102 protein-coding genes (1 of these 102 cut by a window edge) are annotated in these 114064 nt (G+C 73.5%); 51 read left to right on the top strand and 51 right to left on the bottom strand.

The features are described from left to right. The 3 genes from CLV70_RS03975 to CLV70_RS03965 form a co-directional block, all read right to left on the bottom strand. On the bottom strand, window positions 1-215 hold the start of the coding sequence (locus CLV70_RS03975) for a hypothetical protein (protein ID WP_106124901.1). The gene continues 658 nt to the left of window position 1, outside the view; only the first 215 of its 873 coding nucleotides appear in the window; it begins with the start codon at window positions 213-215; its stop codon lies off the left edge, out of view. A 4-nt stretch (window positions 216-219) separates the two neighbouring features. After that, the gene (locus CLV70_RS03970) at window positions 220-480 is read right to left on the bottom strand and encodes a hypothetical protein (protein WP_106124900.1); all 261 of its coding nucleotides are present in this window, start codon (window positions 478-480) and stop codon (window positions 220-222) included. An 86-nt stretch (window positions 481-566) separates the two neighbouring features. Continuing rightward, a complete protein-coding gene (locus tag CLV70_RS03965) occupies window positions 567-941 on the bottom strand; it encodes a hypothetical protein (RefSeq protein ID WP_106124899.1) in 375 nt (124 codons plus the stop codon). Window positions 942-1021: 80 nt separating this feature from the next. Here CLV70_RS03965 and CLV70_RS03960 point away from each other — a divergent pair, with 80 nt between their 5' ends. Beyond that, window positions 1022-3547 (top strand): ATP-dependent Clp protease ATP-binding subunit, encoded by a 2526-nt coding sequence (locus CLV70_RS03960; RefSeq protein WP_106124898.1) that lies wholly within the window; start codon window positions 1022-1024, stop codon window positions 3545-3547. A gap of 36 nt (window positions 3548-3583) precedes the next feature. Here the strand turns inward: CLV70_RS03960 and CLV70_RS03955 are convergent, their stop codons facing one another. Further along, complete coding sequence (locus tag CLV70_RS03955; RefSeq protein ID WP_106124897.1) at window positions 3584-4561, bottom strand: LysR family transcriptional regulator; 978 nt, start codon at window positions 4559-4561, stop codon at window positions 3584-3586. Between the two features lie 156 nt (window positions 4562-4717). After that, on the bottom strand, window positions 4718-5323 hold the full coding sequence (locus tag CLV70_RS03950) for a hemerythrin domain-containing protein (protein ID WP_106124896.1): 606 nt from the start codon (window positions 5321-5323) through the stop codon (window positions 4718-4720). 67 nt (window positions 5324-5390) lie between these two features. On the opposite strand from CLV70_RS03950, the gene CLV70_RS03945 reads away from it, so the two are divergent. Continuing rightward, window positions 5391-6701 (top strand): M20/M25/M40 family metallo-hydrolase, encoded by a 1311-nt coding sequence (locus CLV70_RS03945; protein ID WP_106124895.1) that lies wholly within the window; start codon window positions 5391-5393, stop codon window positions 6699-6701. A 19-nt stretch (window positions 6702-6720) separates the two neighbouring features. Beyond that, window positions 6721-7383 carry a hypothetical protein gene (locus CLV70_RS03940; RefSeq protein ID WP_106124894.1) on the top strand — a complete coding sequence of 221 codons (663 nt, stop codon included), beginning with the start codon at window positions 6721-6723 and terminating at the stop codon, window positions 7381-7383. 353 nt (window positions 7384-7736) lie between these two features. Here the strand turns inward: CLV70_RS03940 and CLV70_RS03935 are convergent, their stop codons facing one another. Together CLV70_RS03935 and CLV70_RS03930 are read right to left on the bottom strand one after the other, a co-directional pair. Further along, on the bottom strand, window positions 7737-7928 hold the full coding sequence (locus tag CLV70_RS03935) for a DUF5703 family protein (protein ID WP_106124893.1): 192 nt from the start codon (window positions 7926-7928) through the stop codon (window positions 7737-7739). 5 nt (window positions 7929-7933) lie between these two features. Further along, window positions 7934-8950, bottom strand: a complete 1017-nt coding sequence (locus tag CLV70_RS03930; protein ID WP_106124892.1) for an aldo/keto reductase — start codon at window positions 8948-8950, stop codon at window positions 7934-7936. 166 nt (window positions 8951-9116) lie between these two features. On the opposite strand from CLV70_RS03930, the gene CLV70_RS03925 reads away from it, so the two are divergent. From CLV70_RS03925 to mshC, 5 genes are all read left to right on the top strand, one after another. Beyond that, on the top strand, window positions 9117-10169 hold the full coding sequence (locus CLV70_RS03925; protein WP_106124891.1) for an LLM class F420-dependent oxidoreductase: 1053 nt from the start codon (window positions 9117-9119) through the stop codon (window positions 10167-10169). Window positions 10170-10171: 2 nt separating this feature from the next. Next, the gene (locus CLV70_RS03920; protein WP_106124890.1) at window positions 10172-10873 is read left to right on the top strand and encodes a histidine phosphatase family protein; all 702 of its coding nucleotides are present in this window, start codon (window positions 10172-10174) and stop codon (window positions 10871-10873) included. 109 nt (window positions 10874-10982) lie between these two features. Then, window positions 10983-11582, top strand: coding sequence for a DUF3090 domain-containing protein (locus CLV70_RS03915; RefSeq protein WP_106124889.1), 600 nt, complete (start codon window positions 10983-10985; stop codon window positions 11580-11582). After that, a complete protein-coding gene (locus tag CLV70_RS03910) occupies window positions 11582-12394 on the top strand; it encodes an SCO1664 family protein (RefSeq protein ID WP_106124888.1) in 813 nt (270 codons plus the stop codon). The genes CLV70_RS03915 and CLV70_RS03910 overlap by 1 nt, the downstream gene beginning before the upstream one ends. A gap of 54 nt (window positions 12395-12448) precedes the next feature. Then, entirely contained in the window at window positions 12449-13687 is a 1239-nt protein-coding gene (gene mshC / locus CLV70_RS03905; protein WP_106124887.1) for a cysteine--1-D-myo-inosityl 2-amino-2-deoxy-alpha-D-glucopyranoside ligase, read from the top strand. 68 nt (window positions 13688-13755) lie between these two features. Here the strand turns inward: mshC and CLV70_RS03900 are convergent, their stop codons facing one another. Continuing rightward, window positions 13756-14823 carry an alkene reductase gene (locus tag CLV70_RS03900; protein ID WP_106124886.1) on the bottom strand — a complete coding sequence of 356 codons (1068 nt, stop codon included), beginning with the start codon at window positions 14821-14823 and terminating at the stop codon, window positions 13756-13758. A 120-nt stretch (window positions 14824-14943) separates the two neighbouring features. On the opposite strand from CLV70_RS03900, the gene CLV70_RS03895 reads away from it, so the two are divergent. Then, window positions 14944-15462, top strand: coding sequence for a MarR family winged helix-turn-helix transcriptional regulator (locus tag CLV70_RS03895; protein WP_106124885.1), 519 nt, complete (start codon window positions 14944-14946; stop codon window positions 15460-15462). Between the two features lie 24 nt (window positions 15463-15486). Here the strand turns inward: CLV70_RS03895 and CLV70_RS03890 are convergent, their stop codons facing one another. Beyond that, window positions 15487-16278, bottom strand: coding sequence for a GntR family transcriptional regulator (locus tag CLV70_RS03890; RefSeq protein ID WP_106124884.1), 792 nt, complete (start codon window positions 16276-16278; stop codon window positions 15487-15489). 207 nt (window positions 16279-16485) lie between these two features. On the opposite strand from CLV70_RS03890, the gene CLV70_RS03885 reads away from it, so the two are divergent. Further along, window positions 16486-16839: a hypothetical protein gene (locus CLV70_RS03885; RefSeq protein ID WP_106124883.1), complete on the top strand. Its 354-nt coding sequence runs from the start codon at window positions 16486-16488 to the stop codon at window positions 16837-16839. 183 nt (window positions 16840-17022) lie between these two features. Here the strand turns inward: CLV70_RS03885 and CLV70_RS03880 are convergent, their stop codons facing one another. From CLV70_RS03880 to hpt, 3 genes are all read right to left on the bottom strand, one after another. Continuing rightward, entirely contained in the window at window positions 17023-17892 is an 870-nt protein-coding gene (locus CLV70_RS03880; RefSeq protein ID WP_106124882.1) for a PAC2 family protein, read from the bottom strand. A gap of 94 nt (window positions 17893-17986) precedes the next feature. Continuing rightward, window positions 17987-18511 carry a pyridoxamine 5'-phosphate oxidase family protein gene (locus CLV70_RS03875; RefSeq protein ID WP_106124881.1) on the bottom strand — a complete coding sequence of 175 codons (525 nt, stop codon included), beginning with the start codon at window positions 18509-18511 and terminating at the stop codon, window positions 17987-17989. Window positions 18512-18628: 117 nt separating this feature from the next. Next, on the bottom strand, window positions 18629-19177 hold the full coding sequence (gene hpt / locus CLV70_RS03870) for a hypoxanthine phosphoribosyltransferase (protein WP_106124880.1): 549 nt from the start codon (window positions 19175-19177) through the stop codon (window positions 18629-18631). A 374-nt stretch (window positions 19178-19551) separates the two neighbouring features. Between hpt and CLV70_RS03865 the strand changes: the two genes are divergently transcribed. The 3 genes from CLV70_RS03865 to CLV70_RS03855 all read left to right on the top strand — a co-directional run bounded on the left by CLV70_RS03865 (window position 19552) and on the right by CLV70_RS03855 (window position 22477). Further along, window positions 19552-20568 (top strand): CDP-alcohol phosphatidyltransferase family protein, encoded by a 1017-nt coding sequence (locus tag CLV70_RS03865; protein ID WP_106124879.1) that lies wholly within the window; start codon window positions 19552-19554, stop codon window positions 20566-20568. Between the two features lie 319 nt (window positions 20569-20887). Next, window positions 20888-21586, top strand: a complete 699-nt coding sequence (locus CLV70_RS03860) for a hypothetical protein (RefSeq protein WP_146163945.1) — start codon at window positions 20888-20890, stop codon at window positions 21584-21586. A 345-nt stretch (window positions 21587-21931) separates the two neighbouring features. After that, a complete protein-coding gene (locus CLV70_RS03855; RefSeq protein ID WP_106124877.1) occupies window positions 21932-22477 on the top strand; it encodes a hypothetical protein in 546 nt (181 codons plus the stop codon). A 202-nt stretch (window positions 22478-22679) separates the two neighbouring features. On the opposite strand, the gene CLV70_RS03850 is transcribed toward CLV70_RS03855, so the two are convergent. Together CLV70_RS03850 and CLV70_RS03845 are read right to left on the bottom strand one after the other, a co-directional pair. Next, window positions 22680-23417 (bottom strand): YqjF family protein, encoded by a 738-nt coding sequence (locus CLV70_RS03850; protein ID WP_245907996.1) that lies wholly within the window; start codon window positions 23415-23417, stop codon window positions 22680-22682. A gap of 334 nt (window positions 23418-23751) precedes the next feature. Continuing rightward, on the bottom strand, window positions 23752-24726 hold the full coding sequence (locus tag CLV70_RS03845) for an aldo/keto reductase (protein WP_106124876.1): 975 nt from the start codon (window positions 24724-24726) through the stop codon (window positions 23752-23754). A 214-nt stretch (window positions 24727-24940) separates the two neighbouring features. Here CLV70_RS03845 and CLV70_RS03840 point away from each other — a divergent pair, with 214 nt between their 5' ends. Next, window positions 24941-25678: a neutral zinc metallopeptidase gene (locus CLV70_RS03840; protein ID WP_106124875.1), complete on the top strand. Its 738-nt coding sequence runs from the start codon at window positions 24941-24943 to the stop codon at window positions 25676-25678. A 100-nt stretch (window positions 25679-25778) separates the two neighbouring features. Next, a complete protein-coding gene (locus CLV70_RS03835) occupies window positions 25779-26426 on the top strand; it encodes an HAD family hydrolase (RefSeq protein ID WP_106124874.1) in 648 nt (215 codons plus the stop codon). A gap of 157 nt (window positions 26427-26583) precedes the next feature. On the opposite strand, the gene CLV70_RS03830 is transcribed toward CLV70_RS03835, so the two are convergent. After that, window positions 26584-27528 carry an SDR family NAD(P)-dependent oxidoreductase gene (locus CLV70_RS03830; protein WP_106124873.1) on the bottom strand — a complete coding sequence of 315 codons (945 nt, stop codon included), beginning with the start codon at window positions 27526-27528 and terminating at the stop codon, window positions 26584-26586. A gap of 108 nt (window positions 27529-27636) precedes the next feature. Between CLV70_RS03830 and CLV70_RS03825 the strand changes: the two genes are divergently transcribed. Further along, window positions 27637-28305, top strand: a complete 669-nt coding sequence (locus CLV70_RS03825) for a TetR/AcrR family transcriptional regulator (RefSeq protein WP_106125041.1) — start codon at window positions 27637-27639, stop codon at window positions 28303-28305. Window positions 28306-28458: 153 nt separating this feature from the next. Here the strand turns inward: CLV70_RS03825 and CLV70_RS03820 are convergent, their stop codons facing one another. Then, entirely contained in the window at window positions 28459-30999 is a 2541-nt protein-coding gene (locus CLV70_RS03820) for an ABC transporter permease (RefSeq protein ID WP_106124872.1), read from the bottom strand. Beyond that, window positions 30999-31766 carry an ABC transporter ATP-binding protein gene (locus tag CLV70_RS03815; RefSeq protein WP_106124871.1) on the bottom strand — a complete coding sequence of 256 codons (768 nt, stop codon included), beginning with the start codon at window positions 31764-31766 and terminating at the stop codon, window positions 30999-31001. The genes CLV70_RS03820 and CLV70_RS03815 overlap by 1 nt, the downstream gene beginning before the upstream one ends. Window positions 31767-32072: 306 nt before the next feature. On the opposite strand from CLV70_RS03815, the gene CLV70_RS03810 reads away from it, so the two are divergent. Continuing rightward, window positions 32073-32564 (top strand): toxin-antitoxin system HicB family antitoxin, encoded by a 492-nt coding sequence (locus CLV70_RS03810; protein WP_106124870.1) that lies wholly within the window; start codon window positions 32073-32075, stop codon window positions 32562-32564. A 23-nt stretch (window positions 32565-32587) separates the two neighbouring features. Next, on the top strand, window positions 32588-33391 hold the full coding sequence (locus tag CLV70_RS03805) for a DUF4097 family beta strand repeat-containing protein (protein WP_106124869.1): 804 nt from the start codon (window positions 32588-32590) through the stop codon (window positions 33389-33391). A gap of 119 nt (window positions 33392-33510) precedes the next feature. Here the strand turns inward: CLV70_RS03805 and CLV70_RS03800 are convergent, their stop codons facing one another. Next, the gene (locus CLV70_RS03800) at window positions 33511-34218 is read right to left on the bottom strand and encodes a response regulator (RefSeq protein ID WP_281260423.1); all 708 of its coding nucleotides are present in this window, start codon (window positions 34216-34218) and stop codon (window positions 33511-33513) included. 448 nt (window positions 34219-34666) lie between these two features. Then, on the bottom strand, window positions 34667-35749 hold the full coding sequence (locus CLV70_RS03795; protein ID WP_106124868.1) for a RecB family exonuclease: 1083 nt from the start codon (window positions 35747-35749) through the stop codon (window positions 34667-34669). Window positions 35750-35825: 76 nt separating this feature from the next. On the opposite strand from CLV70_RS03795, the gene CLV70_RS03790 reads away from it, so the two are divergent. From CLV70_RS03790 to CLV70_RS03780, 3 genes are all read left to right on the top strand, one after another. Then, window positions 35826-36992: a site-2 protease family protein gene (locus tag CLV70_RS03790; RefSeq protein ID WP_106124867.1), complete on the top strand. Its 1167-nt coding sequence runs from the start codon at window positions 35826-35828 to the stop codon at window positions 36990-36992. Between the two features lie 16 nt (window positions 36993-37008). Beyond that, window positions 37009-37956, top strand: a complete 948-nt coding sequence (locus CLV70_RS03785; RefSeq protein ID WP_106124866.1) for a tRNA (adenine-N1)-methyltransferase — start codon at window positions 37009-37011, stop codon at window positions 37954-37956. A gap of 67 nt (window positions 37957-38023) precedes the next feature. Beyond that, window positions 38024-38614, top strand: a complete 591-nt coding sequence (locus CLV70_RS03780) for a hypothetical protein (protein ID WP_170148562.1) — start codon at window positions 38024-38026, stop codon at window positions 38612-38614. A gap of 57 nt (window positions 38615-38671) precedes the next feature. Here CLV70_RS03780 and CLV70_RS03775 read toward each other — a convergent pair whose 3' ends face one another. Next, window positions 38672-38965 (bottom strand): ferredoxin, encoded by a 294-nt coding sequence (locus tag CLV70_RS03775; RefSeq protein WP_106124864.1) that lies wholly within the window; start codon window positions 38963-38965, stop codon window positions 38672-38674. Window positions 38966-39140: 175 nt separating this feature from the next. Between CLV70_RS03775 and arc the strand changes: the two genes are divergently transcribed. The 5 genes from arc to prcA all read left to right on the top strand — a co-directional run bounded on the left by arc (window position 39141) and on the right by prcA (window position 44917). After that, window positions 39141-40922 carry a proteasome ATPase gene (gene arc / locus CLV70_RS03770; RefSeq protein ID WP_106124863.1) on the top strand — a complete coding sequence of 594 codons (1782 nt, stop codon included), beginning with the start codon at window positions 39141-39143 and terminating at the stop codon, window positions 40920-40922. 188 nt (window positions 40923-41110) lie between these two features. Continuing rightward, the gene (gene dop / locus CLV70_RS03765; RefSeq protein WP_106124862.1) at window positions 41111-42628 is read left to right on the top strand and encodes a depupylase/deamidase Dop; all 1518 of its coding nucleotides are present in this window, start codon (window positions 41111-41113) and stop codon (window positions 42626-42628) included. A gap of 106 nt (window positions 42629-42734) precedes the next feature. Next, window positions 42735-42950 (top strand): ubiquitin-like protein Pup, encoded by a 216-nt coding sequence (locus tag CLV70_RS03760; RefSeq protein ID WP_106124861.1) that lies wholly within the window; start codon window positions 42735-42737, stop codon window positions 42948-42950. A gap of 170 nt (window positions 42951-43120) precedes the next feature. Further along, entirely contained in the window at window positions 43121-43960 is an 840-nt protein-coding gene (gene prcB / locus CLV70_RS03750; protein WP_106124860.1) for a proteasome subunit beta, read from the top strand. Between the two features lie 126 nt (window positions 43961-44086). Next, window positions 44087-44917, top strand: coding sequence for a proteasome subunit alpha (prcA, locus tag CLV70_RS03745; RefSeq protein WP_106124859.1), 831 nt, complete (start codon window positions 44087-44089; stop codon window positions 44915-44917). A 43-nt stretch (window positions 44918-44960) separates the two neighbouring features. Here the strand turns inward: prcA and CLV70_RS03740 are convergent, their stop codons facing one another. Continuing rightward, window positions 44961-45560: a hypothetical protein gene (locus CLV70_RS03740; RefSeq protein ID WP_106124858.1), complete on the bottom strand. Its 600-nt coding sequence runs from the start codon at window positions 45558-45560 to the stop codon at window positions 44961-44963. Between the two features lie 28 nt (window positions 45561-45588). Then, window positions 45589-46563 carry a dTDP-glucose 4,6-dehydratase gene (gene rfbB, locus CLV70_RS03735; protein ID WP_106124857.1) on the bottom strand — a complete coding sequence of 325 codons (975 nt, stop codon included), beginning with the start codon at window positions 46561-46563 and terminating at the stop codon, window positions 45589-45591. Between the two features lie 118 nt (window positions 46564-46681). On the opposite strand from rfbB, the gene pafA reads away from it, so the two are divergent. The 3 genes from pafA to CLV70_RS03720 are packed head-to-tail and all read left to right on the top strand — an operon-like array spanning window position 46682 to window position 48996. Beyond that, the gene (gene pafA / locus CLV70_RS03730; protein ID WP_106124856.1) at window positions 46682-48040 is read left to right on the top strand and encodes a Pup--protein ligase; all 1359 of its coding nucleotides are present in this window, start codon (window positions 46682-46684) and stop codon (window positions 48038-48040) included. A gap of 26 nt (window positions 48041-48066) precedes the next feature. Then, window positions 48067-48288 (top strand): hypothetical protein, encoded by a 222-nt coding sequence (locus CLV70_RS03725; protein ID WP_106124855.1) that lies wholly within the window; start codon window positions 48067-48069, stop codon window positions 48286-48288. Window positions 48289-48339: 51 nt separating this feature from the next. Further along, entirely contained in the window at window positions 48340-48996 is a 657-nt protein-coding gene (locus CLV70_RS03720) for an O-methyltransferase (protein WP_106124854.1), read from the top strand. Here the strand turns inward: CLV70_RS03720 and CLV70_RS03715 are convergent. Further along, entirely contained in the window at window positions 48985-50070 is a 1086-nt protein-coding gene (locus CLV70_RS03715; RefSeq protein ID WP_106124853.1) for a DUF3866 family protein, read from the bottom strand. The genes CLV70_RS03720 and CLV70_RS03715 overlap by 12 nt on opposite strands. Before the next feature lie 10 nt (window positions 50071-50080). Further along, window positions 50081-50497 carry a cation transporter dimerization domain-containing protein gene (locus tag CLV70_RS41965; protein WP_342750350.1) on the bottom strand — a complete coding sequence of 139 codons (417 nt, stop codon included), beginning with the start codon at window positions 50495-50497 and terminating at the stop codon, window positions 50081-50083. Window positions 50498-50587: 90 nt separating this feature from the next. Here CLV70_RS41965 and CLV70_RS03705 point away from each other — a divergent pair, with 90 nt between their 5' ends. From CLV70_RS03705 to CLV70_RS38935, 7 genes are all read left to right on the top strand, one after another. Further along, the gene (locus tag CLV70_RS03705; RefSeq protein WP_106124852.1) at window positions 50588-51583 is read left to right on the top strand and encodes a helix-turn-helix transcriptional regulator; all 996 of its coding nucleotides are present in this window, start codon (window positions 50588-50590) and stop codon (window positions 51581-51583) included. Continuing rightward, window positions 51580-52566 carry a helix-turn-helix transcriptional regulator gene (locus CLV70_RS03700; RefSeq protein ID WP_106124851.1) on the top strand — a complete coding sequence of 329 codons (987 nt, stop codon included), beginning with the start codon at window positions 51580-51582 and terminating at the stop codon, window positions 52564-52566. Before CLV70_RS03705 ends, CLV70_RS03700 begins: the two co-directional genes overlap by 4 nt. A gap of 10 nt (window positions 52567-52576) precedes the next feature. Continuing rightward, window positions 52577-52867: a hypothetical protein gene (locus tag CLV70_RS03695; RefSeq protein WP_158277695.1), complete on the top strand. Its 291-nt coding sequence runs from the start codon at window positions 52577-52579 to the stop codon at window positions 52865-52867. Window positions 52868-53014: 147 nt separating this feature from the next. Next, the gene (gene tatA / locus CLV70_RS03690; protein WP_106124849.1) at window positions 53015-53353 is read left to right on the top strand and encodes a Sec-independent protein translocase subunit TatA; all 339 of its coding nucleotides are present in this window, start codon (window positions 53015-53017) and stop codon (window positions 53351-53353) included. A 6-nt stretch (window positions 53354-53359) separates the two neighbouring features. Then, entirely contained in the window at window positions 53360-54322 is a 963-nt protein-coding gene (gene tatC, locus CLV70_RS03685) for a twin-arginine translocase subunit TatC (RefSeq protein ID WP_106124848.1), read from the top strand. Next, window positions 54319-55230 (top strand): diacylglycerol kinase family protein, encoded by a 912-nt coding sequence (locus CLV70_RS03680; protein WP_425440108.1) that lies wholly within the window; start codon window positions 54319-54321, stop codon window positions 55228-55230. The genes tatC and CLV70_RS03680 overlap by 4 nt, the downstream gene beginning before the upstream one ends. A gap of 70 nt (window positions 55231-55300) precedes the next feature. After that, entirely contained in the window at window positions 55301-55495 is a 195-nt protein-coding gene (locus CLV70_RS38935; protein ID WP_146163944.1) for a hypothetical protein, read from the top strand. Window positions 55496-55525: 30 nt separating this feature from the next. Here CLV70_RS38935 and CLV70_RS03675 read toward each other — a convergent pair whose 3' ends face one another. Then, window positions 55526-56266, bottom strand: coding sequence for an HAD family hydrolase (locus tag CLV70_RS03675; protein WP_106124847.1), 741 nt, complete (start codon window positions 56264-56266; stop codon window positions 55526-55528). Window positions 56267-56356: 90 nt separating this feature from the next. Here CLV70_RS03675 and CLV70_RS03670 point away from each other — a divergent pair, with 90 nt between their 5' ends. Then, the gene (locus tag CLV70_RS03670; RefSeq protein ID WP_106125038.1) at window positions 56357-59137 is read left to right on the top strand and encodes a DEAD/DEAH box helicase; all 2781 of its coding nucleotides are present in this window, start codon (window positions 56357-56359) and stop codon (window positions 59135-59137) included. Window positions 59138-59341: 204 nt separating this feature from the next. Here CLV70_RS03670 and CLV70_RS03665 read toward each other — a convergent pair whose 3' ends face one another. Next, on the bottom strand, window positions 59342-60343 hold the full coding sequence (locus CLV70_RS03665) for a LacI family DNA-binding transcriptional regulator (RefSeq protein WP_106124846.1): 1002 nt from the start codon (window positions 60341-60343) through the stop codon (window positions 59342-59344). Window positions 60344-60403: 60 nt separating this feature from the next. Here CLV70_RS03665 and CLV70_RS03660 point away from each other — a divergent pair, with 60 nt between their 5' ends. Beyond that, window positions 60404-61216, top strand: coding sequence for a phytanoyl-CoA dioxygenase family protein (locus tag CLV70_RS03660; protein WP_245907994.1), 813 nt, complete (start codon window positions 60404-60406; stop codon window positions 61214-61216). On the opposite strand, the gene CLV70_RS03655 is transcribed toward CLV70_RS03660, so the two are convergent. Next, on the bottom strand, window positions 61213-61587 hold the full coding sequence (locus CLV70_RS03655; protein ID WP_106124844.1) for a VOC family protein: 375 nt from the start codon (window positions 61585-61587) through the stop codon (window positions 61213-61215). The two genes, CLV70_RS03660 and CLV70_RS03655, sit on opposite strands and share 4 nt — an antisense overlap. 120 nt (window positions 61588-61707) lie before the next feature. Here CLV70_RS03655 and CLV70_RS03645 point away from each other — a divergent pair, with 120 nt between their 5' ends. Then, window positions 61708-62712 (top strand): inositol monophosphatase family protein, encoded by a 1005-nt coding sequence (locus CLV70_RS03645; RefSeq protein ID WP_245907993.1) that lies wholly within the window; start codon window positions 61708-61710, stop codon window positions 62710-62712. A 339-nt stretch (window positions 62713-63051) separates the two neighbouring features. Here CLV70_RS03645 and CLV70_RS03640 read toward each other — a convergent pair whose 3' ends face one another. The 11 genes from CLV70_RS03640 to CLV70_RS03590 form a co-directional block, all read right to left on the bottom strand. After that, entirely contained in the window at window positions 63052-63504 is a 453-nt protein-coding gene (locus CLV70_RS03640) for a DUF1707 SHOCT-like domain-containing protein (protein ID WP_106124843.1), read from the bottom strand. Window positions 63505-63658: 154 nt separating this feature from the next. Beyond that, window positions 63659-63949, bottom strand: a complete 291-nt coding sequence (locus CLV70_RS03635; RefSeq protein WP_106124842.1) for a cold-shock protein — start codon at window positions 63947-63949, stop codon at window positions 63659-63661. Between the two features lie 284 nt (window positions 63950-64233). Beyond that, window positions 64234-64950, bottom strand: a complete 717-nt coding sequence (locus CLV70_RS03630; protein WP_106124841.1) for an FHA domain-containing protein — start codon at window positions 64948-64950, stop codon at window positions 64234-64236. Beyond that, complete coding sequence (locus tag CLV70_RS03625; RefSeq protein WP_106124840.1) at window positions 64947-66212, bottom strand: vWA domain-containing protein; 1266 nt, start codon at window positions 66210-66212, stop codon at window positions 64947-64949. The genes CLV70_RS03630 and CLV70_RS03625 overlap by 4 nt, the downstream gene beginning before the upstream one ends. A 9-nt stretch (window positions 66213-66221) precedes the next feature. Then, complete coding sequence (locus CLV70_RS03620; protein WP_106124839.1) at window positions 66222-67184, bottom strand: PP2C family protein-serine/threonine phosphatase; 963 nt, start codon at window positions 67182-67184, stop codon at window positions 66222-66224. Further along, entirely contained in the window at window positions 67181-69358 is a 2178-nt protein-coding gene (locus CLV70_RS03615; RefSeq protein ID WP_245907992.1) for a serine/threonine-protein kinase, read from the bottom strand. The genes CLV70_RS03620 and CLV70_RS03615 overlap by 4 nt, the downstream gene beginning before the upstream one ends. Beyond that, window positions 69355-70539: a hypothetical protein gene (locus CLV70_RS03610; RefSeq protein WP_106124838.1), complete on the bottom strand. Its 1185-nt coding sequence runs from the start codon at window positions 70537-70539 to the stop codon at window positions 69355-69357. Before CLV70_RS03610 ends, CLV70_RS03615 begins: the two co-directional genes overlap by 4 nt. A gap of 1 nt (window position 70540) precedes the next feature. Further along, entirely contained in the window at window positions 70541-71497 is a 957-nt protein-coding gene (locus tag CLV70_RS03605) for a glutamate ABC transporter substrate-binding protein (protein WP_106124837.1), read from the bottom strand. Continuing rightward, complete coding sequence (locus CLV70_RS03600; RefSeq protein ID WP_245907991.1) at window positions 71497-72816, bottom strand: hypothetical protein; 1320 nt, start codon at window positions 72814-72816, stop codon at window positions 71497-71499. Before CLV70_RS03600 ends, CLV70_RS03605 begins: the two co-directional genes overlap by 1 nt. 153 nt (window positions 72817-72969) lie before the next feature. Further along, entirely contained in the window at window positions 72970-74517 is a 1548-nt protein-coding gene (locus tag CLV70_RS03595; RefSeq protein WP_106124836.1) for a long-chain-fatty-acid--CoA ligase, read from the bottom strand. 91 nt (window positions 74518-74608) lie between these two features. Further along, window positions 74609-76927 (bottom strand): ABC transporter permease, encoded by a 2319-nt coding sequence (locus CLV70_RS03590; RefSeq protein WP_106124835.1) that lies wholly within the window; start codon window positions 76925-76927, stop codon window positions 74609-74611. A 179-nt stretch (window positions 76928-77106) separates the two neighbouring features. Between CLV70_RS03590 and CLV70_RS03585 the strand changes: the two genes are divergently transcribed. From CLV70_RS03585 to CLV70_RS03570, 4 genes are all read left to right on the top strand, one after another. After that, window positions 77107-78345, top strand: coding sequence for a sensor histidine kinase (locus CLV70_RS03585; protein ID WP_106124834.1), 1239 nt, complete (start codon window positions 77107-77109; stop codon window positions 78343-78345). 41 nt (window positions 78346-78386) lie between these two features. After that, entirely contained in the window at window positions 78387-78974 is a 588-nt protein-coding gene (locus CLV70_RS03580) for a LuxR C-terminal-related transcriptional regulator (protein WP_245908019.1), read from the top strand. An 81-nt stretch (window positions 78975-79055) separates the two neighbouring features. Then, window positions 79056-80264, top strand: coding sequence for a helix-turn-helix domain-containing protein (locus CLV70_RS03575; RefSeq protein ID WP_158277694.1), 1209 nt, complete (start codon window positions 79056-79058; stop codon window positions 80262-80264). Between the two features lie 427 nt (window positions 80265-80691). Then, window positions 80692-82209, top strand: coding sequence for a M1 family metallopeptidase (locus tag CLV70_RS03570; protein ID WP_106124831.1), 1518 nt, complete (start codon window positions 80692-80694; stop codon window positions 82207-82209). Between the two features lie 25 nt (window positions 82210-82234). Here CLV70_RS03570 and CLV70_RS03565 read toward each other — a convergent pair whose 3' ends face one another. Genes CLV70_RS03565 through CLV70_RS03540 form a run of 5 tightly spaced genes read right to left on the bottom strand, consistent with a single transcriptional unit; the run spans window position 82235 to window position 90627 of the window. Continuing rightward, the gene (locus CLV70_RS03565) at window positions 82235-83509 is read right to left on the bottom strand and encodes an extracellular solute-binding protein (protein WP_158277693.1); all 1275 of its coding nucleotides are present in this window, start codon (window positions 83507-83509) and stop codon (window positions 82235-82237) included. An 8-nt stretch (window positions 83510-83517) separates the two neighbouring features. Continuing rightward, on the bottom strand, window positions 83518-86088 hold the full coding sequence (locus CLV70_RS03560; RefSeq protein WP_281260426.1) for a caspase family protein: 2571 nt from the start codon (window positions 86086-86088) through the stop codon (window positions 83518-83520). Between the two features lie 17 nt (window positions 86089-86105). Beyond that, window positions 86106-86486, bottom strand: coding sequence for a hypothetical protein (locus tag CLV70_RS03555; protein WP_146163943.1), 381 nt, complete (start codon window positions 86484-86486; stop codon window positions 86106-86108). Between the two features lie 47 nt (window positions 86487-86533). Next, complete coding sequence (locus CLV70_RS40750; protein WP_245907990.1) at window positions 86534-88429, bottom strand: phosphatase PAP2 family protein; 1896 nt, start codon at window positions 88427-88429, stop codon at window positions 86534-86536. Further along, window positions 88426-90627: an MMPL family transporter gene (locus CLV70_RS03540; RefSeq protein WP_106124827.1), complete on the bottom strand. Its 2202-nt coding sequence runs from the start codon at window positions 90625-90627 to the stop codon at window positions 88426-88428. Before CLV70_RS03540 ends, CLV70_RS40750 begins: the two co-directional genes overlap by 4 nt. A 171-nt stretch (window positions 90628-90798) precedes the next feature. On the opposite strand from CLV70_RS03540, the gene CLV70_RS03535 reads away from it, so the two are divergent. The 5 genes from CLV70_RS03535 to CLV70_RS03515 all read left to right on the top strand — a co-directional run bounded on the left by CLV70_RS03535 (window position 90799) and on the right by CLV70_RS03515 (window position 96558). Continuing rightward, a complete protein-coding gene (locus CLV70_RS03535) occupies window positions 90799-92043 on the top strand; it encodes a sensor histidine kinase (RefSeq protein WP_106124826.1) in 1245 nt (414 codons plus the stop codon). After that, window positions 92040-92723, top strand: coding sequence for a response regulator (locus CLV70_RS03530; protein ID WP_106124825.1), 684 nt, complete (start codon window positions 92040-92042; stop codon window positions 92721-92723). Before CLV70_RS03535 ends, CLV70_RS03530 begins: the two co-directional genes overlap by 4 nt. A 99-nt stretch (window positions 92724-92822) precedes the next feature. Beyond that, entirely contained in the window at window positions 92823-94103 is a 1281-nt protein-coding gene (locus CLV70_RS03525; protein ID WP_106124824.1) for a glycoside hydrolase family 6 protein, read from the top strand. Window positions 94104-94262: 159 nt separating this feature from the next. After that, window positions 94263-95720 (top strand): ATP-binding protein, encoded by a 1458-nt coding sequence (locus CLV70_RS03520; protein ID WP_106124823.1) that lies wholly within the window; start codon window positions 94263-94265, stop codon window positions 95718-95720. A gap of 67 nt (window positions 95721-95787) precedes the next feature. Then, window positions 95788-96558, top strand: a complete 771-nt coding sequence (locus CLV70_RS03515; RefSeq protein ID WP_106125033.1) for an alpha/beta fold hydrolase — start codon at window positions 95788-95790, stop codon at window positions 96556-96558. A 103-nt stretch (window positions 96559-96661) separates the two neighbouring features. On the opposite strand, the gene CLV70_RS03510 is transcribed toward CLV70_RS03515, so the two are convergent. Genes CLV70_RS03510 through CLV70_RS03495 form a run of 4 tightly spaced genes read right to left on the bottom strand, consistent with a single transcriptional unit; the run spans window position 96662 to window position 100537 of the window. Beyond that, window positions 96662-97375 (bottom strand): HAD family hydrolase, encoded by a 714-nt coding sequence (locus tag CLV70_RS03510; protein ID WP_158277692.1) that lies wholly within the window; start codon window positions 97373-97375, stop codon window positions 96662-96664. Then, window positions 97372-98439, bottom strand: coding sequence for a polyprenyl synthetase family protein (locus CLV70_RS03505; RefSeq protein WP_106124821.1), 1068 nt, complete (start codon window positions 98437-98439; stop codon window positions 97372-97374). Before CLV70_RS03505 ends, CLV70_RS03510 begins: the two co-directional genes overlap by 4 nt. After that, window positions 98436-98954 (bottom strand): nitroreductase family deazaflavin-dependent oxidoreductase, encoded by a 519-nt coding sequence (locus tag CLV70_RS03500; protein WP_106124820.1) that lies wholly within the window; start codon window positions 98952-98954, stop codon window positions 98436-98438. The genes CLV70_RS03505 and CLV70_RS03500 overlap by 4 nt, the downstream gene beginning before the upstream one ends. After that, window positions 98951-100537 carry a GMC family oxidoreductase gene (locus tag CLV70_RS03495; protein ID WP_106124819.1) on the bottom strand — a complete coding sequence of 529 codons (1587 nt, stop codon included), beginning with the start codon at window positions 100535-100537 and terminating at the stop codon, window positions 98951-98953. Before CLV70_RS03495 ends, CLV70_RS03500 begins: the two co-directional genes overlap by 4 nt. Window positions 100538-100756: 219 nt before the next feature. Here CLV70_RS03495 and CLV70_RS03490 point away from each other — a divergent pair, with 219 nt between their 5' ends. Then, window positions 100757-102022 carry an acyl-CoA dehydrogenase family protein gene (locus CLV70_RS03490; RefSeq protein ID WP_158277691.1) on the top strand — a complete coding sequence of 422 codons (1266 nt, stop codon included), beginning with the start codon at window positions 100757-100759 and terminating at the stop codon, window positions 102020-102022. Here CLV70_RS03490 and CLV70_RS03485 read toward each other — a convergent pair. From CLV70_RS03485 to CLV70_RS03475, 3 genes are all read right to left on the bottom strand, one after another. Continuing rightward, complete coding sequence (locus CLV70_RS03485) at window positions 102010-104262, bottom strand: putative bifunctional diguanylate cyclase/phosphodiesterase (RefSeq protein WP_106124817.1); 2253 nt, start codon at window positions 104260-104262, stop codon at window positions 102010-102012. The two genes, CLV70_RS03490 and CLV70_RS03485, sit on opposite strands and share 13 nt — an antisense overlap. Before the next feature lie 46 nt (window positions 104263-104308). Continuing rightward, window positions 104309-106522, bottom strand: coding sequence for a putative bifunctional diguanylate cyclase/phosphodiesterase (locus tag CLV70_RS03480; protein WP_245907989.1), 2214 nt, complete (start codon window positions 106520-106522; stop codon window positions 104309-104311). A gap of 62 nt (window positions 106523-106584) precedes the next feature. Then, entirely contained in the window at window positions 106585-108213 is a 1629-nt protein-coding gene (locus CLV70_RS03475) for an isovaleryl-CoA dehydrogenase (protein WP_106124816.1), read from the bottom strand. A 110-nt stretch (window positions 108214-108323) separates the two neighbouring features. Here CLV70_RS03475 and CLV70_RS03470 point away from each other — a divergent pair, with 110 nt between their 5' ends. Together CLV70_RS03470 and CLV70_RS03465 are read left to right on the top strand one after the other, a co-directional pair. Further along, window positions 108324-110075 (top strand): dynamin family protein, encoded by a 1752-nt coding sequence (locus CLV70_RS03470; protein WP_106124815.1) that lies wholly within the window; start codon window positions 108324-108326, stop codon window positions 110073-110075. After that, window positions 110072-111502: a dynamin family protein gene (locus CLV70_RS03465; RefSeq protein ID WP_106124814.1), complete on the top strand. Its 1431-nt coding sequence runs from the start codon at window positions 110072-110074 to the stop codon at window positions 111500-111502. The genes CLV70_RS03470 and CLV70_RS03465 overlap by 4 nt, the downstream gene beginning before the upstream one ends. Here CLV70_RS03465 and CLV70_RS03460 read toward each other — a convergent pair. Next, on the bottom strand, window positions 111484-113991 hold the full coding sequence (locus CLV70_RS03460) for an Hsp70 family protein (protein ID WP_158277690.1): 2508 nt from the start codon (window positions 113989-113991) through the stop codon (window positions 111484-111486). The two genes, CLV70_RS03465 and CLV70_RS03460, sit on opposite strands and share 19 nt — an antisense overlap. Window positions 113992-114064: the final 73 nt, after the last annotated feature.

Here is a 114064-nt window from a genome sequence, read left to right as displayed (position 1 = left end):
TCCTGGGCGAGGCGCAGCGCGGCGGCGGCGTGCTCGGCGTGCTCGACGGCGTTGCCCAGCTGCGGCACGCCCATCGGGTCCACCGAGCTCTGCCGCACCCAGTTGAGCAGCTCGGACGCGCTGCGCAGCCGCTCCATCGCCACCGACACCGGTCCGGTGGGCAGCTCCTCCGACGTGGCCCGGAGCTGGGCGCCGAGTTCCTCGAGCAGCGACATCGCGTCAGAGGGTCGCCGTGTAGGTCTGCGCCTGCTCGACCGCCATCAGGGTGGCCCCCAGGCACTCCTCGAGCTGCTGGTCGGCCTGGGCGAGGGAGGCGTGGGCGGCACCGACCGCGTCGTTGGCGGACCCGTCCAGCGCGGCGGCCAGGCTCTGCTGGGCCTCGCCGAGCTTCTCCCGGGCCGCCTGGATGGCCGCCTGACCCTCGGTGACCTGCTGGAGTGCGGCGTCCACGGCCGCTCTGACCTCGGCGACGCTGGCCACAGGTGCAGCCTCCTGGTGAAGTGGAGCCGGTGCGTGACGACCAGCTTAGTCGTCCGCGATGCGGGGGTCGTGCCCGAGTGCCCGTTTCAGCGCGGGATGCTGGTGGGGCCCCGGACCTCGGCGCCGAGGGCGGTCACCCGGGCGCGCAGGCCCCGGTCCGCGGTCACCACCACGACCTGCCGGCCGGTGCCCTCGGCCGCCACCACGGCCACGATCGCGTCGTCGCCGGAGCCGGGGGCGCGCTCGACGCGGACGCCCTCACCCGCCGCGACGTCGCGGGCGCGCCCCTCGACGACCAGGACGATCTCGACCGGCCCGGGCAGGTCCGGGAGTCCCTGGGTGGTCAGCGGCCGCAGCGCGTCGCGCAGGCGCGCGGTGGCACCGGCACGGTCCCGCCACCAACCGTCGGGTCTGGAGCCGACGACGTTGGCCGCGTCCACGACGAGCAGGGGGAGAGGCATGTAAGGAGCGTCTCACACCGGAATCGCCCGCGCCCCCGGTGGCGTTCCGCCTGCCGTAGGTCGAACGAAAGAAGAAGAGCATGAGTATCGGACCCCTCGGACCGACCGGCCCCGGCGACTGGGACGACCTGTTCGCCCGCTTCTTCGGGGCCGAGCCACGCCGGTCCGCCCAGCGGATCGACATCACCAGATTCATGAGCGCGGACGCCCGCGAGGTCCTGTCGGACTCGGCGCGGCGGGCCGCGGAGGTCGCCCCGCCCGGCGCGGCGATCGCCGACCTCGACACCGACCACCTGCTCTGGGGCGCCCTCCAGCAGGACGCGCAGAAGGCGCTCGTGCGCCGCGCCGGCGCCGACCCGGACGCGCTGCTGGCCGAGCTGGGCGTTCCCGCCCGCACGCCGGGCAGCCCGCTGCCGGAGCGCGTCGCGCTGACCCCGGCGGCCAAGCGCGCGCTGCTCGACAGCCTGCAGATCTCGCGGGCGGTCGGAGCGTCCTACGTGGGCCCCGAGCACATCCTGATGGCCCTCGGGCTCAACCCCGACTCGGCGGGCGGGCGGCTGCTCGCGGGCCGGGTCGACCCGCGCACCCTGCAGCAGGGCGAGCCGCCGACCGGCGGTGGCCAGGGCGGCGGCGGCACGGACACCCCCACCCTCGACGAGTACGGCGTGGACCTCACCGAGCTGGCCCGCCGCGGCGAGATCGACCCGGTCATCGGCCGGGCCGACGAGATCGAGCAGGCCGTGGAGGTGCTGTCCCGGCGTACGAAGAACAACCCGGTCCTGATCGGGGAGGCCGGCGTCGGCAAGACCGCCGTGGTCGAGGGCCTGGCCCAGCGCATCGTCGACGGCGACGTGCCGCAGACGCTGGCCGGCAAACGCGTCATCCAGCTCGACCTGGCCGGGCTGGTCGCGGGCACCCGCTACCGCGGCGACTTCGAGGAGCGCCTGCGCAAGGTCATCGACGAGATCCAGGAGCGCGGCGACGGCCTGATCGTCTTCCTCGACGAGATCCACACCCTGGTCGGCGCCGGTGGAGGCGGCGGCGAGGGCGGTGGCATGGACGCCGGCAACATGCTCAAGCCGGCCCTGGCGCGCGGCCGGATGCGGGTGGTCGGTGCGACCACCCTGGACGAGTACCGCCGCCACATCGAGAAGGACGCGGCCCTCGCCCGGCGCTTCCAGCCGGTCCTGATCGGCGAGCCCGGCATCGAGGACACCGTCGCCATCCTGCGCGGCCTGCGCGACAACTACGAGGCGCACCACCAGGTGCGCATCACCGACGAGGCGCTCGACGCCGCGGCGGAGCTGTCCAGCCGCTACATCACCGACCGGTTCCTGCCGGACAAGGCCATCGACCTGATCGACCAGGCCGGTGCCCGGGTACGCCTGCGCGTGAAGACCCCCGCCGCGGACGTCCGGGAGCGGGAGCGCCTCCTCGAGCAGCTCGCCCGCGACCGCGACCAGGCGGTGGCGGCGGAGAACTACGAGAAGGCCTCCCGGCTGCGCGACGAGATCAGCGAGGTCCGGCAGCGGGCGGCGGAGGCCGCCGGGGGTGGCGACGGGGTGCCGCAGGTGACCCCCGCCGACGTCGCCGAGGTGGTGTCCCGGGCCACCGGCATCCCCGTCGCGCAGCTCACCGAGGAGGAGCGCGACCGGCTGTTGCGCCTGGAGGCCCACCTGCACGACCGGGTGGTCGGCCAGGAGGACGCGGTCGCCGCGGTCGCCGAGGCGGTCCGGCGGTCCCGCGCGGGTCTCGGCGACCCGGACCGGCCGGTGGGCAGCTTCCTGTTCCTCGGCCCGACCGGCGTCGGCAAGACGGAGCTGGCCCGCTCGCTCGCCGGGGCGCTGTTCGGCGACGCCGACCGGATGATCCGGCTCGACATGAGCGAGTTCCAGGAGCGGCACACCGTCTCGCGGCTGGTCGGCGCTCCTCCCGGGTACGTCGGCTACGACGAGGCGGGCCAGCTCACCGAGGCCGTCCGGCGGCGGCCGTACTCGGTGGTGCTGCTGGACGAGATCGAGAAGGCCCACCCGGACGTGTTCAACATCCTGCTCCAGGTGCTGGACGACGGGCGCCTCACCGACAGCCAGGGGCGGACGGTCAGCTTCCGCAACACCGTCCTGATCATGACCAGCAACATCGGGTCGGAGATCATCAGCGGCACGAAGCGCACGGTCGGCTTCGGCACCGGCGGCGCCCGGTCGGCGGACGAGGAGCTGCGTGACCGCCTCGAACGGCGGCTGCGCGAGCAGTTCCGGCCCGAGTTCATCAACCGGATCGACGAGATCATCGTGTTCCGGCAGCTCGAGACCGATCAGCTCCGGCAGATCACGTCGATGATGCTCGACGACACCCGGCGCCGGCTGCACGCCCAGGACGTCACGCTGGAGGTCACCACGGCGGCCGTCGACCGGCTGGCCGAGCTGGGCTTCCAGGCCGAGTACGGCGCCCGCCCGTTGCGCCGCACCATCCAGCGCGAACTGGACAACCGGCTGTCCCGGATGCTGCTCGACGCCGAGCTCGCCCCGGGCCGCACGGTACGGGTCGACGCGGACGGCGGCCGGCTCACCTTCACGGTGGAGTCGCCCGCACCGGCGGCCGCCTGACCGGGGAGCCCCGGCGCCACGGTGCCGGGGCTCTCGTCACGCCGTCGCCAGTTGCTGGACGCCCAGCTGCGGATAGTCGGCCAGCCACTCCACATAGCCCGGGTTGCGCGCGACGACCTCCTGGTACGTCTCCGCGGCCATGCCGAGCAGCCGCGGCGCCACCCGGGCGGCGGGGCTGTCCGGGTGCCAGCCCAGCACCTGCCGCCAGCGCAGCGGGCCGCCCTGGATCGGCAGGTGGGTGAGGCCGGCCGGCGGCCGGAAGGTCGGCTGGCACAGCGCGAGTGCCAGCCCGGACTCGACCATGTCGACGCAGCCCCGGATGTCGGTCTCCAGCATCCGCCGCGGCGTGAAACCGGAGCGGGCGCAGGACGCGGCGAAGCAGTCGGCGAAGCAGCCGTCGCCGGTGCCGGCCACCCACTGCTCGTCGGCGAGGCCGGCCAGGTCCACCTCGGTGCCCTTGGCCGCGCGGTGGTCCTCGGGCATCAGCACGCACACCGCGTCGATCGCGATGGTCTGCCAGACCAGGCCGTACTCGGCCGACGGGATGGCGTCGCCGCACACGCCCACCTGGGCGTAGTCGAGCTTGCCCGCGAGCACCTGGTTGGCGAGCTCCTCCACGTAGTACGACGCGTGCGTGGAGATCTGGGCGTCCGGCTGGTCCTCGGAGAGCCGGTGCACCATGCCGCCGATGATCGGGCCGCCGATCGAGCCGATCCGGTAGCGGCTCATGGTGGTGTCGCTGCCGGCGCCGGCGAGCCGGGCCGCCTCGTCCTGCAGGCCCTTCATGGCCGGCAGCAGGACCCGGGCGCGGGAGAGCACGAGCTCGCCGAGGGCGGTCGGCCGGGCACCGCGCCGGTCCCGTTCGAAGAGCGGACCGCCCAGCGTCCGCTCGATCCGTTGCAGCTGGGCGGTCAGGGCCGGCTGGGCGAGTCCGAGCTGCGACGCCGCCTTCGTGACGCTGCCCGTCTCCGCGATGGCACAGACCACCTTGAGATGCCGCAGCTCCAGGTTCATAGCGTGACGGTAGGACGTTCGCGGGATATCGGCTAGACCTTCGGCCATCCAAAGATCGTCCAGATGTGACAAACGGGTTAAACAAAAGGACAGAACTAGCTAACCCGTACGGCCGTACCGGAACGATTAGTGCTTAATCTATCACTATCAGTGAATTCAGAGGTCCCGTGGGTACGTGGTCCGGCGCCCCACCACATCGCGAAGTTTGTCCACGATGGCGACCGCCGGATCGACCACCTTGTTCCACGGCGGGGTCGCGGGCGTACCCGGATGCGGGCGCGTCGGCGCCGCCTCCTCGGCCAGCTCCACCCGGTTGCCGAGCCGGATCATCTCCTCCGCCGACACCATCCGGACGAGCAGCGGCATCAACTCGCCCGCGGCCGCGTCGGCGTGCCGGACCAGCCGGCGGTGCACGTCGGCCGCCCGCCGCGCGCGATCGTCGTCGCCCGCGGCCTCCAGCAGCCGCAGCGCCTCCAGCAACGCGCGGTCCTCGGCGATCTCCCGGTCGGCGAGCTGGTCGCCGTCGGGCACGGTGGCGCGCACCGCGGGGTAGACGTACTGCTCCTCGGCGGACAGGTGCCGCGACAGGGCGGCGCTGACGACCTGGGCGATCGTCGCCCGGCGGCCGGCGTCGGTGCCGTCGGCCGTCAGCTCCTCGCAGAGGGCGAGCAGCTCGCGGTGTTCACGGGCGACCACGTCGGCGATGCTGGGGCCGGTGGTCTCGCCGCCGACCGGCGGCAGCGGAGGCAGGGATACGGACACGGCCGGGACATACCCGGACCCGATCTCCCGCCAAACGCGTGCCGGGGTGAGCTGGTAAGAAGAGCGGATGGAACCCGTCACCGCCGCCGACGAGGTCGTGGGCATCTGCCGCGACCTGCTCCGGATCGACACCAGCAACACCGGCGATCCCCGGACCACCGTCGGTGAGCGCGCCGCCGCCGAGTACGTGGCCGCCCAGCTCACCGACGTCGGCATCGAGGTGGAACTGCACGAGTCGGCGCCGCGGCGCGCCAACCTCGTCGCCCGCATCCCCGGCCGGGACCGCTCCCGCGGCGCCCTGCTCGTGCACGGCCACCTCGACGTCGTCCCCGCCGACGCCGGCGAATGGTCGGTGCACCCGTTCTCCGGCGAGGAGAAGGACGGCTACCTGTGGGGCCGCGGCGCGATCGACATGAAGGACTTCGACGCCATGATGCTCGCCGTCGTCCGCGACTGGCAGCGCACCGGCGTCGTCCCGCCCCGCGACATCGTCCTCGCGTTCACCGCGGACGAGGAGGCGGGCATGGAGTACGGCTCCCAGTACCTCGTCCGCGAGCACGCCGGGCTGTTCGAGGGCTGCACCGAGGCGATCGGCGAGGTCGGCGGGTTCTCGTACACGATCAACGACGACCTGCGCCTCTACCTGGTCGAGACCGCCGAGAAGGGCATCGACTGGCTCCGCCTGCACGCCAAGGGGCGGCCCGGCCACGGCTCGTTCGTGCACGACGACAACGCGGTGACGGCGCTGGCCGAGGCCGTGGCCGCCGTCGGCCGGCACCGGTTCCCGATGGTGATCACCCCGACCGTGCGCTCCTTCCTGGAACAGGTCTCCGAGGCCCTCGGGATCGAACTCGACCCCGACGAGCCCGAACTGGCGATCGCCAAGCTGGGCCCGATCGCCAACCTGATCGGCGCGACCGTGCGCAACACCGCCAACCCGACCCGGCTCGAGGCCGGCTACAAGGACAACGTCATCCCCGGCAAGGCCTCGGCCACGATCGACTGCCGTACGCTGCCCGGCCAGGCGGAGCTCTTCCTCGAGCAGCTGCGCGGCGTGATCGGCCCGGACATCGAGATCGAGCACCTCCAGCAGCAGGCGGCCCTGGAGACCGGCTTCGACGGCGCGCTCGTCGACGCCATGGGCGCCGCGCTGCGGGCCGAGGACCCGGGCGCGCGCGCCGTGCCGTACATGCTCTCCGGCGGCACCGACGCCAAGGCCTTCACCACGCTGGGCATCCGCTGCTTCGGGTTCGCGCCCCTGAAACTGCCCGCCGACCTGAACTTCTCGGCTTTGTTCCACGGCGTCGACGAGCGTGTCCCCGTCGAAGGACTACAGTTCGGCGTGCGTGTGCTCGACCGACTGCTCAAGGCGAGCTGATGAGAGGACTTTTCTAACCATGACCGACCAGTACGCGGAGCTGGACGCCGCCCTCGAACGGGTCGTGGAGTCCGCCCGGGCCCACCTGGCGGCGGTCAAGGCCGCCCAGGGCCGGGTCGACGACGACGACGTGTGGCAGGCCTACGTCAACCTGAACAACACCTCGTTCGCCTACGACGAGCAGCTGCTCGAGGCGTTCGGCGAGGTGACACCCTGGGACGTCGAATCGATCGACCCCGACGAGGCGGACGCCCGCTTCGGTACGGCGATCGGCGGCCTCGACGGCGCCGCGGCGGACCCGTACCCCCAGGTCGTCTCGGTGCGCCAGCGCCGCGACTACCGCGTGCCGAGCGTCGCGGCCCTGCTCCGGGTGGCCGACGCCGCCCGCCGCACCATGGTCCCCGACGACGAGGAACCCGAAACGGTCGACTCCGTCGGCGAGGCGGTGCTGGAGCTCCTCCAGGCCGGCGACGGCTCCCTGTCGTCGCTCGACGTGCCGGAGCTCGAGCCCCTCGACGGCCTGCTGACGGTCTCGGAGGTGAAGGAACCCCTCGACCTGGAGGCCTTCGCCGACGAGGACGGCACGGGACCGTTCACCCCGGGCCCGGACGACCAACTCGTCGGCCGCCTCGACGAACACCCCTTCCTGGGCGACGACGAGGAAGCCGACCACGCCCATTAATTTGGCCTTCGCTTCGCTACGGCGGGCATTGCGCCCCCTGGGAGCCTGTGTCGAGAACACCGGAACGAACCACGGCTTCGCCTAGTCCGTTCCGGCGCCCTCGACACAGGCGGGCGCAATGCGACCGGGTCAAGGCCGTAGACCCTCGCCAGACCACACCAACCCCGAGGCGCACTGCCCGACCCAAGTCACCGAGGTGCGTTGCGCGACCCAAGTCGCACTGCGCCCGCCTGTGTCGAGGGCGCCAAAACACACTAGGCGCCTTTTGCCGTGGTGTGTTTTGGTGCCCTCGACACAGGCTCCCAGGGGCGCAGTGCCCGCCGCAGCGAAGCGGAGGCCAGCAGCTCAGCCAGCTATACAGACAGGCCGGGTTGGGGAGTGGGGGACTTTTTTCGGCGGAGCATTACCTGGCGGGTGCCGTCGCGGAAGAGTTGGACGCGGGCCAGTTCCCAGCCCGAGAATTCTGCCTGGATGGCCAGCTGCGCCGCGGCGGTCAGACGATCGACGTTCGACGGCAACCGCAGCGGCGCGTACTCGTAGTCCATGCGTCCTAATATGCGTCAGCCGCGGGTGGGCCACCAGCCCCCGGGCCGGTCAGGCCCTCGCGTTCCGGGTAGCCGACCGGCACGGCGGACACGTCGTCGAGGGCGTGGGCGATCTCGGCCGGCAGGGTGAGGTCGTCGCTGAGCAGCGCGCCCTGGAGCTGGCCGGCCGTGCGCGCGCCCAGGATCGGTGCTGCCACGCCCGGACGGTCGCGGATCCACGCCAGGGCCACCTCCAGCGGCTCGACGCCCAGGCCGGCGGCGGCCGTCACCACCGCCTCGACGATGCTCGAGCTGCGCGGCTCCAGGTAGGTCTGCACGAACGGGGCCAGGTGGTCGGTGGCCGCGCGGGAGTCCAGCGGGCGGCCGTTGCGGTACTTGCCCGTCAGCACGCCGCGGCCCAGCGGCGACCACGGCAGCACGCCGAGGCCCAGCGCCGCCGCGGCCGGCAGCACCTCGCGCTCGATGCCGCGCTCCAGCAGCGAATACTCCACCTGGGTGGCGACGATCGGGGCGCGTCCCGGGTACGCCCGCTGCCACGTCGCGAGCTGCGCGGTCTGCCAGCCGGCGAGGTTGGACACCCCCACGTAGCGGACCCGCCCGGTGTGCACCGCGTGGTCCAGCGCCGCCATCGTCTCCTCCAGCGGCGTGTGCGGGTCGTACCCGTGCAGCTGCCAGAGGTCGACGTAGTCGGTGCCGAGCCGGCGCAGCGACGCGTCGAGGGTGCGCAGCAGATGCCCGCGAGAGCTGTCCCGGCGCCGGTGCGGCGAGTGGCCCAGGCCGGCCTTGGTGGCGATCAGCACCTCGTCGCGGGGGACCAGGTGGTCGAGCAGCGACCCGATGACCGTCTCCGCGTCGCCGTCGCCGTACACGTCGGCGGTGTCGATCAGCGTGCCGCCGGCGTCGAGGTAGAGCTTGAGCTGCGCGGCCGCGTCGTCGGGGTCGGTGTCCCGTCCCCAGGTCATGGTGCCGAGGGCCAGCCGGGAGACCGCCAGCCCGCTTCGGCCGAGCGGTCGCTGTTGCATGGGTGAACCTTATTCAGACAAGACCCCCCGCGGAACGCCAGCGGCAGCTCAATAGGGTCGCGGATGCGTCGGGTACGCGACCCGGCACCCCGAAGATCACTCAGCGTGTTCGCCTAGGCTTCGTAGCGCGGAGCATCGGTGCTCCGGCAGCAGGATCGGAGGACCCGTGCGGCTCGGACTCAGCCTCGGATACCAGACCTCGTGGAGCACCCCGGCCGATCACCTGGCCATGGCGCAGGAGGCCGACCGGCTCGGCTACGCCGTGGTGTGGGCGGCGGAGGCGTACGGCTCCGACTCGCCGACCATGCTGGCGTGGATCGCCGGGCAGACCGAGCGCATCGACGTCGGCGCGGCGGTGATGCAGATCCCGGCGCGCAGCCCCGCGATGACCGCGATGACCGCCGCCACCATCGACGCCCTCTCCGGCGGGCGCTTCCGGCTCGGGCTGGGCGTCTCCGGCCCGCAGGTCTCGGAGGGCTGGCACGGCGTGCGGTTCGCCAAGCCGCTCGGCCGCACCCGCGAGTACGTCGACATCGTCAAGCTGGCGATCGCCCGCAAGCCGGTCGCGTACGAGGGCGAGCACTACACGCTGCCGCTGCCGGACGGGCCCGGGAAGGCGTTGCGGCTCGGCTTCCATCCGCCGCGTACGGCCGTACCCATCTATCTCGCGGCCGTGGGACCGAAGAACCTGGAGCTGGCCGGCGAGATCGCGGACGGCTGGCTGGCGATCTTCTTCGCCCCGGACGCCGCGGGCGAGTATCTGCAGCACATCGAGCGCGGCCGGTCCCGGTCCGGCGCGGGGCTGACCGGGTTCGACGTCTGCCCGACCGTGCCCGTCGCGCTCGGCGACGACGTGGCCGCCTGCGCCGACCTGATCCGCCCGTACGCGGCGCTCTACGTCGGCGGCATGGGCAGCCGCGAGCAGAATTTCTACAACCAGCTCGCCGTGCGGATGGGTTACGCCGACGCCGCCAAGGAGGTCCAGGACCTCTACCTGGACCGCAAGATGCGCGAGGCGGCCGCGGCCGTGCCGCAGGACTTCATCGACCGCACGTCCCTGCTCGGCGGCAAGGAGCGGATCACCGAACGGATCCGGGAGTACGCGGCGGCCGGCGTCGGGACGCTGTCGGTGAGCCCGTACGTCGGCGACCTGGAGAGCGGCATCGCCACGCTGCGGGCGGTCGCCGAGGCGTACGAGGCCGCCGGCGTGGCCGGGTAGCCGTGGCCACCGTCCTGCTCCTGCGTCACGGGCGCACCACCGCCAACGCCACCGGCGGGCTGGCCGGGCACCGGCCCGTCGAGCTCGACGACACCGGCCGGGACCAGGCCCGCCGGGTCGGTGGGCGGCTGCGCGCGCTGCCGCTGGCCGCGGTCGTGACCAGCCCGCTGATCCGCTGTCGGCAGACCGTGGAGCTGGCCCTGCCCGACGTGGTCCCGGCGGTCGACGAGGGCCTCATCGAGTGCGGGTACGGCGACTGGGAGGGCCGCCCGCTCAAGGAGCTGGCCGAGGACCCGCTGTGGCCGGTGGTGCAGCAGCACCCGAGCGCGGTCGTGTTCCCCAACGGCGAGGCGATGGCCGCCATGTCGGCGCGCGCGGTGGCCACAATCCGGCGCTGGGACGCCAAGGTCACCGCCGAGCACGGTACGGACGCCCTCTGGGTCGCGTGCAGCCACGGCGATGTGATCAAGGCCATCGTCGCCGACGCCATGGGCCTGCACCTGGACGAGTTCCAGCGGATCGTGGCCGACCCGGCGTCGGTGAGTGTGATCCGGTACACACCCACCCGTCCGTTCCTCGTGCGCCTCAACGACACCGCCGACCTGAGCGCGCTCGTACCCCCGAAAAAGGCCGACGGGCAGGCCGCGGACCCGGCCTCGCAGTCCGACGCCGCCGTGGGCGGCGGCGCCGGCGCGGGGGTGTGAATACCGGGCGTGACCGGCGTGTTACCGCTGCGTGTGCTCGCGTTGCGCCCTCGGCGAACCGGCCCGGTGCGCTGCGCGCTCCCGCGCGCGGGCGGATAGGGTCGTTGGCATGACCCACCAGGTGCATGCCTTCGAGCCGCCTGAGCGGTTCGTCGCCGGGACGGTGGGCGAGCCGGGCGACCGGACGTTCTTCCTCCAGGCCCGCGGCGGCGGCCGGGTGATCAGCGTGGCGCTGGAGAAGGGGCTGGTGTCGCTGCTCGCCGAGAAGCTCGAGGAGCTGCTCGCCGAGGCCGGCCGCCGGTTCGGCGTCGACCTGCCGGAGACGTCCCCGCTCGCCGTCAACGACAACGAGCCCCTCGACACGCCGGTCGACGAGGAGTTCCGCGTCGGCACGCTCGGGCTCGCCTTCGACGTCGACACCACCACGGTCGTCATCGAGGCGATCGAGGCCGGCGAGGGCGACGCGGAGGTCGAGCTCGACGACGACGAGGACGAGGACGACGAGGACGGCCCCGCCGATGACGAGGACGACGAACCCGACGACGACCTCGACCGCCTGCGGGTGCGGCTCACCCCCGAGGCGGCCCGGGCGTTCATCGACCGCGCCCGCCGCGTGGTCGCCGCCGGCCGCCCGCCGTGCCCGCTCTGCGGTCAGCCCCTCGACCCGGCCGGCCATCTCTGTCCGCGGCACAACGGTTACCACCGGTGATGACGGGGCCCGCCTCCGTGCTGGCCGAGGAGCAGGCCCTCGAGCTGCTCACCCACGGCACGATGGAGCTGGAGGGCCGCCTCGTCGACGCCTCCAACACCACGCTGCGGGCCGAGATCACTCTCGACGGGCTGACCCGCCGCTGCGTCTACAAGCCGGTCCAGGGTGAGCGACCGCTGTGGGACTTCCCGGACGGCACGCTGGCCGGCCGCGAGGTCTCGGCGTTCCTCGTCTCCCGGGCGACCGGGTGGGGGCTGGTGCCGCCGACGATCCTGCGCGACGGGCCGCTCGGCAGCGGCGCCTGCCAGCTCTGGATCGACGAGCCCGAGGACGCCGAGTCGCTGATCGGGTTCGTGCCGGCGTACGACGTGCCCGAGGGCTGGATGCCGGTGGCGTCCGCGCGGGACGAGGACGGCGACGCGTACGCGCTGGCCCACGCCGACGACCCGCGCCTGTCCCGCCTCGCCGTCCTCGACGCGGTGATCAACAACGCCGACCGCAAGGGCGGCCACGTCCTGTACGCCGCCGACGGCCGCATCCACGGCGTCGACCACGGCGTGTCCTTCCACGTCGAGAACAAGCTCCGCACGGTGCTCTGGGGCTGGACCGGCCGGCCCATCCCGCCCGAGTCGGTGGAGGTGCTCGAGAGCCTCTCGGCGCAGCTGGACGGCGGCCTGGGGGAGCAGCTCGAGGAGCACCTGACCCTGACCGAGGTGCAGCACGCCCGGCTGCGGGTGCGCCGGCTGCTGCGCTCGCGCCGGTTCCCGCAGCCGCCGCAGGACTGGCCCGCGGTGCCCTGGCCGCCGGTCTGAGTCTTTACTCACGCGGCGCCGACAGTCCCGGTGGGGCTCGATAGGCTCGTGACCATGGACGCATGGACCGGGCACGACGTGCCGACCCTGCCGGGCCGGGCCGCCCCGCCGGCGCTGTACGACTCGGCCCGCCGCGCGGTCGTCCCCACCGCACCGGGGCCCACGGCGACGATGTACGTCTGCGGCATCACGCCGTACGACGCGACCCACCTGGGCCACGCCGCCACGATGATCACGTTCGACCTGGTGCAGCGGGCCTGGCGCGACGCCGGCCACGAGGTGCGTTACGTGCAGAACGTCACCGACATCGACGACCCGCTGCTCGAGCGCGCCGCCCGCGACGGCGAGGACTGGATCGTCCTGGCGATGCGCGAGACCGCCCTGTTCCGCGAGGACATGGAGGCGCTGCGGATGATCCCGCCGGCGCACTACGTCGGGGCGGTGGAGTCCATCCCGGCGATCGCCCGGCACGTCCGCGAGCTGCTGGCCGACGGCGCGGCGTACACGCTGGACGACGGCACCGGCGACGTCTACTTCCCGGTCTCCGCGGCGCCGTCGTTCGGCTACGAGTCCCATCTGTCCCGCGAGGAGATGCTGACGCTCTCCGCCGAGCGCGGCGGCGACCCGGACCGGGCCGGCAAGCGCGACCCCCTGGACCCGCTGCTCTGGCGCGGCGCCCGCGACGGCGAGCCCGCCTGGGACGGCGGCGACCTGGGCCCCGGCCGCCCCGGCTGGCACATCGAGTGCGCGACCATCGCGCTCGGCCTGCTCGGCACCACGATCGACGTCCAGGGCGGCGGCAACGACCTGCTCTACCCGCACCACGAGTGCTCGGCCGCGCACGCCGAGCGGCTCACCGGCGAGGCGCCGTTCGCCTCCCACTACGTGCACGCCGGCATGATCGGCCTCGACGGCGAGAAGATGTCCAAGTCCAAGGGCAACCTGGTCTTCGTGTCCCGCCTGCGCGGCGACGGCGTCGACCCGATGGCCGTACGCCTCGGCCTGATGACCGAGCACTACCGCACCGACCGCCAGTGGACCGACGACGTCCTCAAGGCGGGCGAACTCCGGCTGTCCCGCTGGCGTTCGGCGGCCGCGGCCGCGTCGGGCCCGTCCGGCGAGGGCCTGCTGTCCGCCGTACGCGAAGCCCTGCACCACGACCTGGACACCCCGTCGGCGCTGGCGGTGGTCGATGCCTGGACCGAGGCCGCCCTGTCGGGCGCGGGGGACGACGCGGCGGCTCCGGCGCTCATGTCCCGGACGGTCGACGCCCTCCTGGGCATCCGCCTGTAGGAGCGCCCGGCGGCCGTCCGCCCGTCCGCCGTTGCCGGCGGCCGTTGCGGGCCGCCGGGCGGGCGGGATCAGGCGTCGGCCAGCGCCGGGTAGTCGGTGTAACCGCTGTGGTCGCCGCCGTACGCCTTCGCGTAGTCGGGCTGCTGGAACGGGCCGCCCGCGGCCAGCCGCTCCGGCAGGTCGGGGTTCGCCAGGAAGAGCGCACCGTACGAGACCGCGTCCGCCTCGCCGTTCTCGACGGCCTTGAGCGCCTCCGGCCCGGTCCACGCGCCCGGCGTGTACGGGTTGAGGATCAGCGTGCCGCTCCACCGCTCCCGCAGCCGCGGCGTGAACTCGGTGTCCGGCCCCTCGGCGACGTGCAGGTACGCGAGCCCGAGCGGGTTCAGCGCGTCGACCAGCGCCAGGTACGTCTCCCGGTGCCCGTCCTCGGTGATGTCGTTGAACGGGTTGGACGGTGAGATCCGTACGCCCAGCCGGTCCGCGCCGATCGCGGCCGCGACGGCCTTCGTCACCTCGACGGTCAGCCGGATGCGCCCCTCGACGGTGCCGCCCCAGCCGTCCGTGCGGAGGTTCGCGTTGGTGGAGAGGAACTGGTGCAGCAGGTAGCCGTTGGCGCTGTGCAGCTCCACGCCGTCGAAGCCCGCCTCGATCGCGTTGCGGGCGGCGGCGGTGAAGTCGGCGATCGTGGCGCGGATCCCGTCCTCGTCGAGGGGTTCGGGGGTGACCAGGTCCTGCGGGCCCTCGGCGGTGAACACCGTGCCGGCGGCGGCCACCGGGGAGGCGCCGACCGGGGTGGCGCCGTGCAGGCTCGGGTGGCCGATCCGGCCGGAGTGCATCAGCTGGGCGAAGATCAGGCCACCCCGCTCGTGCACCGCGGCGGTCACCGGCTTCCACGCCTCCACCTGAGTGGCCGTGTGCAGCCCGGGGGTGTTCAGGTAGCCCTGTCCCACGGCGGACGGCTGGGTGCCCTCGGTGATGATCAGGCCGGCGCCGGCACGCTGCCCGTAGTACCGGGCCATGAGCTCGGTGGGGCTCGCTCCGGGCCCGTACGCCCGGCTCCTGGTCATGGGGGCCATCACCACGCGGTTGCGGGCGGTGTGGCGGCCGATGCGGATCTCGTCGAATGCGGAGGGCATCACAAACTCCTGTCCTGGGCAGCGAATCTGCTGTCCAGGACAGGTAATCCCCGGCCGCCGCGCTTTCTTCCAGGTCTTCCGGTGATCAGGGTCACCGTCCGCCGGAGCTAGGCTGGCCGCATGAGCGGCGATCCGGACGGCCTCCGTCAGCTGCCGGGGGCGGCCGCGGGCGGCCCGATCAGCCACGCGATCTTCCGGCTCGCCCGCATCCACCAGCTTCTCGCCGGCCGTCTGCTGCGCGCCGCCGGCCTGCACCCGAGCCAGGAGCTCCTCCTCATGCGACTGTGGGAGTCCGGCCCGCAACGCCAGGCGGCCCTCGCCGAGGAGCTCGGCACCGACTCGGCCGGCACGACCCGCATCGTGCAGCGGCTGGAGGCGGCCGGCTACGTGCGCCGGCTGCCCGACCCCGCCGACCGCCGGGCGACCCTGGTCGCCACGACGCCGGCCGGCGACGAGCTGCGCTCCTGCGTGGAACACATCTGGACGCAGCTCGAGGAGTTGACGGCCGGGGACATGACGGAGGCGCAGCGGCGTACGGCCCTGGCGAGCCTGCGGGCGCTGGAGGAGAACGTGCTGGCCACCGAGGCGGGCTCGCGCTGCGGGATGCCGGCCGCCAAGCGGGGTGCCGCCCGGCGGTGAGCCCGGCCGCCGGCTCTGGGGCGGTCACGCGAGGGTGAGGCCCGGGTCCGGGTCGGGGTCCGGGGCCGGCTCGGGGATCCGGTACTCCTCGGTGAGCGTCGTCATCGGGCCGGGCCAGGTCGCCTGGGCCACCTCGATCGGCTTGCGGGTCTCGTCGAACGCCACGTGCAGCAGGTGCAGCACCGGCGTGTCCGGCCGGATCTGCAGGATCTCCGCCTCCTCCCGGCTGGGCTGCCGGGCGCTGATCGTGTCCGTCGCCGACGTGTAGCGCCGGCCGATCGCCTCCTCCGCCTCCTGGTAGAGCGGGCGCCCGTACGCCTCGGCGCGCTCCAGCGAGGTGCCGGTCGCGTCGGTCACCCGGAACCACGACGCCCCGACCTCCACGGTCGCGTCGTCGGCGCGCACGACATGCCGCCGGACCAGCATCTCGGTGCCGTCGCGGACCCCGAACGCGTCGGCGACCTCGGGCGGGGCGGCCTCCTTGCCGACGGCGGTGAGCTGCTGGCGGTACCGGGCGGCCAGGTCGGCGTGGTAGCCGCGGTGCAGGCCGTACCGGCCGCGGGCCAGCCGGTTGAGCCGCCGCCGGGTGCCGCGCACGTACGTGCCGGAGCCCGGCTTCGTGATCAGGATGCCCTCGACCCGCAGCTGATCGACGGTGCGCTGCACGGTCTGCTTGGCCACCCCGAACATCTCGGCCATCGCGGGGATCGAGGGCAGCCGCTCACCGGGCTGCCACTCGCCGCGCCGGATCCGCTCCTTGAGCAGCGCGGCGATCTGCCGATGCGGAAACTCCGCGGCGCCGGGATTGATCGTCATGTCCGACCTCCAGACCCTAGGTTCCTAGGATGCCGTACGGACGGTGCGCCAGCCCACCGCGACACGCGGGTGCGGCCCTTCGAAGCCGGCCGGCTGTGCGCGGATCTGGATGGGCGGGCTTCTGCAGAGCTGGCGGGCCCCTTCCCGCGGCGCGTCCCGGCACCTGCTGGTCATGGGGGAGGGCGGCGCCGACTAGGCTCTCCCGCCATGGAGGCTCTGCGGTTGATCCTGCGCTACGCGCACCTCATCGGATTCGCGCTGCTGCTCGGCGGCGCGGTCGTTCAGTTCGTCTCGGGCAAGCTCCGGATCAACCCGGCCATGCTGTGGGGCGCGATCATCCAGGTCGTCACCGGCCTGGCCCTGGCCGCCCCCCTCCGCGGCGGCGGCGACGCCGAACCCAGCCCGGCCAAGCTCGCGGTCAAACTGCTCATCGCCATCATGATCTTCGTCATGGTCTTCATCCCGTGGCGCCGCAAGCGCGAGGACATCAACCGGGGCCACTTCATCGGCATCCTGGCCCTGACCCTGATCAACGCGGCAATAGCCACCTTCTGGCGCTGACGCCTCCGGCGCGCGCTATCTGCTACGCCGCAGACAGAACCCTTCCGGGCCGAAGGGGAAAGGCGCATGCCCGCATCTGCCTGACTCCGGCCCTGCGCCGGCTCGTGCATTCCTCATCGACCTTGAGGGCGGCGAGGCCGCACCCGGCCCCGCGACGAGGCGGGGCCAGGGGGATCTCTGCGGCTACCAGGAGCCGGCGGTGGGGCCGGCCGAGCCGCCTCGTCGGCGGAGGTATTTCTCGAATTCGCTGGCGATCTCGTCGCCGGTCAGGGGCTTGATGCCCTCGTCGCCGACGCGTTCCTCGAGTTCGCGGACGTATTCGCCGAGTTCGGCGTCCTGTTCGGCGGCCGCTCGGACGCGCTTCTCCCATTCGTCGGCTTCCTCGGCGAGGTCGGCCAGCGGTACGGGCAGGTCCAGCACGTCCTCGAGGCGGCTGAGCAGTGCCAGGGTCGCCTTGGGGCAGGGCGGGTTGTTGGCGTAGTGCGGGACGTGGACCCAGAAGGACAGCGCGTCGAGGTCGGCGCGGCCGGCGGCCTCCTGGAGGACGCCGACGATGCCGGTGGGGCCGTCGTAGCGGGTCGGGACGACCTTGTACTTCTCCGCGACCTCCTTCTCCGAGGCGGTCCCGCTGATCGGCAGGGGCCGGGTGTACGGGACGTCCGCGAGCAGGGCGCCCAGCAGCACGATCCGGTCGACCTCCAGGCTGTGGCAGACCTCGAGGATCTGCTCGCAGAAGGTGCGCCATTTCATGCTGGGCTCGATGCCGCGGATCAGCACCACGTCGCGGTCCGTGCCGGGCGGGCTGGCCACGGCGAACCGGGTCGTCGGCCACTCGATCTTGCGGGTCTCGCCCTCCGCCATGGTGATGGTCGGCCTGCTGACCTGGAAGTCGTAGAACTCCTCCGGGTCGATGGTGGTGATCTCGCGGGCCTGCCACACCTGCTCCAGGTGTTCCACCGCGGCCGTCGACGCGTCGGCGGCGTCGTTCCACCCTTCGAAGGCGGCGATCGCCACCGGGGAGCGCAGCAGGGGTAGGCCGTCGAACTCTGTCACGATGCCAACCTTTCGTACCTCAGTACCTCAGAGCCTACGTGCCGTCACCGAATCCCACCCGGCGGCGCCCCGGCGGGCCCGGGTGGGGCGGGCCTCACCGGGCCGCGGGGGCGCGCTTCCAGAACTGGCGGGGCGCGTAGCCGTCGCGGCGCAGCCAGTGCTCGGTGTAGACGATGCGGGTCGCCGGCACCACCACCAGCGGACCCAGCGGCGGGTCGTCCAGCGACCGCGACCGCTCCACGTGGTCGGACTGCCAGCGCACCGCCGGCCAGAAGTCGCCGAACTCCGGATCGTCCGGCGACAGGATCCGGGCCTCGCCGAAGACCTGGGCGCCGCGGCTGCTCGCCTGGCCCACCAGGGGCGCGAAGACGCCGATCGAGACGCGCGGGTCGGCCGCGATGTTGCGCAGCTTCGGCGACCCGGCCGCCGAGGTGAACAGCAGGGTGAAGTCGAGGTGGAAGTAGCGGACGGGGGTGGCCAGGGGGCCCGCCGGGCCGGCCGTGGCGAGCACGCACATGTTCTGCGAGGAGAGCAGGTTGAGGATGCGTTCCTCGAGCCGGTCGGTGGGCAGGCGGCCGGACGGCGACGGGCCGGCCAGCCAGGGGTTGGTCACGGGCATGCGTGATCGTGGCACATCGACGCCGGCCGGTCTCGCCCGGTGAGCGCCCGGCGCGGTCGTCCCGCGCCCGGGGCCGGCGTGACCGGCCGCGCCGTCAGTGCCGGCGGCGGGGGAAGGTCAGCGGACCGCGTGCGGGGCGAGCACGGCGGCGCAGCGCAGGTTGCGGTAGTGCCCGCGGTAGTCCAGGCCGTAGCCCACGATCAGGCCCGGCTCCACGTCGAAGCCCACGTACGCCGGCACGTCGAAGGCGGGGGTGTTCGGCTTGCGCAGCAGCGCGCACACCGCGATGGAGGCGGGGCCGCGCTGCCGCAGGTTCCCGATCAGCCAGGACATCGTCAGGCCGGTGTCGATCACCGTCTCGGCGATGATCACGTGCCGCCCCTCGATCTCCAGATCAAGATCCTTGAGCAGGCGTACGGAGCCGGAGCTGCGCTTGCTCGTCGTGTACGAGCGCACCGCCATCCAGCCGATCTCGACCTGGCTCTCGAGCGACCGGGCCAGGTCCACGGTGAACGTGGCGGCCCCGCCGAGCACCCCGACGAGCACGGGCTCCCGGCCGGCGTAGTCCTTGTCGATCGTCCGCCCGAGCTCGCCGACCCGGGTCAGGATCCGCTCCTCGGTCAGCAGCACCGAATCCAGATCGTCCGCCACATGCTCGGCGTCCACTCGTCGTCCCCCCGGAAGGTCGGCCGGCCCGTACCGTCCCGGAATCCTGACATGCGAGGGCACGCGGGCCAACCTGATCCGTCGCCCGATCGAGGTCAGCCCCGCCCGGTGATCTTCCTCACGAGCCCAAGATCACCGTACGTGATCAAGCACTGCTCCTTACGTACACAAGAATCGCCGGAAGGGATCCGCTGCTCGGACGGGGTCCGCCGGAGCCCGGGGTGGTCCGTTGTTCATGATCGTCTATCGCCTATCGGCCGAACATGTCGCTGTTTGTCCCGCTTCTTGCCCAGGCATCTATGCTGCGAGACGGTCTCCTGTAATGTCCGCGCGTCTCACTATTCATGTATTCATCACCCCGGTGGAGTTGTGGCATGGCACGACGCTTCACGCTTGACGAGATCCGTACGCGTACCTATAAGGATCGCGACGCCTGGTGGACGGTCTGGTTGGTCGACCCGCTGGCCTCGCGGCTCGTCTGGCTGGTCGCGCCGATCCGCTGGGTAACCCCCAACCTGCTCACCATGGGCGCGTTCATCCTTGGGGTGGTGTCCGCGTACTGCTTCGCCCAGGGCGACTACCCGTGGCTGGTCGCCGGCGCCGTCCTCTTCCACTTCAGCTTCGTGCTCGACTGCATGGACGGGAAGATCGCCCGGCTGAAGGGCACCGGCTCGGTCTTCGGCTCCTGGCTCGACTACGTCTTCGACCGCCTGCGCGTGGTCGTGTGCGGCGTGGCCCTGATGGCCGGCCAGTACGAGCGCACCGACAACATCCACTACCTGTGGATGGCCGGCCTGGTCATCTTCCTCGACGGCTTCCGCTACCTGAACGCCCTCCAGATGGGCAAGGTCAAGAACGACATGCGGCGCCGCCTGGAGGCGGCCCAGGGCGAGGGCGCGGCCGCGCCGATGTTCGTCGAGGAGACCGACGCCGAACACCCGGTGGGCGCGGCGGTCACGGCCACGACAGCCACCGACGGTACGGGGGCGGAGCGCCCCGTGGTCGACGTGTACGGCGACTTCCGCACCAAGTTCAGCGCCTTCGTCCGCGTCCGCAACATGCTCGTCCGGCAGCGGATCCGCGCGCACCTGTTCAGCGGCATCGAGTTCCAGATGTTTATCTTCATCATCGGCCCGGTCACCGGCCAGATCATCCCGGTCACGATCGCGTCGGCGGCCCTGCTCACCGCGTTCGAGCTGCTGCTGATCTACAAGCTCTGGACGGCGACCCGCAGCTACACCCGCCAGCTCGCCAAGCTCGGCGTCACCTCCGAGGCCCAGGCCGAGGCGGTCGCCACGGCGGCGGGCGTCGAACCGGTCGAGCAGGTCGTCGACGGCGACCAGCTCGGCGCCGACACCATGAGCCTGCCCACGGTGTCCGCCCGCAACTGATCCCTGGCCACCGCCCCGGCCGAACCGCGACCGGCCGCCCACGTCCTGTGGGCGGCCGCCGTCGTTCCTGCCCGCCGGCTTTCCGTTGCCGCCCTCCTGCCGTTGTCCCCGCCCGGCCGCCGCCGTTGCCGCCTGCGCGCCGCCGCCCGCCGCCCGCCGCTTGCCTGCCGAGCCCTCTTTGCCGTCGTTTCTTACCGTGCGCCGGCATGGCGGCTCTTGCCCGGCGTGCGGGTCTCGCGGGGCCGTGCGGCGGCGGTCATGATCGCGCGGCGGGCGGGTAACCTGCGGAATCGCGCGTGGCGTGGCAAGCTGTCCCGCCATGGATGGGGTGGTGCTCGTTGCCGGGCTGCTTCTCTGCGTGGCCGTCGTGGTCGTCCTCGTCGTCCTGGCAGCCGTCGTCGGCCGCCGGCGCGAGCGGGAACGCCGGGAGGCCCTGCAGGGCTGGGCGGCGGCCCACGGCTGGATGCTCGTACCGAATCCCGCCGTGGACTGGAGCTCCCGCCTGCCGGGCCGCAACCGCCGCGGCGTGACGCTGGCGCTCACCGGCCCCCTGTGGGGACGCCGAGCCAGCGTCGCCGACTACTCGTACACGGAGACCACCTCGACCAGCACGCCCGACGGCAACGGCGGCACCACCCACGGCACCCGCTCGACCACCCACCACTACACGGTCCTGGTCGTCCACCTGGACCGGCCGTCCGCGTACGTCGGCATCCAGCCCCGCGGCACCCTCTCCAAGTGGGGCCGGGCCCTGTTCGGCGCGGGCAGCACCCTCGGCCACGAACGCTTCGACCACGACTTCCGCGTGGTGGGGGAACCGGCCGGATCGCCGTACCCGCTGAGCGGTTCCCTCCTGCAGGCCCACGTAGACGGCGCCGTGCCGGCCTGGACCCTGCAGGGCGCGGACCTGATGACCTTCACCCCCGGCCGCCTGAAGGACCCGGCGTCGATCCCGGGCCTGCTGGGCTCGCTCTACCGCGTCGCCGACCTCCTGACCGGCCGCCCTCCGGCCGTCTGACCCAACCCGCCGCTGGTCGTCCTCCGGCCGTCTGACCCAACCCGCCGCTGGTCGTCCTCCGGCCGTCTGACCCAACCCGCCGCTGGTCGTCCTCCGGCCGTCTGACCCAACCCGCCGCTGGTCGTCCTCCGGCCGTCTGACCCAACCCGCCGCTGGTCGTCCTCCGGCCGTCTGACCCACCCCGCCGCTGGTCGTCCTCCGGCCGTCTGACCCAACCCGCCGCTGGTCGTCCTCCGGCCGTCTGACCCACCCACCGCCGGCCGCCCTCCGGCCGTCTGACCGACCCGGCCGCGGGGACCGCCGAACCGGGAGTCGGCGGCGGCATTTGCCCGCATAATCGGTTTTGTGGAGGATCATCCGCTCGAGGTCGGCGAGGACGCGACCACCTTCTTCCAGCCCCGCGCCATGGTCTTCGTGACCATGCTCTGGGTGATAGCCCTCGGCTCGCTGGCCTGCGTCCTGCTGATCCTGCTGGTAGCGCTCGCCCTCGGCGTCCGCCCGACCGCCGGTGACCTGGTACGGGCCGTGGAGGCGCTGCTCATCGTGCCGGTGGCGGGCGCGGGCCTGATCGTCCTGGCGGCGTGGAACCGCTTCGGCTGGCTCAAGAGTTCCATCCGCGGCCTGGAATTCGGTGCCACCGGACGGCGAGGCGTGCACCTACCCTGGTCGGCGGTCGCCGCGGTCGGCCTGCGCCGGTGGGGCCCGTTCACCGAACTCGTGATCACCCCGTCCACGATGACCGCGGTGACCGAGCTACCCGGCCCGGGCCGCCGCCCCCGCCTGCTGCGCCGCGACTCGGGCCCCGCATTCCTCCTGGACGTCGGCCTGATGTCCCCGGGCCCGGACGTCCTGCTCGCCGAACTCCACCGCCGCATCCCGGCCCGCGTCTGACCCGGCCCGACTACGGCTTGCCGCGGTTGCCCCTCCCGGCGGTGGGGTCCCGGTTGCCCTCCCGGCGGTGGGATCCCGGTTTGCGGCTGCCGGTGCCTCCGGTCCCGGTCTTCTCCGTGCGGTCGGCGTCCGGCGCCGGTCCGCGGGTCGCACCGGCCCGCGTGTGTCGGATCCCGCCGGGTCCCGATGCTGGCCGGTGGGGTCAGGTTGCGGCGACTGCCGGGCCGCCGAAGGTCACCGGGACGCCGGGGGAGTAGAGGACGCTGACCGGGGGTTCCGTCATCGCCGGGAGGCCGGCGGCGGGGAGCAGGCCGTCGTCCAGTTCGAGGAGTTCGGCGCGGGCGAGCGGCCATTGCGGGTGCTCGTTCGGCAGGTGCACGGTGCGGCCCCAGGCGCGGGTGTGCAGACCCCAGCGGGCCGTCAGGAAGTGCTCGAGGGGCGTGGGTTCGTCGAGCGGGGCTCCCACGCGTACCGAAAAGGCCGTCCGGGCACCCCGCGGCCCGGGCCATCGGCGGGTGCTGGCGTAACGCAGGACGCCGTCGTTCTTCTCAAGGGACATCCGGGACCATTTGTACGGCAGGCGCAGCGTCGCCTGCGCGGTGAGCACGGGCAGCAACCGCTCGGCGTCCAGCGACAGGAACACCACCGCCCGCCGTCCCCGGTCGTCGACGCTGTAGAGGCGCACATTCGTCTCGAGGAACGTGCCCAGGTACGGAATCCCCGGCCCGCGCAACGGCCCGAGCTTCACCATCCGGAACCCGATCAACCCGACGTACGCTACCCCGTCGAGCGTGTCCGGCACCGTGCCACGAGGCAGGAACGGCGACACCGTCTCCGGCGGCACCGCCCAGTGCAGAAACGCCAGGTCATGCCAGCTCTGTACAAGCCACGGCCGGCGCACCGGACGCATGGTCTCGGGCGTGACATCCTCGATCCGCACGCGCCCATCATGCCCCGCCCCGCCCCGCCAAGCCCGGCCCCGGTCCCGGTCCCGGTCCCGGTCCCGGTCCCGGTCCCGGTCCCGGCCCCGGCCCCGGCCCCGGCCCAGCGTGTGTCCGGCCGGGGCATGCGTCTGGTCGGCCAGGCGCCGGGTCCGGGAAGGCGTCCGGTCGGCTGCAACGGGCCGAGCCGCGCCGAGCCGCGCTGGGTCGCGTCACGCTGGGTCGCGTCACGCCGGGTCGCGTCACGCCGCGTTGGGTCGCGCCGGATCGGGTCGGGTTGGGCCGTGCCGGATCGGCCTGCCGTGCAGCAGGGTGAGGGGTGGAGCGCCGGGGCTAGTGGTTGATTTCCGACATGTCTGCGTAGCGTTCGCCGGTTGGTGGGCGGATGGCTGTCAGGCGGGCGAGTTGGGCGGTGGTCAGGCGTACGGAATCGGCTGCGGTGTTTTCTTCGAGCCTTGTCACCCGCTTGGTGCCGGGGATCGGGGCGAGGTCGTCGCCCTGGGCGAGGACCCAGGCGAGGGCGATCTGGGCCGGGGTCGCGCCGGCCTCGGTGGCCACGGCTCGGACCTCGTCGACGATGCGCAGGTTCTGCTGGAGGTTGTCGCCCTGGAAGCGGGGGTTGCCGCGGCGGAAGTCGTCCCGGTCGAAGTCCTCGGCGGAGCGGATCGCGCCGGTGAGGAAGCCGCGGCCCAGCGGGGAGTAGGGGACGAAGCCGATGCCCAGCTCGCGCAGGGTCGGGAGCACCTCGGCCTCCGGGTCGCGGGTCCACAGCGAATACTCCGACTGGACCGCGGTGATCGGGTGGACGGCGTGCGCCCGGCGGATCGTCTCCGGGGCGGCCTCGGACAGGCCGATGTGCCGGATCTTTCCGGCGTGCACCAGGTCGGCCAGGGCCCCGACGGTCTCCTCGACCGACACCTTCGGGTCCATGCGGTGCTGGTAATACAGGTCGATGTGGTCGGTGCCGAGCCGCTTGAGTGAGCCTTCGACCGCCGCGCGCGCATTGTCGGGGTGGCCGTCCAGGGTGCGGCCGCCGTCGCCGCCGCGGTGCGAGAGCAGGCCGAACTTGGTGGCGATCACCGCCTCGGCGCGGCGGCCGGCCAGGGCGCGGCCGACGAGCTCCTCGTTCGTGTACGGCCCGTAGAGCTCGGCCGTGTCGAACAGGGTGACGCCCAGCTCGAGGGCGCGGTGGATGGTCCGCACGGACTCGGCGTCGTCGGTGCCCTTGCCCGAGTAGAAGGCCGACATTCCCATGCAGCCCAGGCCCAGACGGGACACGTCGAGCCCGGCGAGCGATACCTGCTTCACGGTTGTCCTCCGGCGAGTAGTCCCTTCGCAAGTTACGCCCGGCGGGAGCGACTCGCCCGGGCCGCGGCGGTGTCCAGCGACACACCCTCCGGCGCGGCGGGGCGACTCGCCGGGCGGACCTGGCATCGGAGTGGCACACACCCTGATCCGCGCGCGGGCGGCCCTCCGTATCGTGGAGGTACCCCGGTCTCGCCTGCCCCTCGGAGGACCCCGCATGCCGGTGCCACGCAACCGCCTCGCGATCCCGGCTCTCGTCGTGGGGGCCCTGGTCGCCCTCGGTTGCGTGGCCGCGCCCGAGGCGCCGTCCGGCCAGCCGCAACGTCCCGCCCAGACGCGGACGACCGAAGCGGGCAAGCCCGCCGACCCCGATGTCGACGGTACGGACACAGTCGAGGAATTCCAGTCCGACGTCGAATCGGCGCGCAGGATCGCCGAGGAGTACTGGGAGGCGCAGTTCCGGCGGTCGGGGCTGACGTTCCAGCCGATCGCCGAGCTGATCCCGTACGACGAGAAGGGCGAGGTCGAGTGCGGGGGCCAGGCGCTCGGGCTGCGGAACGCGGCCTACTGCTCGGCGGGGGACTTCATCGCGTACGACGCGGACTGGGCGTTCGCCGCGTTCCGGCAGATCGGCGATGCGTTCATCTTCTACCTGCTCGGCCATGAGTACGCGCACGCTATCCAGCGGCGCCTCGGCATCCAGAAACAGTTCACGATCCAGCAGGAGTTGCAGGCCGACTGCATGGCCGGGGCGTACATCGGCGACCAGGAGAAGGCGAACCGGCTGCGGCTGGACGACGGCGATCTGGACGAGCTGGCGCGCGGCCTCCAGGCGGTCGGCGACGACCCGGGCCAGCCCTGGTTCGCCGAGGGCGCGCACGGCACCGCCCAGCAGCGGACCAGCTCTTTCAGCAAGGGGTACCGGCGTTCGCTGGACCCCTGCAACCTGTCGTAGCGGTCACACCGGGCGACGCCGGGGCGCCCGGCGAGGAACAATGGGACCTCGACGTTCGGCGCTCGGGAGGCCTGCCCTGACATCACGACAACCGGCCGCGGTGCTCTTCGACATGGACGGCACGCTGGTCGACAGCGAGAAGGTCTGGGACGTGGCGCTGCACGAGCTGGCCGCGCACGCCGGCGGGACGCTGTCCGAGTCCGCCCGGCTCGCGATGATCGGCAGCAGCATGGCCACCTCGATGCGGATCCTGCGCGAGGACCTCGGCCAGCCCGACCGCGACGAGCCCGCCGACGTGGAGTGGCTCGAGCGGCGCGTCGAGGAGTTGTTCGCCGAGGGGCTGGTCTGGCGGCCGGGCGCGATGGAGCTGCTCCGGGCCGTCCGGGCGGCGGGCCTGCCGACGGCGCTGGTGACCTCGACCGGGCGCCGGCTCGTCGAGGTCGCGCTGGAGACGCTCGGCCGGGAGAATTTCGACGTGGTGGTCTGCGGCGACGAGGTGTCGGCGCCCAAGCCCGACCCGGCCCCCTACCGCCGTGCGGCCGAACTGCTCGGCGTGCCCGTCGACGAGTGCGTCGCGATCGAGGACTCGCCGACCGGCATGGCCAGCGCGGTGGCGTCGGGCGCGGCGGTGCTGGCGGTCCCCGCCGAGCTCGAGTTGCCACCGACCGACGGGGTCCACCTGCGCGACACGCTCGTGGGAGTGGACCCCGCCTACCTCGCGACCGTCTTCGCCCGCGTCACCACCTGACCCCCGGAGCGGGCCGGAGCCCGGAGCGGGCCGGACCCCGGAGCGGGCCGGACCCCAGAGCGGGGCCGGACCCCGGAGCGGGGCCGGTCTCAGAGCGGGCGGGGTCGAGACCGGGAATCCCCGGGCGGGGCCGGGACCGGGAATTCCGGCCGCGGGGTTACCTGGTGGCCGGCCCGGCGGGGATCGGGTGCCGGTGGGGCTCGATGACCGGGAACGTCACGCCGGTCAGGTCCTCGGAGACGGACCAGAGGCGCTGCTGGACGGCCACCTCGTACGAGGCCGGGCTGGAGGTCACCAGGCGGGGGTGGCCCTTGATCTGCCGGCGTCCGCCGGGGCCGTAGTACTGGCCGCCGAGCGTTGCGGGGTCGGTGGCGGCGCGCAGGGTCGGCAGCGCGCCCATCGCCGGCGTCTGGGCCAGGAGCGGGGCCAGCCAGGTGATCGGCACGCGGAAGGCCGCGGGGGTGTTGCGGGCCAGTTCGGTGCTGGACAGGCCGGGGTGCGCGGCCACCGCGATGGTGGTGCCGTGGGCGGCGAGCCGGCGCTGCAACTCGTACGTGAACATCAGGTTGGCCAGTTTGGATTGGCCGTACGCGGCGGCCCGGCCGTACGAGCGCTGCCAGTGCAGGTCGTCGAAGTGGATGGCGGCGCGGATGCGGTGGCCGGTGCTGCTGACCGTGACCACGCGGGAGCCGGGCACGGGGAGCATGCGGTCCAGCAGCAGGCCGGTGAGCGCGAAGTGGCCGAGGTGGTTGGTGCCGAACTGCAGCTCGAAGCCGTCGCGGGTGGTCCGTTTCGGGGTGTACATCACGCCCGCGTTGTTGATCAGCAGGTCGATGCGGCCGAGACGGGACCGCAGGGCCGCCGCGGCCGTACGGACGGAATCGAGGGAGGTCAGGTCCAGCGCCTGCACCGTGACGTCGCCGGTCATGCGGGCCGCCGCCGCCTTGCCCTTGGCGACGTCGCGCACCGCGAGGACGACGGAGGCGCCGCGCTCGGCGAGTGCCTTGGCGGTCTCGTACCCGAGGCCCGTGTTGGCGCCGGTCACCACGGCCACGCGTCCGTGCTGGCCCGGGATGTTCGCCGTGGTCCAGTTCTCGCTCATGCCGACTCCCTGTTCGCTAACGTACCGAAGGTATCTTGTGCCGTTCACGTTAAAGTACCCCCGGTACGGTGTCAACGTACCGGGGGTACTTAAGTTAGGATGGTGGTCGTGACGTTCCAGCGGGCCCGGACCGAACAGCAGCGCGAGCTCCGCCGTCAGTCCATCCTCGACATGGCGTCGGCGATGCTCGGGGAGATGCCGGTCGCCGCCGTCACCCTCAACGAGCTCAGCCGCCGGGTCGGCCTGGCGAAACCGAACGTGCTGCGCTACTTCGAGTCCCGCGAGGCGGTGCTGCTCGAGTTGCTCGACCGCTTCCTGCGGGAGTGGCTGGCCGACCTGGCGGACGAGCTCGCCGCCGGCGTCGGTGGGGGTCTGCCCGTCGGCGAGCGGGCCGCGGCCCTGGCCGGCACCCTCAGCCGTTCACTGTCCGGACGCCCGGTGCTGTGCGAGCTGTTCGCCGCGCAGGGGAGCGTGCTGGAGCACAACGTCTCGGTCGAGGTGGTCGCCCGCTACAAGCACGCCTCGCTGGACCGCCTCGCCGACATGACCGCGCTGGTCCGCAAGTACCTGCCGGAGCTCGGCGACGAGACGACGTTCTTCAGCTTGCAGGCCCTGCTCACCGCGGGCGCGCTCGCGCCCTATCGCACGCCGCCGGCCAGCCTGGAGGCCGCCTACGAGGGCGACCCCGAGCTGGCCCGCTTCCGCCTCGACCCGGCCCCCTTCCTCGAGCAGGCTCTGACCGCGACCCTCCTCGGCGCCCTGCCCCGCCACCCGTAAACCAGCGCTGCCCGCCGCCCGTGAAACAAGCGCCGCCCGTGGAACAAGCGCCGCCCGTGAAGACAAGCGCCGCCCGTGAAACAAGGACTGCCCCGCCGCCCACAGCGGCCCGGAAGGGCCGGTAACGGGCAGCGGGGCAGGGCGACGAGGGCCTCAGTCGTGGGCGATCGCCCCGAGGACGTTGAGCCGGGCCGCCCGGATGGCCGGCAGCACCGCCGCGATCACCCCGACCAGCGCCGCCAGCACCAGGTACGTCCCCATCCGGGACCAGGGCAGCACGAGCTCCGTGATGCCGTCGCTCTCCAGGGCGCGGGTCACCGCCGTACCCATGCCCGCCCCGACCGTCACGCCCAGCAGGGCGCCGAAGACCGAGATCACGACGGCCTCGACCGTCACCATGCGCATGGTCTGGGCCCGGCCGAGGCCGACCGCGCGGAGCAGCCCGAGTTCGCGGGTGCGTTCCAGGACCGACAGCGCCAGGGTGTTGATCACGCCGAGGACCGCGATGAGGATCGCCAGCGCGAGCAGGATCTGGATCATGGTGATCAGCGTGTCGAAGGTGGCGGCCTGATCGTCGACGAACGCGGCCGCGTCCGTCGCCGACACCTCGGGACTGTCCGCCACCAGCGCCTTGACCTGCGGCAGGACCGCCGAGACCGGGACGCCGTCGTCGAGGCGCACGAAACCCAGAACCGGTTGGGGTACGCCGAAGTCCCGGGTCGCCGCCGCCGGGAGCATGATCCGGCCGGGCAGGGAGTCCTCCGGGTACGTGGCCGCGACGGTGTACGTGCGCTCCTTGCCGCGCGACGCCTGCACGGTGACGGTCGAGCCGACCTGCCAGCCACGCTCCGCCGCCTCGGGCACGCTCACCGCGATCTGGTCGTCCTCCAGCGCGTTCAGCGAGCCGCCGGTGCCGTACGTCTGGGCCAGCGCGGCCAGGTCGTCGGTCGCGTTCACGTACTGCTTGTCGCCGTCGATGACGACCTGGTCGCTCCACAGGCCGGCTGCCGCGCGTACCCCCGGGATCTGGGCGGCCCGGCGCACGACGGCCGGATCGTACGTCGGCGCCCGCGGCCCGTTCTGATCGCCGCTGATCATGATCTGGGCCTTCAGGACCCGGGCCGCCTCCGCCTTGAGGCTGCTCTTCGCCGAGTCCATGATCACGGTGACGCCGGTGACCAGGGCGATGCCCACCATCAGCGCGGCGGCGGTGATCGCGGTCCGGCGCGGGTTGCGGCCCGAGTTGAGCCGGCCCAGGCGGCCCGGCAGCGACCACGAGAACAGCCGGCCCAGCAGGCTCACCACGGGCCGGCTGACCAGCGGCGTCAGCAGCGCGATGCCGATGAACGAGACCAGGACGCCGCCGAGGATGAGCCACAGCTCGGCGCCGGTGTCCGCGAACAGGCCGACGCCCAGCATCGCGGCGCCGGCGGCGGTGACCGCCCCGCCGGCCGCGCTGATCCTCGTGAGCGGCCGGTCCGGCGTGGCGACGTCCTGCATCGCCGCGACCGGCGCGATCCGTGCCGCCCGCAGCGCCGGCAGCACCGCGGCCACGACCGTGACCAGCACGCCGACCACGAAGGAACTGATCACCGCGGTGGCCGGCACCGCGAGCGGCGCCAGCTCCAGGCCGCCCCCGCCGAAGGACGCGAACAGGTACGCCAGCAGCGCGCCCACCCCGACCCCGGCCGCGAGCCCGAGCACCGCCGCCACCAGCCCGATCACGACCGCCTCGACGAGCACCGAGCCGATGACCTGCCGGCTGCTCGCCCCCAGCGCCCGCATGAGCGCCAGTTCGCGGGTCCGCTGCGCCACGATGATCGAGAAGGTGTTCAGGATCAGGAACACGCCGACGAACAGCGCCACGCCGGCGAAGCCGAGCAGGATCTGACCGAAGAAGGCCAGCCCTTCCTGGAGGTCGGCGGCGTTCTCCTCGGCGAGCTGGTCGCCGGTCTTGACCACGTAGCCGGCGCCGAGCGCGGGGGCGATCCGGTCGCGCAGCGCCTCCGGGGTCACGCCGCCGGCCGCCTGGACGCGTACGGAGGTGTAGGAACCGGGGGCGTCCAGCATCAGCTTCTGCGCGACCGGCTCGGTGAAGGCGACCTCCTGGACGCCGCCGAGGCTGTCCCGGTCGCCGCTGTAGCCGTAGATGCCGACGAGCGTGAACGTCTTCTTCGGCTCCAGCGTCAGCACGCCGACGCGGTCGCCGACCTTGATCCCGGCGCCCTCGGCCACGGTCGCGTTGACGGCGATCTCGTCGGCGCCGGTCGGGCCGCGACCCTCGCGCAGCGTGACGAGGTCGTCCTCGCCGGTCCAGGCCACGCCCAGCCGCGGCGGTCCCATCGAGGTCAGGACCTTGCCGTCGCTGCCGATCACCCGGGCACCGTCGGCCTCCACGAGACCGGTTGCCGACCGTACGCCGGGAAGGGTCTTGATCTTGTCGACGGCGGACGCCGGCAGGGGAGCGGCGACCTGCTCGCCCTCGAACTCCGAGACCTCGACCTTGGGCTCGGCGGTCACGGAGACGTCCGTGGTGGAGTACGCGCTGGCGAAGACCGTGTCGAAGGAGCGGCTCAGCGTGTCGGTGACCACGAACGCCCCGGCGACGAACATGACGCCGAGCACGACCGCCAGCCCCGACAGGATGAGCCGCAGCTTGCGGGCCAGCAGGCTCTTGAAGGTGGCGCGCAGCATCAGAGCATCACCGGTTCGGCCTGCGTGTCCAGCCGCTTCATCAGGTCCAGGACGGTCTCGGCGGTCGGGTCGGCGAGCTCGTCGACGATCTGCCCGTCGGCGAGGAAGACGACGCGGTCGGCGTAGCTGGCGGCGACCGGGTCGTGGGTCACCATCACGATCGTCTGCTGGTGCTCGCGGACGCTGGCCCGCAGGAAGGACAGCACCTCGGCGCCGGACCGCGAGTCCAGGTTGCCGGTCGGCTCGTCGGCGAAGATGACGTCGGGCCGGCCGATCAGGGCCCGCGCGCACGCGACGCGCTGCTGCTGGCCGCCGGACAGCTGGCTGGGCCGGTGGCTGAGCCGGTCGCGCAGGCCGACGGTGTCGATGACGATGTCCCACCACTGCGGGTCCGGCTTGCGCCCGGCGATGTCGAGCGGCAGCCGGATGTTCTCCTTGGCGCTCAGCGTGGGAAGCAGGTTGAACTGCTGGAAGATGAAGCCGATCCGGTCGCGGCGCAGCCGGGTCAGCGTCTTGTCGTTGAGCTTGCTGACCTCGGTGTCGCCGACGTGCACGGTCCCGCGGTCGACCGTGTCCAGGCCGGCCAGGCAGTGCATGAGCGTCGACTTGCCGCTGCCGGACGGGCCCATGATGGCCGTGAACCGGCCCCGCCCGAACTCCGCGGTCACGCCCCGGAGCGCGACGACCCGCGCCTCGCCCGAGCCGTAGACCTTCCAGACCTCGTCGGCCCGGGCCGCCGCCGGCCGGTCGGCATTCGTCGCTGCCACTGTCGCCCCCTGAAATATCCGTCTTCGCTTCCGCGCCGGGCGCGTCCCGGCGGGTGCCGCGTTCTCGATGCCGTCCGCCGCGGCCGGGCGGTCCCGGCGCGCCGCGGTGGTCCGGCCGGGCTGGTCGCCCGGCCGGCTCCGTCAGTCTTTCGGCGGCGCCGGGCCGGGGCGTCCGCCTGGGGTCGGAGGGTGACGCGAGATTTCGCTGAGGGTCGTCACCCAGGGCCTCTCAGGGTTTTCCCCGGAACCTCTCATGACGTCATCATGGCGGTTGACAGACGTCAACGATGACGTCATATTGGCGACATGGACCTCACGCCGTACCTGGAGTCGCTCCAGGCCGACCTCGCAGCCGCCGCCGCGCCGGGCGGCCCGGACACGACGCGGGCCGGCGAACTGCTCGGTCACGCCCTCGAGGCGTCCGCGCGGCTCGCCCTGCTCCAGGCCCTGTCGGACGCCACGGCCGAGATCACCACCAAGCTGCACGGGCCCGTCGTCGACGTGCGTCTGCGCGGCCGGGAGGCCGACCTCGTGGTCAGCCACGCGCCGGTCGAGCCGCCGCCCGACCCCCCGCCGGCGCCGCCCGCGGCCGAGAGCGGCGACCTGGCCCGGCTCACCCTGCGCATGCCCGAGGCCCTCAAGGCGCACGTGGAACAGGCCGCCGCGGCCGAGGGCATCTCGGTCAACGCCTGGCTGGTGCGCGCGGTCGCGGCGGCCGCCTCCGGCACGTCCGTCCCGCCGTCCCCGCAGGCGCCCCGCCGCACCGGCCGCCGCATCACCGGATACGCGCAGGCCTGAACCCCTTCCGGGAAGGAAACGCCATGCCCGAGTTCGACCTCACCGGCCCCGTCACCGTCTCGCTGCGCCTGCACCGCGGCAGCGCGGACGTCATCGCCGAGGACCGCACCACCGCCCGCGTCGACGTGATCGCGCCCGACGGCACCGACGCGTCCGCCCACCTCACCATCGCTCTGGAGGGCGGCACGCTGATCGTGCACGCCCCGGATGCGGCGGGCTGGGGGTGGCGGCGTACGCCCGGGGCACACGTCACGGTGCGGGTGCCGCTCGACAGCACCGTGGCGGCCAGGTCGGCGGCGGCGGACCTGCGCCTGGCGGGCCGCTACTCGACGGTGCACGCCAGCCTCTCCTCGGCGCACGTACGGCTGGAGCACGCCACCGGCGACGCCCGGCTCAAGTCGGCCTCCGGGAACGTCCTCGCGGACCGCGTGGACGGCTCGCTGCGCCTGAACTCGGCCTCCGGCGCGCTGTGGGCGGGTGACGTCACCGGTGACGTCAACGCCAGCACCGCCAGCGGGAACATCACGGTCGCCAGGGCCGGCGGCTCGGTCAGCGCGCGGACGGCCTCCGGCACGGTGGAGATCGGCGTCATGACCCGCGGCCGCGCGGACCTCGCCACCATGTCGGGCGACGTGGTCGTGGGCGTCACGCCGGGCACGGGCGTCTGGCTCGACCTCAGCACGGCCACAGGCTCGACGAGCAGCGACCTCGCGATGGGGGACGCGCCGGCGGAGGGCCGGGCGGCGGCCACGCTCGAGCTGCGCGTCCGTACGGCGAGCGGCAACATCGACGTGCACCGGGCGCTCACCCTCCCGGCCGTGGCCTGACGCCGCGCCCGTTCTGCGGCCGGGCGCCGGGCGCGTTCTGCGGTCGGGCGCCGGGCGCGTTCTGCGGTCGGGCGCCGGGCGCGTTCTGCGGTCGGGCGCCGGGCGCGTTCTGTGGCGGGTCAGCCGCCGGGCCGGACCAGGCCGGTCTCGTAGGCCAGAACGACCGCCTGCACCCTGTCCCGCAGCCGGAGCTTGGTCAGCAGGTGACCGACGTGTGTCTTCACGGTCGTCTCGCTCACCAGCAGCGCCCGGGCGATCTCGGCGTTCGAGTGACCCTTGGCGACGTGGACCAGCACCTCCCGCTCGCGCTCGGTGAGGGTGTCCAGCGCGGGCGCCGCCGCCGTGGTCTCCGCGGCGGGCAGGGTCTCGGCCAGCCGGATCAGCAACCGGTCGAGGATCAACGGCGCGACGACCGCACCCCCGGACGCCACCGTACGGATGGCAGCCACGAGCTCGTCCCCCGGCACGTCCTTGCACAGGTATCCGGAGGCCCCGGCGGCGACGGCCCCCAGCACCGTCTCGTCGGCGTCGTCGGTGGTCAGGATGAGCACCCGCACGGGCAGCCCCGATCCGGCGATCCGCCGCGTGACAGTCAGCCCGTCCAGTCGCGGCAGTCGCAGATCCATGACGACGACATCGGGCAGCAGCCGCCGGGCCAGCTCGACGGCCTCGGCACCGTCCCCGGCCTCCCCGACGACGGCCAGCCCGCCGGCGGCGAGCGCCATCCGCAACCCCGCCCGCAGCATCGGCTGGTCATCGGCGAGCAGCACCCGGACGGTACGCACACCGGCGGCCCCGGCCACACCCTCACCGTCGCCCGCAGCCACCGCCAGCCTCCCCGTACCGGTTCCGGCGCTCACCCTAAGCGATCGGCCCCCGGACCCGACGCCCCGTCCCGAGGTACGGCCATCCCCGCCCGGCCCGCCCGGCCCGCCCGGCCCGCCCGGCCCGCCCGGTCTGGCGCGGCCCGGCCGGTGTGGCGCGGCCCGGCCGGTGTGGCGCGGCGCGGCGCGGTGTGGCGCGGTGTGGCGCGGCCCGGTCTGGTCCGGGCCGGGCCGGCGTGGTCCGGAGCTGCGCGGCTCCACCCCGCTCGGTGGCCGGGTTCGCCCGGCTCGGTCGCCGGGCCAGGGCGCGGTCGTCAGGCCGGGGGCGCGGTCGTCAGGCGGGGTCGCCTCGATGATGGAGAAGGCGATCGGCGTGGCGACGATCCGGTCCACGCGGAGCCGGCGGGCCGGGGTGGGCGGCGGGCCGGGGTGGACGGCGGGCCGGGCGGGGTCAGGGTTCGCGGTGGTCGGGTGGGGCCTGCGATTCGTCGGGGGACTGGTCCTGGGTTGCGGTCGCGGGCCGGGCGGGGGGTTCCGGGTAGGGGGGTGGGGTGCCGCCGAACTCCGGGCAGAACTGCTGGTGGCTGCACCAGCCGCAGAGCCGGCTGGGCTTGGGGCGGAAGTCCCTGTCCTGCTTGGCGCGTTCGATGGCCTGGGACAGGGCGACCAGGGTGCGTTCGAAGCGTTCGAGCTCCTCGGCGTCGGGGCTGTAGTCGCAGATCTCCGCGTCCTTGAGGTAGAGCAGGCGCAGGACGCGGGGGACGACGCCGCGGGTGCGCCACAGGACCAGGGCGTAGAACTTGAGCTGGAACAGGGCGCGGCCCTCGAAAGCCTCGCGGGGGGCGCCGCCGGTCTTGTAGTCGACCACGCGCAGGTCGCCGGCGGGGGAGACGTCGAGGCGGTCGATGTAGCCGCGGATCAGCAGTTCGTCGTCGACCAGCGTGGAGACCAGGCTCTCGCGCTCGGCCGGCTCGAGGCGCTGCGGGTCCTCGACCGCGAAGTAGCCGTCGAGCAGCTCGCCGGCGTCGGCCAGGAACGCCTCCAGCCGCGCCGCCTCGTCCGACGGCATGCCGGGCAGCGGCTCCGTCCCGTTCGCCACGACCGCCGGATCCCACCCCGCGCCCGGAACAGCACCGGCGGTGGGCTGGGCGGGGACCTGGGCCGGGGCGGGGCGGTCGTCGAGGGGCCGGTCGAGGACCGGGACGGGCGCCGGGGCGTCCTCCGCCACCGAGAACAGCCCGGACAGCGCCGGCTCCTCGGCCACCAGCCGTTCCCACTGCGGTGCCACCAGGGCCGCGGCGGCGGCCGGTGTCCGTTGCTCCGCCGGGAGGTCGAAGAGGCGCTCCAGGACGGCGTGCACCAGCGTGCCGCGGACCTGGTCGCGGGTCGGCTGCTCGGGGAGGCGGTCGATGGTGCGGAAGCGGAAGAGCAGCGGGCAGGTCTTGAAGTCCGCCGCCCGTGACGGCGAGAGCGAGGGCCCGGCGGGCCGTTCCCGGCCGGGCTCGGAGGGGGACAAAACAGTTTCTGCCGTCATGGGGGTAAGGCTAGGGGAGGGGTACGACGAAACCGGCCACGCGGGCCTCTCAGACTCGGTCCGTAGCATCGATGCCGTGGACGACAGCAGGCAGCGGAACCGGCCCGCCCGGCGGCGCGGCGGCCGGGAGGTCGCGCGGGTGCTCGGCATCCCGGTCTTCGTCAATGCCTCCATGCTGCTGCTCGCGGTGCTGGTCACGGTCGTCTACGGCGGCTACGCGGAGAACGAGCTCGGCCTGGCGGCCCCTTTCGCGTACGCGGTGGGCCTCGGTTTCGTGGTCTGTCTGCTGGGTTCGGTGCTGCTGCACGAATTGGGCCACGCCCTGACGGCCCGGCGGTACGGCATCGGTGTGCGCGGTATCACCCTCGAGCTCCTCGGCGGCTGGACCGAGATGGACCGGGACGCGCCGACCCCGCGCGTCGACGCGCTGGTCTCGCTGGCCGGGCCGGCCGTCTCTCTGGTCCTGGGCGTCCTGGCCACCGCCGCCGCCCTGCTGCTCCCCGGCCGTACGGTGGCCGGGGAAATAGCCTTTCAGCTCGCCGCCAGCAACATCATCGTGGCGATCTTCAATGTGCTGCCCGGGTTGCCGCTGGACGGCGGGCGGGCGTTGCGGGCCGGGTTGTGGGCGGTGACCAGGGACCGGAACCGGGCCACCGAGCTGGCCGCCTGGTCCGGGCGGGCGATCGCGTTGCTGACCGCCTTCGCCGTGTTCACGCTCTACCGGCTGGACCTGCTGACCCTCTTCGGCCTGGTGTTCATCCTGCTCGTCGTGTTCACGCTGTGGCAGGGCGCGGGCCAGTCGATCCGGCTCGCGCGGATGACGCGGCGGTTCCCGCTGGTCGATCTCGCGAAGCTGGCGCGCCCGCTGTTCGCCGTACCGTCGGGAACGTCGATCGCGGAGGCGCAGCGCCGCGCCGATGCGGCCGAGCCGGCGCGCAAGGGTCTGGCGGTGGTCGATTCGAGCGGCCGGGTGGTCGCGCTGGTGGACGGCACCGCCGCGGCCGCCGTCCCGGCCGAGCGGCGGCCCTGGGTGAGCGTCGACAGCGTCGCGCGCGACGTGGCGCGGCTGCCCGCCATGCGGGTGGGGCTGACCGGCGAGCAGGTGGTCCGGGCCGTTCAGGCCCACCCGGGTGCTCAGTACGTGGTGACCTCAGGCGAGGATGTCGTCGGCGTGCTGAACGTCGCGGATCTGGCCGAGCTGCTGGAGCCGCGCCGCCCGGCCCGCCGCCCCGCCGCGAGGTAGACCGAGAGAGGGATCTGTGACCGTTCAGGAAAACACCGTCGCCGCCGAGCCGGTGCCCGCCCACCGGGGCCCGTTCCGCCCGGGCGACCGTGTGCAGCTCACCGATCCCAAGAATCGCATGCACACGATCGTGCTGGAGCCCGGCAAGGCGTTCCACACCCACCGTGGCGCGCTGGAGCACGACGCCCTCATCGGCCTGCCGGACGGCAGTGTCGTCACGTCCAGCGGCGGCACGGCGTACCTGGCGTTGCGTCCGCTGCTCTCCGACTACGTGCTGTCGATGCCGCGCGGCGCGCAGGTCATCTACCCGAAGGACGCCGCGCAGATCGTCGCCATGGGTGACGTCTTCCCGGGCGCGAAGGTGATGGAGGCCGGCGTCGGCTCGGGGGCGCTCACCTGTTCGCTGCTGCGGGCCGTCGGGGGCAGCGGCGAGCTGCATTCGTACGAGCTGCGGGAGGACTTCGCGGCCATCGCGCGCAAGAACGTCGAGGCGTTCTTCGGCGGCCCGCACCCGGCCTGGCACCTGCACCACGGCGACGTGGCGGACGCCACCGGCACCGGCTTCGACCGGATCATCCTCGACATGCTGACCCCCTGGGAGGCCCTCGGCATGGTCGAGAAGGCGCTCGTGCCCGGCGGGGTCTTCATCGGGTATGTGGCCACCACTCCGCAGCTCTCCGAGCTCGTGGAGGCGCTGCGGGAGCGCGGAGGCTGGACGGAGCCGCGCGCGTGGGAGTCGCTGGTGCGCGACTGGCACGCCGAGGGCCTGGCCGTACGCCCGGACCACCGGATGATCGCGCACACCGCCTTCCTCGTGTCGGCCCGCAAGCTGGCACCCGGCGTCACCGCCCCGCCGCGCCGGCGCAAGCCGAGCAAGGGCGCCGAGGCGTATGCGCTGCGCCGGGCCGCTCAGGCCGCCCTGGCCGCGGAGCGCGCAGAGATCGACGGCGATCCCGGGGTGTGACGTCCCGGCGCGCGTCCGGTAGTTTCCGTCGCGGATCCGATGGCTTGGGGAGGAACGGGTGCCCGCGATGAGTTCTCCGCCGTTCGGGGGAAGCAACGAGATGCCGGCGGTCTTCCCGGACTGGTCGCCGTACGAGGACCTGGACTCGGCCGCGCGCGCCTACCTGCGCGACCCCGAGGTGGCGCTGGACGCGCTCTTCGGCGTGCTGCGCGGGGCGTCCGTGCTGTGTTTCACGCTGGAGCGCTTCGTCAACGAGGTCAACGGCGTCTGGCAGGAGGTCGTCATCTGTGACGGCAGTCGGCTGGTGCTGTGGCACGGCGAGGACGTGGCGCCCGGGGACGGCCCGGTCGGCTCGATGACCTCGTCGCTGCGGGTGGTGCCGCTGTCGACCGTCACCGAGGTGGGGTGCCGGCGGCGCCTGACCCGGACCTCCAGCGGGCAGGCGCGGGTCGACAGCATCGACGTCTACCTGCTGCTGAGCTCGGTGGACGACGCGGTGCCGCCGCCGGGGATGGCCGAGGAGGAGGGCCGGGCCGCGTTGCGCCACGACGCGCTGCGCTTCGGCAAGACCCTCGACGACGGCGGGCCGGGGCAAATCGCCCGACTGGAGGAATTTTCCCGGATAGTCGCATCTTTGGTCGGCCGCCCGACACTGTGACATTTTCCGCTCTTGCCGGGCTTGGCGTGCTCCGGCCCGGCAGGAGCGCGGAAGGGCTCAGTCCGCGTCCGGACCGGCCACTTCCACGTCGTCCGAGGCGCGCACCACGTGGATGCAGTCGCCCGGGCACTCCTTCGCCGCGTCGATCACCTCGAGGCGCAGCCGTTCCGGCACCCCGGTGCGCACGCCAGGGCTCTGCAGCAGCTCACCGCCGCTGTCCTTGACGTACGCGAGGCCGTCGATGTCGAACTCGAACACCTCCGGGGCGTACTGCACGCAGAGCCCGTCGCCGGTGCACAGGTCCTGATCCACCCAGACCTGGAGTTCATCAGTTTCGGTCGGTGCGGACACCGAACACCTCCCATGTTTCGCCCGCTCCGACGGTACCCGAAGGGTCTGACCACCCGGTGCGCCCACCTGACCCAATCGATCAAGGTTCAGTGACGAGGGTGTTGCATGGGTCGAAATCCGCCCCGCACCGGTTAGTCTTTCTCTCAAGACGTTCGAGCCCCCGGGGAGGTGGGACGTGGCACGTAGCGACGAGGCGGATTCACGCGCCGCACGTTGGGAGAAAGAGGCCAACGATCTCTCCAGCCAGGTTGCGTTCCTGCAGGAGGAACTCGCTCTGGTACGGCGCAAGTTGACCGAAAGCCCCCGACACGTCCGGCAGCTCGAGGAACGGCTCGCGGCAACGCAGGCGCAGCTGGCCCGGCTGACCGAGAACAACGACCGGCTCGTGGCGACCCTCAAGGAAGCCCGGGCTCAGATCGTCACTCTCAAGGAAGAGATTGACCGGCTCGCCCAGCCGCCCAGCGGCTACGGCGTATTCCTGGCCGCCCACGAGGACGGCACCGTCGACGTCTTCACCGGCGGGCGCAAGCTCCGGGTGGCCGTGTCCCCGTCCCTCGAGGTCGAGGAGCTCAAGCGGGGGCAGGAGGTGCTGCTCAACGACGCGCTCAACGTGGTCGACGCGTTCGGCTACGAGCGGGTCGGCGAGGTCGTCCTGCTCAAGGAGGTCCTGGCCGGTCCGGGCGGCGCCCCGGGAGACCGGGCCCTGGTCGTCTCGCACGCCGACGAGGAGCGGATCGTCCACCTGGCCGACTCGCTCGAGATCTCCAAGCTGCGGGCCGGCGACTCGCTGATGATCGAGCCCCGCTCGGCGTACGCGTACGAGCGGATCCCGAAGAGCGAGGTCGAGGAGCTCGTCCTCGAGGAAGTGCCGGACGTCGACTACACCGACATCGGCGGTCTGCACTCGCAGATCGAGCAGATCCGCGACGCGGTGGAGCTGCCGTTCCTGCACGCCGACCTGTTCCGGGAGCACCAGCTGCGCCCGCCGAAGGGCATCCTGCTCTACGGCCCGCCCGGCTGCGGCAAGACCCTGATCGCCAAGGCGGTCGCCAACTCGCTGGCGAAGAAGATCGCCGAGCGCCGCGGCGAGGAGAAGCACACCAGCTACTTCCTCAACATCAAGGGTCCCGAGCTGCTCAACAAGTACGTGGGTGAGACCGAGCGGCACATCCGCCTGGTCTTCCAGCGGGCGCGGGAGAAGGCCGGCGAGGGCACGCCGGTGATCGTGTTCTTCGACGAGATGGACTCGATCTTCCGGACCCGTGGCTCCGGCGTCTCCTCCGACGTCGAGAACACCATCGTCCCGCAGCTGCTCAGCGAGATCGACGGTGTCGAGGGCCTGGAGAACGTCATCGTCATCGGCGCCTCCAACCGCGAGGACATGATCGACCCGGCCATCCTGCGCCCCGGCCGGCTCGACGTGAAGATCAAGATCGAGCGCCCGGACGCGGAGGCGGCGAAGGACATCTTCGCCAAGTACATCCTCCCCGGCCTGCCGCTCAGCTCTGAGGACCTCGCCGAGCACGGTGGCGACGCCGACGTCACGGTCGCGGCCATGATCGAGGCGGTCGTGCTCCGGATGTACACGGAGTCCGAGGAGAACCGCTTCCTGGAGGTCACCTACGCCAACGGTGACAAGGAGGTCCTGTACTTCAAGGACTTCAACTCCGGCGCGATGATCCAGAACATCGTCGACCGCGGCAAGAAGATGGCGATCAAGGAGTTCCTCACCTCCGGCAAGAAGGGGCTGCGCCTGCAGCACCTGCTCGACAGCTGCGTCGACGAGTTCCGCGAGAACGAGGACCTGCCCAACACCACCAACCCGGACGACTGGGCCCGCATCTCCGGCAAGAAGGGCGAGCGGATCGTCTACATCCGCACGCTCGTCTCCGGCGGCAAGGGCGCCGAGGCCGGCCGTTCCATCGAGACCGCCAGCAACACCGGTCAGTACCTGTAACAGACGCTCGCGGACGCGGGCGGAGGTCGTCCTCCGCCCGCGTCTTCCCATCTCCACGTCGTCCCGCTGTGGCGCCTGATGACCACTGTGCGTGCCGTTACGCGTACGGCCCGGGGCGAGAACCGATACGGAAGCGTCTAGGCTCGATACATGGGCAACGGCAGCACAGTGGCGGGCAGGGTGGTCGCATGAGCGTTCGACGGATTATGGGCACCGAGGTCGAGTACGGCATCTCCGTGCCGGGGCAGCCCGGCGCCAATCCGATGGTCACGTCCTCCCAGGTCGTCAACGCGTACGGCGCCCGCCCCGAGCTCAACCGCGGCGGCCGGGCCCGGTGGGACTACGAGGAGGAGTCGCCGCTGCGCGACGCCCGCGGGTTCACGTATTCCGGCGCGGCGTACGACCCGGCGGACGCCCTCGCCGACGAGGACCTCGGTCTGGCGAACGTGATACTCACCAACGGCGCCCGCCTCTACGTCGACCACGCCCACCCCGAGTACAGCACGCCCGAGTGCACCAACCCGCTGGACATCGTGCGCTGGGACAAGGCCGGCGAGCGCGTCATGGCCGAGGCGTCCCGGCGCGCCGCGACGATCCCCGGCACGCACCGGATCCAGCTCTACAAGAACAACACCGACAACAAGGGCGCCTCGTACGGTGCGCACGAGAACTACCTCATGCGCCGCCAGACGCCCTTCGCGGACATCGTCGCCCACCTGACGCCGTTCTTCGTCACCCGGCAGATCTTCTGCGGCGCCGGCCGCGTCGGCCTCGGCCAGGACGGCTCCGGCTCCGGCTTCCAGATCTCGTCGCGCGCGGACTTCTTCGAGGTCGAGGTCGGCCTGGAGACCACGCTGAAGCGGCCGATCATCAACACCCGCGACGAGCCGCACTCCGACGCGGACAAGTACCGCCGCCTGCACGTCATCATCGGCGACGCCAACCTCTCCGAGATCGCCACGTACCTGAAGATGGGCACCACGGCGCTGATCCTCAACATGATCGAGGAGAAGGTGTTCACCGGCGAGCTGGGCGTGGCCGACCCGGTCTCCGAGCTCAAGGCGGTCAGCCACGACCCGTCCCTGAAACACCTCATGCGGCTGCGCGACGGCCGCCGGCTCACCGCCCTGGACCTCCAGTGGGCCTACTTCGAGCGGGCCCGGGCGTTCGTGGACGAGCGCCAGGGCGCCGACGTCGACGAGCAGACCGCCGACGTGCTGGACCGGTGGGAGGACGTGCTCACCAAGCTCGGCGACGACCCGATGAGCTGCTCCGACCAGCTCGACTGGGTGGCCAAGCTGCGCCTGCTCGAGGGCTACCGCGACCGCGAGAGCCTCCCGTGGTCGTCGCCCAAGCTCCAGCTGGTCGACCTCCAGTATTCCGACGTACGCCCGGAGAAGGGCCTCTACCACCGCCTGGTGGCCCGGGGCTCGATGAAGACGCTGCTCGAGCCGGAGGAGACCCAGCGCGCGATGGTGGAGCCGCCCGAGGACACCCGGGCGTACTTCCGCGGTCAGTGCCTGGCCCGGTACGCGTCCGAAGTGGTCGCGGCGAGCTGGGACTCGGTCATCTTCGACGTGGGCCGCGAGTCGCTCGTGCGGGTCCCGATGATGGAGCCCGAGCGGGGCACCCGCAAGCACGTCGGGGCGCTCTTCGACAGGTGTGACACCGCCAAGGACCTGCTCGAGGTGATCACGAGCCGATGAGCCGGTTCGCCGGGAGAGAAACACGCGGGCGGGCAGCCGTTTTCGTCGTACCGGCGAGGTAGGTTTTTCCCAACCCGAAGCGGTTGGGTGTTGAAGGGGGACAGGGATGGCAACGCGAGACACCGGCGGTCAGTCGCAGTCCGGCAAGGGCAAGCGCGACGAGGAGATCGAGGACGTCACCACCGAGGCCAACCCGGAGGTTGCCGAGCGGCACGCCGAGATCACCGAGGACGTCGACGACCTGCTCGACGAGATCGACTCCGTCCTGGAGGAGAACGCCGAGGAGTTCGTGCGGGGTTACGTGCAAAAAGGCGGCCAGTAGGGCGAACGCCCTCTAACGGACATCTGCCGCGCCGGATCGACACCTCGATGGCGATGATCGCGTCGGTCCGGCGCGCGGGATATTGTGCTTCAACTGCGACGGCGGGCCCGGGTGGTCACGGGACGGCCCGTACCCCTCGCCGCCGCGATCACGTTTTCGAGAGGAACCACGTGGCAGCGGGTTTTGATCCATCCGGGCGTCTTCCAGATGTGTTCACCAACGCGGGGACGTCATCCTTCACGCAGTTCCTGAGTCAGGCCGCCCCCGAGCTGCTGCCGGGCCGCCGGCCGTTGCCGCCGGGCCTGTCGGCCGACATCGCGCCGCACGGCACCACGATCGTCGCCATCGCCACCACCGAGGGTGTCGTGATGGCCGGTGACCGGCGCGCCACCATGGGGAACCTGATCGCCAGCCGCGACATCGAGAAGGTGCACCCCGCCGACGCGTATTCGCTGATCGGCATCGCCGGCACCGCGGGTATCGGCATCGAGCTCATGCGCATCTTCCAGGTCGAGCTGGAGCACTACGAGAAGATCGAGGGCGCCATGCTGTCCCTCGACGGCAAGGCCAACCGGCTCGCCGCGATGGTGCGCGGCAACCTGGGCGCGGCCATGCAGGGCCTCGCCGTCGTGCCCCTGTTCGCGGGCTTCGACCTGTCCCCGGCCGACCCGGGCCGGGTCGGGCGCATCTTCAGCTTCGACGTCGCGGGCGGGCTCTACGAGGAGACCGGCTTCGACGCGATCGGCTCGGGTTCGCTGTTCGCCAAGGCCGCCCTCAAGAAGCGGTACCGGCCGGGCATCGGCACCCAGGAGGCGATCCGGCTCGCGGTCGAGGCGCTCTACGACGCCGCGGACGACGACACGGCGACCGGCGGGCCCGACCTGACCCGCAAGATCTACCCGGTGGTCATGACCGCCACGGCGGACAGCACCCACCGGCTCACCGAGGCCGAGATCAACGCGGTGGCCGAGGAAGTGGTCGCCGGACGCATGGAGAACCCGGGCGGCTGAGCGGCGCCCCGCCGCCCGCACCGCGCCCGGCCCCGTCCGGGCCGCGCGTGCCCCGGCGCCGCGCCGGACCTCGTTCCCGCCCTCCGTTCACATCCGTCGTCCCGGTCATCGAAGGAGTAGCCACCCGTGGCCATGCAGTTCTACGCCTCACCCGAGCAGGTCCAGCGCGACCGCTCGGAGTACGCCCGCAAGGGCATCGCCCGCGGCCGCTCCGCCGTCGTGCTCACGTACGAGGGCGGCATCCTGCTGGTCGCCGAGAACCTCACCTCGCTGCGCAAGATCAGCGAGCTCTACGACAAGATCGGCTTCGCGGCCGTCGGCCGCTACAACGAGTTCGAGAGCCTGCGCCGGGCCGGCGTGCGGATGGCCGACCTCAACGGCCTCGCGTACGACCGGCGCGACGTGACCGGCCGCGCCCTCGCCAACGCGTACACGCAGACGCTCGGTGCCATCTTCTCGGAGACGCAGAAGCCGTACGAGGTGGAGATCTGCGTCGCGCAGGTCGGTGCCACCCCGGAGGCCGACGAACTGTACCGCATCACCTACGACGGCTCGGTCATGGACGAGCCCGGCTTCATGGCGATGGGCGGCTCGGCGGAGGCCATCTCCACCGTCCTCAAGGAGCGCCACGACGTGGCCGCCGACCTGCCGACCGCGCTCGCGCTGGCGGTCAAGGGCCTCGGCAGCGTCGGCGGCGAGAACGGCGCCGCCCGCGAGCTGGGCGCCTCCCAGCTCGAGGTGGCCGTCCTCGACCGGCAGCGCAAGGGCCGGGCGTTCCGGCGGATCGCCGGGGCGGCGCTGGAGTCGCTGCTCGGCGGCGGCAAGGACGAACCGGAGCCCGAGGTGGGCGAGGCCGGCGACACCGCGCCGCCGGCGCCCGGCGAGGACAAGCCGACCGTGTCCGCGGCCTCGGTCGACCTCGAGGGCAAGCCGGACGACGACGACAAGAAGGACTGACGGCCGTTCACGGCCGGGCTGCGGTGGGCCCGCCAGGACTGGCCTAGCGCGGCGCTCGGCCGCGCTCGGCCAGCCAGGCGCCGAACTCGTCCGGCCGGCTGACGCCGTGGTCGAGCACCGCCGTGTAGATGTCCACCCCGCCGATCTCGTCCGGGTAGGCGGGGTGGCGGTGCCACACGTCCTTGATGCGGAGCACGGCCAGGCGCTGCTCGCCGGTGATCCGCCGGCTCAGGTCCTCGTGCCACGCGGGGATGTTCAGGTGCGGGTCGTGCAGCCACAGCGTGAGGTCGATCCGCCAGGTCTCGCCGGCGTGCAGGACCGTGATCGGCACGTGGTACCGCTCGTCCCGCCGTTGATCGGTGGGGGCGCGCGGGCCGCGTTCGTCGCTGTACTGCAGGCCGACCACGCCCGGGCGCTCGACGATCCGGCGCATCAGGTCGAGCACGTCGACGGGCCGGAAGTCCGCGCCCACGTGCAGCATCAGGTCCAGATCGCGCCAGCACATGAGGCCGGAGACCACGCTGCCGGCCGGGACGAGCGGGCCGATGCCGGCCACCAGTGTCGCGAGGTCCAGGCCGGTGAGGACCGTCGCGGCCTCGGCCTGGAGGGCGGCCTGGCGGACCAGGTGCGGGTGTGCGGACATGGTGGGATTGTGCCGTACCGGCCGGGGCTCAGTCGCCGAGCAGGGGACGCCACCAGTCCTCGTTGTCGCGGTACCACCGGACCGTCTCCGCCAGGCCGGTGCTGAAGTCGATCGCGGGGCGGTAGCCGAGTTCCTCGCGGAGGCGGGTGTCGTCGAGGGCGTACCGGTGGTCGTGGCCCTTGCGGTCCGGCACGTGGTCCACCCGGTCCCAGCCGGCCCCGCACGCGTCGAGCAGCAGCCCGGTCAGCTCCTTGTTCGTCAGCTCGTCGCCGCCGCCGACGTGGTACACCTCGCCTGGGCGGCCGGCGGTGAGCGCCAGCGCGGTCGCGCGGCAGTGGTCCTCCACGTGGACCCAGTCGCGGATCTGGGTGCCCTCGCCGTACAGCGGGACGTTCCGGCCGCTCAGCAGGTTCGTCACGAAGCGGGGGATCAGCTTCTCCGGGTGCTGGTACGGCCCGTAGTTGTTGGCGCAGCGGGTCACGGTCACCGGCAGTCCGTGCGTACGGAAGAAGGCCAGCGCCAGAAGGTCCGCCCCCGCCTTGGTCGCCGCGTAGGGGGAGGTCGGCGCCAGCGGGGTCGCCTCCGTCCACGTGCCCGACGCGATCGAGCCGTAGACCTCGTCCGTGGACACCTGGACGAACTTCTCGACGCCGTGCCGCAGCGCGGCGTCCAGCAGCACCTGGGTGCCCAGCACGTTGGTGGTGGCGAACTCGGCCGCACCCCGGATCGAGCGGTCGACGTGGGACTCCGCCGCGAAGTGGACCACGTGGTCGTGGCGCGGCAGGACCGAGGCGACCAGCGCCGTGTCGCAGACGTCGCCGGGGACGAAGTCGAGGCGTTTGCTGTGCGCCACCGGGCCGAGGTTGGCGAAATTGCCCGCGTACGTGAGCTTGTCGAGGACGGTGACCCGCGCGCCCTCGAGGCCCGGCAGGGTGTCCGCGAGGACCGCCCGCGCGAAGGCCGAGCCGATGAAGCCGGCGCCGCCGGTGACCAGAAGATTCATCAGGTCCGCAGTGTATCCGCAGGTCGGGGGCCTGCGGATGAAGATCGCCACGCTGCGCTGCGGTGAAAGGGCGCGTTGTCACTGCCGCTCGGAGGCCTTGTGAGGCTAGTGTTTCGTCATGGAACGGCGAATTTTCGGCCTCGAAACCGAGTACGGAGTCACGTGCACCTACCGGGGGCAGCGGCGGCTGTCGCCCGACGAGGTGGCCCGCTACCTGTTCCGCCGAGTGGTGTCCTGGGGACGCAGCAGCAACGTCTTTCTCCGCAACGGTGCCCGCCTCTACCTCGACGTCGGCTCCCACCCCGAGTACGCGACGCCCGAGTGCGACTCCGTCACCGATCTGGTGGCACACGACCGCGCCGGGGAGCGCATCCTCGAGGGCCTGCTCGTCGACGCCGAGAAGCGGCTGCACGACGAGGGGATCGCGGGTGAGATCTACCTGTTCAAGAACAACACCGACTCGGCCGGCAACTCGTACGGCTGCCACGAGAACTACCTCGTGTCGCGGCACGGCGAGTTCGGCCGCCTCGCCGACGTGCTCATCCCGTTCCTGGTCACCCGGCAGCTGATCTGCGGCGCCGGCAAGGTCCTGCAGACGCCGCGCGGCGCGGTGTTCTGCCTGTCGCAGCGCGCCGAGCACATCTGGGAGGGCGTCTCCAGCGCCACCACCCGGTCGCGGCCGATCATCAACACCCGCGACGAGCCGCACGCCGACGCCGAGCGCTACCGGCGCCTGCACGTCATCGTCGGCGACTCGAACATGAACGAGGTCACCACGCTGCTCAAGGTCGGCAGCGCCGACATCGTGCTGCGGATGATCGAGGCCGGCGTGGTCATGCGCGACCTCACGCTGGAGAACCCGATCCGGGCCATCCGCGAGGTCAGCCACGACGTCACCGGCCGCCGCAAGATCCGGCTGGCCAACAACAAGGAGGTCAGCGCCCTCGAGATCCAGCAGGAATACCTGGCCAAGGCGACCGAGTTCGTCGAGCGGCGCGGCGGCGACCAGACCGCCAAGCGGGTCGTCGAGCTGTGGGGCCGGGTGCTCAACGCGATCGAGAGCGGCGACCTCGACCCGGTGTCCCGGGAGATCGACTGGGTGTCGAAGCTCAAGCTGATCGAGCGCTACCAGGCCAAGCACGACATCCCCATGTCGCACCCGCGGATCGCCCAGCTCGACCTGGCGTACCACGACGTGCGCCGCGGCCGGGGCCTGTACGCGCTGATGGAGAAGCGTAAGCAGGTCGACCGCATCTCCAACGACCTGGAGATCTTCGAGGCCAAGGAGACGCCGCCGCAGACCACGCGGGCGCGGCTGCGCGGCGAGTTCATCCGGCACGCGCAGGAGAAGCGGCGCGACTTCACCGTCGACTGGGTGCACCTCAAGCTCAACGACCAGGCGCAGCGGACCGTGCTGTGCAAGGACCCGTTCCGGGCGTACGACGAGCGGGTGGAGCGCCTGATCGCGAGCATGTGAGCCGGGAGGGCTAGGCTGGCCGGGCTATGACTTCAGCGTCGCACGAGCCCGGCCAGGACCCGCCCGCGGACAAGCCCGGCCGCTCGGTCGAGGACTTCCTCCGCGCCCGCGCCGAGCGTCGCCGGGAGCGCATCCGCGGGCAGCTCGCCCGGGACCGCCAGGGCGACCACCTGGTGCCCACGTGGGTCATGGCGGTCGCCGTGGCCGCGATGGTGCTCGGCTGGCTCTACCTCGTGATCTCCAGCTGACCCCCGCGCGGGGTTTTGCCCGCGCGGGCGGGATCGGCGAGGCTGGCCGGTATGGCTGACATCATCGCTCCCGCGCTCAGCGACTACCTGCTCGCCCACTGCACCCCCGCGGACGACGTCCTCCGCGAGCTCGCCGCCGAGACCAGGGCCGCGTTCCCGGACGCCGCCGGCATGCAGATCTCCCAGGACGAGGGGGAGCTGCTCACCATGCTCGTGCGGCTGACCGGCGCGCGTACGGCGGTCGAGGTGGGCGTCTTCACCGGCTACTCGGCCATCTGCATCGCCCGGGGGCTGGCGCCGGGCGGGCGGCTGCTCGCCTGCGACGTCTCCGAGGAGTGGACGACGGTGGCGCGGGCGTACTGGAAGAGGGCCGGCGTCGACGACCGCATCGACCTGCGGATCGCCCCGGCCGTGGAGACCCTGCGGGCGCTGCCCGCCGGCCCGGTCGTCGACTTCGCGTTCATCGACGCGGACAAGACCGGCTACCGGGCGTACTACGAGGAGCTCGTCCCGCGGCTGCGGCCCGGCGGCCTGATCGTGCTCGACAACGTGCTCCAGCGCGGCCAGGTGGTCGCGGCCGGCACGCCGACGGCCGCCGTCGCCGCGATCCGCGAGGTGAACGACCTGGTCGTGGCCGACGAGCGGGTCGAGTCGGTGATGCTGCCGGTCCGTGACGGCGTCACCCTGATCCGCAGGCTAGAGAGCTAGCAGCGAGGCCGCGTGCCGGCCGGCGACCGCCGCGGAGACGAAGTAGGCGTGGTCCTCGGCCAGCCCGCGGCCCATCGTCGACAGGGTGACCGGGCTCGCCTGCAGTGCCGCGTCGAGGCCGTCGGTGGCGACCTCGACCACGCTGTGCAGGACCTTCAGCGGGGCGAGGGCCTCCGAGACGTCCCGGGCCAGGTCCACCGGCAGGTCGGCCGGCACCGGCAGGTCGGCGGGGACCAGCGCGACCTTTCCGTACGCGGTGAGGCTGTGGTGGGAGACCCCACGGTGCCGGGGCCGGCCGTCCCCGTCCGAGATGCGCAGCGAGCCGACGGGCCGCCCGCCCAGCGCCACCGTCGCGTTGACCGCCTCGCCGAGGGCCACGCCGGAGAAGCCCCAGGGCGTACCCGTGCCGAGGTTGCCCGGCCCCTGGGCGACGATCGCGACGTCGGCGCCGAGCACGTGCCGGGCCGCCAGCAGGCCGGTGTGGACCGTGCTCGCCTCCAGGTCGCCGCCGAACGCCTGGCCGGTGGTGACCGTGCCGGCCAGGTGGTCGCGCAGGCCGTCCAGGGTGCGGGAGAACCAGGCGGGCAGGGCACCGCCGTCGGTCATGACGTAGGCGACCCGGGCGTCGGGCCGGTCGGCGTGGACACCCGCGAGGATCGCCGGCAACGCCGAGTGCAGGTCCGCGGTCACCACCGGCATGTCGTCGATGCCGGTCGCCTCTGCCAGCGCCTCCCGGTGCGGCGAGGCCTCCTCGTCCACGCCGAGCAGGATCGGCTGCAACGGCGTGTAGCGGGCCTTGACCAGGTGGCCCGAGTCGCGCGTCGTGCCGTCGTCGGCCGGGTCCGGCGGCAGCCGGTCGGGCAGGGCCACGACCAGGGCGTAGCCGCCGGTGCCGAGGCCCATCACCAGGGCACCCACGTTGAGCAGCACCCGGTCGCCGGGCTCCGGGGCGCCGGTCAGCTCCGGGTACGCGAGCGCCCTCAGCGGGCCGTCCCCGGTGGCGACCTCCAGCTCGATCGCGCCGCGCCACTTCCGGCGTACCGAAGAAACCGTTCCTGACCGCCAGCGCACCATGGCGGCGACCCTATAGGTCCACCCCGCCGTCGCGGTGATTGCGTCCGGCGCGGCCGCGCGTCGGGTCGAGGAAGACGTAGCGGATGCCCGGGTAGCGGGCCCGCAGCCGGCGCTCCGCCTCGTCCGACGCCTCCTCGATCCGGGCGCCGGTGACGTCGTCGTCGAAGTCGACCTTCGCCGCGACCAGGATCTCGCCGGGCCCGAGCTGCATGGTCAGCAGCGTCGGCACCGCCGTCACGACCGGGATGGCGGCCAGGTCGTCGGCGATCTGGTTGGCCAGCCCGGCGAGGACGACCGTGCCGACGCTCTCGTTCCCACCGCCGTCCGGCTCGGCGGGAGCGGGCAGCGCGGCCGCGCCGGCGAGCCCGACCGGCGGCTCGTCCCGGGGGTTTTGAGTGGTTTCCGCGGTGGGGGAGGTCTCGGGCACGGCAGAGTGCTTCCCCCGGGTGGCGGGAGATAACCGTCCCCGCGATCCGCATGCCGCCATAGGCGACGCCGGGCTGCTAGCGTTTCGGTCGTGTCGCGGACCCGTACCGAGCGCCTGGTGAACCTGGTGATCTGTCTGCTGTCCACGCGACGGTTCCTGACCGCCGCGCAGATCGCCGCGACCGTGCCCGGGTACGAGCACGATCCCGAGGACCCGCGCGACCACGAGGCCTTCCAGCGCAAGTTCGAGCGGGACAAGGCGGAGCTGCGGGAGCTGGGCGTACCGCTCGAGACCGGCCTGGCCAGCGCGTTCGACACCGAGCACGGCTACCGGATCGCGCACCGCGAGTACGCCCTGCCCGACATTCCGCTCGAACCGGACGAGGCCGCCGCCGTGGGCATCGCCGCCCGGCTGTGGCAGCACGCCGGTCTCGCCGCCGCCGCGTCCTCCGGCCTGGCGAAGCTGCGGGCGGCCGGCGTCGAGGTGGACCCGCAGGCGACCCTCGGCGTCGAGCCGGTGGTCACCGTCGACCCGGCGTTCGCGCCGCTCACCGGGGCGGCCCGGGCGCGGCGGGCGGTGACGTTCTCGTATCGCGTGCCCGAGGTCGACGAGCCGTCCACCCGCCGGCTCCAGCCCTGGGGCGTGGTGTGCTGGCAGGGCCGCTGGTACGTGGTCGGCCACGACCGCGACCGGGACGCCACCCGCTGCTTCCGGCTGTCCCGCATCGTCGGGCCGGTGCGGGCCGTGGGGCCCGAGGGCGCCTTCACACCCCCGGAGAACACCGACCTGATCAGCCACGTCGCGAGCTTCTCCGGGCCGGCCGAACGCACCGGCCGGGCCACGGTCGTGGTGCGTCCGGGCCGGGCGGCGGGACTGCGCCGGCTGGCCGTGGAGACCGTCCCGGCCCCGGGCGGCGACCGGCTCACGATCCCGTACTCCGACGTCGAGTGGCTGGCGTCACGGCTGGTCGGCTACGGCGCCGAGGTGCGCGCGGACGGGCCGCCGGAGCTGCGCGAGGCGGTCATCCAGCAGCTCAAGGAGGTCGTCGCCCGGCACGAGCCGGCCCCGGCGGGAGTGCCGTCGTGACGCCGCAGCAGCGCACCCCGGCCGGTCGCGCCTCCGCCGACCGGCTCGGGCGGCTGCTCAACCTGGTGCCGTACCTGCTGGCCCGGCCGGGGATCGCGGTCGCGGAGGCGGCGGCCGACTTCCGGATCACCGAGCGGCAGCTGCGCGAGGACCTGGAGCTGCTCTGGGTCTGCGGGCTGCCCGGCTACGGCCCCGGCGACCTCATCGACATGGCCCTCGACGGCGACCGGGTGACGATCACCTACGACGCGGGCATCGACCGGCCGCTGCGGCTCAATCCGGACGAGGCCCTCGCGCTGGTGGTGGCGCTGCGGATGCTCGCCGAGACCCCGGGCATCGGCTCGCGGGACGCGATCGAGCGGGCGCTGGCCAAGATCGAGAGTGCGGCCGGCGACCTCGGCGACGCGCCGGTGACCGTGCGCCTGCCGGCCAACAGCGAGCGGCTCGACGCGATCCGGGCCATCGTGGAGCGCCGGCACGCCATGGGCATCACCTACTACACCGCCGCGCGCGACGAGACGACCGAGCGGGTCATCGACCCGATGCGGGTGCTCATGGTCGGCAACCGGGCTTACCTGGAGGCGTGGTGCCGGCGCGCCGAGGGCACCCGGCTGTTCCGCATCGACCGCATCGACGCCTTCACCGAGCTGGACGAGCCGGCCGCGCCGCCCGCGAAGGCGGTGCCGCACGACGTCCGCGACGGCGTGTTCCACCCCGGGCCGGACCTGCCGCTGGTCACGCTGCGGGTGGGCCGCGGCAGCCGCTGGATCACCGAGTACTACCCGTGCGAGGAGGTCCGCCGCGACGGCGACGAGTGGGTGGTGACGATGCGGGTCACCGACCTCGGCTGGGCGCAGCGCTTCCTGCTCGGCGTGGGCCCCGACGTGACGGTGGTCGGGCCGGCGGCGCTGGTCGAGCGGATCCGGGCACAGGCCACGACGGCGCTGGACCAGTACGCGGCGCCGGCCCCCGGCACGCCCTAAGCTGTCCGCCATGGTGTTGTGGATCGTGCTCGCGGTAGTGGTGTTCGCCCTGGTGATCCTCGGGGCGGCGATCCTGTCCGTGGTGGGCCGGTTGCGCGGTCTCGACCGGGCGCTGCGCAAGCTGCTGCGCCGGCAGGAACAGGCGGAGAAGCTCCAGGAGAAGGCCCTCGTCCTCCAGACCACGGTGGAGGGCCTCCAGCAGCGGGCGGAGGTGGCGCAGGGCCAGGTCGCCGTCATCAAGGCCGGGCGCGGCGCGGCTGACGGTAAGCACTCTTTACAGAGCGTCCCCGCCCCGTGGTAGCGTGCGGCGTTCCCGGCCCGTTGTCCGAAAATTCCTCGGACCGGCTGCCAAACAAACAGGTCCGGCAGGGGTCACTCCCAGCATCGACACGTACGATGGACCCCGCACCATCCGGAAAGACCGTGATCCCACCGACTGGAGTTCTCCATGGGCGCCCTCAAGCCATGGCACATCGCCGTCTTCGTTGTCGTGCTCGTGCTGCTCTTCGGCGCGAAGCGCCTGCCTGACGCCGCCCGGTCGCTCGGCCGGTCCCTGCGGATCATCAAGGCCGAGACCAAGGGCCTGGTCGACGACAACAACGTGGCCGAGAAGGCCGAGCCGCAGTACGCGCGCGAGCCGCTACACCCCAACGAGATCCACCAGCCGGGTGCCCCGGGCTACCAGCCGCCGAACGGCTACCAGCAGCAGGGCCAGGCGTACCAGCAGCCGCAGCAGCCGCCGGCGCAGCCGTACGTCGACCCGGTGCAGCGCACGAACGACCGCTGACCGGCCGTGGCCATCGCCCTGCGCCGCCGGGGTCCGAGCAAGTTCGAGCAGGCCGCCGACGGCTCGATGACCCTGATCGAGCACGTCCGGGAGCTGCGTAACCGCCTGTTCTGGGCCTCGCTCGGGATCATCGCCGGCCTGATCGTCGGGTTCATCGTCTCCCGGCAGGTCTTCGAGCTGCTGTCGGTGCCGTATTGCGACCTGCCGTCGTCCTGGGTGACCAACGGCGAGGGCCAGCGGCAGTGCACGTTCCTCACGCTCGGCGCCACCGACCAGCTGGTGCTGCGCCTGAAGGTCGCCCTGTGGGTCGGCCTCATCGTCGGCGCCCCGGTCTGGCTCTACCAGCTGTGGGCGTTCATCGCCCCGGGGCTGCACCGCCACGAGCGCAAGTGGGCGTACATCTTCGTGGCCATCGCGGCGCCGCTGTTCGCCGGCGGCGCGATCCTCGCCTACTTCGTGATCGGCCACAGCCTGGCCTTCATCATGGAGGCCGGCGTCCTCGGCAGCCCGACCCAGCTCGAGGTCACCAGCTACACCGGCTTCGTCACCAACATGATCCTGATCTTCGGGGCGGCGTTCGAGTTCCCGTTGATCCTGCTCATGCTGAACTTCACCGGCGTGGTGACGGCGAAGCGGCTGCTGAGCTGGTGGCGGATCGTCGTCTTCCTGTCGTTCGCCTTCGCGGCGATCGCCACGCCGGACCCGGGCCCGTTCGGCATGACGCTGCTGGCGCTGTGCATGACGCTGCTCTACTTCGTCGCCGTCGGGGTGGCCGCGCTCAACGACCGGCGCAAGGGCCGCGGCAAGGAGATCTACGGCGACCTCGACGACGACGAGGTCTCCTCGCTGGAGGAGGAACGCGTCCCGGTCGGGGTCTCGGACCGCGTCGACGCGCCCGCACCGGTGGAGGCACCGGAGCCGGTGGCGAAACCGCTGCCGCTGGAGAGCCGCTTCGACGACATGACCTGACCGCGGTGACCCGCAGCGACGACATCGCGGTGCTGGCCAACCCCCGTGCGGGGCGCGGCCGGCACCGCGGTCTGCTTCCGGCCGTGCTCGACCGGCTCGGGGCCGGGGGCCGCCCGGTGCGCCTGCTCCCCGCGACCACCGCCGGCGAGGCCGAGGCGGCCTGCCACCGGGCGATCGCCGAGGGAGCCGCCGCCCTGGTCGCCGCGGGCGGCGACGGCACGGTGCACTGCGCGCTGCAGGCCGTGGCGGGCGGCGGCACGCCGTTCGGGGTGGTGCCCGCCGGGACGGGCAACGACTTCGCGGCGGGTGCCGGCGTACCCCCGGATCCGCTCGGGGCCGCGGAGGCGATCGCGGCCGCGCTGCGCGACGGGCGGGACCACCCCCTCGACCTGGCCCGGGTGACCACCGCCGAGGGCGGCGTGCGCTGGTTCGGCGCCGTGCTCGCCGCCGGCTTCGACGCGATCGTCAACGAGCGTGCCAACCGGCTGCCGTGGCCCCGCGGCCCGCGCCGCTACGACCTCGCCATCCTGCTCGAGACCGCCCGGCTGCGCTCGCGCCCCTACCGCCTCGTCCTCGACGGCGAGGACCGCAGCTTCGAGGGCGTGCTCGCGGCGGTCGGCAACTGTCCCAGTTACGGCGGTGGCCTGCGCATCTGCCCCGGCGCGGACCCCGCCGACGGCCTGCTCGACGTCGTCGTCGCCGCGCCGCTCGGCCGGGTCGCGCTGGCCCGGCTCAAGCCCCGCCTGCGGCGCGGCACCCACGTCACCGACCCGCTGGTCACCACCTACCGGGCCCGCGAGGTGCGGATCGACACGCCCGGGATCATCGGGTACGCGGACGGCGAACGTCTCGCCCCGCTGCCGCTGGTGATCGGCTGCGAACCGGGAGCCGTCCGGTTGCTGCGCTGAGCACGGGGTCAGCGCCCGCTCCGCCGGGCCGAACGGAACGGTGGAAGCCACGGAAGACGCGGGAGGCAGCATGTCGGTCGGTTCGCTCAGCGCCAGCACGATCTCCAGCGCCTACCTCGGGGCCGCCGACGCCTCAGCGGCGAAGAAGGCGCCCGAGGGCGGCGAGGCACCGACGGTCGCGGACCACGTGGCGGCGCAGGACGAGCACGAGCCGATCCGCAGCGTCAACGCCACGATGGGCACGCTGGTCGACACCTACCTCTGAGGTGCCGGCGCCCGTCGCCGGGCGCCGGGCTCACGCGCAGCCGGCCAGGGCCAGGGTGGCGCCGAGGCCGTTCGGGCGGCCCGGCTCGGCGGCCGGCAGCACCAGCGCCGCGCAGCCGGCCTGCACCGCGCCCGCGTCGGCCGGGCTGTCGCCGACCATCAGCGTGCGCTCCGGGTCGACCCCGAGCATGCCGCAGGCCCGCAGGAAGATCGCCGGGTCCGGCTTGGTGCGGCCCACCTCGTAGGAGAGCGCGTACGCGTCGACCAGGCCGTCCAGGCCCCACGCGGCGAAGTGCGGGCGGATGTCGAAGCCGATGTTGCTGACCACCCCGACCTTCACCCCCGCCTCGTGCAGGATGCGCAGGGTGGGCAGGGTGTCCGCGTACGGGAGCCAGCCCTCGGGGACGAGCAGGCGCTCGTACAGGGCGTCGGGCAGGCCCTCGACGTTCGTGGTGACCGTGGCGGCGAGGCCCGTGTAGGCGGCGCGGTGGCTGTGTTCGTACAGATCGCGGTCGGCCCAGTGCTCGGCCAGATGGATCGGCACCCGGTGCGGCAGCGGCCCGCCGGCGCGCCCGGCGGTGACCAGCCGGTCGGCCAGGATCGTCGCCCTGCCCCGGTCCAGCTCGGCGCCGCAGGTGGCGGCCGCGGCGGTCACCCACGCGACCGGCTCCTCCACCTGGGCCAGCGTGCCGTGGAAGTCGAAGAGCACGGCGTCCACCTGACGGTGCGACGGGGGAGCGGTCGATTCGGCGGCATCCGGCACGCCGTGCACGATACCCAGGCGCCCGCGGGCGGCTGTCGGCAACCGCCCGGGGAGCCATGACCTTCGTTGTTGTCGGACCCACGCATTAGCCTTGTGGTCATGACGAGCCCCGCCGAACGCTACGCGGAGTCGAGAAGGCGGGCGGCCCGTGCGGCCGAGTTCCCGGCCCTGGACGACTTCATGCTGGACGTCGGCTTCGACCTGGACGATTTCCAACGACAGGCCTGCGAGGCCCTCGAGCGGGGCAGCGGCGTGCTGGTCTGCGCCCCGACCGGCGCCGGCAAGACGGTGGTCGGCGAGTTCGCCGTCCACCTCGCGCTGCGCGCCGACGGCTCCGGCGTGCGGCGCAAGTGCTTCTACACCACGCCCATCAAGGCGCTGTCCAACCAGAAGTACCACGACCTCGTCGAGCGCTACGGCGCCGACCAGGTCGGCCTGCTGACCGGCGACAACGTCATCAACGGCGACGCGCCCGTGGTGGTGATGACCACCGAGGTGCTGCGCAACATGCTCTACTCGGGCTCGGCCAGCCTCCAGGGCCTGGCGTACGTGGTCATGGACGAGGTGCACTACCTCGCCGACCGCTTCCGCGGCGCGGTCTGGGAAGAGGTGATCATCCACCTCCCGGCATCGGTGACCCTCGTCTCGCTCTCCGCGACGGTCAGCAACTACGAGGAGTTCGCCGACTGGCTCGTCACCGTGCGCGGCCAGACCGAGGTGGTGGTCAGCGAGCACCGGCCGGTGCCGCTCTGGCAGCACATGCTGGTCGGCAAACGGATGTTCGACCTGTTCCACGACGCCGACGCGGCCCGCAAGCACGACGTCCACCCCGAGCTGCTGCGCTACACCCGCGAGATGCTGCGCCGGCTGGAGCTCACCGACCGGACGGCGGGGCCGGGCTGGCACAGCCGCAGCGGCCGGCCCCGGCGCTGGCAGCCGCCGCCGCGCGCCGAGGTGGTCGACCGGCTGGACCGCGCCGGGTTGCTGCCCGCGATCCTGTTCATCTTCAGCCGGGCCGGCTGCGACGCGGCCGTGCAGCAGTGCCTGGCCGGCGGCCTGCGCCTGACCGACCCCGACGAGCGCGCCGAGATCCGGTCGATCGCCCAGGCCAAGGTGGCCGGCATCCCGGCCGAGGACCTGTCGGTGCTGGGCTACTGGGAATGGCTCGACGGGCTCGAGCGGGGCGTCGCGGCCCACCACGCCGGCATGCTGCCCGCGTTCAAGGAGGCCGTCGAGGAGTGCTTCGTGCGGGGCCTGGTCAAGGCGGTGTTCGCCACCGAGACCCTGGCGCTCGGCATCAACATGCCCGCCCGCTGCGTCGTCCTCGAACGCCTGGTGAAGTTCAACGGCGAGGCGCACGTCGACCTCACCCCGGGGGAGTACACGCAGCTCACCGGGCGGGCCGGCCGGCGCGGCATCGACGTCGAGGGGCACGCGGTGGTGCTCTGGAGCCCCGAGGTCGACCCGCGGCACGTCGCCGGGCTCGCCTCGACGCGTACCTATCCGCTGCGGTCCAGCTTCCGGCCGTCGTACAACATGGCGGTCAACCTGGTCGGGTCGGTGGGCGCGGAGAAGTCCCGTGACCTGCTCGAGTCGTCGTTCGCCCAGTTCCAGGCGGACCGCTCGGTGGTGGGGCTGGCCCGGCAGGTGCAGCGCAACGTGGACACGATGGGGACGTACGGCAAGGACTCGACCTGCCACCACGGCGACTTCGACGAGTACTTCGCCATCCGGGTGGCCATCGCCGACCGGGAGCGGGCGCTGGCCCGGCAGGGCGTCTCCCAGCGCCGGGCCGCGGCGGTGTCCTCCCTGGAGAAGCTGCGGGTCGGCGACGTGATCCGGGTGCCGCAGGGCCGCCGCGCCGGCCTCGCGGTGGTGCTCGAACCGCCGGCCGGGGGCTTCGGCGAGCCCCGGCCGCTGGTGCTGACCCAGGACCGCTGGGCCGGGCGGGTCGGTCCCGCGGACTTCCCGGGCACGGTCGACGTGCTCGATCGCGTACGGGTGCCGAAACACTTCAACCACCGGTCGCCGGCCGCGCGCCGGGACCTCGCCGCCACGGTCAGCGCCACCGGCCTGGACCGGCACGAGCGGGCCGGCGGCCGGCGCGGGCGCAACCGGGGCGCGCCGGGGGAGGATGCCGAGGTCGCCCTGCTCAAGGTGCAGCTGCGGCAGCATCCGTGCCACGCCTGCCCCGAGCGCGAGGACCACGCCCGCTGGGCGGAACGCCGGCACCGCCTCGAACGCGACACCGAGGCGCTGCGTGACAAGGTCGCCGGGCGGACGGGGTCGCTGGCCCGTACGTTCGACCAGGTCTGCGCGGTCCTCACCGAGCGGGGCTATCTTTCGCCGGACGGCGAGGTCACCGACGCCGGCCGGATGCTGGGCCGCATCTGGACGGAGGCGGACCTGCTCGTCGCCGAGTGCCTGCGCCGCGGGGTGTGGGACGGCCTCGCCCCCGAGGAACTCGCCGCCGCGGTGTCCATGGTGCTCTACGAGTCCCGCCGCGAGAGCGACGAGCGGGCCTCGGTCCCCAAGGGTCCGGCCTCCGACGCCGTGGACGCCTGCCACAAGCTGTGGGCGGAGATCGAGTCGCAGGAGGCGTCGCACGGGTTGTCGCTGACCCGGGAGCCGGACGCGGGCTTCGTCTGGCCGATCTACCGCTGGGCCCGCGGCGAACCGCTGGCCCGGGTCCTGGCCAGCGGCCACAACTACGACGCGGACATGCCGGCGGGCGACTTCGTCCGCTGGGCCCGCCAGGTCCTCGACCTCCTGGCCCAGCTCCGTGACGCCTCGGCGGCATCGGCGGAACTGCGCGAGACGGCCCGCAAGGCGATGACGACGATCAACCGGGGGGTCCTGGCCTACCAGACGGCCCTGTGACCCCACCCGGCGCCGGAGCGGCGGTGGCGGCCTCGTCCGGTGCCGGAGCGGCGGTGGTGACTCCGTCCGGTGCCGGGGCGATGGGGTGGCCCCGTCCGGTGCCGGGGCGGTGGTGGTGACCCCGCTCGGCGCCGGAGCCGCGGCGGTGATACCGCAGGCCGGTCGGCACCTCGGCGTCCTGCTGCCGCTGATGGAGGCGCTCGGTCAGGTGCTGTCGCGCACCGTCAGGGCGTACGGAATGACGATGCGCCGGGCCGGCGCGGCGCGATCTCCCGTGAGCCGGTCCGCGAGGCAGGCCAGCGCCTCCCGGGCGATCGCCGTCTTGTCGGGCGAGACCGTGGTCAGGGACGGGGTCGCGTACCGGCCGTCCTCGACGTCGTCGAAGCCCGCCACCGCGAGGTCCGCCGGGATGCGCAACCCCGCACGCAGCGCGGTCTGCATCGCGCCGAGCGCGAGCTGGTCGCTGAAGCAGAAGACCGCATCGACCGGGGTCCCGGCGTCGAGCAGGCGCCGCATGCCGTCGGCGCCGTCGGCGCGGTGCAGGCGTTGCACCGCGATCTCCAGGGCCGGATCGGCGGCCACGCCCGCCTCGGCCAGCGCCCGCCGGTAGCCCGCGACGCGCCGGGCCGCCGTGCCGTTCTCCAGGTGGGGTTGCAGGCCCAGGGCGGCGATCCGGCGGCGGCCCCGGTCGATCAGGTGCCGGGTGGCGTCGCGCGCGGCGGCGACACTGTCGACCGCGACGTGGTCGAGCAGGCCGTCCGCGTCCTGCTCGCCGAGCAGCACCACGGGTACGGCGTCCGGCCGGCGCCGCAACTCGGCGGGGGAGAGGGACCAGGGGCTGAGCACCAGGCCGTCGACGACCTGACCGCGTACGCCCCCGAGCAGGCCGCGCTCGTGCTCCGCGTCGCCGCCGGTCTGCTGGACGAGCAGCATCCACGAGTGCTTCTCGGCCTCCTCGACGAGCAGGCCGGCCAGCTCCCCGAAGTACGGCGAGGCGATCTCCGGGATGGCCAGCGCGACCAGGCCGGAGCGTCCGCCGCGCAAGTGGCGTGCCGCGGCGTTGGGACGATACTGCAGCTCGTCGATCGCGGCCTGGACCCGCGCCCGGGTCTCCGGGGCGACCAGCGCGAAGCCGCTGACCACGTTCGACACCGTACGGACGGACACGCCGGCCCGCTCGGCCACCTGACGCAGGCTCGCGCTCATGATGAAAACCCTACCGGCTCCGCTTGCAACGTTGCATGCCACGTTGCAATGATGAATTGCATGACTGATCCGGGAGCAGCCGCCAGGGAAGCGATCTACCGCGACGGCATCACCGCATGCCGCGGGGCCTTCACCACCGAGTGGGCCGACACCATGCGCGAGGACATCGACAAGGCGTTCGCGGAGGCGATCAACCGGCCCGGCGGCGCCGTCGGCCGCGGCCCCCGGCGCTACTACGTGGAGATCCACCCCGAACAGCTGCGCGGCTTCGTCGACCTCGTCACCCACCCGTGGGTGACCGCCGTCTGCGAGGCGGTCCTCGGCCCGCGGTACGAGATCGTCGAACTCGGCTTCGACATCCCGTTCGCCGGCGCCGTCAACCAGCCGTGGCACCGGGACTTCCCCATGCCGGAGATCACCCGCGAGACCCGGGTGCTGGACTCGCTGGCGTTCAACCTCACCGCCGTGGACACCGAGGAGGACATGGGCCCGTTCGAGATCGCCCCGGGCACCCACTTCGACGACGAGCCGGAATTCGGCCACGGCATGTTCCCGCCCAAGCCGTTCTACCCCCGCTACGAGGAACGCGCCGTCCGCAAATACCCCCGGCGCGGCGACATCTCGGCCCGGTCCGCCCTCACGATCCACCGCGGAACGCGCAACGAGTCCCAGAAATCCCGCCCGGTCCTCGTCCTCGGCGTGGACGCCCCCGGCGGCGTCAACGGCCAACGCCACGACACGGCCGTCACCCGAGGCTACTGGGATTCGCTGCCCCAGCAGGTCCGCGACCACCTGCACTGCCCGGTCGTCGACGTGCTCACCCCCATCACCCAGAAGCACACCATCGAGGGCCTGGTGATGGGCGAGGCTTAGGGGAAGCCGCGCGCCTCGGCGTCGAACAGGGCAGGATCACTGTGCACCGGGATCACGCACAGCAGATGGCCACCCGGAGCCCGCAGGATCCGGCACCCCTGCCACCGGTTCACCTCCACCGCCCCCAGCGCCGTCAACCGGGCCGTCTCGGCATCGACGTCATCGGTCTCGATGTCGACGTGGTAGCGCGGCGTGTCGTCGACCCGCTGCACGCCCGCGACCAGCTTGGGCAGTGCCCCGTGCAACATGATGAACTGCTCCTCGTGCGGCTCCGGAACGGCCGGCACACCCAGCGCGGCGGACCAGAAGGCCGCGGCGTCGTCGGCGTCCGGGGTGTCGATGAAAAGCCCGTACAGGCGGCTGCGATGCATGAACGTGACTGTATCGGCCGGTGAGAGCGGTCCGGGGTTTGTCCACAGCGGCGGGATACGGGCCGGCTGTTCGTCCACAGCGGCCGGGCGTGGCCCGGTCGGATCGGGCAGGATGGGTCCGTGCTCAGTGACCTTGATGTTGCCCGCGAGGCGGCCCGCGCCGGCTCCGCGGTGGCGCTCAGACACTTCGCGGCGCTGGCCGATCTGCCCCGCGAGACCAAGCCGGACGGCAGCGTGGTGACGGCCGCGGACAGGGAGACCGAACTGGCGATCCGGGAGCTGCTGCGCCGCGAGCGCCCCGGAGACACGGTGCTGGGCGAGGAGGGCGGGACGGTGACCGGCTCGCCCGGCCCGGCTCAGCCGGGCGGCCCTTTTCCGCCGGGCGCCCCACTTCGGCCGGGCGGCTCATTTCAGGCGGGTGGCTCTGCTCAGGTGGGCGGCTCTGCTTCGCCGGGTGGCACTGCCTCGCCGGGTGGTACTGCCCAGCCGGGTGGCACTGCCCAGCCGGGTGGCACTGCCCAGCTGGGTGGCTCTCTTCAGCCGGGTGGTGCGGTTGTCGGGGAGGGGCGGCGGCGATGGATCGTGGATCCGATCGACGGCACCGCCCTGTTCGTCTCCGGCGACGACCGCTGGCTCGTGCTGGTGGCCCTCGAGGAGGACGGCAAGATCGTCGCCGCGGCGGCCGCGGTGCCCGCGCAGGGCACGCTCTGGTGGGCGCGCCGCGGCGGCGGCGCCTACCGCTCGAACCTTGACGGTACGGCGGAAAAGCGCGTCACCGTGGCCACGGGCCGCCCGGACACGTTGGAAGGCGCGGAGGTCGGCGTGGTCCCGGCCCCACCGAACTACTTCGAGTCCGACCGGCTCATCGCGGCCCCGCTGGTGGAGCATGCGACCGCCGTCGAGTGGGACGTGCACGCGCCGCTGCTGGTGGCGGAGGGAAAACTCGACCTGGCGGTGCAGACCCGCGGGCAGATCTGGGACTTCGCGGCCCCGTCCCTGATCGTGACCGAAGCAGGCGGCGCCTACGGCGGTGCGGACGGAATCCGGGGACCCGGCCCGGGAACCTCGCTGTACGCCCGCAGCCCGGCGCTGTGGAAGGAGGCCCACCGCGCCCTGTGGGGGTGAGCGCTGGAGGCTGCGTCGGCCGAACGCCCGCCGAGCCGGACACGGAGAACGAACCTGGGCGACGTGCGAACCGCGCGCGCCGCGCCCGGGGGCGGGACGCGCCACGCGCCGGGGGCGGGACACACGTGGGGCCGGAGTGCGACGAGCCGCGCGCGCCGCGCCTGGGGCGGGCCGAGCCACGCGCGCCGGGGCCGGGGGCGAGCTACGCGCGCCGCGCTGAGGGCGGGCCGAGCGGCGCGCGCTGGGCCGAGGGCGGGGCGAGCCACGCGCGCCGGGGCCGAGGGCGAGGGCGAACTACGCGCGTCGTGCCGGGGGTGGGACGAGCCACGCGCGCCGCGGTCAGGGGCCGAGTTCGGTGCGGGCGGCGAAGATGAGGGCGGCGACCGCGCCGAGGGACAGGACGATGCTGATGATGCCGAGGACGCGGCCGATCAGGGCCGGGCCGACTCCGTGGGCGCCGCGGCCGCGGGTGCTCAGGATGATGGCCACGATGCCCAGCAGGCCGCCGATCAGGCAGAACGACAGGGGTACGGCCATCAGGCCCAGGATCAGGGCGCCGCGGCCCGCGCTGCGGTCCGGGGGTGTCGGTGGGGCGGCGTTGCGCGGGTCCCATTGGAGCCGGGGTGGCAGGTCCTGGATCTGGGCCTGGAGGTCCGACGCGTACGTGGCCGTGCTCACCGCCACGATCCGGGTGTCGTAGCCGGACTCGGACAGGTGGCCCTCGGCGAGCGCCTGGTTCAGCAGGTCGATCACCTGGGTTCGGTGCACCGTACCGATGCGCTCGTCCTTCATCGCGGCCCGACGGTATCGCGCCGCCGGGCCGGTCCGCGGGGAAATGGGTGACCCCGGCTGAACGGACGCCCGGGAGGGGACCTGGGAGGGCGAGCGGGCCAGGCGGCGCCGGGGCGGGCGGCGGCGGGCGAGCAGGCGGCGCCGGGTAAAGGAATCAGTCGAAGTCGAGGCGGAGGGTGCTGGTGAAGGCGGCCGACGGCTCGCCGGGTGTGGGCGGCTTGGGGCGTTCGGGGCCGGTCCAGATGGCTGTGGTGCGGTAGGCGTAGCCGTCCTGGGAGGCTTGTTCGAACTCGAAGGTGACCTGGTCGGTGCCGGTCAGAGTGAGGTAGCCGTCGCTGAGGATGCTGCTGAAGTGGGTCCAGCAGCCGCCCGGTGTGTCGGGGGAGTCGATGATGCCCCAGCCCTCGTCGTCGTGCCAGGCCCGCACGGTGCCGTTGCTTGTCACGGCTTGAGGATGGCACACGGCGGCGGGCGTGGCTTCGACGGCACGGTGATCGACGGCCGGGCGAAGAGGGCGGGCCGGGTGGAGGCTGGCCGGCAGCAAAGCAAGGCCGCGGGCAGACGGCCGCGGCCGCCGGGCGGCGGACGGCGGACGGGCAGAGGGGCGGTGGTGGGCGGGCGCCGGCGGGCAGAGGGCGATGGTGGGCGGACGCCGGCGGGCAGAGGGTGGCGGGCGGACGCCGGCGGGCAGCGGGCGGGCAGGGGGCAGCGGACGGGCAGGGGGCGGCGTTATGACGGGGCGTGGACCGTGATGGTGGTCCAGGCGCCGACGTGGACACGGTCGCCGTTGGTGAGGGGGCGGGTCTGGCCTGCCGTCAGGGGTTTTTGTTCGTCGTTCAGGTAGGTGCCGTTGGTCGAGCCCAGGTCCGACAGAAGCCATACCCCGTCGACGCTGAAGGTGAGGAGGGCGTGGCTGTGGGAGACGCCCGGGTCGTCGTCGGCGAGGTCGATCTCCGGGTCGGTGCCCTTCGAGGTGCTGCGGCGGCCGATGCGGAGCTGAGGTGGGGGGAGGGTGATCGTGCGGGTTCTCGGGTCCGCCGGGAAGTCGGCGCCCTCGACCGCGTTGGCGTCGTAGTATTCGCGGTCCGCCGCGATTGTTGCCGTCCATGCCGCCGCGGGGGCCGCCGGGGCCGGGGACGCCGGCGGGGTCGTCAGGACCGGGATCTTGCCGGTGTGGTGGTCGAAGCCGCAGTCCTCGCAGAAGCGGCCGGTCCCGGGGTGCGGGGCGCCGCAGTGCGGGCAGGAGCCGGCGGTGGGTGCCGCCGCGGCGTCGGCCGGGGCCGACAGCCCGGGAGCCGGCGCGGCGCCGGTCGGGGGCGACAGCGACGGAGCCGATGCGGCGCCGGTCGGAGGCGGCAGGGCGGCACCGGCTATCTTCGCGCCGCACGTGTCGCAGAAGTCGTCGGTGGTGGAGGCGTGACCCTTCGGGCAGGCGTACGTGCTCACTGCGCCCGTCCCACCCGTACGGTCTTGGTCGAGCGGGTGTCCAGGGCCATCTCGTCGGCCGCGTCCACCTTGCGGCGCAGGCGTACGGTGCCCGTCGCCGCGTCCTCGATCTCGACGACCGTGGCCAGCAGTTCCTCCGTCGCCTTGTTGCCGCTCTCGTGGGCGAGCTGGGCCGCGCGGCCGAACTTGAGGGTGGCCGTACGGTCGTCGCCGGCCTTGCGGGCCTCGATCCCGGCCTGGATGGCGTCGGCGAGCTCGGCCTGCCCGGTGTAGTGGGCGACCTGCCGGTTGATCCGGGTGGACAGCGCCGCGTCGTCCGTCCACACCGCACGGACCAGGCACTGGGCGTGCACGGTCTCACCCTCCACGACGGACACCCGCGCCGCGAGCATCTCGTCGCCGGCCGCGCCCGCGGTCACGTCGATGCACACGTGGTAGTCGCGGCTCTCCGAGCCCCAGGCCCCCAGCGGGTAGCGGCCGGCGCGGGGGCCGTCCTCCGTACGCTTGCCCGTCAGGTCGGTGACCTGGGGTTCGACCTGCTTGACGAAGCGGACCGTGGAGTTCACCGGGGTCCACACCTTGAGCTGCACGTCGGCGCTGGTCTTGCCCATCGCCGCGGTCATCATCTGCTCGAACGCCGCGGCGAGGTCCTGCGGGCGGGCCACGATGTCGACCGAGCCGAGCATCGCGGTGGCGATCTTGCGCAGCTCGGAGACCTGCCAGCTGGTGCCGATGCCGCGGCAGTCGCAGGTGAACGAGCCGCCGATCTCCTGGAGCACGTTCTCGAGGTAGCCGCGGTACTCGCCGTTCTCGCCGTCGGTGAGCAGGATCGCGTGCTGGATGTCGCCGGGGCGCTGGGCGAACAGCTGGTGGGCGAGCTTGAGCCAGGCGCCCATGGCCGTACCGCCGTTGGCCTGGAGCCGGTCGATGGCGCCGACCGCCTGGGCGCGGATCTCCGGGGTCGCCACGGCGAGCTGGCCGGGGGCGGGGAAGAGCTGCTGGGCGGTGCTGACGCCGGCGATGATGGCGAAGCGGACGCCGTCGTCGATGCAGTTCACCGCGGCCTTGGCGGCCTGGCGGGCGGCGACCATCCGGCCCTCGGCCTGCATGGAACCGGAGCAGTCCACGATGATGATCTCGGTCGCCCCGGCCGTGCGCCGTCCGCCCTCCGCGCCGGACGACGTCACGGTGACGATCGCGTTGACCTCGGTCGCGCCCAAAGCGAGGAACTCGTTCTGGAACGCCTCGGCGGTGTATGCCATGGGCTCTCCCTAGTTGATCGGTACGAGGACGACGGTGGTGTTGTCCGCGCCACCCTGCTCGTTGGCGAACGCGGTCAGGGCCCGGGCGGCGGAGACCAGGTCCGGTGCTTCGCGTACGGCGCGGCGCACGGTCCCGGCGAACGCGGCCGGTTCGGTCAGGTAGTTCCACAGCCCGTCGCTGCAGAGCACGAGAAGGCCCGGCTGCCCGCCCTCCAGCGTCGCGGTGCGGGGGCGGACCGGGCCCGCGTCGGCGCCGAGCCACGCGGTGATGGCGTGCGCCTTGGGGTCGTTCCAGGCCACCTGCGGCTCCACCCCGAAGGCGATCGCGTGGGTGGCCCAGGAGTCGTCCTCGGTGAGCTGCTCGGCGTCGCCCTCCGGCGGGATGCGGTACGCGCGGCTGTCGCCGACCCAGCCGTACGCGATCCGCTCGTCCCGGACGCAGGCGGCGACGATCGTGCAGGCCGGGTTGGACGCCGCCCGGCGCGGATCGCCGATGCCCGCGAGGGCGGCCACCGCCTCGGCGGCCGCGGTGATGGCGGCGGCGACGTGCTCGGCGAGGTCGCCGGTCGCGGCGGCCAGGACCTTGCCCGCGGCCTCGGCGGCCACCTCGGAGGCGACGTCGGGGTCGAACGAGGCCGAGACCCCGTCGCACACCACCGCGTCCACGTCGGTGCCGCGCGTGGCCAGCCACATCGCGTCCTCGTTGCGGTGGTGGCGCAGCCCCCGGTCGGTCGCCGCGCCCGCCACCTCACCGGCGTCGATCTCGGCGTGGTCGCGGGGGCGGACGGCGAGCATGCCGCAGTTGCCGCAGTAGCCGTCCGCGCCGACCGTACCGGTGGAGTCGCAGGCGGGGCAGTCCGTGCCGGCCGCGGGCTCGGCGCCGCCGGCGAGGGCCCTGCCGCAGTTCTCGCAGAACGCGGCGCCGGCGGCGCGCTCGTCGGCGCACGAGGCGCAGTCGTCGGTGACGGTCATGTGCGGGTCCTCGGTCGGGAGGCGTTGGCAAGGTCGACGAGCCGGATCTTCTCCGGGCCGTGGGCGGCCCGGGCCATTTCCCGGTACGCGCCCTCGAGCGCGAACCGTAGCTCCCGCTCGGGCGCGACGCCGTCGCCGGGGGTGCCCAGCACGGCGACGGGGACGGGGGTGCCGGCGCGCAGCGCGGTGAGCGCCTGTTCCAGCAGTTCGGCGCGGAGGGCGGCGAGCTGGGCGGCCTCCATCTCGAGCCGGTCCAGCAGGGCCGCCGCGGCGGCGAGCGCGGTCACCGCGGCCGGTGCCGCCGGGTGCGGCCGGACCAGCGCGCGGACCGCGCCGACCTGGGAGCTCCGGTACGCGGCCGACGTGCCCGGCACCCGGTTGTACGCCTCCACAGCCCCGTCGCGGTCCCCGGCGGCCAGCCGGCACCGGGCCAGCCCCGCCGCGGCGGTGGTGTACGCCGGATCCGTGCGGCTCACCACGTCGTAGTACCGGGCCGCCTCGGCGTGCTGGCCGGCGAGTTCGAGGCTGAGCCCCAGCGCGAGCTTGGGCGCCAGTTCGCCGGGCAGCGCGGAGAAGACGGCGTCGAACTGCTCCCGGGCGCGCCGCAGGTCGCCGGAGGAGAGCGCGAGCACCCCGTCGTACCAGGCGATCCGCCAGTCGCCGGGGAAGGAACCGGCGAGCGAGTCCCGCAGCCGTACCGCCTCGGCGTGCGCGTCCGCCCCGAGGTCGATGTACGCCCGCAGCGCCCGCAACCGCACCTCGATCGTGTGCTCGGGCGCCTTGCCGAGCAGGGTCAGCACCTCGCGGGGGTCGGTGACGGTCACCGAGGCCAGGAACGCGGCGGCCGGGTCGGTGAGGTCGATCATGGGCGAGGGCAGGAAGCGCCACTGCGGCTCGTCGCTGCGCGCGTCCGTCCGCAGCTCGCCGGTGAACAACCGGGACGTGGTGGGGTGCGGCTCCCCGCCGGCCGCCAGCACCTCGCGCAGCACCCCGAGCATCTGCTCGGTCATCTCGCCGGCGTCGACGAACCGCTCGGCGGGGTCGGTGCGGGTGGCGCGCAGCAGCAGCCGGTGGAACGACTCGTGCTCCCGGTAGGCCGCGAACTCGCCGGGCTCGGGCAGGCTGTCCTTGAAGGTGGTCTGGTAGCCGCGGAAGTCGGTGGTCAGCACGGCCAGGGTGCGGCCGATCGTGTAGAGGTCGCTCTGCACGGACGGGCCGGCCTGGGCCATCTCCGGCGCCTGGTAGCCGACCGTGCCGTACAGCGCGGCGTCGTGGTCGTCGATGTGCACCACGCCGCCGAGGTCGATGAGTTTCACCTGGTCGCCGGTCTGGATGACGTTGTCCGGCTTGAAGTCGCAGAAGATCAGGCCGCGGTCGTGCAGGTAGGCGAAGGCGGGCATGATCTCCAGGACGTAGGCGAGCGCCTGGTCGACGGGGAGCGGGTCGGGAGCGCCGCGCAGCGACCACCGGTCCTTGAGGATGCCCTTGAGCGATTCGCCGCCGACGTACTCCATGACGATGTAGCCGGCGCCGTCGTGCTCGACGAAGTTGTAGATCTTGACGATGTTGGGGTGCTCGACCTCGGCCAGGAAGCGCCGCTCGGCGACCGCCGCGGCCAGCGCGTCCTCGTCGCCGGAGTTCAGCAGGCCCTTGAGCACCACCCAGCGGTCCGAGACGTTCTTGTCCGTCGCCAGGTAGATCCAGCCCAGGCCGCCGTGCGCGAGGGCGCCGACGACCTCGTACTGGCCGCCGACCAGGTCGCCCTTGCCGAGCTTCGGGGTGAAGTTGAAGGCCTCGCCGCAGGAGGGGCAGAAGCCGGACGTACGCCCGGGACGGTCGCCGCGGGCCCGGCCGACGGGGTTCCCGCACTTGCCGCAGTACCGCTTCTCCTCGGGCACCTCGGCGACGGCCATGATGGCGGTCGCCGGGTCGCGGGGCGGCAGCGGTGCCACGTCGACCAGCCCGCCGCCGAAGCGCCGCCGCCGGCTGCCGGTGCGGGCGCTGCCGGTGCGCGCCGAGCCGCCCGTACGGGTGGAGAGCGCCGAGGTCCGCACGGACGGTGCCGTCGCGGCCCGCGGCGCGGGAGTCGTGGCGTCCGCCTTCGGCGGTGCCATCCCGCAGGTGTCGCAGTAGCCGTCCTGGACGGTGCCCGGACAGTCACGCTGGCACTTCATGGCCGGCCCTCCCTGGTCGATGCGGCGACCGCTTCCTGGTACGCCGCCACGGCGGCGCGCGCCGCCTCGAGGTCGCACGGCGCGGTGTAGAGCGAGTCGCGGGCCCTCTCGGCGAGCGGGGCCAGCACCGGGTCCTCGGCCAGGCCACGGCTGCCCGCCTTCGCCCGGTACGCGTCCAGCCGCCCCCGCAGCTCGTTGCGGGTCGACAGCAGCGCCGAGTTGCGCGCGGCGGCCGACTCCAGGGCCGCGAGCCGTTCCCGGGCGGCCCGGGTCCAGGCGGCGAGCCGCGGGCTGATCAGCGCCCACTGGCCGGCCGCCGCGAGGGCGTCGATCGCGGCGAGGTCGGGTCGCAGGTCGGGCCCGCCGACGGTGGCGACGGCCGGGCCGGGGAACCGCCCGGCGGCGGACTCCTCGGCGGCGGCGGCGGTGCGTGCGGCGGCGGCCAGGCGGTCGGCGAGCGTGTGCGCGTCGGTGAGCCGCTGCCGCAGCGCCTCCCGCAGCTCGGTGGCGGAGGTGCGTTCGGCGTCGGCCCGGTCGGCGAGCGTGCGTACGGCGTCCAGCGCCCGCTCGTCGCAGCTCAGCGGGTCGGCGGCGAGCAGCGCGGTGAAGTCGCCGAGCCGCCGGTCGGCCTCGTCGAGCGTGGGGGAGCCGGTCAGCGTCCGCAGGTGGGCGATGCGGGCGGCGGCGTCCGCGGCGGCGGGCATCAGCCGGTGCCACACGTCGCCGGCCCGGGTGGCCACGTCCACCGCCGTGGCGAAGGCGGCCTCCATCGCCGACAGCAGCTCGGCGGGGGAGCACGTCGTGGTGACCTTCCCGGCGCCGAGCAGGCCGCGCTGGGCGAGGGGCACGGTCGCGGTGGACAGCGTGATCGACCGGCCGAGCACCTGGTCGATGTACGCCGACCGCTCGGCGTCGCTGAGCCGCCGCTGCCCCCGGGTGGCCCGCGCCGAGGTGATCAGCGCGGTCAGCATCCCGTAGCCGTCCCACAGCTGGGTCAGCGCGGCGGTCGCGTCGGCCCACGCGGCGGCGGTGGCGCCGGTCAGCGGGCCCTTGTCGAGGTCCTTGCGGGCGCTGTTGTCGTCGAGGTCGACCAGGTTGGCCGCGACCGCCGCGACGGCGGTCTCGAGCCGGGCCAGCTCGGCGTCGGCGCGGGCGAGCAGCCCGGTGAACGGTGCGGTCATCTCAGTCCCGGTACTCCGCCGCGGGCGGCTTCGGCGCCGCGCCGAGGTCGGGCAGCCACCGCTCGTACGTGCGCTTCCAGGTGCCGTTCGCCCGGTTCCTCGCCAGCACGGCGTTGACGAAGCGGGTGAACTCCGGGTGCTCCTTGGAGACCGCCATGGCGTACGGCTCCTGGGACAGGGGCTCGCCGACGACCTCCACGAACGGGTCCTGCGCGGCGAGGCCGGCGAGGATGGCGTCGTCGGTGGAGATGGCGTCGACCTCGTTCTGCTGGAACGCCACGAGGCAGTCGCCGAAGGTGTCCCGGGCCACCGGCACCGGCTTGCTGGCCGCGGAGACGATGCCGTCGTAGGAGGTCGAGCCGCGGGCCGCGCAGACCTTCCTGCCGCCGAGGTCGCCCATGCCGCGTGCCTTCGACGTGCTGGAGACGAGGACCCTCTTGGCGGCGTCGTAGTAGATGGTCGAGAAGTCGACGTCCTTCCACCGCGCGCAATTCGCGGTCAGTGTGTTGGCGACCAGGTCGACGGAGCCGTCGTGGGCCGAGCTGATGCGCTTGTCGTACGGGATCACCTTGATCTGGATCTTGTCCGGGTCGCCGAAGATGGCGTCGGCGATCTGCCGGCCCATGTCCACGTCGAAGCCCTCGATCCGGCCGGTGAACGGGTTGCGGGAGCTGAACAGCAGCAGGTCCTGGCCGGTGCCGAGGACGAGCCGGCCGCGGTCCTGGATCGTGCGCATGTAGCTGCCCGCCGGCATCTTCCCGGGCTCGGGCAGGGTGGCCGGGGGCCGCAGGCTGGCGCGCGGCCGGCACGACGTGTCCGGTGCCGTCGCCGGCCCGGCGGGCGCCGGCGCCTCGGCGGACGGGCCGGCCGGACGGGCCAGCGGCGTGGAGTCGCCGGAGCAGCCGGCGGCGGCGAGCACGGTCAGCACGGCGGCGACGGCGGCGGCACGGATGCGCATCAGCGGTACTCCTCGAGGCGGGCGCGGATGCCGGCGGCGGCCAGGACGCAGAGCACCAGCGCGAGCAGCGGGCCGAGCACGGTGAGCGAGCCCAGCCCGCGGCCGGCGTCGTCGATCTCGCGGGTGAAGTCGGCCTTGCGGTCCTCCAGGCCCCGGCCGAGGCCGTCGGTGAGCACGGTGAAGGTGCGCGTCGTCGGCTCGCCGATGGCCAGCTCGACCGCGTCGTCGTACCGGCCGGAGTTGTCCAGGGCGCGCACCTCGTCGTGGGCGGCGACGTAGTCCCGGTGTCCCTCGGTGGCGGCCGTGACGGCGGCCGAGGTGGCGGCGCCCGACTGCCGGCGAATGTCGGCGAGCAGGCCGGTGAGCTGCCGCGAGGTCTCGTCGAAGTCCTTCTCCTGCGCGCCCTCGCCGGCCCGCGCCGCGAGCGTCAGCGCCTCGTCGCCGCGTTCCCGCAGCGCCAGGATCCGCGCCTCGGCGAGCATCGCGACCGGGCGCGAGCCGTCCGTTCTGGCGTCCGCCAGGCGGGCCCGCTGGCCGGCGAGGACCGCCGCGGTGGTCAGGGCGAGCAGCAGGGTCACCCCGGTGGCGGCGAGCAGCGGGAGGTTGAACGTACGGCGGGTGGCGCGGCTGAGGTGGCGCTGGGCGAGCAGGAGCGTCACGAGCAGGGTCAGCAGGAGCACCACCAGCAGCGCCGTCCACCACGAGCTGCGGGCGTCGGAGTAGCCGGCGTCCACCTCCCGCTGGGCGCTGCGGAACAGCGCCTGCGCCTGCGGCTGCAGCGACTCCCGGCTCAGCCGCGAGGCGGTGGACAGGTACGAGGCGCCGACCGGCAGCCCCTGGCGGTTGTTCGCGCGGGCGCTCGCCACCAGGGCCGCGTAGCGCGGGATGTCGGCGGAGAGCGCGCTGATCGCCTCCGCGGCCGGGCCGCCCGGTGCCGTACGCCGCGCCGCCGACGTGAGCGCCGTGGTGGCCCGGTGCAGGTCGGCCTCGTACCGGCGGGTGAGCTCGGCCGGTTCGAGGCCGCCGGCGAGGAACGCCTGCGCGGCGGTGGTGTCGGCGTCGGCCAGGGCCGAGTAGATCGTCTCCGCCTCGACCAGCAGCGGCTGGGCCCGTTCGCCGAGGTCGTCGGTGCCGGTGCGGGCCGCGGCGGCGGTGATGCCGGCGACGAGGCCGGTCAGCGCGCCGAGCGTGAGCAGCACGGCGAGGATGAGCTGCAGGCGGCCCGGCGAGGTGTGGCGCAGGCGCCGGACCCGGTGCAGGACCCCACCCGGCGCCGGGGCCACCGCGGGCGCCGCCCGGTCGAGCTGGGCTGTGCTCAAACTTCCTCCGTCGGTGCCGTGCGTGGTGGAGTGCTCACACCCGATACTGTGCCGCACCCGCGCAAACGATCTTCACGGGCCCGTGACCGACAGATGGTACGCAGGAAGGGGGCGCCCGCAGGGTCCCCCCCTGCGGGCGCGTCCGGTGGACCGTCAGGTCAGGGCGCGCTTGAGCAGCTTGCCCGTCGCCGTCATCGGCAACGAATCCACGAAAGTGACCACCCGCGGGTACTTGTAGCTCGCCATCTGCTCCTTGCCCCAGGCGACGAGCTCCTCTTCGGTCACCGTGGCGCCCTCCTTGCGGATCACGTACGCCTTGACCTCCTCGCCGTGGGTCGGGTGCGGCACCCCGATGACCGCCGCCAGCGAGACGGCCTCGTGGGTCATCAGGACCTCCTCGATCTCCCGCGGGTAGACGTTGAAGCCACCCCGGATGATCATGTCCTTGGCCCGGTCGACGATGTAGTAGTAGCCGTCCTTGTCGCGCCGGCCCAGGTCACCCGAGCGGAACCAGCCGTTGTTCATCACCTCGGCGGTCGCCTCGGGGCGGTTGTAGTAGCCGCGCATGATGTTGTGACCGCGGATCGCGATCTCGCCGATCTCGTCGGTGCCCTCGATCGTGTTCCAGGACTCGTCGATGAGCTTCACCTCGACGCCCCAGACCGGGATGCCGATCGAGCCGGGGCGGGGGTCGCTGTCCGGGTCGCTGAAGGTGGCCACCGGCGAGGTCTCGCTCAGGCCGTACCCCTCGAGGATCTGGATCCCGAGCCGGGCCTGGACCTCCTTGATGATCTCCACGGGCAGGCTGGAGCCGCCGCTGACCGCCCGGCGCATGGTGCGGGCGATCCGGTCCACGTCCACGTCGGCGGTGAGGGCGTTGAGCAGGCCCCAGTACATCGTCGGTACGCCCGCGAAGAACGTCACGCTCTCGGTGTCCAGCAGCTTGACCGCGCCGGCGGCCTCGAACCGGGGCATGAGCACCAGCGTGGCGGCCGTGGAGAAGCCGGCGTTCATGTTGACCGTGGAGCCGAACGAGTGGAACAGCGGCAGCACCACCAGGTGGGTGTCGGTGGCCGGCGCGCTCTGGAACAGCCGGTTGCAGGTCAGCGCGTTCAGGACCAGGTTGGAGTGGCTGAGCTCGGCGCCCTTGGCCTGCCCGGTGGTGCCGCTGGTGTAGAGGATGACGGCCGGGTCGTTCTCGGCGGCGAGCACGGTCTCGAAGACCGGCGACTGCCCGGTGAGCGCCTGCCCGAGCGTCTCGGCGCCCTCGACCGTCGACGGCGCCGCCGGGTCGGCGGTGATGAGGAAGAAGTGCTCGCAGCCTTCGGCCTGGCCGAACCCGGCGTAGCCCTCGGTGCCCATCGGCAGCTCGGCGGACCCCTGGAAGCAGAAGTACGCCTTCGCCTCCGAGTCGCCCAGGTGGTACGCGATCTCGCGCCCCTTGAGCAGCACGTTCAGCGGCACCACGACCGCGCCCGCCTTGAGAATCCCGTAGTAGACGACCGGGAAGTACGGCAGGTTGGGGCAGGAGAGCGCCACCTTGTCGCCGGGCCCGATCCCCCGCGACACGAGCAGGTTGGCGACCTGGTTCGCCCCCGCGTCGACCTGCGCGTACGACAGCCGCTGGTCGCCCAGGACGACGGCCGTGCGGTCGGGATGGTGCCGGGCGCTGTCCTCGAGGAACACGGAGAGGTTGAGCATGGCTGGGGTCTCCTCCACAGATCCGCCGGAACGTCCTCCTCGATCCCAGCATGTCCGTCGTCCCGGTCCAACCCTCCGTTTCGGTCTTGTTTCATCGAGACCCAGCCCCGTGCCGTGCGCGCAGCACCGGCACCGCGGCGGCGATGACCGCCACGATGGCGCACGTCAGGGCCACCAGGGCGGTCTGTGACCACGGCATGACGATGTCCACCCGCTGGTCCAGCTCCGCCTCGACCGCGTGCCGCATGCCCAGCAGGGCCGCCGCGGCGACCGCCGCACCCAGCAGGGTGCCGGTGACCACGGCCAGCAGCGCCTCCGCGGAGGTCACCCGCAGCACGTGCGACGTCCCGCCGCCGGCCAGCCGCAGCGCCGCGAACTCGCCGCGCCGCGCCGCGGTGGCCATCAGCAGCGTGTTCGCCACGGCGACGCCGGTGTAGCCGACGGCCAGGCCGAGCAGCACGGCGAGGAAGATGTCGATGATCCGGCCCTCCTCGTCGAGCAGCCCCTGCACGTAGTCGCGCACCGGCAGCACCTTCATCCCCGGCGCGGCGACCGGCGGGCCGTCCAGCAGCACCGAGCCGGTCAGCGCGGACGGGTCGTGGGCCCGGACGAGGTCGTAGGGGAGCGTGACGAGGTCGGGCGGGCCGTCGTGCGTGCCGGTGACCGGCAGCCGGGCCGTCGTGCCGTCGGCGAAGCGCACCTCGGCGCTCGGCGGCGGGCCGGGCAGGTCCCTGCCGATCAGGATGCCGTTCACGCCCTCCTTGCCGGTGGCCTCGTAGGCGGAGGCGCGCCCGGCCACGGTCATCACCACCTCGGTGGGCAGTTCCGCCACGCCCGGTTGCCGGTCGGCGGCGTCCGCGGAGAGCCCCGGCGTGCCGTCCGGTGCGGCGATCAGCGTTGCGGGCAGCTCGGCGGCCTCGTCGATCCCGGCCGCCGCCTCGATCGTGGCGACGGTGCCGGTGAGCAGCGCCGCGAAGCCGACAGTGAGCAGGACCGGCGCCGCGGTCGAGGCCACCCGGCGCACCCCGGTCAGGGTGCCCTCGCGCACCAGCATGCCGACGGCGGAGCCCCGCCACGGCCGGGTGAGGGCCCTGACCAGCGGCACGATCATCGCGGGCGCGAGCAGGGCCCCCGCGACGAGCAGCAGCATCGCCGCGCCGAGTGCCGCGGTGGTCCGCGTGGTGAGCGGCAGCGCGGGCAGGGCGGCCATCAGCGCGCCGCCGCCCGCCGCGGTCAGGATGCCCAGCACCCAGCGCGGGGCGGTCATGGCCCGGCGTTCGGCGGCGGCGTCGCGCAGCGCGTCCAGCGCCGGGATCCGGCTGGAACGGCGGGCGGCGGCCCCGGCGCCGGCGAGCGCCACCACCACGCCGAGCAGGAACGAACCGGCCAGCGCGAGCGGCTGCGTGGTCACCGAGAACCCCGCCGGTTCGAGACCGGCGCCGACCAGCACCGGCGCCAGCAGGGGAGCGGCCAGGGCTCCCGCCGGTACGCCCACGGCCCCGCCGAGGACGGCCACGACCAGGGTCTCGGCGTACAGGAGGCGGCGTACCTGCCCCGGCGTCGCGCCGACTGCCCGGAGCAGTCCGATCTCCCGGCGGCGCTGCGCGGCGCTCAGCGCGCACGTCGAGGCGACGACGAACACCGCGACGAACCCGCCGAGCGTGACCATGGCGATGAGCAGTTGCGCGCCGATCCAGCGGACCCGGGTCACCGCCTCCTCCTCCAGCCGCACCCGGTCGGCGCCGGCGAGGACCAGCCCGTCGGCGCCGGCCACGGTGGCCGCTTCCCCGGCCACCCGCGCCGGATCGCCCGAGACGGACAGGCCGATGACGCGTACGCCCCCGGCCAGCGCCGAAGCGGTCGCGTCGGCGACGTAGAAGCCCGGACCGTCCACAGTGGCCGTGACCCGCCAGGTGGCCGGCCCGCGGGCGGTCAGCACCTCGATCCGGGTGCCCGGCGCCGCGCCGGCCAGCGCCACCTCCCCGTCGCGCCGCGGCGCGACGCCCGCGGTCGGCCGATAGCCGCCGAGCACCGCCGACGCCCACGAGTGCCCGTCGGTCAGCGCCGTATCCGGGTCGCCGGTGGCCCGCCCGCCGATGAGCCGCTGGACGTAGAAGGCCGGGTCCGGGACCGCCGCGCGTACGCCCGGGACGGCCACCAGGCGGGAGGCCAGGGCGCGTGCCTCCGCCGCCGTCCAGGACCGGTACCGCGGATAGCTGTCGCTGCCGCCGCCGACGCTCGGGGAGTGCACGACGACGGGGGCGGCGGCCAGCCGGGCGGGCACCTCCGGCCGCGACGACGCCCACAGGGTCGTCGCCCCCGCGACGACGGCCACGCCGAGGGCGATCGCGACGAAGGTGCCGGCGAACGCGGCGAACCGGTGCCGCACCATGGTCCAGGCCAGGCTCATCGCTCCTCCAGCCGCGCCGTGCGCACCGCGGCGCAGCACCTCCCGGTGCCGATGCTCGTGATGGTCATGGCGTCGAGCCTTGCGGCCCGCGGCGTGCGGCACAGTCACGCTGCGGCGACGGTGGAAGGTATATCCAGCACTACCGTGACGGGCCGGGCGCCCGGGTAGCGTCACTGCCCATGCCGGTCCGCAATGCCCTGGACGCGCTGACCATGCGCCCGACCCGGTTCCTGGTGTCGTCGTGGCCGTGGCGCTCGCTGGCCTACCTGACCGGCGGCGCGCTGCTCGGCGTCGCCACCGCCTTCGTGGTGCTCGGGCTGCTCGGCGCCGGGCTGGTCCTGTCAGTCGTCGTCATCGGCGTCGCCGGCTATCTGGCCACCGTGTTGTCCGGGGTCGCCGTCGGCCGGCTGGAGCGCTGGCGGATGCGGCTCATCGACCGTGAGGCGCTGCCCGATCCGCACCGCCGCCCGCCCGAGCCGGGCCTGCGGGCCTGGCTGATGTTCCGGCTGCGCGAGCAGGCCACCTGGCGCGAGCTCGGCTACGCCATGATGTCCGCGCTGGTGCTGTGCTGGATGGACGCGGCGGTCGTCGGCACGGCGATCTTCATGCCCGCCACGTTCCTCTTCGCGCCCCTCTACATCGACGAGAAGCCGCTGTCGGCGACCCTGCCGCTGACCCTGCTGGCCCCGGTGGCGGCCGTCATCGCGGCCTACCCGGTGACCGCGTGGGCCGGCGCGCGGGCGGCGATGGCCCGCGCGATCCTCGCCCCGCGCAGCGACGACACCGACGCGAAACTGGTCGAGCTGACCCGCTCCCGGGCCCGGCTCGTCGACGCCTTCGAGGTGGAACGCCGGCGCATCGAGCGCGACCTGCACGACGGCGCCCAGCAGCGGCTCGTCGCGCTCAGCATGCAGCTGGGCCTGGCCCGCCTCGAACTCGCGCCCGGCTCGCCGGCCGAGACGTCGGTGGTGGCCGCGCAGGACCTCGCGAAGCAGGCGCTGGCCGAGCTGCGCGAGCTGATCCGCGGCGTGCACCCGAAGATCCTCACCGACCGCGGCCTGGCGGCGGCCGTGGGCGAGGCGGCCGGGCACGCGCCCGTCCCGGTCCGGCTGGACCTGCGGCTCACCGGGCGGCTGCCGCAGCCGGTGGAGGTGGCGGCGTACTTCGTGGTGGTCGAGGCGCTCGCCAACATCGCCAAGCACAGCGGCGCGGCGGGGGCCGCGGTCAGCGCCGGGGTGCACGGCGGCCGGCTGCGCCTCGACGTCCGCGACGACGGGCGCGGGGGCGCCGACCCGGACCGCGGCACCGGACTGGTCGGGCTGGCGGACCGGGTCGCCGCGGTCGGCGGGAGCGTCGCGCTCTCCAGCCCGCCCGGCGGCCCCACCCTCGTGCACGTGGAGATCCCGTGCGGGTCGTGATCGCGGAGGACGGCCTGATCGTGCGCGAGGGCATCGCCGGGATGCTGCGCCGCTTCGGCCACGAGGTGGTCGCCGCCGTCGCCGACACCCCCGCCCTGCACGCGGCCGTGGCCGAGCACCGGCCCGACGTGGTCGTGACCGACGTGCGCATGCCGCCCGGCTTCAGCGACGAGGGACTCCAGGCGGCGATCGCCCTGCGCGCCGCGGACCCCGCGCTGCCGGTCCTGGTGCTGAGCCAGTACGTCGAGCAGACGTACGCGGCCGAACTGCTCGACTCCGGCCACCCGGCGGGCGTCGGCTACCTGCTCAAGGACCGGATCGGCGAGGTGACCGAGTTCGTCGGCGCGCTCGAGCAGGTGGCCGGCGGCCGTACGGTGGTCGACCCGGAGGTGGTCCGCCAACTGCTCGGCCGCCGCCACGACCCGCTGCAGCGCCTCACCCCCCGCGAGCGCGAGGTGCTCGCCCTGATGGCCGAGGGCCGCTCCAACACGGCGATCGCGCGCGCCCTCGTGGTCACCGAGGCGGCGGTCGCCAAGCACATCGGCAGCCTCCTGGCCAAGCTCGACCTGCCCCCGGACGCCGACGACCACCGCCGGGTCCGCGCGGTGCTCGCCTACCTGCGCGGCTGACCCGCGTCGTCACATGGGCTCCGGCTTAGGCGATCACTTCTTGCTGACGTACCGTCGGAAGTGTTTGCCGGGAGGTGTCAGGTGGCGGAGGACTACACGGGCGCCCGCGTCCGTTTCTGGCGGCTCAAGCGCGCCCTGAGCCAGAAGACCCTCGCCGGACTCGCCGGGGTGACCCAGGGCTACATCTCCCAGATCGAGTCCGGCCTGAAGGAGATCGACAAGCGCTCCACACTGGTCCGGCTGGCCGAGGCGCTCCAGGTCTCCGTCGCCGATCTCACCGGGCAGCCGTACGCGCCCGCCGACGCCCCGCACGCGCAGGCCCTCGCCCCGGTCCCGGAGATCCGCGCCGCGCTCATCGGGCTCGCCTACCTCGACCTCCCGGCCCATGGGGGGAAGTCACTCGACCAGCTCCGCGCCGACGTCGGCCGTCTCGCGCAGGCTCGGCGGGTGTGTGACTACTCGGCCGCTTCCCCGATGATCGCGCCACTGCTGCGGAACCTCAGCGCAGCGGTCCACGACCCGCGCGCCGCCGGCCGGGCCGAGGTGCTGCGGCTCCTCACGCTCACGACCCACCACACCGCCTTCATCCTCAAATACCTGGGCTTCATCGACCTTTCACTGGCCGCGGCCGAGCGTGGCCACCTCGCCGCCTCGGAGTTGGGGGAGCCGGAATGGTTCGGGCTCGCGGAGTACACCCGGCTCCACATGCTCCCGCCGGAGAGCCGCGACGTCGGCCGGCGCCTCGCCGCCGGCACCGCCGACCGGCTCCAGCCCCATCTCGGCGCCCCCGCCGTCCGGCAGGCATACGGGATGCTCCAGCTCACCAGTGCATGGGCTGAGACGATCTCCGGTAACGCGGCTGCGGCACGCGACCGGCTCGACGAGGCCCAAGATGCTGCTGCTTCTCTCGGGGAGGACCTGCCCGGCGGCGGCTTCGCGCAGATGAACTTCGGACCGACGAACGTTGCGCAGTGGCGCGCCTCGATAGCGTTCGAGGGCGGGGAGGCGGGCAGGGCGGTCGAGTTGTCCCGCGCCATTTTTCCGCAGCGGATCCACTCCCTCTCCCGCCGGACCCAGTTCCACATCGAGTACGGCTCGGCTCTCGCCTCGACCCGCCGCGCGGACGGGGAGGCTCTGGCGCAATTCGTCAACGCGGAACGTGTCGCGCCGCAACGTGTGCGACTCTCGCCGGTCGTCCGCGACACCGTGGGAGCGATGCTGCGGCGAGCCCGGTCGGACGCCGGCGGGACGCACCTCCGCGAGCTGGCATCCCGCCTTGGGGTCGCATGAGGACGGAGGATTACCGCAGGTAATCACCCTCGGTCGGATCACGCCTAGCGTCACTCTCAGTCATAGGAATTCGACTGGGGGTCCTGATGCATCAGAAGCGACCGTGGCGACCGTTCCGCCGCGCCCGCTGTTCCTGCGGCCTCCCGTGGCCCTGCCTTGAGCTGCGGATCCGGGCGAGTCGAGAGCGCTCATGGGCCGAGCCTCCCGACTGGGCCGGACCCACGCGAGGGCTGCCGCAGATAGGCCGGGCGGGTTCCCTCACCCCGGCCCAGGCGCATCGCGCGAACGGCGGACGGCGTTGACCGAGGGCGAGTCCTTCCCGCGCCCGGCGGAGGGGGCGCGGCCGTCGATGGACTTCGATAGGTTCGGCGGCGACTGATCCAGGCCGGACCGCACATCGCGGTTCGCCGACGGAAGGAACCCGACCGTGCGACGACTTCTGGTGGCGGCGACAGCCACCGTGTTGACCCTCGCCGGCACCGCCGTCCCCGCCTCGGCCGCGGGCGCGCTCGCGGCCCCGCGTGCCGCCGCGCCCAGCCCCGGCGCTCCCGGGCTCGGGGACGAGTATTTTCCCGACTACGGCAACGGCGGCTACGACGTCTCCCATTACGACATCCGGCTGCGGTACTACCCGGACGAGGACCGGCTCACCGGCACGACCACCATTCTCGCCACCGCCGAGCAGGAGCTGAGCTCCTTCAACCTCGACTTCATCCTGGACGTCGCCTCGATCAAGGTGAACAACCGGGCGGCCACGTTCACCCGGCGTGGCGATCACGAGCTGGTCGTCACCCCGGCCCGCACGGTCGCCGACGGCCAGGCCATGACCGTGGTCGTGCAGTATTCCGGGGTGCCGTCCAACAAGGAGGCGGCCGGGTTCACCGCCTGGATCCGTACCCCGGACGGCGCCGCCGCCGTGGGCGAGCCGGAGGAGGCGTGGTGGTGGTTCCCCAGCAACGACCATCCGTCGGACAAGGCCACCTTCGACGTCTCGGTGGCCGTGCCGGACGGCGTCGAGGTGATCAGCAACGGGGTGCAGCCGCGTAACCCGTCGCCCGAGATCCTCGGCTGGACCCGGTGGTACTGGCGCTCGGCCAAGCCGCAGGCGACCTACCTGGCGTTCATCACCATCGGGCAGTACGACATCATCCGCGACGTCACGGCGTCGGGGGAGCCGGTGATCAACGCGTACTCGGAGCTGCTGCCGGAGGACTACGACGCCGCCGCGCGGGCCAGCGTGGAGCGTACGGCCGAGATCACCGAATGGGAGGAGAGCGTCTTCGGCCCGTGGCCGTTCACCGCGCGCGGCGGCGTGGTGACGCCGCCCGGCACCCTCGGTTTCGCGCTGGAGAACCAGACCCGGCCGAACTACTCGTCGGCGTTCTTCCGGGGCGGCGCCAACCAGTCGGTGATCGTGCACGAGAACGCCCACCAGTACTTCGGCGACTCGGTGTCGGTGGCCCAGTGGAAGGAGATCTGGCTCAACGAGGGCTTCGCCAGCTACGCTGAGTGGCTGTGGTCCGAGGAGCAGGGCGAGGGCACTGCGGACGAGATCTTCGATTATCTGTACGCGGTGGAGCCCGCCGACTTCTGGACGGTTTTGCCCGGCGACCCGACCGCGCCGAACCTGTTCGACGGCGCCGTGTACGACCGCGGCGCGATGACCCTGCACCAGCTGCGCCGCACGGTCGGCGACGACGACTTCTTCGAGATCCTGCGGACCTGGGTGGCCGAGCACCGGTACGGCAACGCCACCACCGAGCAGTTCATCGCGCTGTCGGAGAAGGTCTCCGGCCTCCAGCTCGACGAGCTGTTCCGCACCTGGCTCTACACGCCGTCGAAGCCCGTCCTGGCGAGCGGGTTCGCCCGGGCGGCGTCCGCCCCGGTGGCGCCGGAGTCGTGGGCGCAGATCGAGCGGACCCACGAGCTGCTGCGCCGGCACTGACCGCCCGCCCGCGGGCCCTGCGGAGCTACCTGCCCCGCAGGGCCTGCGTGAGCCGGTCGGCGAGGTCGCGGGGCAGCTGCTTCTGCCGTCCGGTGAGGACCTCCGAGACGAGCTGGTGCAGCCGCTTGCTGAAGGCCACGTAGTTGGGGGACACCGGGCGCAGCCGGGCCGTGTCGACCGCCTCGCGCAGCAGGGACGCGTACGGATATTTCTGCTTGATGGTCTCGTCCTCGTAGACGGCGGCGCGGGTCGCGGCGAAACCGCCCGGGTCGAAGAGCGCGCGCTGGCTCTGGTCGTTGGTCAGGAACTCGATGAGCGCCTGCGCCGCCCGGGGCTTGCGGGTGCGCTCGGAGATCGCAAGGTTCTGCCCGCCCAGCACGCTCGGCCCGGGCAGCTTCGCCACGGAGAACTTCACCGGGGGCCGGGCGGGCCCGGGTTCGTCGCCGGCCGTCATCGCACGGTACGCGACCGGCCAGTTGCGCATGAACAGCACCCGCCCGTCCTGGAACGCCCCGCGGCTGCCGGTCTCGTCGAACGTGGTCGACCGGGGGAGCACCACCGGCGGCCCGGTGCGGCGCGGGGTCAGCCGGCGCATCGCCTCGTCCCACCGGTCGAGATCGAGGGTGACCCGGCCGTCGGCGGCGACGTCGAGCCGGCCGCCGGCGGCCCAGACCGCCTCCAGGGTGTTGACGGTCAGCCCCTCGTAGCCGGCGAGCTGGCCGGTGTACGCGGCCTCGAACCCCGCGCGCCCGGCACCGCGCTCGATGGCCGCCCAGTCGAACGGCGGCTTCAGCCCCTGGTCGGTGCGGTAGTAGAGCAGGCCGGCGTCGGTGTTGAAGGGCAGGCCCCACAGCTTGCCGGCGTACCGGCAGGTCTCCAGCGGCTTGGCCATGAACGCCCGCCCCGGCTCCTCGGCCAGCAGCGACTCGTCGATCGGGCGGATCAGCCGGCGGCCGGAGGGCGGGTCGGCGAAGTACGCCGTCCACGCCACGTCGAGGTTGAAGATGTCGGTGTCGCCGTCCTCGGCGCGGCTCGCCATCTCGATCCACTGCCCGTCGGCGGCCTGCGGCACGCTGACGATCCGGGCGCGGTTGCGCGGGTGGCTGTCGTTCCACAGGTTGATCAGCTGCTGCCGCTGGCCGCCGGTGCTGTCGTCCTGGCCGCTGAGGATCACGAGCTCGCCCGGTTCCAGTTCCGGCGGCCCGGCGAGGGGCCCGACCAGGAACAGCGCCGCCGCCACGGCGGCGCCGGTCAGGTTGCCGGCGGCGAAGAGCCACCACGGCTTGCCGCGTACCCGCACGGGTCCTCCTATCCCCAGATCGCCCGGAAGACCCGGGTGAGCACCGGCTCGAGCGAGCCCAGGCCGGCGTCGAAGCAACTGCCGCCGGTGTCCGCGGTGAGCCGTCGCAGGCTCCCGTCGGCGCAGGTCACGTCGCCGACCGCGATGACGACGACGCGGACCCCGGCGGTCTCGGCGGCGGCCGGGCGCGGCTGGGCGCCGGTGTTCTTGCCGTCGGTCAGCACCACCAGCGTGCGCCGGGGGTCGCCCGCGCCGGGGCCGGCCCGCAGCGCGGCGGCGCCGTGCCGGACCGCCTCGTGCAGCGGGGTGCCGCCGCCGGGCCGGATGCCGGCCGTTGCCCGCCGGACCGCGCCGACCGGGTCCCGCCCCGGCGGTCCCGGTCGCAGCAGCTCGCGGGTGCTGCCGCCGGCGCCGGCGAAGGTGAGCAGGCCGAACCGGTCCCGGCCGCCGAGATGGGTGACGGCCTGTTCGACCGCGGCGACCGCGACCTCCCATCGGGTACGGGTGGGGTCGGCCGTGACCGTGTTCATCGACCCGGACGCGTCCAGCGCCACCAGGAAGTGCGCCGGCCGCCGCGCCCGGGCGTAGACCGCGTCCACGTCGCGCCGGACGAACGCGTCGGGTTCGGGCTGCACCACCCGGGAGAAGGGCCAGCCGGGGAGGGCGCCGTACTCGCCGCTGATCGGCGTGACGGGGTCGTACGCCCACGGCCGCAGCCCGATGGCGACCAGCGCCGCGCGCCCGGGGTCGGTGTGCAGCCACCGGGCGAACCAGCGCGCGTACGCCGCCGTCGTGCCCGCCTGCACGTCGCGTTCCCACGTGAGGGTGACGACCAGCTGCCGGACGGCCGGCGTGTCGGAGGGGTAGTACGCCGCCAGCCGGTCACCGCCGCGGGGCGTGACGGCCTCCGGGCAGGAGTCGCCTAGCGCGTCGCCGCGGTTGAACCGCACCAGCTCCTGCTCGGTGACCACGACCGCGGTACGCCCCCGTAGCAGGCCCTGCCGGCAGAGCAGCCCGGCCTCGTCCCCGACCGGATACCCGCCCGCGTCGAGGGCCTGTTCAAGGTGCTGCTCGTAGCGGGTCCGCGCGGCGGCCGGGTCGATCGCGCCGTCGTTGTAGAGCTTCGCGGTGGCCATCCGGGCGATCGGCGAGACGCGGGGGTCGCCGCGGACCACCCCGCCGCGGCCGGCGGTCTCGGCGAACAGCTCGGTCCAGGTCCGCGTCGCCGGCCGCCGGTCCTCGGGGAGCCCGGCCCGGACCGGCACGCCGAGCACGATCGGCGTGCGGGCGACCTCCTCCGCGCTCGCGACGAGCCGTGCGGCGGGACCGCTGAGGGCCGGCAGGTCGGTCGCGGCGCCGGGCAGCCACACGTCCGGATGCGGGCCGACGTCGCGCAGGTACGCCCGCCCGTCCGCCTCCTGCCCCCAGCCGCGGCGCAGCCCGTCGGCCATCTCCTGGGCGCCGACGGGGTAGACGTACAGGTCGGCGGAGCGGCAGCCGTGGCGCTGGGCGGCGACCCAGTCCTCGAACGCCGTGGCCAGCTGCCGGTACGCCCCCAACCCGGCCGGTGCCGCGGCGACCCGCAGGTGCGCCGGCGCCGGGCAGCCGCCGTCGGCGAGGGGACTGTCCGACTGGATGCCACAGCCGGGCAGGAGCAGGGCGGCGGCGAGCAGCAGGGCCCGGGACAGGGGCCGGCGGCCCGGGTCCCCGCGGGCCGGCGGCGGCAGGTCCTCGGCCGTCCGGTCCTCGGCCGGTGGCGGGGGCGGCGTGGCCCGGGGCGGCAGGAGCGTCCGCGGCGGGGCCGTGGCGGTGGCGCGGTGCGCGATGCGCAGCATCCCCTCCAGCTGGTGGACCGAGTACGACGGATGCTGCTCCACCCCGGCCCCGAGCCGCCGCATCCGCGCGTCCACGTAGAGGTGCAGTTCGTGGGCGTCGACCTCGCCGTCGTGGTTGAGGTCGGCCTCGCCGGTCCGCAGCCCGTGCACGACGCACCGGGTGAACAGCCCGCCGGTGCGGCCCTCGACGGCCTGCTGGATGGAGGTGGCGGCGGCGATGATCACCTGGCCGCGGACGTGCGCGTCGTCGGCGGGCGGCAGGGTGAAGGCCTGGGCCGCGGCGTCGCCCGCGGAGCTCGCCGGGGAGGTCCGCGGCGCGGGGCGCGGGGCGGCGTGGTCGAGGTTCCGGCGGTCGGCGAAGGCGCCGGCGTAGCAGCAGTCGAGCAGCACCACGACCCGGCGGGCGGGGCTCATCTCGATCTCGTGGCTCAGGTCCTTGGCGGCCAGCGCCGTCACGAACAGCAGGCCGGGGTCCGTGTCGGTGACCGCGAAGTAGAGGTTGCCCTCGTCGTTGCGGACGCCGTGCCCGGCGACGTAGAGCAGCAGGATGTCGTCCGGCGCCGAGCTGGAGAAGAACTCCTTGATCTGCCGACCGGCGGTGAGGACGTCGGGGTCCCGGAGCACGTCGACGTCGAAGTCGCCGACGTGCGGATCGCCGAGAACCTGCCGCAGCTCCTCGGCGTCGCGGGTGGTGCCGGGCAGCTGGGTGAACGCGGGATCGTCGTAGTGCTCCGTGGCGATGATCAGCGCATGTCGGTGGGTCAGCGTCGCCTCAACTCCCTGACGAACGCGTCGATGAGCTTCTTGCGCTCGGCGGGCGTCGGGTCGGTGATCTCCAGTTCCCGGTCGCCCATCCGGAACCGCAGCGTGCCGCGGTTGTTGCCGGGCCGGCGCCGCCAGTCCATGAGGTAGGTCAGGACCCCGCCGAGCACCTCGGGGGTGGCGGCGAGGGTGAGCAGGAGGGTGCCGACGGCGAGGGCGTCCACGCTGCGCCCGTCCGCCGCGCCCGGGACGGTCGCCTGCTCGACGGCGATGATCTCGGCCACCCCGTGCAGCTCCTTGAGCAGCCGCTGAGCGGCCTCGTCGGAGGCGGCCGGGTCACCGGCCACCACGGTGATGCGTGCCACGGTTGTCGTCTCCACCCTGGTCACCATACACAGTGGAGTCAAGATCATACTGTCCGTGAGGCTCAGTGCAGGGTCGCGCGGTCGGCGGCCGTACGCCCCGACTCCCAGCCCTCCTCGCTGTCGACCTTGAAGCCGCGGCCCCGCACCGTCCGGGGGAACGCCCGCTCCCGTGCCTCGCGCACCTGCGTCTCGCGGGACGCCAGCACGGGCAGCAGCGCGGCGGCGTCCTCCGCCCCGGCCAGGGCGGCCCGGTCGGCCGCCGCGAGGCGTTCGCCGATGCGCACCGCGTACCCGATCAGGAAGGACTGCCGGAAGGTCTTGAGCCGCGCCCGCCCGGCCTTGCCGCCCGGCGGTTCGGCCCGCGCCATCGCCCGGTGGGCCTGCACCAGCAGGGAGGCGTGCAGCAGATCGACGGCGTCGATGTCGGCGTCGAAGCCGAACACCGTGGCGAAGCCGAACTCCGGCGACCAGACGACCTGGCAGCGGTTGGCCCGGGCCACGGCGTCGAGCAGGGACGCCTTCTCGCTCTCGTACGGGTGGTCCACCCCGAGCCGGCGGGCGTACGGCGTGACCGCGGTGTCCCCGGCCCCGACCAGCGCCTCGTCCAGGCTGTGCCGGGAGATCAGCTCCTGGGCCTTCGCGCTGAACGCCTCCGCCTCGGCGGGGAACGTCGTCGCCTCGGCCTTCGCCAGCAGCGCGCGCACCCGGTGGAGCATCGCCTCGTTGCCGGCGGCCCGGTGGGTGCGGGCCACCCGCCCCGGCGGCGGCACCAGCACCTCGATCGGGGGCAGCGAGGCCAGCACCCGCAGGGCGCCCAGGAACGCGTCGATCAGGGCGATGCGGTCGGTGCGCCGGCGCCGCGTGACCTGGCCGGCGTACTCGTCGTCGGTGCCCCACCAGACCCGGGCGTCCAGCTCGCCGGCCTGGGCCAGCCAGCGGGGATCGACCGCCCGCGGCTTGAAGCCCCGCAGGTACGCGGCCACCGCGTCGGTGATCAGGTGCGCCTGCGCGGGATCGCCCCGGCGGGCGACGACCCGGTGCAGCTCGGCCGGCTGCCACCCGTCGCGGAACAGCCGCGCGGACGCGTCGAACAGGGCCGCGGTCAGCACCGGGTCCACCTCGGTGGCGGGGGCCACGGTGAGTCGGTCGAGGCCGTCCTCGTACCCGATCCGGCCGCTCAGCACGGCAGCCACCGTCTCCCGCACCGAAGCCACCCGACCAGGGTAGTGGGGGCGGGTGCGTCCGGCGCGGGCCAGGCCGGTCGCCGCCCCGGCGGCGGCCACCAGCGCGACCGCGACGAGCGCGTCGAGCCAGTAGTGGTTGGCGGTGCCCACCACGACCAGCAGGGTCAGCGCCGGATGCAGCAGCCACAGCGCCCGCCGTCGGCCGCGGGTGAGCGCGATCAGGGTCAGCGCCACCAGCAGGGCCCAGCCGACGTGCAGGGACGGCATCGCCGCGTACTGGTTGGCCAGGTCGTCCGCGTCCGGCGGGCCGTACACCGCCGGGCCGTAGCGGCGCCCGGTGTCGACCAGGCCGGTGCCCGCGAGCATCCGCGGCGGCGCCAGCGGGAAGATCAAATGTACGGCCAGCGCCGCCCCGGTGAGCAGCGCGAACGTGGTCCGCACCCGCCGGTACGCCCCCGGGCGCCGCAGGTACACCCAGAGCAGCAGCGCCGCCGTCGCGGGGAAGTGCACGAACGCGTAGTAGCTGTTGGCCGCGGCGACGAGATGTCCCGTGCCGAGCAGCTCCTGCACCCCGCGCTCGCCGGGCAGGCGCAGGAGCCGTTCGAGGTCCCACACCCGGTCCGCGTTCGCCATGGCCGCGGCGACGTGACCGTCGGCGGCGAACCGGCCCGAGCTGTAGATCAGCCAGAGCGCGGCGACGAGCAGGAGTTCGCGTACCGGCCGGGGCCGCCCGGGCCGCCGCCGTGCTGCGGGCGGCGGCCCGGCGGGCCTCATCGCCCGGCGCCGACCAGTTCGGCGTCGTCCGGCGCGGTATCGGGTTCGGCCTCGGGGCGCAGCTTCTCGCCCTCGACGTCGATGTCCGGCAGGATCCGGTCGAGCCAGGCGGGCAGCGCCCAGGCCCGGCGGCCCAGCAGCGTCATCACCGCCGGTACGAGCGTCATCCGCACCACGAACGCGTCGAAGAGGATGGCCGCCGCGAGGGCGAAACCGATCGACTTGATGATCGACTCGGGGGAGAGGATGAAGCCGGAGAAGACGCTGATCATGATGATCGCCGCCGCGGTGACCACCCGGGCGCTGTGGCTGAAGCCGTTGACCACCGCGTCCTTCGGCGCCGCGCCGTGCACGTGCTCCTCCCGCATCCGGCTGACCAGGAAGACCTCGTAGTCCATCGCCAGGCCGAACACGATGCCGATGAGGATCACCGGCAGCAGGCTGACCACCGGGCCGGTCTGCTCGACGCCGAGCACGTCGGCCAGCCAGCCCCACTGGAAGACCGCAACCACCGCACCGAACGTGGCACCGACGCTGAGCAGGAAGCCCACGATCGCCTTGATCGGCACGAGCAGCGAGCGGAACAGCAGCGTCAGCAGCAGGAACGCCAGCACCACGATGACCGCCAGGTACGGCACCAGCGCCGAGCCCATCCGCGCCGACATGTCGATGTTGACGGCGGTGAGGCCGGTGACCGAGAGGTCCGCACCCGTGCTGCCGCGCACGTCGGCGTCCCGGTCGCGGATCGCGTGCACCAGGTCGGTGGTCGCCTGGCTGTCCGGCGCGCTCGACGGGATGACCTGCAGGATGGCCGTGTCGCCCGCCGGGTTGAAGGCGGCCGGGCTGACCGCGACGACGTCCTTGAGGCTCTTGATCGTCCCGGCGGCCTGCTCCGCGGCGGCCTTCGGGTCGCTGCTGCCCGAGGCGTCCACCACGATCATCAGCGGGCCGTTGAAGCCCGGCCCGAAGCCCTCGGTGAGCAGGTCGTACGCCTTGCGCTGGGTGGTCTCGGGCGACAGCATGTTGTCGCCCGGCAGGCCCAGCCGCAGGTCCAGCGCCGGCAGCGCCACCACCAGCAGGCCGAGCGTGCCGGCGAGCAGGGTGAGCGCGGGCCGGCGGGTGACCAGCCCGGCCCAGCGGCGGCCGGCGGTCGGGCGGGCGCCCTCGGCCTCCGGGTCCCGGCTGCGCTTGCCCTTGCCGGTGATCCGCGCCCCGGCGAAGCCGAGCAGCGCCGGGAGCAGGGTGAGCGCGATGAGCACGGCGACGACGACGGCGCCCGCGGCGCCGAGGCCCATCTGGGTCAGCACGGGCATGTTCACCACGGACAGGGCGGACAGCGCGATGACCACGGTCAGGCCGGCGAAGGTGACCGCCGAGCCCGCCGTGCCGACCGCCTGCCCGGCCGCCTCGATGCCGGTACGCCCCCGCGCGATCTCGTGCCGGTACCGGGAGACGATGAACAACGCGTAGTCGATGGCCACCGCGAGGCCGAGCATCAGCGCCAGGGTCGGCGTGCTGCTGCTGAGCTCGGTGTAGCCGGAGACGATCATGATGCCGCTCATCGCGGCGCCCACGCCCAGGATCGCGGTGAGCAGCGGGAGCCCCGCCGCGACCAGCGAGCCGAAGGTGATCAGCAGCACCACGGCGGCGACGAGGAAGCCGAGCACCTCGGCGAGGCCCTGTTCGGCCTGCTCCTCGAGGGCGTCGCCGCCGGTCTCGACGGTCAGGCCCGCGTCCCGCCCGAGCTGCGCGGCGTGGGCCAGCGACTCGCGGTCGGCGTCGGTCAGCTCGACCGCCTGGACCTTGTACGAGACCTGGGCGTACGCGACCGTCCCGGCCGGGTTGATCCCGCCCTTCAGCGGGTCGGTGACGTCCACGACCTGCCCGCCGGCCTTCAGGCCGGCGACCGTGCGCCCGATGGCGGCGCGGTTGCCGGCGTCGGTGAGCTTCTCACCGGCCGGGGCGGCGAAGACCACCCGTGCCTGCGCGCCTCCCGCCCCGGCCTGCGGGAACCGCTCGGTGAGCAGGTCCTGTGCCTGCTGGGCCTCCGTGCCGGGCACGTTGAAGACGTCCGAGGTCGGTCCCGACAACGTGGCGGCACCCACCCCGAGGGCCGCGATCAGGGCGAGCCACATCGTGAGGACCAGCGCCCGGCGGCGGTAACTGAACCGCCCGAGCCGATAGAGATAGGTAGCCATCAGTACTCCTGTGAGCCTTCGTCAGGGACCCACTCACCGTGCCGGGAAGTGCCCGGCAAAGCGTCGTCCTGGCGTAGACATCGCCGTACCATGATCGTGGTAGCGCGGGCGGGACCCGTTACTACGACGAGAGGACGCCGGTCCGATGGCACGGGCGTACGGTCCAGGGTGATGGAGACCAACCGAACGCGGCTCAAGGCCTGGAAGGAAGCGGCGGACAAGCCTCTGCTGCTCGACATCCTGCTCGCCCTGGTGCTGGCCTACGCTGTGCTCAAGGCGGCGGTCGCGGACCGCGCCACGCCGAGCGACGTCGCCGTGGCCGGGGTGGCGTTCGTGGCGGTGCTGATGCGCCGCATCAGGCCCTTCGCCGCGCTGGGGGTGGCCATCGCCGCGACGGTCGGCGCGGTCCTGCAGCAGGTGACCAACCCGGGGCTGATCGTGGCGCTCGGCGTGATCACGTATTCGATCGCCGCGCACACCGGGCGGCGGCAGGGCTGGATCTGCGCCCTCAGCGCCTCCTCGCTGGTCTACCTGACCGGGCTGATCGTCGCCGTCGAGGACTGGTGGCGGGCCGAGACGCTCGGGGTGTTCGCGTGGATCTTCATGGCCGCGGCGGCCGGGGACGCGGCGCGCACGCACCGGGCGTACATCCACGAGGTGGAGGAGCGGGCCCGGCGCGCCGAGCAGACCCGTGCGGAGGAGGCGCACCGGGCGGTCATGGACGAGCGGGTGCGCATCGCCCGCGAGCTGCACGACGTGGTGGCCCACCACATCGCCGTGATCAGCGTGCAGGCCGGCGCGGCGGCGCACGTGCTGGACCGCCGGCCGGACCAGGTCGGGCCGGTGCTGGCGCACATCCGCGAGGCCTCCGACACGGTGCTCAAGGAGATCCAGTCGGTGGTCGGCGTGCTGCGCACCGACGAGGGGACGAGCACCGAGCCCACCCCGGGACTGTCGCGCCTGCCGGAGCTGCTGGCCACCCTGGAGTCGACCGGTTTTCCCGTACGCCTGCACCAGCGCGGCGAGCCGCGCCCGCTGCCCGCGATGGTCGACCTGGCGGCGTACCGGATCGTGCAGGAGGCGCTGACCAACGCCCACCGGTACGGAGAGGGCGCCGCCCGCCTGCTCGTCGAGTACGCCCCCAGCGGCATCGTGCTCGAGGTCGCGAACGACGTCCGCCCGATCCTGGGCCCGCAGGGTTCCGGGTACGGCCTGCTGGGCATGCGCGAACGCGCGGTGGCGGCCGGCGGGCGGGTCACGGCCGGGTACACCGGCGACGGCGGCTTCCGGGTCCACGCCGTGCTGCCGACCGAGAGCGACGCGTCCGTCCCGGAGCCGGTGTCGGAGCCGGTGGTGCGCCCGCTGTTGCGCACCCCGCGGCCCAGTTGCCTGCAGCCGAGCGAGGAGCCCGCGTGACGATCCGGGTGCTGCTCGCCGACGACCAGGCCCTGATCCGCGCGGGCTTCCGCATGATCATCGACTCGGAGCCGGGCTTCGAGGTGGTGGCCGAGGCGGGCGACGGGCGCGAGGCGGTGGACCTGGCGCGTACGGCCCGGGCCGACGTGGTGCTGATGGACATCCGGATGCCGCGGATGGACGGGCTGGAGGCGACCCGGCGGATCGGCGCGGACGACAACCTCGCCGGCGTGCGGGTGCTGGTGCTGACCACGTTCGAGAACGACGACAACGTGGTGCTGGCGTTGCAGGCGGGCGCCAGCGGGTTCCTGGGCAAGAGCGTGCCGCCGGAGGATCTGCTGCACGCGATCCGGGTGGTGGCGAGCGGCGAGGCGCTGCTGTCGCCGAAGGCCACGCGAGGGCTGGTCAGCCGCTTCCTCTCCACGCTGCGGCCGGAGGGCGCGGACCGGTCGACCACCCTCGGCCTGCTCACCGAGCGGGAGCGGGAGATCCTGGTGCTGGTCGCGCACGGGCTGTCCAACGACGACATCGCCGAGCGGCTGCACGTGTCGCCGCTGACCGCGAAGACGCACGTCAACCGCGCGATGACCAAGCTCAACGTGCGGGACCGGGCGCAGCTGGTGGTGCTCGCGTACCAGAGCGGGCTGGTCCGCCAGGGCGACCCCCTGCCGGAAGCCTGACGCGCCGGGCGCTTGAAGTTCCGGGGAGCTTGCACCTACGGTGGTCGATATATGGGAGCGCTCCCACGACTCCCCGTCCCCCATCCCTGGAGTTGCCCGATGCGTCTTCGTCTCGCCGCGGCCGCCGTCCTGGTGGCCGGCGCCGTGCTCTGGCCGGGCCCGGCCTCCGCCGCCGAATCGCCCTTCTACGTCGATCCGCAGACCGGCGCCGCCCGCTGGGTCGCCGCCAACCCCGGCGACCCGCGCGCCGCCGTGATCCGCGACCGGATCGCCGCCGTGCCGCAGGGCCGGTGGTTCACCAGCAACAACCCCGGCACGGTGGCCGCCGAGGTCGACGCGTACACCGGCGCCGCCGCGGCGGCCGGCAAGACGCCGATCATGGTCGTCTACAACATCCCCAACCGCGACTGCAGCGGCGCCAGCTCCGGCGGCCTGGCGAACCACGCCGCGTACCGGCAGTGGATCGACCAGGTGGCGTCCGGGCTCAAGGGCCGCCCGGCCGCGATCATCCTCGAGCCCGACGTGCTGCCGCTGATGACCAGCTGCCTCACCCCCGCGCAGCAGGACGAGGTCTACGCGTCGATGGCGTACGCGGGCAAGAAGCTCAGGGCCGGCTCCGCCGCCGCGAAGGTCTACTTCGACGCGGGGCACTCGGCGTGGCTCTCCCCGTCGGAGATGGCCGCCCGGCTCGTCCGCGCCGACATCGCGAACAGCGCCGACGGCATCGCGGTCAACGTCTCGAACTACCGCAGCAACGCCGAATCGATCCCGTACGTCAGGAACGTCATCGCCGCCACCGGGGTGTCCCGCCTCAAGGGCGTGATCGACACGAGCCGCAACGGCAACGGGCCGGCCGGCAGCGAGTGGTGCGACCCGGCCGGGCGGGCCATCGGCATCCCCAGCACCGACGCGGTGTCGGACCCGATCCTGGACGCGTACCTGTGGATCAAGCTGCCGGGGGAGGCTGACGGGTGCCTCGCCGCGGCCGGTCAGTTCGTGCCGCAGCGGGCGTACGACCTGGCCGTCGCGGCCGGACCGGAACCGGGCACCCCGCCGTCGACCCCGCCCGCCGGCGCCTGCGCGGTGGCCTACACGGCGAACGCCTGGTCGAACGGGTTCACCGCGGACCTGCGCGTCACCAACAACGGGCCCGCGGTGTCGTCCTGGACGCTTTCCTTCACCGTCCCGGCGAACGTCACGCTGACCAGCGGCTGGAGCGGAACCTGGACCCAGTCCGGCAGCACGGTCACGGTCCGCAACGCCGCCTGGAACGGCAGCCTCGCCACCGGGGCCTCGACCGGCACCGGCTTCCAGGCCACCTTCACCGGCGCCCCACCGGCGAACCCGTCCGGCTACACGCTCAACGGCACGCCGTGCTGACCCGGCTCGCGGGCGCCGTGGTGCCGGCGTCCGCCGGCACGATGCAGTACGACGACGTGGCCGTCTCCACCTCCCGGATCGGCTGCTGAACCCGCCACGGCCGGGACACGGATCATGTGCCCCGGCCGTGGCACCCTTGGGCGGGGAGAGGGGACAACCATGACCGAGTCCTTCCGGTACGCCGGGGCCACCGTCGAGATCGTCGAGGCGGCCACCATCCTCGCCGCGGCCCGGGTCAACCCCGTCGAGCTGCTGCGCCGCGCCACGTTCCCGCCGCCGGTGCGCCGGGCCGAGCTGACCGTCTCCAGCGCCGGCACGGCCGCCGGGCCGGTGCACGTGTTCTCCGCCGAGATCAGCACCTCGGTGAGCGACCTGCCGCAGAAGGAGCGGATCCGCGCGGTGGTGCTCGGCAACGACCCGGTCGGCACGCTGCTGGCCAAGCGCATCGAGGCCGGCGACCCGATCGCCACCCGGATCGTGGACGGCGTGGGAACGGCGGCCGTCGCGGCGTACCGGAAACTCGGTCTTGATCGCCCGAGCGCGGGTGCGCCGGACCGGGAGCCGGAGACGGCCGTCCTCGCCGACGCGACCGCCGGGCTGCAGGCGGCGGTCACCTACCAGGCCGACGGCAGCCTGGTGCGCCTGCGCGCCGAGGTGCCCCGCGACGACGTGCGGCCCGAGCACCTCACCGCCATGGTCCGGCTGGTCCTCCAGGCGGTCTCCGAGCTGCTCCCGCCGAGCTCCGAGCCGCTGGCCGGCCGGCGCTACGTGATCAGCCGGGAGAGCATCCCGCGGGTCGCCACCACCACCCAGGAGGTCACCCTCGACCAGGTCGGCGGCCTCGCCGACGTGGTGGGCGAGCTGCGGCAGATCGCGGTGTCGTTCCGCCACCCGGAGGCGATGGCCCGGTGGGGAGCGCGCCGGCCGCAGGGCATCCTCATGTACGGCCCGCCCGGCACCGGCAAGACCATGCTGTCCCGGGCGCTGGCCAACGAGATCGGCGCCGACTTCCGCGAGATCCGCACCCCGGAGATCCTCGACAAGTGGCTGGGCGGCTCCGAGCGCAACATCAAGCAGATCTTCCGCGACGCCCGCCGCTACCGGGTGCCGACGCTGATCCTCTTCGACGAGTTCGACTCGATCATCAGCTACGCGGGCGCCGGCGGGGACGCGGCCAGCCAGGCGATCAACGCCGTGGCGGGCATCTTCAAGCAGGAGATGAACGACCTCATCGAGGTGAACCCGAACGTCATCGTGGTGGCCACCACCAACTTCCCGCACCGGGTCGACGACTCGCTGATCCGCTCGGGCCGCTTCGACGTCAAGATCTCGGTGCCCAAGCCCGACGAGGCCGGCCGCGCCGAGATCTTCCGCAAGATGATCGCCCAGCTCGCGGCGGCGCACGAGGAACCGGGCTTCACGATGTTCGCCGACGGCCTGGACCTGGCCGAGCTCGCCCGGCTCAGCCACGGCATGACCGGCGCCGACATCAAGGAGGCCCTGCGTCGCGTCCAGCTGGCCAAGGCGATGCAGGACGCCCGCACCGGCGGCATGGTCGACCCGATCACCCAGCACGACCTCGCGGACAGTGTCCGGAATCTGCTCGGTCTGCCCTGACGCCCCGTTCGCCCGGCTCGGGAGGATATAACCTCGATCGAAGATGATCTTCAATGAGGGGTGGGGCATGACGGCTGTGTTCGTACACGGGGTCCCGGAGACCGGCGTCGTCTGGCGCGCCCTGCGCGAGGAGCTCGAGGCGACCGGCGTCGGCACCGTGGCGCTCGGCCTGCCCGGCTTCGGCTCCGAGCGCCCGGCGGGCTTCGGCGCGACGAAGGACGACTACGCGGCCTGGCTCGCCGGGGCGCTGCGTGACCTCGTCGGTCCGATCGACCTGGTCGGCCACGACTGGGGCGCGGGCCTGGTGGCGCGCGTGGCCACGGCCTTCGACGTGCCCCTGCGCAGCTGGGCGATCGACTGCGCCTCGGTGCTGCACGAGGACTACGTCTGGCACCCGATGGCGCAGGTGTGGCGGACACCGGGCCAGGGCGAGGAGTGGATGGCGGCGTTCGTGGCGGCCGGCCGGGGCGGCACCGGCGAGCGCGGCGAACCAGCCTGGCTGAAGAACGCCCTGCTGGAGGTCGCGGGCCCGGACGCCGGCGAACTCGAGGCGCGCATCGACGACACGATGGGCGGCTGCATCCTCGACCTCTACCGCTCCGCGACGCCGAACATCCACGCCGGCTGGGCAGCGGAGCTGTCCCGGCCCGCACCGGCACCGGGCCTCGTGCTCCGGGCGACCGGCGACACCCTCGACGACCCGGCCCGCTCGGCGGAGGTGGCGGCCCGGCTCGGCGCCCGCACCGCCCTGGTGGAGGGCGTCAGCCACTTCTGGATGATGGAGGATCCGGCGGCCGCCGCGAAGACCCTGCGCGCGTTCTGGTCCTCCCTGCCCTGACCCTCGCCGGCCCGCGGGTCGCCGCGCCGGCCGGCCCGCGGGTCGCGGTCCCCGCCGGCCGCGGGTCCGGGCGGGGGCGGGCGCCAGGGGAGCAGGGCAGCGGTCAGGACCGGCGGCCGAGCAAGCGGATGCAGTAGGGCAGGATCGTGTCCCGGTCGACCACCTGCCAGTCGTGGTGGGCGGCGAGCGCCAGCAGGTCGGCGTCGGGTTCGAAGGCCAGGGCCGTGGCGGTGTGCGCGAAGACCTCGGCGTCCGGCGCGGCGTTGCCGATCCCGATCGCGGTGCCCGGGTCGTACGGCAGAACCGACCTCAGCTCGCGCATCACCCGCTCCTTGCCGCCGGTCAGCCCCGGGGTGCACGTCAGGCGGTCGGTGAGCCGGCCGTCGACGGTCTCGCTGAGAGCGCCGCGGCTCCAGGAGATGCCCAGGTCGAGGGCGGCCTCCTGAATCGGGACATCCGAGTTGCCGGAGATCAGGTGGATCTCGAAGTCGTGGGCCTTGAACAGGGCGATCAACTCCTCGGCGAACGCGAAGAGGCTCCGGCGGCAGGTCTGCCAGGTGCCGGCGGCCACCGCGCGCACGTCCGGCTCGGCGACGCCGTTCAGGGTTGCCGCGTACGCCCGGTAGGCCTCGGTCATGATCCGGTCCCGGGATGCCTTGTCGCCGGCTGCGGCGGTGTACCGCGCGATAGCGCGCAGACAGGCGCGGGCCTCGGCGGCGTCGCCCACGCCGTGCTCGATCAGATCAGTCATGAACTGCCTGCCGAGCACGCCGGGCAGCAGCGTGCCGTCGAGGTCGACGACGACGTGACGGGTCACGAATCGCGCTCCACACAGAGCATCGCCAGCTTCCGGAGGGTCGCCCGCGCCCGCAGCCGCGGGGCGTCGTCGAGCGCGGTCAGGGACTCCCGGTACCGTTCGGCGATCATCGCCTCGACGATCTCCGGCGCACCGGTGGCCGCGATGACCTCGCGGGCCGCGCGGGCCTCCGGCTCGGTCAGGCCGGCCCTGCCGACCAGGCTCTCCAGCAGATCCCGTTGCGTGGCGGTGGCGCGCCGCGCGGCGATGGCGAGCAGGACGGTGCGCTTGCCCTCGCGCAGGTCGTCGCTGACCGGCTTACCGGTGAGGAGCGGGTCCCCGAAGATCCCGAGGAGGTCGTCGCGCAGCTGGAACGCGTCGCCGAGGGGGAGGGCGAACCGGCTGAGCGTTTCCAGCAGACCGGCGTCGGCGCCCGCCAGCGCGGCTCCCACGTGCAGCGGACGCTCGACCGTGTACTTGGCGGTCTTGTAGCGGATGACGGCCATCGCCGCCCGCTGGTCGGTGATCGGTCCCAGGGCCGTCATCAGATCCAGGTACTGGCCGTAGTGCATCTCCTCGCGCATGACGTCGATCACCGAGGCCGCCGCACCCCGGCGGCCGGCGGGGACCCCGGCGGTGGTGTACAGCTCGTCCGACCAGGTCAGGGCCATGTTGCCGATGAGGAGCGCGGCGCTCGCGCCCACCTGCGCCGCCCTGTCGTGGTGGCCCAGGCGGGCGGCGATCTCCCGGTGGACGGTGGGCCGGGAGCGGCGGGTGTCGGTGTTGTCGATGATGTCGTCGTGGATCAGCGCGAAGGCCTGATACAGCTCCAGCGCGGCGGCGGTCCGGAGCACGGGTTCGGGCAGTCCGTCGCCGCCGGCAGCCTGCCAGCCCGCGAGACACAGCAGCGGGCGGAGCCGCTTGCCGCCGGCGGCCACGAAGCTCTCCAGCGTGGCCGGAATTTCGGACGGCAGTGCACCCTTCCGCGCGCGTTCCCGCTTGCCGGCGAGGAAGGTGAGCAGGTACTCCGTCACCTGCTGCCGGGCCTCGTCCAGGTCGATCATGGTGCTCGGCGGGCTGCTCATCGTTCTCCGTCCCGTACGGCGACGACCCTGTCGAGGGCGAAGATGCGGAAGGCGGTGTGCCCGCTGGAATCCAGATAGTTCTGGTAGGCCGGCCCGAAACCGGTATAGAACGCCCAGACCTCGGCGTGTTCCTCCCCGGTCAGCAGCCGGGCCCTGACCGGTATCACCGTGTCGCCCGTGGTGACCGTCGCCGCCGGCTCGGCGAGCAGGTTGGCGGACCAGTCGGGGTGTCCGGAACGGCCGAAGTGGGACGCGACCACCGCGAAGGAGTCCGCACCGTGCGGCTTGTAGAACAGCGGCGTGGTGCGCGGCTTCCCGGTTCGCCGGCCGGTCGTGGTGAGCAGCAGCGTGGGAGCGCCGGTCGTGCCGCCCACGCTCACGCGACCCCGGCTACGGGCCAGCAGGAAGCGGTCGGCGGGCACCATGGCCCGGCGCATGAAGCCGATGAACCACGGCTCGGGAGCGAGTCTCACCATGAGCTTCCAGAGCCCGGCCTGTACGCGTGCGGGGATCATGCGCCGCGGATGAGGTCGGCCGCGCGTTCGGCGAGCATGATGGTGGCGGCGTTGGTGTGTGCGCGGGGGATGACGGGCATTGCCGACGCGTCGACCACCCGCAGGCCGGCGATGCCGCGGACGCGGAGCTCCGGGTCGACCACCGCTTCCTCGTCCGTGCCCATGCGGCAGGTTCCGACGTGGTGGTAGACGGTGTCGGCCCGGTGCCGGACGTGGTGCTCCACGCTCGCCTCGTCGTCCAGGTCCAGGTCCGGGTGCCACGGCTCGCCGGCGTACGGGGCCAGAGCGTGTGTACCGAGGATCCGCCGGGCGACGGCGAGCCCCCGGATCAGCCGCCGCAGGTCTTCCCCCGCGGGATCGAGCAGATACCCGGGGTCGATCTCGGGCGCGTCGTCCGGCGAGGACGATCGCAGCCGTACGCGTCCCCGGCTCCGCGGCTGCAGGAGGACGACCGCCAGGGTCAGGGCGTGCTCCGCCGGCGGGTCGATGCCGTGGTCGACGAACGCGGCCGGAAGGAAGCTGATCTCCAGATCGGGTGCCGCGTGGACCGGGGAACTGGCGGCGAAGTAGGCCGCCTCGGCCACGTTGGAGGTGAGCGGGCCCGTGCGGTCGCGCTCGTAGGCCGCCTGGGCCTCGGGGCTGCCCGCGGCGGCGAGGGTGACCTCGCGCCGGCAGTGGACGATCAGCGGGGCGAAGAGGTGGTCCTGCAGCCCCTGACCGACTCCGTCGAGCGGCCGGACGCAGTCGATGCCGTGTTCCGCGAGGTGCTCGGCGGGCCCGATGCCGGAGAGCATGAGCAGCTGAGGGGAGTTGATCGCGCCCGCGCTGAGTATGACCTCACGCCGCGCGAGGAGCGTCACCACCCGCCCCTCCCGGTCGGCGGCCTCGACGCCCGTGGCCCGCCCGTCCTCCACGAGGATGCGGCGTACGTGCAGGCCGGAGCGGACGTCGAGGTTCTCCCGGCCGAGCCCGCGCAGATAGCCGTCCGCCGTACTCCAGCGTCGCCCGTCCCGCTGACTCGTGGGCAGCCGGGCGACGCCGGTGCTGTCCGGGGCGTTGGCGTCGGCCGACCGGGGCAGGCCGAGCTCGTCGCAGGCGGCGAGGAACACGTCGGTGACCTCCAGCCGGCTGCGGACGTCCTCGACGTATTGCGGTCCGTCGGTGCCGTACAGGCCGGGACCGGTCGTCCCGGTGCGGCGCTCGGCGCGACGGAAGTACGGCTCGACGTCGTCGTAGGTCCATCCGGGGGCGCCGCCCTGTGCCCAGCCGTCGAAGTCGGCCCGGTGACCGCGGGTCCAGACGTTGGCGTTGAGCGACGAACTGCCGCCGAGGATGCGGCCGCGGGGCACCCGCACCTCCCGTCCGGCCAGACCGGGCTGCGGGGTGGTGCGGTAGTCCCAGTCGTGCTCGGTGCCGAACAGGGTGGGGAAGGCCAGCGGGATGCCGACAGCCGGATGGTCGTCCGGGCCGCCGGCCTCGATCACCGCCACCCGTGCCCGCGGGTCGGCGGCCAGGCGGGCGGCGACCACGCTGCCGGCCGAGCCCGCTCCTACGACGAGATAGTCATAGCTCGAGGTATTCATGACCGTCCTCAGTGGTGACGCCGCGGTACGGGCATGGCGGCGATGGTTGATCACTGGTGTCAATCTGATGGTCTTCCGGCGGTGAACGGCACCCTTCGCGGCGACTTCTGGCCTTTTCATACCTGCAAGAGTGGAAATAAGTCCCTCGTCGCCCGCTGCCCCTTGTCGCCGGCATCGTCCGAAGTGAGCCTTCTCGTACCGAGAGACAGTGGGGGCACGATGACTCAGGACGAACCGTTCCTCGAACTCGACGGCTCGATCGACGAGACGGCAGCACGGTGGCGGGCGAAAGCACGGGCCTTCGCCGCGGAACACGCGGCGCCGATCGGGCGCCGCCTCGACGTGATGAGCGCGCAGGAGGCGGTCGCATCCGGTTCGCCGTACTTCGACTTCCTCGGCGCCGCCACCGCGGCCGGATTCCTGACGATGACCGCACCTGCGGCGTACGGGGGGCCGGGACTGTCGCGCCTCGCCGAGTATCTGGTCGTGGAGGAGCTGGCGACCGGTGATGCGGGCCTGGCGACCAGCCTGTTCATCGCCCCGATGGCGTACCGGTACGCGCACGACTTCGGCAGCCCCCGGCTCGTCGAGGAACTGAGCCGTCCGTACTTCACCGGGCAACGGCCGGAGTGGTCGAGCTGCTTCGCCATCACCGACGCCGGCCACGGCTCCGACATGATGGCCTCGCACACCCCCGCGTTCGCCGTGCCGGGCGGGGACGTCATCGCCCGCCGGGACGGTGACGAGTGGGTCCTCGACGGCACCAAGGCCGCCTGGACCAGCAACGCGATGACCGCGACCCATGCCCTGGTCTGCTGCACGATCGACCGGACCAGTCTCGCCCGCGGCGGCATCGCCGTGGTCCCGCTGGACGTGGACGGGGTCACCCGCGGGCGGCCGCTGGACAAGCACGGCCTGCGGTCACTGAACCAGGGCTCGCTCAGCTTCTCCGCCGTTCGCCTGCCCGCGGACCACCTGCTGATCGGCGAGGACGCGTACGCCACCGCCATGCAGGCGACGCATGCGCTGGCGAGCGTCTCCATGGCGCTGCTGGCCTTCGGTACCGCCCGGGCCGCGTACGAGGGTGCCCTGCGCTGGGTGCGTGAACGGGTACAGGGTGGCCGGATCCTCAGCGAGCATCAGGCCACCCAGCTGCGCATCTTCCGGATGTTCGGCAAGCTGGAAGCCGCCCGGGCCCTGACTCGTGCCGTGTTCCTGCACAACTACGGCCGGACCGACGCCGGCGGCATGGGCTCCCTGGCGCACGCCGCAGCCGCCAAGGTCTTCGTCACGGAGGCCGCTGTCGAGATCTGCGGCATCGCCTTCCAGCTCTGCGGGGCCAGGGCCACCCAGCGCGACGGCGTCCGCTTCACGGACGGTTCCGTCTTCTACCCCGAGAAGCTTCTGCGCGATGCCAGGTCATTCATGGTTGCGGACGGCGAGAACGACCTGCTGTCCCTGTTGGGCGCGGCTCACCTGCTCTGAACGTGGACCGCGGCGGCCGGCGACGGACCGGGGGTGAGGAAGGACGGCTCGGGGGAGGGGCGGCCGAAGTGGTAGCCCTGGGCCAGCTCGTAGCCGAGCCGGTGCAGCTCCGCCGCCTGTTCCGCGGTCTCCACGCCCTCGGCCACCGCCGTGAGGCCCAGGCCCGCGCTCACCTGGATCAGCGCGGTCGCGATCACCGCGTGCCGGCCGGCCATCGTGATGGAGTCGACGAAGGACTTGTCGACCTTGAGGACGTCGACCGGGACCGTCTGGAGCAGGCCGAGGGAGGAGTGGCCGGTGCCGAAGTCGTCCAGGGCGATGTGGACGCCGAGGTCGTGCAGGTCCTGCACCGACTGCACGGCCTGGCCGCCGCCGAAGACGGCGGTCTCGGTGACCTCGACCGTCAGGCGGCCGGCGGGCAGGCCGGTCTCGTCGAGGACCGCCGCCACCAGGGCGGCGAAGCCGGGCTCGGCGAGCTGGCGGGCGGAGACGTTGACGCTCATCCGGGCCGGCGCCAGGTCGCCGTACGCGGCCTGCCACTCCATCGCCTGGGCGCAGGCCGTCCGCAGGATCCACTCGCCCAGCTCGACGATCAGGCCGTTGCGTTCGGCGGCCGGGATGAAGTGGTCCGGGGGCACCGTGCCGCGTTCCGGGTGGGCCCAGCGGACCAGGGCCTCGACGGCGACCGGGCGCCCGGACGGCAGCGCCACGATCGGCTGATAGACGACGCGGAACTGGCCGGTGTCCAGGGCCGTCCGCAGCTCCGCGCCGACCCGGGCCTGCTCGTCGGACTGCTCGTCGAGGTCGGCGGCGTAGCGGCGGGGGCGGTCCGCGGCGGCGGCCTTGGCGGCGTACATGGCGACGTCGGCGCGGCGCAGCACCTCGTACGGGTCCGCCGTGCCGGCACCGTCCGCGACGCCGATGCTGGCGCTCACGAGCAGCTCGTGGTCGCCGGCGACGATGGGTTCGCGCAGGGCGTCGGCGAGCCGCGCCACGGCCCGGTCCGCCTCCGCGCCGGTCGCCCCGGGCAGGAGGACGGCGAACTCGTCCCCGCCCATCCGGGCGACGAGCACCTCCGGCGGCAGCGCCGCGCGCAGCCGCTGGCCGGCCACGGTGAGCAGGCGGTCGCCGACGCCGTGGCCGAGCCGGTCGTTGACGCCCTTGAAGTCGTCGAGGTCGAGCAGCGCCACCTGGGTGCGCCCGGCGGCCAGGGCGGTCCGCAGGTCGCGCTCGAAGCGGCGCCGGTTCGCCAGGCCGGTGAGGTCGTCGGCCATCGCCAGGTCCTCGAGCTGGTCGGCCTGCCGCTGCACCTGGCCGACGAAGCCGGACATGCGGACCACGACCAGCAGGAAGAGCAGCACCGCGCCGGCGGCGATGACCAGCCGGTCGACGTGGTCGCCGCTGCCGGGCAGGAACAGCAGGCCCGGGGCGAGCAGCGAGCAGACGGCGAGCAGCAGCAGCCGGGCCCGGCCCACCCGGGCGTCACGGGCCTGCCGGCGGGCCGTTCCGGCGACGCGCATCGACGGGTGCAGCGCCGCGGCGCCCCAGCAGACGTACGACAGCAGCCAGCCGGCGTCCAGGAACCGGGCGTTCACGTCCGAGTAGAGCGAGATGAGCGAGTAGCAGACGTCGGCCACGAGCAGGAGCACCGCGGCGGCGCCGAGCAGCCGGATGCTGGTCGAGCGCCGGACGACGCCGGTGTAGAAGCGGGCCAGCATGGCGAGCAGCAGCGCGTCGGCCGCCGGGTACGCGACGCCGATCACCCGCTCGAGGGTCGAGGCGGTCGAGTCGGCGGCGATGGGGTGCATCACGAAGACCCAGAAGACCAGGCCGAGGCCGATCGCGACGATGGACGCGTCGATGAGGGCGGCCAGGTCGCGGTCCCGGGCGCCGCGGCCGCGCATCAGCATGATCATCCCGGCCACGAAGAACGGGTACGCGCTCAGGTACAGGACGTCCGCCGGGGACGGGTACGGCTCCTGGTCCAGGACGTACTTGTAGTACTCCCACACGAGGTCGCCCAGGACCCAGGTGAGCTGGCCGGCGGCGAACCAGTACCACATGGCGCGGCGGCCGGCCCGGTGCAGCCGTACGCCGACGATGATCATGACGGTGGAGACCAGCCCGATCGCGTCGTACACGAGGTTCGAGACGAGGCCCTCGTCCGGCAGCAGGAAGTAGGCGGCCGTGGCCAGCGACCCCGCCGCTACCCACCACCACCAGAACCGCTCTCCCCGCACGTCCTGACATCGGCGGCGGCGGGACCCAGCTGAGGTGTCCGCCCGCTCAGGAGATCGCGGCCACATCGCTACGGGCGAAGCCGGGGACGGCGAGGGGCGTACCGAAGTAGTCGCCCTGCGCGTAGCGGTATCCGAGCCGGTGCAGCTCGGCGGCCTGTTCGGCAGTCTGCACGCCCTCGGCCACGGCGGTCAGGCCGAGCCCGTCGCTCACCTGTAGCAGCGCGGTGGCGATGACGGCGTGCCGGCCCGCCCGGGTGATCGAGCCGACGAACGAGCGGTCGATCTTGAGCAGGTCGGCGGGCACGTGGTCGAGGACGCCCAGCGACGAGTGGCCGGTGCCGAACTCGTCGAGCCCGATCGGTACGCCCAGCTCGTGCAGCTGCTCCAGCGTCCGCACCACCCGGCCGCCCCGCAGCACCGCCGTCTCGCTCACCTCGAGGGTCAGGTGGTGGATCGGCAGCCCGGTCCGGGCGAGGGTGGTCGTGACCAGCTCGGGGAAGCCCGGCTCGGCGAGCTGGCGGGCGCAGACGTTGACGTTGACGCGGGCGGGCGCGGCCGGGCCGAGGGTGCGGTGCCATTCCGCGGCGCGCGCGCACGCCGTCTCGAGGATCCAGGCGCCGAGCTCGACCATGAGGCCCGTGCGTTCGGCGACGGGCAGGAACTCGGCCGGGGCGATCGGCCCGCGTACGGGATGATCCCAGCGCACGAGCGCCTCGACGGCGGCCATCCGGTGGTCGGGCAGGGACACGATCGGCTGATAGACGAGGTGCAGCCCGCCGGTGTCGAGCGCGGTCCGCAGCTCCGCGCCCAGCCACGCCTCGTCGGCCGCGCGGACGTCCAGGTCGGCGGTGTGCCGGCGGTGGCGCTCGCCGGCCTGCTTCGCGGCGTACATGGCGACGTCCGCCCGGCGCAGGACCTCGTAGCCGTCCGTGGTGCCGGCGTCGTCCGCGGTGCCGACGCTGGCGCCGACGAGCAGCTCGTGCCCGTCGACCCGGACGGGCTCGCGCAGCGCCTCGACCACCCGGCCGACGACCTGGTCCATGGCCGCCGGGGTGGCGTGCGGCACCAGGACGGCGAACTCGTCGCCGCCCATCCGCGCGACCAGGTCGCCCTCGCGCAGCGCGCCCTGCAGCCGCGCGGCGACGGTCTGGAGCAGGCGGTCGCCGGCGGCGTGGCCGAGCCGGTCGTTGACGTCCTTGAAGCCGTTGAGGTCGAGCATGGCCACCTGGGCGGAACCGGCGGCGACCGCCGCGGTGAGGCGCTCCTCGAAGACCCGCCGGTTCGGCAGGCCGGTCAGCGCGTCCCGCAGGGCCAGCTCCTCCAGCAGCCCCGCCTGGCGCTGCACCTCCGTCACGAAGCCGGACATGCGGGCGAGGACGAACAGGAACAGCAGCACCGCGCCGACCCCGATGGCGGGCCAGTCCACCCCGGCGGCGCCGGCGGTGAGGCCCTGGGCGAACAGCGCCGCCGGCACGAGCAGGGTGCAGGCGGCCAGCAGGGTCAGCCGGCCGCGGCCCAGGCGCGGGGCGGCGGGACCGGCCGGCGGGTCCGCGGCACCGGCCGAACGGTGCAGCGCGGCGGCACCCCAGGCGACGTTCGCGAGGATCCAGCCGACCGCGATCGGGCCCTCCAGGTCGGGCGCGTACGCCGTCACGACCTGGTACGCCGCGTCGGACGCGAGCATGCCGGCCACCCCCGCGGTGAGCAGCGCCAGGCTGAGCGTCGGGCGCCCCGACCGGGTCAGCAGGCGCACGGCGACCGCCAGCAGCAGCAGGTCACTCACCGGGTAGGCGGCCCCGACCAGGCGCTCCAGCGCCGGGATGGACGCGTCGGCGGCGATCGGCCCCACCAGGAACACCCACCACACCAGCCCCAGCCCGGTGGCGATGATGGCCGAGTCGAGCAGGCCGGCCCGGTCCCGGGCGAGCCGCCCCCGCGCGATCAGCAGGACGCCGGCGGCCAGCAGCGGGCAGGTGGCGAGGTAGAACACGTCGGCCAGGGACGGGAACGGCGGCTCGTCCAGCACCTGCCGGTAGATCTCGTACGTGATGTCACCGGCCAGCCGGACCAGCACGGCGGCGGCGAAGACGTACCAGCCGGTGCGGTGCACGGGCCGGCGGCGCCGGATGCCGGCCAGGACCGCGAGCAGCGTCGCGACCTCGAAGCCGTTGTAGAGCACCGCCGCGGCCGGGGTGCCGTCGTCCAGCAGCGGGTACGCGACGGTGACCAGCAGCCCCGCCGCCAGCCACGCCACCGTCACCCGGTCACCCCGTAGGTTCCGCACACCCACGCCATCGGCAGTGATCCGCGACACCTGAACCTTCACCGGGCCGCGGGCAGCGCGCGGTCGGTCAGGGCGGCGGTGTCGACGCCGGCGGGCAGCGTGCCGAAGGTGTGCCCCCAGTCGCCGGCCAGGCGGCTCGCGCAGAACGCGTCGGCGACCGCGTGCGGAGCGTGGCGCACGAGCAGCGCGCCCTGCAACACCAGTGCCATCCGCTCCACGATGCGCCGCGCCTGCGGCTCCGGGTCGTCCGCGGCGAGCAGCGCGGTCAGCCCGGCCGCCGCCTCGTCCAGGCGGCGGTCGGCGCCCGCCGCCGCGTCGATCTCCGCCCGGTACGCGTCGAGGCTGCCCGGGTCGCGGCGCAGCGCCCGCAGCACGTCCAGGGCCTGGACGTTGCCCGAGCCCTCCCAGATCGAGTTCAGCGGGGCGTCGCGGTACAGCCGGGGCAGGCCGGAGTCCTCGACGTACCCGTTGCCGCCGAGGCACTCGAGGGCCTCGCCGACCACCGCCGGCTGGCGCTTGCAGACCCAGAACTTGCCGATCGGCACGGCGAGCCGGCTGAAGGCGCGCTCGGCGGCGTTCCCGCGTACGCCCCGGTCGACGGCCCCGGCCAGCCGCAGGGCCAGCGCCGTCGCGGCCTCGGTCTCCACCGCCAGGTCCGCGCAGACGTTGCGCATCAGCGGCTTGCCGATCAGCGGGCCGCCGAACGCCGACCGGTGCCGTACGTGATGGACGGCCTGCACCAGCGCGGCCCGCATCCCGGACGCCGAGCCGGTCACGCAGTCCAGCCGGGTCATCGCCACCATGTCGATGATCGTGCGGATGCCGTCGCCCTCGGCCCCGACCGGCCACGCCACCGTGTCCTCGAACTCCGGCTCGCTGCTGGCGTTGCTGCGGTTGCCCAGCTTGTCCTTGAGCCGCTGGATCCGGAACGTGTTGCGGCTGCCGTCGGGCAGCACCCGCGGAACCAGGAAGCACGACAGGCCGGCCGGCGCCCGGGCGAGGACCAGGAACAGGTCGCACATCGGCGCGCTGGTGAACCACTTGTGGCCGCGCAGCCGGTAGGTGCCGTCGCCGGCCGGGGTCGCGGTGGTCGAGTTCGCGCGGACGTCGGAGCCGCCCTGCTTCTCGGTCATGCCCATGCCGGCGAGCAGTCCCCGCTTGGTTTGCGGCGCGCGCAGCCCCGGATCGTACGCGCGGCTCGCCAGCAGCGGCCCGTACGCGGCGGACAGCTCGGGGGAGTGCCGCAGGGCGGGCAGCACCGCGTACGTCATCGAGATCGGACAGGTGTGCCCGGCCTCCACCTGCCCCCACACGAACAGGCCGGCGGCCCGTGCCACGTGCGCCCCCGGCCGCGGATCCGACCACGGGGTGCCGGCCAGCCCCTCGGCCACGGCCACGTCCATCAGCCGGTGCCAGGACGGGTGGAAGTCGACCTCGTCGGTGCGGTGGCCGTACCGGTCGTGGGTGAGCAGGCGCGGCTCGTGCCGGTTGGCCTCGTCGCCCCAGCGCTGCGCCTCCTCGCCGCCGCCCAGCTTGCCCAGGCGGTGCAGGTCGTCGGCGGCCCAGCCGGCGCCCTCCCGCTCCACCGCCTCCAGCAGCGCGGCGTCGGCGGCGATGTCGTGACCGGCGAGCGGCGGCGGCTGGTTGACGACCTCGTGCGTGCCCACCCGGTGAATCTAGTACCGGAGTGTGGTGGCGGTCACGGGGTGTTGCGCGGAAAGTGGCGGCGTCCGCGTAGGGTTCGCCAGAGGCCCGCGTCGAGGAATGGTGAGGACGGTTGCCCACGGACCTGCCGGCAGAGCTCGAGGCGGCGCGCCTCCTGGCGGCCGGCAACGACCGGCCCGACCTCGCGGAGCGGCTGGCCCGCTCGGCCGGCCGGCTGGCCTCCGGCGAGGTCACCGTCGCCGTGGTCGGCGAGTTCAAGCAGGGCAAGAGCACCCTGGTCAACGCCCTGCTGCGGACCGACGTCTGCCCGGTCGACGCCGACGTGGTCACCGCAGTGCCGACCGTCCTGCGCTACGGCACGCCCGCGGCGGTGCACCTGCGGGTCCCCGCCGAGGACGGCAGCCTCACCGCCGTACCGGTCCCCTTCGACCAGATCCGCCGGCACGTCACCGAGGGCGCGCCCGCCGGCGACGGGCCCGCGCCGCGCGGCGTGGAGATCCGGCTCGACCGGCGGCTGCTCGGCGCCGGACTGACCCTGGTGGACACCCCGGGCGTCGGCGGGCTCGACTCGGCGCAGGGCAACCTGACGCTCGGCGCCCTCGCCACCGCCGCCGCGGCCCTCTTCGTCACCGACGCCTCCCAGGAGCTGACCGCCCCCGAGGTCGACTTCCTGCGCCGGGTCGCCGAGCGCTGCCCGTCGGTGATCTGCGTCCTCACCAAGACCGACCTGCACGCCGAGTGGCGCCGCATCGCCGAGCTCGACGCCGCCCACCTCGCCGCCGCCGGCCTCGACGTGCCGATCGTCGCCGTCTCCTCGTTCCTGCGGCTGCGCGCCCAGGCCCGCGACAGCACCGAGCTCAACGCGGAGTCCGGCTTCCCGCGCCTGGTCGAGACGCTGCGCCGGGACGTGCTCGGCGCGGCCCGGGCCGGGGTCGAGGCCGCGGCGCGCGCCGAGCTGGCGTTCGTCGTCGGGCAGCTCCGCGAGCGCGTCGCGGCCGAGCAGGCTGCCGCGTCCGCGCCCGCCGCCGCACCGGCCCTCTCCGATCGGTACGCCCAGCTGCACCGCCGGGCGCAGGCGGCCGGCTCCTGGCAGACCGTGCTGGGCGACGGCATCCAGGACCTCACCGCCGACGTCGACCACGACCTGCGGGAACGGTTGCGGCGGCTGCTGCGCGACGGCGAGGAGCTGATCGACGCCTCCGACCCCCGGGACACCTGGACCGACTTCCAGGCGTGGGCCGCCCGCGAGGCCGCGTCCGCCGCCGCCGACAACCTCATGCTCCTGGTGACCCGCAGCGACCAGCTCGCCCGGGAGGTCGCCGAACGCTTCGACGTCGAGGTGGACGCGTTCGGCGCCGACCTGCCCGCCCCCGACGCCGGCCTCGCCAAGGTCGCCGACCTCGACGTGACCTTCCACCGCTCGGGCATGCAGCAGTTCCTCGGGGCGTTCACCGCGGCCCGGGTCACGTACGGCGGGTTCTACCTGCTCGGGGCGGTCGGCGCCCTGTTCAACGTCGCCCTGGCGGCACCGATCGGGATCATCGCCGGGCTCACCCTGGGCCGCCGCCTCGTCAAGCAGGAGCGGGAACGGCAGGTGCAGCAGCGCCGCCAGCAGGCCAAGGCGGCGCTGCGGCGCTACGTCGACGACGTCACGTTCCACGTCGGACGCGACTCCCGCGAGGCGGTACGCCGCACCCAGCGGTTCCTGCGCGACGAGTTCGCCGCGCGGGCCGCCGAGATGCAGCGGTCGGCGGCGGGCACGGCCGCGGCCGTACGCGAGACCGCCGCCCTGCCCGATGCGGCCCGCCAGGCCCGGGCCCGGCAGCTGGCCGCCCTGCACGAGGAACTGGACCGCCTGTCATGACCCTGCTCGCCGACGTCCGGGCCGTGCTCGACCGCGCCGCCGCCGAATCCCGCGACCCCGCCGTCCGCGCGGCGATCGGGGCCGCCCGGCGGCGCGTCGACGAGCCGCTGCGGGTGGCGATCGCCGGCAAGGTCAAGGCCGGCAAGTCCACGCTGCTCAACGCGCTCGTCGGCGAGGGACTCGCGCCCACCGACGCGGGGGAGTGCACCCGGATCGTCACCTGGTACGCCGACGGGCCCACCTACGCGGTCACCGCCCACCTGCGCGACGGCGGCGCCGAGCCCCGCCCGTTCGACCGGGCCGGCGGCGCCGTACGGATCAGCCTCGGCCGCCCCGCCGAGCAGGTCGACCACCTCGAGGTGCGGGTGCCGAGCGCCCGGCTGCGGCAGCACACCCTGATCGACACGCCGGGCATCGCGTCGCTCTCGACCGACGTGTCGCTGCGCACGATGGCGTTTCTCGAGGCCGAGGGGGAACGCGCCACGCAGACCGACGCGGTGCTCTACCTGCTGCGCCACATGCACGCCAGCGACGTACGGTTCCTCGAGTCGTTCCACGGCGACGGCCTCGCCGGCGGCAGCCCGGTCAACGCGGTCGGCGTGCTGTCCCGGGCGGACGAGATCGGCGGCGCCCGCCTCGACGCGATGGAGGCCGCCGCGCGCGTCGCCGCCCGCTACGCCGCCGACGAGCGGCTGCGCCGGCTCTGCCCGGTGGTCGTGCCCGTCGCGGGCCTGCTCGGCGCCGCCGGGGCCACGTTGCGCGAGGACGAGTTCCGCACGCTGGCCGCGGTCGCCACCGAACCCATGGACGCCATCGTCGAGCTGCTGCTCACCGCGGACCGCTTCGCCGACTCGGCGCCGGCCCGCCGGGCGGTGCTGGAACGGTTCGGGCTGTTCGGCGTACGGCTGGGAGTGCGGCTGATCCGCGAGCAGAAGGTGCTCGACTCGGCCGACCTGGCCCGGGCGCTCACCGCGCACAGCGGCATCGAGCGGCTCCGGGAGGTCTTCGCCGCCCAGTTCGCCGGCCGCAGCGAGGTGCTCAAGGCCCGCTCGGCGCTGGCCGTCCTCGACGAGTACCTCGACCCGGAATCGGCGGCGGCGGCCGAGGTCGAGCGGATCCGGGCCAGCGCCCACGAGTTCGTCGAGCTGCGCCTGCTGCACCTCGTCCGCTCCGGCCGCCTGCCCGGCCGCCCCGGCCAGCTCGCCGAGATGGACCGCCTGCTCGGCGGCGACGGCGCCGCCGCGCACCAGCGCCTCGGCCTGCCCGCCGGGGTGGCACCGGAGGCGATCGGCGCGGCGGCCCGGTCGGCGCTGGCCCGCTGGCAGGCCGTCGCCGAGCACCCGCTCTCGGCCCGGGAACTGCGCACCGCGGCCCGGGCGGTGGCCCGCAGCTGCGAGGCGATCCTGGTTCAGGACCAGCAGGGATGACCCTCCCGGGCGTCGCCCGGGGTCAGCTTGACCTCGTCGCTGCCGTCCGCCTTCACGATGATGATCCGGGGGTCCTCCAGCGGGCCGCGGGTGAACGCCAGCCAGGAGTTGTCCGGCGCCCACGACGGGTCCATCTCCCGGGCGGGATCGTCGGTCAGCGGCCGCGCCTTGCCGCCGTCCGCGTCGGCCGCCCAGATGTCCGAGAGCCCGGGCCCGGTGCTCCGCGTGTACGCGATGAGGCGCCCGTCCGGCGACCAGGCCGGGTCCACGGCGGGACCGGTGTCGCCCTCGGTGATCCGCCGGCCCGGCTCGTTCGGGTCGTCGACGGTCAGGGCGTACACGTCGCGCTGCCCGTCGCGCTCCACCCAGTACGCGATCTCCTTGCCGTCCGGTGACCAGGCCGGATCGTCCTTCAGGTCGCGGGAGAACGTCAGCTGCTTCGGGGCGCCGCCGGCCACCGGCGCGACGAACATCTGGCCCCGCCCGTCGACCTCCTTCATGAAGGCGAGCTTGGTGTCGTCCTTCGACCAGGCCGCCCGGCCGCCGGTGACGCCGGTGAGCAGCCTCCGGGCGTTGTCGCCCGACGCGTCCATCACCCAGATCTCGTTCCTGCCGTCGTCGAGGTTGCGGGTCAGGGCGATCCGCTTCCGGTCGTGCGACCACTCCGGCAGCACGTCGCCGCCGGTGCCGGAGATCAGCACCGGCTCGTCGACGCCGGGGGTACGCAGCATGACGTTCGACTTGCGCTCGGGCCGGCCGGCGCCGCCCGTGTCCACCCGGATCAGCATGGTGTCGGTCGGGTACGGCAGCGTGCTCGCGGTCGGCGTGGGGCCGGCACCCTGCGGCTTCGCGCCGCCATCGCCCCTGCTGAGGATGACCGCCAGGGTGGCGGCGCCGGCGATGACGGCCGCGGTGAGCACGCCGGCGAGCAGGATCATGCCCCGGCGCTTCCGGCCGCCGTACTCCCCGCCGCGGTCCGGCGGCGGAGGGTGGTGCACCGGCCCGCCGGGCGAAATCGGCGGCTGGATCACCTGGTGGTGGGGCGGCTCCTGGAGGGGCGCGGTGGCGAAGGCCCGGGTCGTTGTGACCGGGGGCGGCTGCGGGGCGGAGACGGAGGCCGCGCCGCGGGAGTAGGCGACCGGGGGCGGGCCGGCGGTCTCCACCATGGTCGCCGCCGGGCCGGCCTGCGGGCGGGCCGGCGCGCTGCCGACCGGCACCCGCGCCGTCACCGGCTCGGCCGGGGCCGTGATCTCCTCGGTCTCCGCCGGGGCGGTGATCTCCTCGGTCTCCGTGGGGGCCGCCTCCACGGGCTCGGTCTCCGCCGCGGCCGTCTCCGCGGTCCGGTCCGGGGTCGCGGCCGGGTAGGTGGTCCGCTCCGGGGTCGGGGCGGGGTCGGCCGTGGCGAAGGGGGAGGCGCCGCCGGTGATCGTGGCCGTGGACACCGCCGCGCCCATCGCGATGCTGTGCTCCGGGTGCGGGTCCGCCACCACCGGTCGGTCGAACGCCGCTGTCAGCAGCTGACTCACCAGCGGGATGCGCGACGAGCCGCCCGCCAGCAGCACCGCGTCCAGCTCCTCCGGCGCCACCCGCGCCTGGCGCAGGGCCCGCCGCATCGCGGCGATCGTGTCCTCCAGCGCCGGCGCGATCATGGACTCGAGCTCGGAGCGGTTCAGGCGTACGCGGGTGTGCACGCCCGGCAGCGCCACCGGGATCATCACCTCGGTGTCGAAGGACAGCGCCTCCTTCGCCTCGACGCAGTCGCGCCGCAGCCGGGCGAGGGCCGCGAGCACCTCCGGATCGTCCGGGTCGAGCCCGGCCGGGGCGTCCCCGAGCATCTCGATCACGTGGGCGAAGACCGCCTCGTCGAAGTCGGCGCCGCCGAGCTGCTCGACCCCCTCCGGCTCGCCCAGCAGCAGGAACCCGTCGCCCTCCCGCCGCAGCACCGCCGCGTCGAAGGTGCCGCCACCCAGGTCGTACACGGCGACGGTCTCACCCGCCGCGATCCGCCGGGCGGTGGCATGCTGCAGCGCGGCCGCCTCCGGCTCGGTGCGCAACAGCACCGGTCCGGTCTCGGCCATCCGCAGCGCCTGGTCCAGCTGCTCCCGCTTGTACGGCCCCCAGTTCGCCGGATGGGTCACGGTCAGCACGGCGGGCGGCCCGCCCTCGAGCCGGGCCACCGTGTCGAGCACGTGCCGCAGCAGCTTCGCCGTGAGCGCATGCGCGGAGAACGGCACCCCGCCGGCCAGCACCGGCACCGGGTCGCCGATCCGCCGCTTGAACTCCCGGGCCAGCCGTCCGGGCTCGCTCAGCCCCCGCCGCTCGGCGGCGTCCCCGATGAGCAACTCCCCGTCCGCCTGCACGAAAATCAGCGACGGAATCTCCGCCCGCCGCCCCCCGAGGCGCACAACCTCGACCCGCCCGTCCCTCCGGACGGCGGCCGCTGTCTGGGTCGTGCCGAGGTCGATGCCCAGGCCGTACTGCTCCACCACAGCTCCAGACCTTATTGCCCCAGCGCCACGCACGGCACCGCCGGACGGCCGGTGTCGGATCAGCGTCACCCTC

It is taken from the genome of Pseudosporangium ferrugineum, assembly GCF_003002065.1.
GTDB lineage: Bacteria > Actinomycetota > Actinomycetes > Mycobacteriales > Micromonosporaceae > Actinoplanes > Actinoplanes ferrugineus_A.
This window is presented reverse-complemented; position numbering and strand designations above follow the sequence as displayed.

Coding starts and splice junctions, on each gene's coding strand:
- CLV70_RS03515 (WP_106125033.1), top strand. CDS start 95,788: ATGACGGCTGTGTTCGTACACGGGGTCCCGGAGACCGGCGTCGTCTGG.
- CLV70_RS03915 (WP_106124889.1), top strand. CDS start 10,983: ATGACCCACCAGGTGCATGCCTTCGAGCCGCCTGAGCGGTTCGTCGCC.
- CLV70_RS03830 (WP_106124873.1), bottom strand. CDS start 27,528: ATGAGCGAGAACTGGACCACGGCGAACATCCCGGGCCAGCACGGACGC.
- CLV70_RS03505 (WP_106124821.1), bottom strand. CDS start 98,439: ATGAGCAGCCCGCCGAGCACCATGATCGACCTGGACGAGGCCCGGCAG.
- CLV70_RS03780 (WP_170148562.1), top strand. CDS start 38,024: ATGAGTTCTCCGCCGTTCGGGGGAAGCAACGAGATGCCGGCGGTCTTC.
- CLV70_RS03840 (WP_106124875.1), top strand. CDS start 24,941: ATGCCGGTGCCACGCAACCGCCTCGCGATCCCGGCTCTCGTCGTGGGG.
- CLV70_RS03740 (WP_106124858.1), bottom strand. CDS start 45,560: ATGTCCGCACACCCGCACCTGGTCCGCCAGGCCGCCCTCCAGGCCGAG.
- CLV70_RS03585 (WP_106124834.1), top strand. CDS start 77,107: ATGCCGGTCCGCAATGCCCTGGACGCGCTGACCATGCGCCCGACCCGG.
- CLV70_RS03655 (WP_106124844.1), bottom strand. CDS start 61,587: ATGCATCGCAGCCGCCTGTACGGGCTTTTCATCGACACCCCGGACGCC.
- tatA (WP_106124849.1), top strand. CDS start 53,015: ATGGGCGCCCTCAAGCCATGGCACATCGCCGTCTTCGTTGTCGTGCTC.
- CLV70_RS03465 (WP_106124814.1), top strand. CDS start 110,072: ATGACCCTGCTCGCCGACGTCCGGGCCGTGCTCGACCGCGCCGCCGCC.
- CLV70_RS03875 (WP_106124881.1), bottom strand. CDS start 18,511: ATGCCCGTGACCAACCCCTGGCTGGCCGGCCCGTCGCCGTCCGGCCGC.
- CLV70_RS03895 (WP_106124885.1), top strand. CDS start 14,944: ATGAGCGGCGATCCGGACGGCCTCCGTCAGCTGCCGGGGGCGGCCGCG.
- CLV70_RS03820 (WP_106124872.1), bottom strand. CDS start 30,999: ATGCTGCGCGCCACCTTCAAGAGCCTGCTGGCCCGCAAGCTGCGGCTC.
- CLV70_RS03795 (WP_106124868.1), bottom strand. CDS start 35,749: ATGACGGCAGAAACTGTTTTGTCCCCCTCCGAGCCCGGCCGGGAACGG.
- CLV70_RS03580 (WP_245908019.1), top strand. CDS start 78,387: ATGCTGCGCCGCTTCGGCCACGAGGTGGTCGCCGCCGTCGCCGACACC.
- CLV70_RS03670 (WP_106125038.1), top strand. CDS start 56,357: ATGACGAGCCCCGCCGAACGCTACGCGGAGTCGAGAAGGCGGGCGGCC.
- CLV70_RS03865 (WP_106124879.1), top strand. CDS start 19,552: ATGGCACGACGCTTCACGCTTGACGAGATCCGTACGCGTACCTATAAG.
- CLV70_RS03935 (WP_106124893.1), bottom strand. CDS start 7,928: ATGGACTACGAGTACGCGCCGCTGCGGTTGCCGTCGAACGTCGATCGT.
- CLV70_RS03910 (WP_106124888.1), top strand. CDS start 11,582: ATGACGGGGCCCGCCTCCGTGCTGGCCGAGGAGCAGGCCCTCGAGCTG.
- rfbB (WP_106124857.1), bottom strand. CDS start 46,563: ATGAATCTTCTGGTCACCGGCGGCGCCGGCTTCATCGGCTCGGCCTTC.
- CLV70_RS03495 (WP_106124819.1), bottom strand. CDS start 100,537: ATGAATACCTCGAGCTATGACTATCTCGTCGTAGGAGCGGGCTCGGCC.
- CLV70_RS03860 (WP_146163945.1), top strand. CDS start 20,888: ATGGATGGGGTGGTGCTCGTTGCCGGGCTGCTTCTCTGCGTGGCCGTC.
- CLV70_RS03535 (WP_106124826.1), top strand. CDS start 90,799: ATGGAGACCAACCGAACGCGGCTCAAGGCCTGGAAGGAAGCGGCGGAC.
- CLV70_RS03940 (WP_106124894.1), top strand. CDS start 6,721: ATGACCGACCAGTACGCGGAGCTGGACGCCGCCCTCGAACGGGTCGTG.
- CLV70_RS03615 (WP_245907992.1), bottom strand. CDS start 69,358: ATGAAGTGCCAGCGTGACTGTCCGGGCACCGTCCAGGACGGCTACTGC.
- CLV70_RS03665 (WP_106124846.1), bottom strand. CDS start 60,343: ATGAGCGCGAGCCTGCGTCAGGTGGCCGAGCGGGCCGGCGTGTCCGTC.
- CLV70_RS03520 (WP_106124823.1), top strand. CDS start 94,263: ATGACCGAGTCCTTCCGGTACGCCGGGGCCACCGTCGAGATCGTCGAG.
- CLV70_RS03620 (WP_106124839.1), bottom strand. CDS start 67,184: ATGACCGTCACCGACGACTGCGCCTCGTGCGCCGACGAGCGCGCCGCC.
- CLV70_RS38935 (WP_146163944.1), top strand. CDS start 55,301: ATGTCGGTCGGTTCGCTCAGCGCCAGCACGATCTCCAGCGCCTACCTC.
- CLV70_RS40750 (WP_245907990.1), bottom strand. CDS start 88,429: ATGAGGCCCGCCGGGCCGCCGCCCGCAGCACGGCGGCGGCCCGGGCGG.
- mshC (WP_106124887.1), top strand. CDS start 12,449: ATGGACGCATGGACCGGGCACGACGTGCCGACCCTGCCGGGCCGGGCC.
- CLV70_RS03960 (WP_106124898.1), top strand. CDS start 1,022: ATGAGTATCGGACCCCTCGGACCGACCGGCCCCGGCGACTGGGACGAC.
- CLV70_RS03945 (WP_106124895.1), top strand. CDS start 5,391: ATGGAACCCGTCACCGCCGCCGACGAGGTCGTGGGCATCTGCCGCGAC.
- CLV70_RS03965 (WP_106124899.1), bottom strand. CDS start 941: ATGCCTCTCCCCCTGCTCGTCGTGGACGCGGCCAACGTCGTCGGCTCC.
- CLV70_RS03890 (WP_106124884.1), bottom strand. CDS start 16,278: ATGACGATCAATCCCGGCGCCGCGGAGTTTCCGCATCGGCAGATCGCC.
- CLV70_RS03490 (WP_158277691.1), top strand. CDS start 100,757: ATGACTCAGGACGAACCGTTCCTCGAACTCGACGGCTCGATCGACGAG.
- CLV70_RS03625 (WP_106124840.1), bottom strand. CDS start 66,212: ATGGCATACACCGCCGAGGCGTTCCAGAACGAGTTCCTCGCTTTGGGC.
- CLV70_RS03810 (WP_106124870.1), top strand. CDS start 32,073: ATGGACCTCACGCCGTACCTGGAGTCGCTCCAGGCCGACCTCGCAGCC.
- CLV70_RS03955 (WP_106124897.1), bottom strand. CDS start 4,561: ATGAACCTGGAGCTGCGGCATCTCAAGGTGGTCTGTGCCATCGCGGAG.
- CLV70_RS03695 (WP_158277695.1), top strand. CDS start 52,577: ATGGTGTTGTGGATCGTGCTCGCGGTAGTGGTGTTCGCCCTGGTGATC.
- CLV70_RS03760 (WP_106124861.1), top strand. CDS start 42,735: ATGGCAACGCGAGACACCGGCGGTCAGTCGCAGTCCGGCAAGGGCAAG.
- CLV70_RS03525 (WP_106124824.1), top strand. CDS start 92,823: ATGCGTCTTCGTCTCGCCGCGGCCGCCGTCCTGGTGGCCGGCGCCGTG.
- CLV70_RS03725 (WP_106124855.1), top strand. CDS start 48,067: ATGACTTCAGCGTCGCACGAGCCCGGCCAGGACCCGCCCGCGGACAAG.
- CLV70_RS03660 (WP_245907994.1), top strand. CDS start 60,404: ATGACTGATCCGGGAGCAGCCGCCAGGGAAGCGATCTACCGCGACGGC.
- CLV70_RS03805 (WP_106124869.1), top strand. CDS start 32,588: ATGCCCGAGTTCGACCTCACCGGCCCCGTCACCGTCTCGCTGCGCCTG.
- CLV70_RS03720 (WP_106124854.1), top strand. CDS start 48,340: ATGGCTGACATCATCGCTCCCGCGCTCAGCGACTACCTGCTCGCCCAC.
- CLV70_RS03640 (WP_106124843.1), bottom strand. CDS start 63,504: ATGAAGGACGAGCGCATCGGTACGGTGCACCGAACCCAGGTGATCGAC.
- CLV70_RS03590 (WP_106124835.1), bottom strand. CDS start 76,927: ATGAGCCTGGCCTGGACCATGGTGCGGCACCGGTTCGCCGCGTTCGCC.
- CLV70_RS03885 (WP_106124883.1), top strand. CDS start 16,486: ATGGAGGCTCTGCGGTTGATCCTGCGCTACGCGCACCTCATCGGATTC.
- CLV70_RS03540 (WP_106124827.1), bottom strand. CDS start 90,627: ATGGCTACCTATCTCTATCGGCTCGGGCGGTTCAGTTACCGCCGCCGG.
- pafA (WP_106124856.1), top strand. CDS start 46,682: ATGGAACGGCGAATTTTCGGCCTCGAAACCGAGTACGGAGTCACGTGC.
- CLV70_RS03610 (WP_106124838.1), bottom strand. CDS start 70,539: ATGACCGCACCGTTCACCGGGCTGCTCGCCCGCGCCGACGCCGAGCTG.
- dop (WP_106124862.1), top strand. CDS start 41,111: ATGAGCGTTCGACGGATTATGGGCACCGAGGTCGAGTACGGCATCTCC.
- CLV70_RS03715 (WP_106124853.1), bottom strand. CDS start 50,070: ATGGTGCGCTGGCGGTCAGGAACGGTTTCTTCGGTACGCCGGAAGTGG.
- CLV70_RS03930 (WP_106124892.1), bottom strand. CDS start 8,950: ATGCAACAGCGACCGCTCGGCCGAAGCGGGCTGGCGGTCTCCCGGCTG.
- CLV70_RS03605 (WP_106124837.1), bottom strand. CDS start 71,497: ATGCGCATCCGTGCCGCCGCCGTCGCCGCCGTGCTGACCGTGCTCGCC.
- CLV70_RS03595 (WP_106124836.1), bottom strand. CDS start 74,517: ATGCTCAACCTCTCCGTGTTCCTCGAGGACAGCGCCCGGCACCATCCC.
- CLV70_RS03900 (WP_106124886.1), bottom strand. CDS start 14,823: ATGCCCTCCGCATTCGACGAGATCCGCATCGGCCGCCACACCGCCCGC.
- CLV70_RS03500 (WP_106124820.1), bottom strand. CDS start 98,954: ATGATCCCCGCACGCGTACAGGCCGGGCTCTGGAAGCTCATGGTGAGA.